Origin of the sequence: Phocaeicola sp. RTP21359st1_B8_RTP21360_211022 (assembly GCF_040911965.1) — a bacterium.
Classification (GTDB): domain Bacteria; phylum Bacteroidota; class Bacteroidia; order Bacteroidales; family Bacteroidaceae; genus Phocaeicola; species Phocaeicola vulgatus.
The window spans coordinates 1-94,503 of sequence record NZ_JBDFXP010000020.1; the positions used below are offsets into that span (position 1 = coordinate 1).

The window sequence follows — 94,503 nt, forward strand, 5'->3', positions numbered from 1 at the left end:
ATAGTAATTTTGTAACAAGTTATGGATGGAGCTCTTTTCAATTAGAATACAGCGCACTTTTCAATTAGTATCTACAGAAAGGGGTGGAAGGGACGTCTTTTCGGTGGTTTTTTTATTTGAAGGATATGAAAACCACCGAATTTTTCCGGGAAAACCATCGGAATAGGAAAAACGGAATTTCCTTTGGAAATTTATATTTCCGGGATACGGCGTTTTTTTCTTTTCGTCCGATCTCTTTTTCACCACATTCAAGCAGGTCTGCAAAAGTACTCTTTAGCGCCTGAAAGATGATTGTGTAAATAGTTGAAAATAAGTGAAGTATAAAGCTGGTGGTGGTTTTTTAAAAGGGGGTGTGAAAAACCACCGAATGGGACATTTTTAAATTCTTAAATCTGCATTTTTTTGTAGGTGACAGAAATAAAAAAAATCCCCGAAATTGCTGAATTTCAGAGGATTTCAAGAGTGAAAAGTTCTTTCGAGTGGTGCCACCAGGAATCGAACCGGGGACACAAGGATTTTCAGTCCTTTGCTCTACCAACTGAGCTATGGCACCAAAATGGTTATCGGTAGAGCTTTTCACTTTGTAATAGAAGACCTCTCAGAAACTATTGTTTCTTGTTTTCGGTTGCAAAGGTAGGCATATTTTTTGATTCTACAAATTTTTTGCAAATTTTCTATGAAATTCTTTTTGATTTCAAAAAAATGCTTTACCTTTGCACTCGCAAAACAGAAACGGAATGTAGCGCAGTTGGTAGCGCACTACGTTCGGGACGTAGGGGTCGGGCGTTCGAGTCGCCTCATTCCGACACTGTAAAGGATAAGTCGCTAATAATTAGCGGCTTTCTGTTTTTTTAGAGATAAAGCCAGAACAAATACGGGCACCCTATTTTATGGGTCAAATTCTATTCTCGGATTATGATGCTAACATCCTACCAGCCGAATATTTTTTGTGAAAGTATATAGGGAGGTAAGAGTTTTTCGTTATCTTTGCTCCCTACATGATAAAACTGATTTTATTTTCCTGTTAACCATTAGGATCATAAGATATACCTTCTTGATGATTTCTTTAAGTAAAAAATGAGAATTAATGAATATGAGAAATTTGTTTTTGACTTTAGCTTTCGGTCTATGTTCCGGCGTATTCGCCCAAAATACGACTGTTTTTGAATCTCCTATTATGGGGTGGAGCTCATGGAATACCTATCGGGTTCATATCAATGACACCTTAATAATAAGGCAAGCGGATGCTATGGTGCAAAAAGGACTGAAAGAAGTGGGCTATTCCTATGTGAATATAGATGACGGTTTTTTTGGATGGCGGGATGAAAAAGGAGTGATGCAAACACATCCCGAGCGTTTCCCGAACGGATTGAAGGGAGTGGCGGATCATATTCATTCTTTAGGATTGAAAGCCGGTATTTATTCGGATGCGGGAAGCAATACTTGCGGTTCCATCTGGGATAAAGATATGAACGGCATAGGTTCCGGTTTGTATGGACATGAATTTCAGGATGCCACGTTGTATTTTAAAGAGTGGGGATTTGATTTTATCAAGATTGATTATTGCGGAGCCGGTCAGGAATTGAATCTGGAAGAAGAAAAACGATATACCGAAATACGCCAGGCTATAGATAATCTGGGTTGCGGACATGTTTCTATTAATATCTGTCGATGGGCTTTCCCAGGTACTTGGGCTAGAAACCTTGCTCGTTCATGGCGAATCAGTGCGGATATCCGCCCGGAGTGGGGATCAGTAAAATATATCATCGATAAAAATCTTTATCTGTCTGCCTATGCGGGAGAAGGTCATTATAATGATATGGATATGTTGGAGATAGGTCGAGGGCTAAAACCTGAAGAGGAAGAGGTACATTTTGGAATGTGGTGTATCATGAGTTCACCTTTGTTGATAGGATGTGATCTGACAACCATTCCGGAGACGTCATTAAAACTGTTGAAAAATAAAGAACTGATAGCTTTGAACCAAGACCCTTTAGGATTGCAGGCATACGTAGTTCAGCATGAAAATGAAGGGTATGTGTTGGTGAAGGATATAGAACGAAAGCGTGGTAATGTACGTGCGGTTGCTTTATACAATCCTTCGGATACGATTTGTAGCTTTACAGTTCCGATGAATATTTTGGAATTAGGAGGAAAGGTTAAGGCACGCGATCTGGTGAAACTGCAGGATTTACCGGAGATAAAAGGGGGTGTTCTGAATCGAGAATTACCTCCCCATAGTGTGCTGATTTTACGTATGGAGTCCGAGAAGAGATTGGAAGCGACTGTTTATGAAGCGGAATGGGCTTATCTGCCTTGTTTCAATGATTTGGGAAAGACTCCGAAAAGCATCGTATATGCTCCGTTACATGAAGCATCCGGAGGCATGAAGGTAAGTTATCTGGGAGGGCGGAAAGAGAATTTTGCAGAATGGAAAGAGGTGTACAGCGAGCAGGGCGGTGAATATGAAATGACTATCCGCTATGTGCCTAAAGCAGACCGTAAGCTGGAAGTCTGTGTGAATAATGAAAAAAGGATTCTTCTTGATTCGCTGTCGGCGGATGAGACTCAAAAGATAGCTTCGATTACTGTTCCGGTGCATTTGAAAGCAGGGAATAATAAGATACGTATGGGAAGCTCATTTTGCTGGGCTCCAGATATAGACTGTTTTACTTTGAAAAAAGTAAGTGAGTAGGCTGATAAGATCTATCTTCTTGAAGTACCACTTTGATAAAGAGTAAGAATATGAGTGTAACAAATGTCACCCGTGAGGAATTGTGGGCAAAGCAACATTTGTCTTGCAAAAACATGGATTATGCGGTATGGGAACGGGATAAATCCACGCTCCAGAAGTTGTCCAGAATCAATGGCGGCTGTTCTTTCGTGGTGGATGTATATAAAGGATGTTATGCGTATGCTTCTACGGGTTTTGTCGATTGGTTGGGGTATGACAGGCACAAGATAGAAACATTGGAAAAACAGGGTGATTATCTGGAGTCACGTATTCATCCGCATGATCGTTCCCAATTGGAAGACTTGCAAGTCAGGCTGGGGAAGTTCATTTATAACCAGCCTTTTGAACATCGGAATGACTATTGTAATGTGTATAGTTTCCGTATACTCAATGCTCGTGGAAACTATGTGCGTGTAACAAGCAGGCATCAAGTTTTGGAACAGAGCCATGACGGAAAAGCATGGCTCATTATAGGGAATATGAGTATGGCTCCCGGCCAAAAAGAATCAGAACAGGTGGAATGTACTGTGCTGAATCTGAGAAATGGAGAAATGTTTTCACCCGGTGTGGTGATAATGAATCCGGCTTTCGGTCTTACCGGACGTGAAATGGAGATATTACGCCTTATCCAACGAGGATTCTTAAGCAAAGAAATTGCCGATAAATTATGTATCAGTATTCATACCGTCCATATTCACCGGCAAAATCTGTTGCGTAAGCTGGGAGTACAAAACTCTTTGGAGGCAATACGCCTAGGACAGGAGTCGGGGCTGTTAAGCTGATGCCCGATTTCATCGGGTCAAGGCATCCATTCTACTACTCCTGTAACAGGATGTTGCTTTCTCCATTCCTTAAATCCGCTATAATCCCGCACCCCATCCCGGATGACTGCCTGATAATACTCCACTCCGATGATTTTCTCGGTTTCCGGTGTTTCATATTTTAATCTTAGAATAGTTTCCCGTATTTCATCGGTCATAATTTCCGAAATGCGTTGGGCTACCTTTTCAAAATAACCGTCATAACGTGAACCTTCCCGGATGTGAATCATATCCATCTGCCAAAGTTCATTTTCTTCATTTTGATACCATGCATGCCATTCGATACAGGCTTCGGCAGTATGCAGCAGATTAGCGCATTCTATTCTTTTGATGGACGGATTCTCTGCTAGTCTGGCCATTGCCTGAAAGCTGTCCGTCAGGTTTAAGGCTGATGAATAAATATGGAAATCAATGTCCCTATGTTTCATCAGTAGCCCTGTTCTGAGTGAACCTACCAGATTAATTTTTGCACCGGCATCTTCCCATATCTGGATGATGTTCGTGTTTTTGATAACTTGCCAGGCTTTTTCCTGATTCTGTTTGGCAATGTCGAAAATATTCATACGCTGTCTTTTATAGTTGGTTTGCAAAAGTAGAGAAAAGCTTTCAAACTGAAGATAGTTATAAATAACTATTTATTGCCGGAATGAATCGGGAGAAAGGGGGTAGCAAGGAACTTAGTAATGCTTCCTTTTCAAGTAAATGACAGATTGTATTCCCAACATGATGACAAACAGATATTCGGTTGTCATATATACCGCTAAAGGTGCATGTACACAGTGGCTCAGCCAGTAAAGATAAAGAAGATATACCATAATGGTAACCACTTGGAAAATAAAGGCAATTTTTGTCTTTCCGGTTCCGGTGACGGCACTGATGTAGACATATCCGGGTACTGCGAATATATAATTGAACAGCATGACGATGAAAGGGGGGACAGTGTGTTGCACCAGTGTTTCGTTGTTGGTGTAAAATCCGATAATCCAATAATCACAAAACAATGCGACTCCTACCAGCGGAAAACCGATGGCATATCCCATTTTGATGATTTTGTGGCAGATAGGAAAAACACCTTTTTGTTGTCCGGCTCCTAAAAGATTGCTTACCAAGGAACCGTTGGTGGCTCCTAAAGAACTGACAATCACAAAAAAAGAGGGTGGAAACGCTGCGGGTTATGTTGGAAACGGCCAGTTCCATCTTTCCTAAATGTTCGATGGCGATGAAGAACAGGAACCACGGCGCCATACTGATAAAAGAATGCAGCATGCTCCATACGGACAGGTAAAACAGTCTTTTCAATAGCTTTCCATCAAATATCGGTTGCAGTCCATACTTGTTTTTATCAATCTTTCTCCACATATGGATAAGGAGAATGATTAACGATCCCATTTCTGCTAGCGTTGAGGCTATTGCCGATCCTGCTATCCCAAATTTTAAGGTAAATATTAACAGGTAATTGAAAGGGATGTTGATAAGTACGGCTGCTATTGCGGCCCAAGATAAGGACCTGGTCTTTATTATTCCCACAAAGAAAGCCCGGAGTGCCAGAAAGGGAAATGAAAATAAAAGTCCGAAACTGCGCCAGTCCAGATAGTCCGTTACAGCCTGATAGATTTCCGGTGAGGTAATTAATTGTTTCAAGAGGAAGGGGGAAAGGCCCTGTATCAACAAACATAAAGAGAGTGCTAGTCCGGAAAGGAAAAATAGTCCTTGAAAGAAGGTACGTCCTGTTTCTGCATAGTTCTGTTCTCCATTCCTGCGGGCAATCATGACTTGTAGTCCTATGCTGAAACCGAAGCCTAGCATATAAGTTGCCAGATAATATATTCCTGCCAAGGCAGATGCGCCAAGTTCCACTTCACCGACATGGCCCAGAAAGACGGCATCGGTAATGTTGATTAATTGCTCCATTAAAACGCTCATCATTACAGGAAGGTTGATGAGCCATATTTGTTTATATGTATAATTCATTGTTTAACTTAATGTATAACCATGCTTATGCACTTATCGGTTTAGGGATGGTGCACAATCTGTGTGGATTAATAATAAGGGTATAAAACTCTGTAACAAATCTTATTTAAGATCCGTCAAAATAGCCAAATAGTTTGGATTGGTAGTGCTATTCGTTGAATGTAGCTATATACAGAGTTGATGTTTCATTAGTTAAACAATTGTGTTTTGCAGGTTAAATCAAATCTCCTGGTTCGGCATAAATTTTGTATTCGCTCTCTAGTCCCTTGAAATCTTTTCTGAGGAGTACAATTTTAGCTTTGGGGGTAAGCCAAATGTTTAGTGGAATGGCATTCTTCTCTTGAAATGAAAATATAGTGCTGAATTCTTTTCTCAAAGACTCGTCTGAGGTTGCGGTATAATTAGGGAGTGAGAAAAATGAATTTATGTAGTTATACAGTATTTGTTTGCTTTTCATAGATCCCCCTTTTTCATATTTCTCATTTTTGGCATACAGCATAACAGATGGGACACCTTGATGGATATGGGTTTGCGTACTCAGATAATATCCGTCCAGATTATTTGCATAGCCTGTGGTAAAATCGGAGTCGGTTACGTCTTTCCAATTGAAAGCAAGGAAATCTTTTTTATTTGTGATATCAATGGATATTGTATCACTACTATAGATTATTTCATTGTTTTTGTAACCTAGCAGATAAGTCTTGTATGTGCCGGGTGAATAATAAACATGTGCCCATTTGAAAAATGTTGTTTCCACATATCTGGCATAATTTGAATGACTGAATACTTTAAAGCTATTTGGGGAATGAGATGATTTCCACACTATGGAATCATACACTTCGCTTAGACAAGGTGCATCTTTACCAAAATCAAAAGATTGGTAGAATACAATAGGAGCAAATATGTTTTGAGAACTTGTTTCTGCTTCTAATATAATTTTGATCTCTTTATTTTCTGTTTCTTTATTTTGGCTACCATCCATATCGGCCTCTTCTTTGGAGCAAGACAAGACAAAGAAGGTAAGTAGTAAAAAACAGTAGAATATCTTTTTCATGTTTGTTTTTGAGTTGGGTAAATAGCTCTGTTTGTAATGTCGAAAACAAAGCTAGCAAATATATTTGATAATCTCAGCTTTGTATCCTATATTTTATTTTTGACTGATGATTTGATAATCAAAATCGGTAAACAAAGACTTTACAGAGATTCAAGAGGTTCCTGCACATACCTCATATACTCCTCATAGTCTATATACCTTCCACCCATTGACTTTAAGTGTGGGGTTTCAAACTGACAATCAATCAAGGTTCCTCCCAACTCCTGAAATGTTTGTGCCAGATAGATAAGCGCCAGTTTCGATGCATTGGGGACTAGAGAAAACATGCTTTCGCCGAAAAAACACTTTCCCAAAGTGACTCCATAGAGTCCGCCGACCAGACAAGATTCTTCCCATACTTCCACGCTGGTCGCGAAACCTTGCTCATGCAGGCGGATGTAGGCTTTCATGATATCTTTGCCCAACCATGCTCCCGTTTCTTCCATCCGCAGATTGCCGCAGGTTTGAATCACTTCATGGAATGCCTGGTTAAAACTGACTCCATATTGTTCTTTGTTCATAAAAGTACGCATGGAGTGAGAAATGTGAATCTCGTTAGGGAAAATCACAAACCGTTTCAGGGGACACCACCATTGTATCTGTTTTTCACGGAAAGCATACCAAGGGAATATGCCATTGGAATAGGCAAGGAGGAGACGGTCTACGGAGAGGTCGCCGCCCACTGCCAATAGTCCGTCCGGTTCGCCATAGTGAGGGTCGGGAAAAACAAGTTTTTGAGTTAGTTGAAAGACCATATTGTTTTTTATTTATTGGATTCATATAATATCTTCTGTAGTAACTTCTCCGTATCTCTGCCTCTGCGGAGAAGTTGCCGATTCATTTAAAGGTATTACTCTTTGAGTACTTGCAAGCTCAATTCTCCGTTTCCTGCTGTCACTCTTACTTTACCTCCTGTTTTTAATGTTCCGAATAGGATTTCACGCATAAGCAGTGGCTTCAGCTGCGAAGTAATTACCCTGTCCATTTCCCTGGCACCATATTCTTTGGTGAAACCTAGTTTCAGCAGATGCTTATAGGCTTCCGGGCTGAGTTCCATTCCTACATGACGTGCAGACAGTTTGTTTTTCAGTTCGTTGAGTTTTTTGTTCAGGATGAGAGAAGCCATTCCGTAATCCATATCATGGAAGACGACTGTTGCAGACAACCGGTTGATGAATTCAGGTTTGAAAGTTTTCTTAACCTGTTTCAACATTGCCTCTCCGGCAGTAATTTGTCCGCTGAAACCTATAGAAGCTTGGTGCGCGAATTGTGCTCCGGCATTGGAGGTCATGATAAGTATAACATGGCGGCAGTCCGCTTTCCGTCCTTTGTTATCCGTCAGTACGGCATAGTCCATGACTTGCAGCAGGATATTGAATATATCAGGATGCGCTTTTTCTATTTCGTCAAGCAGTAACACACAGTTGGGAGTTTTGCGGATAGCATCTGTCAGCAGTCCGCCGTCTTCATAACCTATATATCCGGCAGGTGAGCCGATGAGTTTGGCCACTGTATGCTTTTCCGTATATTCGCTCATGTCAAAGCGTTGCAGGGCAATACCTAGTTCGGAGGCCAATACTTTGGCTACTTCCGTCTTTCCCACTCCGGTGGGGCCAACGAAGAGAAGGCTGGCCAGTGGTTTGTTTTCGTCCAGTAGCCCGGCTTTGGCCATTTGTACGGCTTCCACCACTTGGCAGACAGCTTCTTCCTGACCGTATATCTTTGCACTGATGCGTTCATGCAAGGTTTCTAATGTGGCATTGTCCTCTTCCTTCATGGCGAGTACATCCACTTTACAGATACGTGCCAGTATATCGGTTATCAATGCTTTGTCCACCGTTTGTGTTTCTGTATCTGTGGGGTGGATTTCACGATAAGCCCCGGCTTCGTCCACCAGGTCGATGGCCTTGTCGGGCAAAAAACGGTCGCTGATATACCGTGCGGCAGCTGTGACGGCATATGCTATCACTCCTTCTTCATAAACTACTCCATGGAACGTTTCGTACCTTTCTTTTAATCCTTCCACTATGTGGATAGTTTCTTCGATTCCGGGTTCCTGTATGTCAATCTGTTGGAAACGCCGTACCAATCCTCTGCTACGTGAAAAATAGCGGTTGAATTCTTCGTAAGTAGTGGAACCGATAAACCGGATCTCTCCTCCTTCCAAATAAGGCTTGAGCATATTAGAGGCATCCATCGAACCGTCTCCCGTCCGTCCGGCGCCTATCAGGTTATGTATTTCATCTATATATACAATGGCGTGTCCTTCTTTCCGTATTCCTTCCATAATGGCTTTCAGCCTTTTCTCGAATTCACCCCGATATTGTGTACCGGCCAATAAGTTGCCTAAATCCAGTTCGTAGATACGACAGCCTGTGAGGCGTTCGGGAACATTGCCTGCTTCTATACGTGCAGCTAGTCCGTAGACCAGTGCGGTTTTTCCCACTCCCGGTTCACCCACGTGCAGAGGGTTGTTCTTTTCTTTGCGGCAGAGAACTTGAATGGTGCGTTCCAATTCCACATTCCGGCCTATAAGCGGATTCCGGTCTTGCAGACCTTCATTGAGGCAGGTGACGTAGTTGCGCCAAGGTTCGCTTTTCTCTTGCTCAGAGGAAGTTTCCTCTTGAAACTGATTCATGTGCTCGTAATTTGAAATGAGGGAGCTGAGAAACTCCGGCATATCTTCTCCCACTGTTTCTTTTAGCAGATAGCCGGCCCATGAATCTTCCAGTTGAAGCATTCCTTGTACCAGATGAGGAACATCCATTTCTTCTGCGCTTGAATGGCTGATTGTCATATAGGCATATTGCAGCAGCTCGGAGAGTTGACCTGAAATTTCCAACTCATATTCTATTTCTTGAGGAACTCGTTCCACTTTTTTCGACAGATATTCGGAAATGGACTGGGACAGTTCTTCCGGGGTACAAAAACACTCTGCCAATGCTTTTTGAAAAGGAACTTGTTCCAGCAATGCGCTCAATAAGTGTTCGGGCGTGATAAATTCATGCCGATATTGCATCGCTTGGCTCTGCGCAGAAGCGAAAGCGTAGTTCACCGAATCGGTATTTGGTATATCCATATCTTATTCTTGATTTTTTATTCTTCTTCCGGTGTAACCGTGAGTCGGAGAGGGAAACCCTCTTCACGAGCCATACGGGTGGCTTTTTGTACTTTTGACCGGGCGATATCATACGTATAGATGCCTATTACGGCCGATTCACTTTTGTGTACTTGCATCATCAAAGCTTCTGCTTCCATCGTTGATTTGAAAAAAACGGTAGTTAATATCTTTACAACAAATTCCATTGTAGTAAAGTCGTCATTGAAAATAGTAACTTTGAAGCGTCGCGGCTCGCGAAGGTCTATACGTTCTTTTTCTTTATAAGATGATTGTTGTTGTTCCATATTGGTATTTGTCATACGTACTTATGGCACAAAGGTAGGGAAAGTATTGGAAAGGTAGGGTAGGGAAGAGATGAATTTTGTAGACGGATGGTCTGGAGCTGATGTCTTGAATTCCTTTCATGCCTGTCTGTCATTCTTAAAACATCCATATATAATAAGATGTTTCAAGGATGACAGACGTGTATGAAAAATAAAATGTGAAAAAATTCAAGGATAAGAGGTGGAAACTTAGACTTTTCTGTGAACAAACTGGCCGTCAATCCAAATGGTGGCATGGTTTCCCCGGAACTTCAGCAGGATATATTCGGGGTCTTCCGGTCCTTTAGGAAAATGATGGATAAACCAGTCTTGCCATAACTCTTTCTTGGTGCCAGTGTCTGATACAACTTCCACTTCTCCGGTCATGGCCACGCTGTTTCCCTCTTTGTAGAAACATATGCCGGCTTTCGGATTAGAGCGGAAATCCTTTGTCTTTGCCGAACTGTTTCCTGTTGCAAACCAGATGGTTGTTAATCCTTCCGTTTTGATTTTACTCAAGGGAACCGGCCGGGGATACCCTTCTTTATTGATGGAAGTTAGTGTGACTACTTCACATTGTTGAAGCAAAGCTTTTGCTTTTTCTTTAAGTGATCCCATTGTTTCTTTTTAGTTTTTGATACGGTACAAAAGTAAGAAACGCCAGGATGGCTTCGTTGTAAAAAAACGACTTTTATAGTTTCAGATATGTTAATGTGGTTTCTTCCGTAACCGGTAAGGATAAAAAGGAACCGGGTGTATTGCCTGATAAGGCTTTTATTTCCTTACTCAAATGGGCTGTGTCATAGTATCCGGCCTCAATGGCAACAGAGAAGAGTTGATTGGAAGAGGTGGAACGCAGTAAATCCACTGCATTCTTGAATTTGATAATCCGGCTGTATTCCTTAGGGGAATATCCGGTCTGATGTTTGAACTTGCGCTCGAAGTGTCTTTGGCACAAGCATACATTTTCTACTAAAGAACGGATAGGCAGTTGGCCTTTGGAAAGGTTAATGCAATCTACTGCATATGATATCTGTTTTTCTATCTTGTTGTTAGTACATAAGGCTTGGGTGAGAAAAGATTCTATCAGTCTGATTTTGTCCTGTATGTACGGTTGTTCACATAATCTTTCTGCTAGCGAGTCGTTGAAGATACCTCCTGACTCAAAAGTGCTGATTCTTTGATTCCCAAGTTCTTCCAATGGTAATTGCATGAAGCGGAATAAACCGCAAGGCAGAAAACGGATACCAAACATATGGATGCTTTTCGCATAGGTTATTAGGGTGGAGTATCGGCTCATGGGACCTACAAAATAAGAGCGGTAGGGTTGCATTATAAGACTTTCTTGTTCCGCTATGTCAGCTACTTCGCCAAGGGTGAAGATAAAATCGGTGCAACCGTCCGGCAATATGTTGATTTTCATCCCATAGTCCGGATTGCCTTTAAATTCCCAGTATTTGTCAATATAGGGGGCTAAAAGCAGGGAAGGCTGGTATTCATTATACATGAAGATTGTTATTTCTTTTTAGCAGCGATAGCTAGTAATACTCCCAGTACCCCCCAGATTACCATGCGTGGGATAATACCGAAGGTCTTGTTGTGATACACTCCTGTGCTGATGCGAAGCCCAAGCATTTCTCCCAAAGTAGCTAGAATGGCGAACTTCACAAAACTCATGACCATACCATGGATTGCATTGAAAGATTTGTACCATTCATAAATGGTATCGCTAATAAAAAAGGGTAGAAACAATGCTATTACAAACAAAAAGAACAGAATATCACTCTTTTTCATAGATAGAAATGTGTTTTTCATTAATATTTGCGACAAACATACGAAAAAAATCTAAGTTCCTAACCAAACAATAATTTAAATTCGACGGCTCTTTATTTGTTATCTAGCTATAATCTTTTATCTTTGTTTCCCGTCATGGAATAAAATAAAAAGGTTATTATGAAAACAAAAGGATGGATTTTAACTGTAATTTGTAGTATGTTGTTATTGGTGGCGGGTATCACTTTTGCATCAATGGTGCTTGTCGGGCAACCGGCTTTGGCAAACGAATCATTGTGGTGGTGGATCTTGATAAATTTTGGTGTGATGGTTTTATTATTCGGGTATGGCGTGAAACGGGGAATCCAGATATTGCGTATCTTCAGCATACCGAAAAGCAAACTGACACGGGAACCAGGTGTCGTGGTTTGTGATTATAATATCAGCCTGAAAAAGTATGCTTTGTATAAATTGTGGGACATCCGTCATTTCAGTTTTTCTTTGTTGTTCATCATTTATATTTGTATTGCACTGTGTACAGGGCACTATATTGTTCCCGAAGAGCAAAGCCTGTTCAGTCCGCTGCTGATTTGGTTCTTGTGTCTTATTTATATCTTGATTATGCTGCCTGTCAGACTAAATAAGATTTATAAGCGGAGTATTGCGGGGCAGACTTGGGTAGAAATAACTCCGGAAGGGCTGACATATGATAAGGCGGAACTGAAACAGACATTCCCTTGGGAGGAGATAGCAGGTATAGCTCTTTATAAGACTTATTGCTTTCTGTATGATAAAAGAGGCGGTGAATTTTTGATTGTAACTTCGGATGAAAAGGTGAAAGAATCCCTTCTTTACTATTTAAATACGAAAAAATAATGAATTAAAGCTAAGTGTTTTTTATAATAAGGTTGTTCATATTATTATAATGTGTATTTTTGTAACAAAGTAATAATGAAAAACCTCTTAAGTATGAAAACACCTGTTCTCGCGCTATTCATTTCTTTAGTGGCATTTGGAGCCTGTGTGTCCAATAAACAAACCCAGCCGTCAACCGATTATACCCAATTGGTGAATCCGTTTATCGGAACCGATTTTACCGGCAATACTTATCCGGGAGCGCAAGCGCCTTTCGGAATGGTACAACTTAGTCCGGATAACGGTTTGCCCGGATGGGACCGTATTTCCGGTTATTTTTATCCGGACAGTACGATTGCCGGATTCAGTCATACCCATTTGTCGGGAACGGGAGCCGGAGACTTGTATGATATCTCTTTCATGCCTGTAACTTTGCCTTATCAGGAAGCGGAAGCTCCTTTAGGCATCTATTCCAAATTCTCTCATGCGGATGAAGAGGCTTCAGCTGGTTATTATCGCGTGTTGCTGAAAGATTATGATATCAATGTGGAGTTAACTGCTACAGAGCGTTGCGGTATACAGCGTTATACGTTTCCTGAAGGAGAGTCGGCTGTCTTTCTGAATCTGAAGAAAGCGATGAATTGGGACTTTACCAATGATTCTTATATTGAGATAATTGACTCATGCACCATTCAGGGATATCGTTTTTCCGAAGGATGGGCAAGAGACCAGCATGTGTATTTCCGCACTCGTTTCTCCAAACCGTTTGCCTCGGTAGAGATGGATACTACTGCCATTGCTTTGAAAGGTAAACGTGTAGGTACGGCTTATATCGCCCGCTTTAATTTTGATACGGAAAAAGGAGAGCAGATTGTTCTGAGTACTGCTCTTTCGGGAGTAAGCATGGAAGGTGCTGCTAAAAACATGGCGGCTGAAGCACCTCACAATGATTTCGATAAATATTTGGCTGAAACTAAAGATAATTGGAACCGTCAGTTGGGAAAAATAGAGGTAACAGGTGATAACAAGGACGATAAGGTTAATTTTTATACAGCATTGTATCATACAATGATTGCCCCGACTATTTATAGTGATGTGGACGGGGCTTATTATGGTCCCGATAAGAAAATTCATCAGACGGATGGTTGGGTGAATTATGGAACTTTTTCATTGTGGGATACTTATCGTGCCGCACATCCGTTATTTACTTATACGGAACCTCAGCGTGTCAATGATATGGTGAAATCATTCATTGCTTTTTATGAACAGAACGGACGTTTGCCGGTATGGAATTTTTGGGGAAGTGAAACGGATATGATGATTGGCTACCACGCTGTACCTGTTATTGTCGATGCTTATTTGAAAGGTATTGGTGATTTTGATGCAGAGAAGGCATTGGAGGCTTGTGTGGCTACTGCTAACTTGGATGATTATCGCGGCATTGGTCTGTATAAAAAATTAGGATATATACCTTATAATATAAAGGATGAATATAATGCGGAAAATTGGTCGCTTTCCAAAACATTAGAATATGCTTTTGATGATTATTGCATAGCCGAAATGGCTCGGAAGATGGGGAGGACTCAATTAGCGGACGAATTCTACAAGCGTTCTCAGAATTATCGCAATGTGTTCAATCCGGCGTCAAGCTTCATGCAGCCGATAGATGATAAAGGAGTATTCCAACCTAATTTCAGCCCGGATGACTACACTGCCCACATTTGTGAAAGTAACGGTTGGCAGTACTTTTGGTCTGTACAGCAGGATATTAAGGGGCTAATTGCCTTGACTGGTGGTAAGGATCGTTTTACGGAAAAGTTGGATAGTATGTTTACTTATATCCCGGCTGGTAATGCAGATTTGCCTCTTTTCAGTACAGGTATGATTGGCCAGTATGCTCATGGTAATGAGCCTAGCCATCATGTGATTTATTTGTATAATAAGGTACGTCAGCCTTGGAAAACTCAGAAGTATGCGGCGCAGGTCATGCATGACCTTTATTTCAATGCACCTGCCGGACTGTGTGGAAATGAGGATTGTGGACAGATGTCTGCCTGGTATGTATTCAGTGCTATGGGATTTTATCCTGTCAATCCGGTAAGTGGTGAATATGAGATTGGTACGCCGTTGTTCCCCGAGATACAGATGCATCTGGATAATGGAAAAACGTTCACAGTACTGGCCCCTGGAGTAAGTCGTGAAAATATCTATATCCAGTCGGTGAAAGTAAATGGGCAACCATACGATAAGAGCTATATCACACACCGGCAAATAATGGATGGTGCTACTGTAGAATTTGAAATGGGTCCGGAACCGGGAAATATTTGGTATAGATAGATAATAATTGGTTCAACTTATTAAGAATTGTAATTGTACAGGAGGTGAGTTAAAAGTAATATTTGTTATCGTTTTGCTGTAGAGGCGGTTTGAATCTGCCTGAAAATTGTATGATGAGCGGAAGCTTTCTGCCCCTACAGTGGATGATTGGATCGTTATTTGGAACATTGGCTCTCTCCTTCATACAAAGGTGAATTATATAATATGAACGAGGAACTTGATGACACCTATAAGGTCGTCTTTCGTCAATGCTATCCTAAGCTGTTGTTCTATGCGACACGGCTGGTCGGTACCGAAGAAGCCGAAGATGTAGTGCAGGATGTTTTTGTGGAGTTGTGGAGGCGGAGAGATTCAGTCGTCATAGGAGAGCAGATTTTAGCTTTCCTTTATCGTTCTGTATATACCAAGGCTATAAATTTATTGAAGCATCAGATTATAGAGAATAACTACAGTGCGGCAATGATAGAGATCTATGAACGAAGATTGCAATATTACCAGCCGGATCATGCTGAAGTTATTAAAAAGATAGAGAATCAGGAATTGCGTCAGGAAATTTTTGGAGCGATTAATGAATTGCCGGATAAATGTAAGGAGGTGTTTAAACTGAGCTATCTTCATGATATGAAAAACAAGGAAATCGCTGATACTCTTGGCATTTCTTTACGTACCGTAGAGGCACATATGTATAAGGCCTTGAAATTTTTGCGCGAACGTCTCAGCCATTTATTATTGTCATTGATTATATTTTCAGCAAAACTGCTAAGTGTTTTTACAAGTTGAATTGTTTACTATATGAATAGGGAAAAAGATGAGTAAACTTAACGAAGATATTATTATCAGGTATTTGGAAAACCGATGCTCGGAGGAGGATTTTGTTCTTATCAATGAATGGATGAAAGAATCTGATGAGAATGCCGGAGAGCTGTTCCGTATGGAGGAGATTTATCAGTTAGGTAAATTCCCCTTTGAGGAGGAAAATCTGGTAGTGAGGGCAGAGCGCAGGTTGGGTAGAAGATTGGAACAGGAAAATCAAAAGAAACAAGAGGTGTTCAAGCTTAGAAGTGTGTTGCGTTATGCAGCTGCTATAGTGGGCGTGATGGTGCTGGCTGCGGGATTAGCCTATTGGTTCCGGAATAAAGCGGAGGAATTGGTGGTAGCATCGGCTGCTCATGGACAAGTGCGTGAGATGTTGTTGCCTGACGGGACAAAAGTATGGTTGAACCAGTCGTCTGTTTTAAAATATCCGCGTGCTTTTGAAGGAAAGGAACGTCATGTATATCTGGATGGAGAAGCTTATTTTGAAGTAGCACGTAATCATGAGAAACCTTTCATGGTAAAAAGCCCGGCAATGGATGTCAGGGTCTTGGGAACCTCTTTTAATATAAAATGTCGTCCGGATAACAGTTTTGCGGAAACAACCTTGATAGAGGGTGAAGTTGAGGTAAAAGATAAATCGGACAAAGGAAGAATTACTTTGTTGCCGGGACAAAAAGCCGTTTTAAACAGGGTAACAGGGCGGATGCAAGTAAAACAGGTCGATCCCAAGATGGAGATAGTCTGGCATAATGACTTGATTCCATTTGAAAAGTCATCTATTTTCCAGATTGCGGCAGCATTGGAACGGTTCTATGGAGTGAAGATAATCCTTTCACCGGATGTAGACAGTACTAATACTTATTCAGGTGTACTGAAAAAGAAAGATAATATAGAGTCTGTGCTGAATTCTTTGCGTAACTCTATTCCTTTCAATTATAAGAAAGTAGATGATAACAATATATTTATCTCATCGGAAACAAAATAATTTTTAAATAAAGATCTATGAAAATCAACATGCTCTTAAGCGGCTGTCTTCTAGGGTTATTGTGTTTCACTGCATGTGATTCTGAGGGCAATGAAATGAATGATTACACCCATTATGTCAATCCTTTTATTGGTACAGGAGGCCATGGGCATACTCATCCGGGTGCTATGGTTCCTCATGGCATGATACAGCCGGGGCCGGATACTCGTATTGACGGTTGGGATTCCTGTTCCGGATATTATTATGAAGATACTACGATCAATGGTTTTGCCCATACACGTCTTAGTGGTACAGGGTGTGCGGATTTCGGAGATTTCCTGTTGATGCCGACTGTAGGTGTGCAGCGTACTGATTTCTTGGGAACAGAAAGCCAGAAGCGTCCTTTCGCATCGGCTTTTTCTCATGAAAAGGAATATGCCGAACCGGGATATTATTCTGTTTTTCTGGATACATACGGGGTAAAAGCCGAACTGACTTCGACAGAGCGTGCGGCAATGCATCGGTATACTTTTCCGGAAAGTAAGGAGTCTGGATTTATCTTGGATATGGACTATAATATTCAGCAACAAATCAATCAGGTAATGGAAGTGGAGGCAGTGAATGATACTGTGTTGCGGGGGCGCAAACGCAGTGCCTATTGGGCATACCGACAGGATCTTTATTTTTATGCCGTATTTTCCAAACCCTTTACGTATACCTTGTACACGGATACTGTTCAGGAAAATGACAAACAGATTCCTGTATGTAAAATGCTTTTGCATTTTGAAACGGCGAAAGATGAACAAGTGCTGGCTAAGTTCTCTATCTCTTCTGTTGATGCGGAAGGTGCTTATAAGAACCTCCAGGCTGAGATGTCCGGTTGGAATTTTGATGGAGTGCGTGCCGATGCTAAGAAGAAATGGAATGAATGCTTGTCAAAGATTGCAGTCAAAACCAATGATGAAGACCAGCGTGCCATTTTCTATACGGCTATGTATCATGCTTTCCTAAGTCCCAATCTGTTTACAGATGTAGACGGGCGTTACTTGGGAATGGATTTGAAAGTGCATACCACCGACATGAAACATCCGGTTTATACCATTTTCTCTTTGTGGGATACTTTCCGTGCGTTACATCCGTTACTGACTATTGTTGATCCTCAGTTGAATACGGAGTTTATCCGTTCATTAATAAAGAAGCATCAGGAAGGTGGTATCTTTCCGAAATGGGACTGTGTGTCCAATTATACCGGAACTATGGTGGGATATCATGCGGCTTCGTTGGTAACCGATTCTTATGTGAAGGGATACCGCGATTTTGATGTGCAGGAAGCTTACAAGGCATGTCTGCGTGCAGCGGAATATGACACTACCGGTATTGTAGCTCCCGATTGGCTGATTCCATATGTTATGCCCAAAGCACGTTATTATAAGAATACTCTTGGCTATATTCCATGTGACCGTGAGAATGAATCGGTGGCGAAAGCATTGGAGTATGCGTATGATGACTGGTGTATCTCCGTGCTGGCAGACAGCTTGGGAGATACTGAAACCAAGGAGAAGTATGCCCGTTTTGCAGATGCTTACGAATTTTATTTTGATCCTGCCACCCGTTTCATGCGTGGATTGGATAGTAAAGGTGAATGGCGTACTCCGTTCAATCCCCGTTCTTCCAATCACCGTAATGATGATTATTGCGAGGGTACTGCATGGCAATGGACTTGGTTTGTTCCGCATGATATCCCGGGACTGGTGAATTTGATGGGTGGGGAGGATGCTTTCGTAGGAAAGCTGGACTCCTTGTTTACGGTTTCTTCCCAGTTGGAAGGGGAGGCTACCTCTGCTGATATCACAGGACTGATAGGCCAGTATGCGCATGGCAATGAGCCTAGTCATCACATTACTCATATGTATAACTATGTAAACCGTCCATGGCGTACTCAGGAATTGGTTGACAGTGTGCTGTATAACCAGTATTTCAATGCTCCTGACGGCTTGTCGGGTAATGAAGATTGCGGTCAGATGTCTGCCTGGTATATTTTGAATTCCATGGGCTTCTATCAGGTATGTCCCGGTAAGCCGGTTTATTCTATCGGACGTCCGTTGTTTGAGGAGGTGACGATTAATTTGCCCGACCGCAAGACTTTCGTTATCCGTACCCACAATAATTCGAAGACCAATAAGTATATTGAGTCGGTTTTGTTGAACGGAAAACCGCTGGATGTTCCTTTCTTTACCCATGATGATCTGGTACGTGGAGGAACGATGGAGATTACCATGAGTCCCGTACCGACGGAATGGGGAAAACAGGTGAAGAATTAAAAGTATAACTTAACCCAAATAGCAATATCATGAAAAAACTATTTCTATCAGTTGTAGCGCTGTGTGTCACGCTGTTTGTACAGGCAAAGGATTATGCAGACTATGTGAGTCCGTTGGTAGGTACACAGTCTTCCTTTGAACTCTCTACAGGAAATACTTATCCTGCCATATCCCGCCCGTGGGGTATGAATTTCTGGACTCCCCAGACAGGAAAGATGGGGGACGGATGGCAGTATGTTTATACGGCTAATAAAATCCGTGGTTTCAAACAAACCCATCAGCCCAGTCCGTGGATTAATGACTATGGTCAATTTTCCATCATGCCCGTAACAGGAAAACCGGAATTTGAAGAGGACAAGCGTGCAAGCTGGTTCTCTCATAAAGCTGAAATTGCAAAACCTTATTATTATAAGGTTTATTTGGCAGAACATGATGTCGTAACCGAAATGGTTCCTACGGAGCGTGCCGTAATGTTCCGTTTCACTTTTCCTGAGAATGATTCATATGTAGTGGTGGATGCTTTTGATCGTGGTTCGTCTGTCAAGGTGATTCCCGGAGAAAACAAAATCGTGGGCTATACTACCCGTAACAGTGGTGGTGTTCCTGCCAACTTCAAGAATTATTTCGTTATTGAGTTTGATAAGCCGTTTACTTATGAGGCTACGTTCTCTAATGATGTACAGCCTGAAAAACCGGATGGCAGTGTTCCTGTAACCTTGAAAGAAGGTAAACTGGAGCAGACTGATTTCCATACCGGAGCCGTTATCGGTTTCAAGACAAAGAAAGGCGAAGTAGTTCATGCCCGTGTGGCCTCTTCATTCATCAGTCCTGAACAAGCAATTCGGAACCTGAAGGAATTGGGTGGTGACAGTTTTGAAGTATTGGTACAGAAAGGTAAAGAGGCTTGGAATGAGGCCTTAGGTAAAGTAGAGGTGGAAGGTGGAACATTGGATCAATACCGCACTTTCTATTCCTGCTTGTACCGTTCCTTGTTGTTTCCGCGTAAATTCTATGAACTGGATGCCAACGGACAACCTGTTCATTACAGTCCTTACAATGGCGAAACGCTGCCGGGATATATGTATACGGATACAGGTTTCTGGGATACATTCCGTTGCTTGTTCCCTTTCTTGAACCTGATGTATCCTTCGGTAAATAAGGAGATACAGGAAGGTTTGGTTAATACTTATAAGGAAAGCGGTTTCTTCCCCGAATGGGCCAGCCCCGGTCATCGTGGTTGCATGGTCGGCAATAATTCAGCTTCTATCTTGGTCGATGCTTATCTGAAAGGAGTACGTGTGGAAGATGTGGAAACATTATACAAAGGACTGATTCATGGAACGGAAGCCGTACATCCTGAAGTTTCTTCTACCGGACGTCTGGGATATGAATATTATAACAAGCTGGGCTATGTGCCTTGTGATGTGAAGATTCATGAGAATGCAGCCCGTACATTGGAATATGCATACGATGACTGGTGTATTTATCAGCTGGCGAAAGAGTTGAAGCGTCCGAAGAAGGAAATCGCACTTTTTGCCAAACGTGCCATGAACTATAAGAACCTGTTTGATTCGGAAAGTAAATTGATGCGTGGCAAGCAGAAGGACGGCAAGTTCGCTCCTGAATTCTCGCCGTTGAAATGGGGAGGTGACTTTACGGAAGGAAACAGCTGGCATTATTCCTGGTCTGTATTCCATGACCCTCAGGGATTGATTGATTTGATGGGAGGTAAGGAAATGTTCGTTACCATGCTTGATTCTGTCTTTTCGGTTCCCCCCATCTTTGATGATAGCTATTACGGACAGGTAATTCATGAGATTCGTGAAATGACAGTCATGAACATGGGTAACTATGCACATGGAAACCAGCCCATCCAGCACATGATTTATCTGTATGACTATGCAGGCCAGCCTTGGAAAGCGCAATATTGGTTGCGTGAGGTGATGAACCGTATGTATACAGCCGGTCCGGACGGATATTGCGGTGATGAAGACAATGGTCAGACTTCGGCATGGTATGTATTCTCCGCATTAGGGTTCTATCCGGTATGTCCCGGTACGGATGAGTATATTCTGGGTGCTCCGTTGTTCAAGAAGGCGACACTTCATTTTGAAAACGGAAAGAACTTGGTAATAACCGCATCGGATAACAGCGATACCAACCGATATGTAGATGAAATGCGTGTAAACGGTACTGTTTATACCAAGAATTATTTGAAGCATAACGAATTGTTACAAGGCGGTACTATTGACTTCAAGATGACCGACCGTCCGAATATGCAGCGTGGAACACAAGAAAGTGATTTGCCTTATTCATTTTCAAAAGACGAAAAAGTAAAATAAAAGTTTCACCATGCACTTCTCTCTTGTAAAGAGAGGTTGGAGGGGGATGTTCTCTTTTGGCAGCATTGCAAGAGTACATCCCCTTTTTCTTTTTAAGTATTTCTTCTATACGTCAAAGTCCGATGATATTACTACTTTTGCCTTTCCTCTGCTTTTTTCTGGAAAATTTAGAAAAAAGAACAAGATTGAGTAAGTGTTTTCTTTTAGCTGCCTGTTTTTATTCTCGAAAGGGGAATGAGAACCCCTTCACTGGAGAAAAACAAGTCAGTGTTAACGAATTTATAAATTATGAAAGGCAATCAATTAATGAGAAAGCCCAAATTACTCAGGGCGCTTTTGATTCTTTTGTTTGTGGCTGCACCCATACAATGGACCCGCGCGCAAATCGTTCTTTCAACTCCCAAGACAACGCTTGGAGCAGTGATCAAGAACATTAAATCACAGTCTAACTATCAGTTTTTCTATGATGACAAGCTGGCTGAAATGCCGGTGAATGCCATTGATGTGAAGAACGGTTCATTACAGTCTGTACTTGATGCGGCTTTGCAAGGCAAAGGAATTACGTATAAGATAGAGGATAATATTGTCTATCTTTCAGCATCCGGAGAGCCTCAGACACCTCAACAGACAGGACAGGAACATACAGTAACCGGAACAGTGGTTGATGCGACAGGCGAAGCCTTGATTGGTGTAAACGTACAAGTGAAAGGAAATCCCACAGCCGGTACGATTACAGACTTTGAAGGTAACTATTCTTTGTCCGTTCCCGGAAATGGTGAGATTGTGTTCTCATACATTGGTTACCGTTCGGAAACATTGAAGCCCGATGGCAAGAATGTACTGAATGTAACCATGCAGGAAGATACACAGCAGATTGGCGAAGTGGTGGTAACCGCTTTGGGGATCAAACGTGAGAAGAAAATGTTGGGTTATGCGGTTCAGGAACTGAAGAGCGATGAACTGAACAAGACAGGTGACCCCTCGGTAACCAGTGCCTTGCAGGGCAAGGTGGCAGGTCTTCAGATGAATACTTCAGCTACAGGTCTGGGGGGCTCTACGAAGATTACCATCCGTGGAAACTCTTCTCTGACAGACAATAACCAGCCGTTGTGGATTGTGGATGGCGTTCCTTTCAGCGACACTAGCACTTCAAGCGCATCCCGCTATGATGGTGTGGACCGTGGTAGCGCTTCCATGGACATTAATCCGGATGATATCGAGAGTATTTCTGTTTTGAAGGGTCCGAATGCGGCTGCTCTTTACGGTTCACGTGCAGGTAATGGCGTTATCTTGATTACGACAAAGAAAGGTAGTAAGAAGGATGGTTTCGGAATCCGTTATAGTGGTAATTTCACTTGGACAGCTATCGGCGAGACATTGGATATGCAACGCCGTTACGGACAAGGACATATTGATACAAAAGATGCCAAGACTGCGGTGTATGACAAAACGGATAGCGGAAGCTGGGGCCCGGTATTGGATGGAAGCATGAAAGAGGCTTGGAACGGAGAAACGTACGCTTACTCTAACTATGGGGATAAGTTGAAAGATTATTTTGATACCGGTTTTTCACATACGCATAACGTATCTATCAGCAACGGTACAGAGAAATCACATTTCCGTACTTCTTTCGGATACTCCGACAATGACGGTGTATTCCCCACTGAAAGTTTGAGCCGTGTGAATGCCGATCTGAATGCAGGAACGGAATTGAACAAATGGGTGTCTATGGACGGAAAAATTTCTCTTTCACGTACAAAAGCCGATAACCGTCCACTGTATGGAGATTACGGTGCTATTTCCCAGTTGATGAGAATCCCTAACAACGTCCGTCTGGATGACTTGAAACAATATTCTGATGAAACTCATGCGCATGTGAATTGGACAGGGCCTACTGCCAGTATCCGTAATCCTTATTATGTATTGCATCAGCGTCAGAATTCGGATGAACGTTGGCGTGCTTTCGGATATTATAGCATGAAAATCAATTTCACTGATTGGCTGCATCTATCTGCCAAATACGCTTTTGACTACTACCGTACCAGAGTGCAAAGCACCAATGCGGGGGATGGTATCAATGGAGAAGCCAATACTTCCATGATTACGAATGATTCAATGGACCGTAGTGAAGAAAACTTCTTCGAGTCAAATGCTGAAGTCATTTTGATGGGTGACCGTCAGTTGACTGATAACTTCCGTCTGGGCTTCAATGTCGGTGGTAACTTTATGTACCAGCGTTCGGAAACTTTGGGCGTGGGCGTAGGTAATATGGTGGACAAAGGTAACTGGATGCTGAATGCGGCCAATTTGTTGAGAACCGGTAGTGAGGATGGCTACAAGCGTGCCATGAACTCGGTGTTCGGCTCTGTACAGATGGCGTGGAAGGAATATCTGTCTTTGGATTTGACAGCCCGTAATGACTGGTCATCCACTCTTCCGTCAGGTAACAATTCTTTCTTCTATCCGTCTGCCAACCTCAGTTTCGTAGTGTCGGACTTCTTGCGCTCTATCGACAAACCGTTGCCAAGCTGGGTGACATTTGCCAAGGCACGTCTGTCTGCCGCACAGGTAGGTAAGGATACAAGCCCTTATCAGTTATACAATACCTACTCTTTCAAATTCGATAATGGTGTATTGACCCCGACCAAAGACAATGTGAAGATGAACGACCAGTTGAAGCCTGAAATCGCGACTTCTTACGAAGCGGGTCTGGATATGAAGTTCTTGAACAATCGCCTGGGATTTGATTTTACTTATTATTACAGCAAGACAAAGAACCAGATTATGAAAGTACCCGCAGCAGCTCCCTGGAGTGGAGGACAATGGGTAAATGCAGGTATGGTAACCAATCAAGGCGTGGAACTGATGTTGTATTCCACTCTGGTAGAAACAAAGGATTTCGCTTTTGACTTGAATGTGAATATGGCTCACAACGTATCGAAGGTGAAAGAACTGGCTCCGGAAGAAAATGTGAACTATATGTTCTTTAACGGTGACGGAAACTTCCCTGTAAAAGTAGGTACACGCGCCGGACACAAATTAGGCGAGATTTATGCTACGTCGCTTTATAAGCGCAATGAAAACGGTGATATTATCGTAAATGAAAATGGGTTGCCCATGACTGTGACCAATGAGTCCGAATATGTGAACAAACCTATCGGTAATATCCAGCCAAAGCTGACCATGTCTGTATCTCCTACCTTTACTTATAAGGGGATTACACTGTCCGCACTGTTTGATATGAAATTCGGTGGTGATATCTTCTCTTATTCCGAGATGCTGGCTACCGGAAACGGTTTGGCTAAACGTACCTTGAACCGTGGTGAGGAAAACAACTATATGATGGTATTCCCCGGTGTGACAGAGTCAGGCGAGGTGAATACAAAACAGGTGTCCGCTTCAGAATACTATGGTGCATTGCAGGCTGAGGATTTCATCTACGATGCTTCTTTCATTAAGCTGAAAGAATTGTCAATCGGCTATTCATTCCCCTCGTCCATGCTGAAGAAGACTCCTGTCAACTCGCTGAATGTTTCATTTGTTGCACGTAACTTGTGCTATCTGATGAAGCACACACCGGGTACAAGCCCCGAAGGTGGCTATGACACTACGATGTTCTCACAAGCCATTGACTATGCATCGTTGCCGTTTACACGTACTTTCGGTATTTCTATCAACTTAGGTTTCTAATTAATTAAAAGGAAAAACTGATTATGAAAATCAAATTATATAAATCCGTAGCCTTATGTTCGTTACTGGCTTTGGCCGGATGCCATGATTTTGAGGAATTGAATACAAATCCTTACGCACCGATTTACGACCCGACTGTGGAGAATGTATCGGCCGACGGTATAGATATTGATTATACTTTGACGGAACATGCCATGGCAAGTTTGAAAGGGATGGAAGGTGCTATCGGAAGTATTTTTGCCAACTTCACCTACGAAGGTCCTTACAATGATTATCAGACAACAACCAATCTGACTCATGATATCTATGCCGGTTATTGGGGAAACAATGTCAGCGGCTTTGTGAATCAGGCGCCTACCTATTCTTATACGGATGGATGGTCGGCCAGCCGCTGGAAGCATTTCTATGATGACCGCAGCACTTCGGAATACAGCCAGTTGGTCAAGACATTCTATTTCTGCAATAAGGATTATTACCATACGGCATTCTATATCACCCGTATTTATTATGCTTTCTTGTTGTCCATGCAGACGGACACTTACGGAGATATTCCTGTAGCCTACTATGTGAAGGGAGCCATGCCACCGGAAGAAAATGTGACCTATACACCTCAAAAGGAAGTTTATAATATCCTTTTCCAGCTGTTGGATCAGGCAATAACAGAGTTGCATCAGGAAAATCTTCCTGCTGTCAGTCAGTATGATTTAGGTGACAATGACAAATGTTATGGGGGTGATGTGGACAAATGGCGTCGTTTTGCCAATACACTGCGTTTGCGCCTTGCTTTGCGTGTATCCAATGTAGACCCGGCTTTGGCCCAGACTCAGGCAAAGGCGGCTTTGACAGACCCTGCCGGTTTGATGCAAAGTCAGGATGACAATATGAAGCAGACTCCGAAACGTCAGTATATCGCCGGCGGTAATGAAAATATCTACGCGTTGTTGTTCAGTTGGACCGGCAATGCTGTATTGTCGAAAGAAATGGAACGGGCTTATAAGAATCAGGCTTTGAAAGAAGGTGCGGCAGCCGATGCCGTTACTTTCAATGAGAATTCTGAGAACTGTTATCTCGACCCTCGTTGTGAAGTTTTATGGTTCCGTCCTACTCCGTTTGATTCGTTGACTACCAGTCCGCTTCCTACAGAGAATCTGAAGAGAGATTTCAACGGAGTGATGAATGGAGAAACCAATGTAGGCGGTTCTTATCTGAACAGATATTCTGCCAACCGCTGTATTCTGTCATCTGATGCCATGAACAAGGATTATTGGTGGAATCTGGCTCGTGAAATTGTCTGGATGGGTTATGCTGAAAGCTTGTTCCTGAAAGCGGAAGCGGCATTGCGCTGGCCGTCATTGGTGGATGAAACAGCCGAAGCCCTTTATTTGAAAGGTATCAAGGCATCTATGGATTATTATGAAATTGATGCGGACAAGGCCAATGAATACATCAGTCATCTGGATGGCGTAAAAGCATTTGCCGGTGGTAGCAAGGAAGAACAGTTGGAACAGATTATTACTCAGAAGTGGATTGCCGTTTTCCCGAATGGAAATGAAGGATGGGCGGAAGTGCGCCGTACCGACTATCCGCGTTATCTGCTGGCTCCGGTCAATGGAAACAATTCCAATGGAGAAGTGGCGTCCGGCAAGCTTATCAAACGCATCAACTATCCTAACAGCGAGTCCCGTAACCCCAATAAACCGGGCAATGTGAACCAGGGTAGCCGTGTATGGTGGGATGTGACCGATACGATGAATGATAGAGGTCAGTGGCATACTCCGAATAATTTCCGCTAGAAATTGCTATCTTTGTATCCTAGGGAACATAAAAAGAAACAAAATGAAGCAAATTCTATTTTTATTGGCAGCCGTCCTGTTATTGGGCGGCTGTGCGGAAGAGAAGAAGACCGACGTTCGTTGGGCTACTTTCAATATCCGTTACGACAATCCGCAGGACAGTTTGAACAATTGGCAATATCGGAAAGACCGTGTGTGCCAGTTTATTAAGGACCATGAGCTGGATATTGTCGGTATGCAGGAAGTCTTGCATAACCAGTTTCAGGATCTTCGCGCAGGCTTGCCCGAATACGATGGTATCGGTGTGGGACGTGATGACGGGAAGACAGCAGGTGAATATGCGCCACTTTTCTATCGTAAGGACAAATATGAGGTGTTGGACTCCAATACTTTCTGGTTGGCCGAAAATCCCGATAGCGTAGGAATGATGGGATGGGATGCGGTTTGTGTCCGTATCGCCACTTGGGCAAAATTTAAGGACAAGGCTACCGGAAAGATATTCATGGCTGTCAATACTCATTTTGACCATGTGGGTGAAGAGGCCCGCCGTCAAAGCGCATTGCTCATTATCCGTAAGATAAAAGAGATCGTAGGCGAACGTCCCGCAGTGGTTACGGGCGACTTTAATGTGACCGATGCGAGCGATGCATACGAAACAATCACCACCAACGAGTTTGTGATGAAGGATGCTTATAAGACGGCTGCCCGTGTGACCGGCGTTGATTATACTTTTCATGATTTTGCCCGTATCCTGGCCGAGGATTGTGAAAAGATTGATTTCATCTTTGTCACTCCGCAAGTTCTGGTGAAGAGTTGTGAAATACCGGCTGAAGTACCGGAAGCTTTACTTTCCGACCATAATCCTCAGTTGGCTGACTTGGAATTCTGATTTTTTAAATAGGTGAACTTACGCCGGTAGAGTCTTTAAAAGGGCTTTATCGGCGTTTGTTATTTTATTCTGTTGATACTTCTCATTATATGTAATCTTCTCCCATTTAAAATAATTTTCCTCCTTCGATAAGTGTGATACCTTACTTAATTGTTCTATATTTGTATCATTAATCCAATTTAATAGTATGAAGACATACAGTTACTATGTATTATTTTTGTTAGTTGTGTTTTGCGGATGTTCCCGTCCCACGGAATTAACATCGCCGGATGGCAATATAAAATTAGTATTCAACCTGAATGAGGCAGGAGCGATGACCTATGGAGTTTCTGTAGGAGGAAAACCGTTCATCACTCCTTCTGTTATGGGCTTTGAAGGCCGTGACGGGCTCAATCTCTCCAAAGATTTTCAGATAGAAAATACTGAGTTTACCACAAAGGATGAAACCTGGACCCAGCCTTGGGGGGAGAATAAATCTATCCGGAACCATTATAACGAGATGGCTGTGCGCCTGAAAGATCCGGCGAATACACGGCTGACCCTCCGTTTCCGCGTGTTCGACGACGGTCTGGGCTTTCGTTATGAATATCAAGTACCCCAAGTGGACAGTGTGTTCGTGATGGACGAGCTCACTTCATTCAATCTGGCGCAGGATGGTAAGTCATGGTCTATTCCCGCCAGTTTTGAAACCTACGAGTTGCTGTATCGTACCCTGCCCGTTAGCAAGGTGGATAATGCCAACACCCCGATGACTTTCAAAACAGATAACGGGGTATATGCCAGTATTCACGAAGCGGCTTTGACCGATTTCCCCGAAATGACTTTGAAGCATACCGAAGGTTGTCACTTCAAATCGGAACTGGCCTCCTGGCCCGATGGGGTAAAAGCCCGTTTTGCCGGAGGAACTTTCGTTACTCCGTGGCGCAGTATCCAGATAGCTCCCAAAGCGGTAGGTCTGATAAACTCCGGCCTGATACTGAATCTGAATGAACCTTGTGCGCTGGAGGGTGATTTGAGCTGGATACGTCCTATGAAATACGTAGGTATCTGGTGGGGAATGCATCTGGGGGTTGAAACGTGGACGATGGATGAACGCCACGGCGCTACCACCGCTAATGCCAAACGATATATAGATTTTGCTGCTGCCAATAACATAGAAGCGGTGATGTTCGAGGGCTGGAATGAAGGCTGGGAAAGTTGGGGCGGTATGCAGACTTTTGATTATACCAAGCCTTATGCCGATTTCGATATGGCAGAGGTGGCACGTTATGCCAAGGAGAAAGGGATTGAAATAATCGGTCACCACGAAACGGGTGGCAATATCTTTAATTACGAACGCCAGCTGGACAATGCTTACAAATGGTATGCAGACCTGGGAGTGCACAGCGTGAAGACCGGTTATGCCGGAGGACTGCCGGGCGGTCACAGCCATCATGGACAGTTCAATGTACGCCATTACCGCAAGGTGGTGCAGACTGCCGCCGGTTATCATACAACCGTTAATGTCCACGAACCTATCAAAGATACAGGAATTCGTCGTACTTACCCCAATATGATGACGCGCGAAGGCGCCCGCGGCATGGAGTGGAACGGATGGAGTGAAGGTAATCCCCCCGAACATCACGAGTTATTGCCGTTTACCCGCTTGCTGGGCGGTCCGATGGATTATACACCGGGTACTTTTGATATTCTTTATGAAAAGACACGCAATTCCCCACGCCGCAAGAAGTGGAATGACTTGGATAAAGGAAACAGCCGTGTGAATACCACCTTGGCAAAGCAGATAGCCAATTGGGTTGTCATTTATTCTCCGTTGCAGATGGCTTCGGATATGATTGAGAACTATGAAGGGCATCCTGCCTTCCAGTTCTTCCGGGATTTTGATGCGGACTGTGACTGGTCCGAAGCCTTGCAGGGCGAACCGGGAGAGTTTGTAGCTGTGGTGCGGAAAGCGAAAGATAAATATTTCCTGGGAGCCACCACGAATGAAGAGTCGCGTACACTCACCATTCCATTGGATTTCCTGGAGAAAGATAAAAAATACCATGCCGTGATTTATGCTGATGGAGAAGATGCCGACTGGAAAACGAATCCTACTTCGTATCAGATTAAGGACAAAGAGGTGACAGCAGCCGATACCTTGTCTGTAGTCATGGCAAAAGGTGGTGGACAAGCGGTGAGCTTTATTCCTATAACTGACTGATTTACCAAATGCTTCGTCCTATTGCGTTTATAGATTCCGAAAGGTAACTTCATCTCCTTCTGAAAGGGGATGAAGTTATCTTCGGTTATAGCCGAATTCAACAACCTTAATACTTAGATATAAATGAAAACAACCGAAACCCCAACTCCGGCCAGACGCCGTAGTCCTATTTTTTGGGTTCCCACCGCTTATTTTGGTATGGGGCTCCCTTTTGTTGTCCTCAATATGGTAGCTGTACTGATGTACAAAGGTCTGGGAGTCAGTGATGCGAAAATAGCCTTCTGGACCTCCCTTATCATGCTTCCCTGGACATTGAAACCCCTTTGGAGCCCGCTACTCGAAATGTACCGTACCAAGAAATTCTTTGTCGTCCTCACCCAGATGGTGTCGGGAGTCACTTTCGGGTTGATTGCCTTGTCGCTTCATCTTCCGTCCTTTTTTGCAATCACTATCGCCTTGTTCGCCATTGTCGCCTTTAGCGGGGCAACGCACGATGTGGCCTGTGACGGGGTATATATGGACGAGTTGAATGCACAGGAACAGGCTAAGTATATAGGTTGGCAAGGTGCTTTTTATAACGTAGCCAAGATTATCGGTACAGGTCTGCTGGTTTATCTGGCCGGTTTCTTGAAAGATGAATACGAAGGTCCTGCCGAAGATGCGGTACTCTATTCCTGGACGGTCATTATGATTGTCCTCGGAGGAGTGATGTTCGCTTTGGGACTTTATCATACCCGTATGCTGCCTTCGGGCAAGCATGCCCATTCGGTCACCTCTTTTTCGCAGAGTATGGCCGAGTTATGGAATGTCATCCGGAACTTCTTTACTAAAAAGCATATCGTTTATTACATCTGCTTTATTATTTTATATCGTTTTGCCGAAGGGTTTGTGATGAAAATTGTACCTTTGTTCCTGAAAGCCGGTCGTGATGTGGGCGGTTTGGGATTGACAGAACAGGAGATTGGCATTTATTACGGAACCTTCGGAGCGGCAGCTTTCGTACTCGGTTCATTGCTGGGCGGATATTATATTTCCGCACGTGGATTGAAAAAGACTTTGTTCTCCTTGTGTTGTGTATTCAATCTGCCTTTTATGGCTTACACGCTGCTTGCCATTTTCCAACCGCAGAGTGCGCCTCTTATCGGCGGAGCCATTGTGCTGGAGTATTTCGGATATGGCTTCGGCTTTGTGGGGCTTACCTTGTTCATGATGCAACAGGTGGCTGCCGGCCCTCATCAGATGGCGCATTATGCTTTTGCATCGGGTATCATGAACCTGGGTGTCATGCTGCCCGGTATGATGTCCGGATATGTCAGCGACTGGCTGGGCTATAAACTGTTTTTCATCTTTGTGCTGGTGGCTGCCATTCCGGCATTCCTGATGACTTGGTTTGTACCCTTCACGCACGAAGACAAGAAATAGAGAAAAACTATTAACCTAACAAAAAAGAGAATATGAGTGAATTGAAGATTGCGGGCAATCCGTTGCCCGGTATGCCGTGGGAGGAACGTCCCGAAGGTTGTAAAAATGTAATGTGGAGATGTAGCGCGAATCCCATCATTCCCCGTGATTTGCTGCCTACATCCAATAGTATATTCAATAGTGCGGTAGTACCTTTCGGCGAAGGGTATGCCGGAGTGTTCCGTTGTGATGATACAAACCGCCGGATGGCGCTCCATGTGGGATTCAGCAAGGACGCCGTTCATTGGGACATCAATCCGGAGAAGTTGCAGTTCCAGTGTGATATTCCTGAGATTGGTGAATGGGTGTACGGTTATGACCCGCGTGTCTGCTTTATCGACGACCGTTACTATGTGACCTGGTGTAACGGATATAAGGGCCAGCCCACCATCGGCGTGGCATGGACTACGGATTTCAAGACATTCCATCAGGTGGAGAATGCTTTCCTGCCTTTCAACCGTAATGGCGTGCTGTTTCCCCGCAAGATCAATGGTAAGTTTGCCATGTTGAGCCGTCCCAGTGACAACGGGCATACTCCTTTCGGAGATATTTATTATAGCGAGTCGCCCGACTTGGAGTTTTGGGGACACCATCGTCACGTCATGTCACCCGCGCCTTTTGAAGTAAGTGCATGGCAGTGCCTGAAGATTGGCGCCGGCCCCATTCCCATCGAAACCAGTGAGGGCTGGTTGCTGTTCTATCACGGTGTGCTTCGCTCCTGCAACGGTTATGTCTATGCCTTTGGATCGGCATTGCTTGACTTGGACGAGCCCTGGAAGGTGAAATTCCGTTCGGGACCTTATCTTATCTCTCCGCGTGAACCTTACGAATGCATGGGTGATGTGCCCAATGTATGCTTCCCTTGTGCGGCTTTGCATGATCCGGCAACGGGACGGGTGGCCGTTTATTATGGTTGTGCCGACACGGTGACCGGTCTTGCATTCGGTTATATTCCCGAAATTATAGAATTTACCAAACGTACTTCTATTATTTAAGCACCGTTTGTGCTGTTCTCATTCGAAAACAGAGGATGTGTCCTGTGGCTGTCACTTCGGCCCGGACACATCCTCTTTGTCTTTTTCCGGGAAAGGGAACTGTCTGGTTATAAAGCGGCTTTTAAGTGCTGTCTTCTCTTTGGCTAAGCGTTTTCTTCCGGATGATTAAGGGCTTTTATACTGAAACCTTCTACAGTCCATTGCAATGGACTGTAGAGTCTGCCGTAATGGACTGTACGGTCTGCTACAGTGGACTGTACAGTCTGCACCGGCAGACTATAGAAGATAATAGGAATAAAGACCTTAGTTGTATGGAGAAAAAGGCTTATGTTTGCTGTTGAAAGAGGTTAGGTTCCGATACGGAAAGACATCAGACCGGTATACCGGCAAATTATTCACAGGCAGTCCTCCGCCTCTCGATTTTTCTCTTTATCTTTGCCGGAAAAATAAAGCAGTCCATGAAACGACCCAACGTACTTAATTTAACCTGCCCTGCCATCCCCGTAGTTCGGATCGGTTTTGTCGGATTAGGAAACAGGGGCATTCTTGCACTTGAGAGATATATGCACCTGGAAGGCATTGAGGTGAAAGCACTTTGTGATTTGCGGAAAGAGAATATAGAGCGTGCAGAGCATATCTTACGGGAGTTCGGCCGTCCCGAAGCCGAGAACTATTCGGAAGAAGGGATGTGGCGCAAGATGTGCGAATGCAAGGAGATAGACCTCATTTATATTTGTACGGACTGGCTGACTCATACTGATATTGCCGTTTATGCCTTGCAGCAGGGCCGTCACGTGGCGTTGGAGGTTCCTGCCGCCATGAGTGTGGCCGATTGCTGGCGTTTGGTGGATACAGCCGAAGAAACCCGCCGTCACTGCATGATGCTGGAGAACTGTTGTTACGATGCATTTGCCCTGACTACATTGAACATGGTGCAGCAGGGGGTGTTGGGCGAAATCACTCATGCCGAGGGATCATACATCCATGACTTGCGCAAGCATTATTTTGCAGACGAAAAAGCGGGTGGGTATCACAATCACTGGATAAAGCTTTACAGCCAGCAGCATACGGGGAATCCTTATCCTACTCACGGCTTGGGTCCTGTCTGCCAATGGATGAATATTCATCGGGGAGACCGTATGGAATATCTGGTTTCCATGTCCTCGCGTCAGGCCGGTCTGTCTGCTTATGCCGGACAGGTGTTTGGCGCATCCTCCGAAGAAGCGGCGCAGAGTTATGAGATGGGGGATGTGAATACCACGCTGATTCATACTGCAAAAGGAAGAACTATCTTGTTGCAATATGATGTGACCACTCCTCGCCCGTACAGCCGCCATCAGACGGTGTGCGGCACGAAGGGATTCATGCAGAAATATCCTGTTCCCTGTCTTCTGCTCGATGAATATGGCAAGGAACCTTTGTCCGGTGAGCAGTTTGAGCGGATGATGGAGCAGTATAAACATCCTTTTACGGCAGTTATCGGCGAGGAGGCGCGGCGGAAGAATATGCCGAATGAAATGAATTATATCATGGACTATCGGCTTATTCATTGTTTGAGGAACGGTTTGCCGTTGGATCAGGATGTGTATGATGCCGCCGAATGGTCCTGCATTACGGAACTGAGCGAGCGTTCCGTGCGGCAGGGCAGTGTACCGGTGGAGATTCCCGATTTCACACGAGGGAACTGGAAAGAGAGATAGTGCTGTCAGTTCTTTAGCACAGGGGGGATAAACCGAATGGTTCTCACCTGAAGATGAAAAGAACGCTGATATGTTAATCTCCAGGTGAAAATACAGGCTTGTTTATTGAACTCCCATTGATGTTATCGTTTCTTGTCTTGTGGTGTTTCCACTATTATTTTTCCTTCTTTCATGGTGAACTGTGCGATTTTCAAATCATTTAGGGCGTCCAGTACGGTATTCACCGGGAGTTGGCGGTTGATATGGAAATAGATGCGTTCGTCCAGTAACGGACGTGAACGGAATACGATGCTGATGTTATACCATGAACCTATATCTTGCATGACTTGCCTCAAGTCGGTATTGTCAAAAGAAAATTCATTCTCCGCCCATCCTTTTCTCTTCTCCGTATCAACTCTTTTCAATTGGAGTTTTCCTTGTTTATCCAAGGATATTTGTTCCCCCGGGTGCATTTCCTTACTTTGATTGCGCTTGGTATGACTTACATTCACTCGTCCTTGATAGAGGATGACATCCGGCGAGTAACGGGGATAGGCTTTCACATCGAACACCGTTCCCAGTACTCGTGTTTGTAGTTGCTCGGTGCATACTATAAAGGGGCGGGAAGCGTCTTTGGCTACTTCAAAACGGGCCTCTCCGCTTAGTTTGACACTGCGAATGGTATCTGTAAACTCCTTTAGATACTCCAGACGGCTGTTTGCGCTGAGCAATACCTTGCTTCCGTCGCTTAATTGAACGGAGGTAATGGTAGCGGGCGGGGTGCTTACAATTATCCTTTTCCCTTCTTCCCGAAAAGTAATTTCCTCAGGAACTTCCAGTGAAGTGAAGACTTCCACTTCCTGCGGCTCAGGTTGCAGTAAAGGCTGGAATACAAGTACCAAGGCGATGACAGCGGCGGCTATACCTGGTATCGTTATTCGTCGGATAGATTGGTGTCTGATACGGTGACGACGGATGAATGTCTGCCAGGCTTTCCGGGTTTCGTCTGCGGTGGGAATATCCCCCAATGCTTCACCAAAGAGTTGTTCCAATTGATGGTCATTCCAAGTTCCGTTTTTGGGGGAGTCTTGGTTATGGGGATTCTTTCCGTTGTCCGGATGGATGTGGTCATTTGTTGAAAACTCCTTTTTCATTGTTTATCCTCCTTTTTCAGTATCGCTTCGCGCAGAGTCCGCAATGCTTTTGATATATGTTTTTTCACGGTGTCGGGGCTGATTCCCAATTCGTCGGCTACCTGTTGATATGTTTTTTTCTCCCAATAGCAGCTTCGCAAGATGGTGCAAGTCGGTTCGGGCAAACTGCGGGCTATGTTTTCCGCTTGCTGCAACAGTGCCTCGTGTGCGCGGTAACCCTGATTCATTTCCGCACGGGTGGCTTCGATGAGGCGGTCTATGTGTTGCTGTTCCACATTCAAATGCTTCAAGCGGTTGAGGCATCCGTTACGCACGGTGGCATAGAGCCAGGCGCTACGGGTGTTTTCCTTTAGTTGGTCGAACTCCTTCCAGGCTTGTTCCATGGTTTCGCTTACTATGTCCTTGGCTTCTTCCGTATTGCTCATCAGGGTGGTAGCAAAGCGGACGAGGCGTGGGTACATTTCTGCGAACAGTCGTTCGAAGTGCTCTTCTTTATGGTTTCTTCTCCTGAATAAAATCTGCATGTTTCCTTGTCTTCCGTGAACAAAGGTACGGAAATTTCCTTTTCTCCGCTGGGGTTACAGACGATTCTTTTCGCTTTGTCCGGCTCCGGTTCCTTTATATTTGCTCTTGGTGGCATTGAATTTATAGGATACTTGGAGGCCGAAGCGTTGGAAATCCCGGTAAATCCGATTTTCCATATAGGCATCTATGCCGTATAAATCAAAATGGAAATACCCTGTTCTAAGAATATCATTGGCGGTGAATGTTATGGTGAGTGTCTCTTTTAAAAAGGATTTGGAAAGGCGTGCATTGATTTGTCCTTCCGTGCGCGTTACAAAAAATCCTTGCCGGGAAGCGGTGGAGAGATATCCTTCCATATTGAAGAACCAGCCTTTGGGAAGGTTGAAGTTGTTGTCCAGACTGATATAGAAACGGGGTTGGTTCCGGTGTTCGGTGATTCCTATTTTATTCGCATTCATGTCCAAAAAAGCCATATTCACATTGAGTTGTGGTTCCCAACACCCCAGTTTGGGAGAGGCGTTGAAACTAATGCCGTAATTATGGGTTGTAGGAATGGTCTGTGTGGCAAATAAGAGGACGCCCGGATGTGTATCTTCCTTGTAGGGCATAATTATATTGGTATACATATTGAGAATACGGCTGAAATAGGCTGAGAAATAGAGCCAATTCCAAGAGGCGCCGGCCGAAAAGCGATGCGTCTTTTGGGTTTTCAGCAAAGGGTTTCCTTGAGAATACTCATATTTGCTGCGATAGCGGATGGAATTGGTCAATAGGCTATAATCGGGGTTATTTTTACGTAACCGGTAAGAGAGGCTGAAACTTTTGCCATTGTGTGACCAACTGGCGGCCAATACAGGAATAATATCATTATAGGTAGGGCTTTGTGCATCTATCCTTATCCCTTTTTCATAATAATCTGTTTGTTGATGTTCATAACGTATTCCCATATTCAGTTTCCAATGGCGGATGGATCTTGAATAGTCAGCAAATGCGGCATATACGGATTGTTTGATGTGGTCGTCGGCATCAGCAGAGAAACCGTTTTGGGTAAAGATATCATGGCGGTTGGTAAAAGTTTCTTCCGTACCGAATGAAAAACGTCCGTTCCATAAAGGGGCACTGACTACCAGCTTGGCGGCATAGAGGGAGCTGCGCATACGACTGTCTGCTTGCACGGTTGCATCGTCATTATTCATGGCGTTCTGGTCGGAATGCGAGCGTTTGAACAGGTAATCGGCGTTGAAGTCAATATTCCATTTGCCCAGTTCTCCTGCGTAGTAGGCGTTTGCCGCGTGATCCCAACCTGTATGTATTTGTTCTGCTGTAGTAAAGTTTATCCGGTCGGTTTCTTCATCGTTACGTCTGGTGACGGTTTTACCGGATGAATTTCTGTCTGCATTCCCTATTCCGGTTTCGGGCATATAGCGCAGACCGAAAGAATGGTGTTCATCCGGTTCATAATTGAATCCCAGCTCACCGGAAAAACGTTGGCTCTTATGGGTCTGCACATCATTTTTGTTGGTTTGCCAAATGGCGGAACCCTTGATGCGGTTCATATTTGTGGTTTTTCCATACGAGTTTTGCTGTGCCATATATCCCTTTACAAAGAGATCCAGACCGCCGGTGCGATAATTTAATGCCATATATTCGTTGGCGTTGGCGGAATGTCCTTGTGAATAAGTCGTATTGAAGTGGCCGCTCAACCCTTGTCCGCGCCGGCGGATGGTGCGGAGGCGGATGACGGCTGCTACGTCCGAGGCATATTCGGCTCCGGGAGTGGTGATGACTTCTGCGGATAAGATTTCGTTGGCCCGGATACGGTCCAGTTCTGTCATGTCACGTACTTTCTTATTATTTATATAGATTACAGGAGAACCGCATCCCATTACATTGTATTCGCCGTTATGGCCGGTGACGAAAGGAAGATGGGGCAACATTTCTGCGGCAGACCCCATTCGGGCTAGGGAAGTTCCTGCCACGTTGGCTTTTAGTCCGTTGGGACCCACTTCTATCATGGGGCGTCGGGCGCTGATGGTTACTTCCTGCATCAGTTGGGTGTCGGGAAGCAGGTGAAACGTAAGAGTAGGGTGGCAAGGTTGCACTTCCGTCTTATAGCCTATATAAGAAACCCGTATCAAGTAAGGTATCCCTTCTTCCGCTATCATCAGGAAACTTCCGTCTTCACGGGTGACACATCCGTTTACAAAGGTGGAGTCGCCGGGAGTCAATAAGAGTACATTGGAGTAGGGCAGCGGTTCATTCTTTTCATTGGTTACTTGTCCTCGTATTTCGGTAATGCGTATGTCTCTTCCCTTTTTCTGTATGGCGAAGTATTCTTCCCGTTCTTTACAAATGAAAGGAATGCCGTTCAGGACAGTGCCGATGGCTTCAAGTTCGGTCTTTTGCCGGATGGAGGCTGTAACCCGGTAGCTTTCTGTTTCGTTATAGGAGAAGATAATATTCTTTCCGCCTTCCTTTTCGATTAGTTTAAGGGCGGCGGGAAGTGGTTTGTCCTTTAATTCTATAGAGAATTGCCGGGGTGTTTGTGAATGAAGCGGAAGGATGATGCTGAATAATACGGTCATGATCCACGCTGTTTTCAAATAGCCGTCTGGTCTCATTTTACTAGTGTTTAATTGTTCTTTATGAGTAATACAACCGAGGTTTGTAATCGGGTACGGTAAAATAAGGAAAAAGATTCGATGGGTTGTCGGAATGGATTCCCGTGGTTGGTTCATGCGAAGGGAACGGATATAACTTTATGAAGAATTTATGAAGGATTGGAATAAGAATGGTTCATTGTAATGGCTTGAGGTTCAAAGTCTTGCCCGCGTATGAAGAATTTGAAGGAAAAAAGGTGGAAAATGTGTTTTGAAGAGATGGTTGGGGCAGATACTTGTGTGATACTTGTTTTATGAAAATTGTAGATGGCAGTAGCTATGAAGAACAGAGGGAATAAAAACAAGGTGGCTGAAAACAAATTCAGCCACCTTGTTTTTATTGTTTAACCTGTGTTTTATTCTATCTCGACGCTATGTTTTACCGGAGTCAGGATGAAAGTAAATTCATAATCACCGTAGGGCAACATATATTGAGGCAACGGCAGAGCTCCCCAGCTGTTTACACAACCCAACCCCATCTGAGCCTTGTCGATGATCAGGTTGGTCAGGTCTGCTTTCTGTACTTCGGGCGAGTGACGCTGGTCTTTTTGTTCGTCATCATCCAGTGAACAGATGGTATAATGCAAAGCGGATGCAGAGAATGGAGCATCACCTACTACCTTCAGTCCGTTACCGCCGGCATTCAGTTGCTTCCACCAGCGGATATCGGTCTTGGTTCCTGTTTCCTGCGGACGGATATAGGAGTAGAATTGTTCATCCACACTCTGGCGATAAATACCCAAGTCTGTGCTGTGGTTGCGGTCACTGTAGTTTTCTACCGGACCACGACCATAATATTCTACGGTTTCAAAACATTTAGGCATCTGCATTTGCATACCGAAGCGGAACATCGGAGATACTTTGGCATTCTTGTCGGCTGTCATCTTTTGGGTCACTTTGATGGCTCCTTCGTTGTTGATGACATAAGTCAGATATAATTTGGCGGAAACATTCTTCATGTCATATTCCGCATTCACTACTATCTGGTCATTTTCTGTTTTGGAATTCAAGGAAACCAGTTTCAATCCCGGGTTTTTCCATGCGGCATATCTGTTTTGCAGGCCGGCTCCCATATCATTGTCTGTCGGGGCACGCCAGAAGTTAGGGGTCAGGGCTGCGCCTTCTTTCAGCATTTCCGTTCCGTCCACTGCATATTTGCTTAAGTAACCGTTCTGTTTGTTGAACTCGGCTACGAAGTTATTGCCTTTTACGATCAGATAATGATATTGGTTGTCGATGATTTGCGGAACAACGGTGGCTACATTGGTCGTTTCCACGTTCTTCAAATCCATAGACGGTGCTTTGTAATCATTCAGTGTCAACTGATTCTTGGCGACGGTGAAACCTGCGGGCAGCAAACCTTCGCGGTTTTTCAGTTTGTAGGAAACGTTCAGCAACCATTCCTTGCAGGTGCAGGTCTTGCCGATATTCAACGTAATCTTGGCTGTTTCCTGAGGAGCGACTTTTAAATCATCCACGCGTCCGGTGCGGATTACTTTTCCATCTTTCAGTACTTGCCATTCCATATAGTAGGCGGACAGATCACGGAAGAAGTTCTCATTGAATACATTTACTTCCCCTTTGCTTAAATCGGCGGGAGTAGTCCAGATATTTTGGTAAAAGTGACCTACTTCATACATGTGCGGATTAGGAACACGGTCGGGGCTGATCAAACCATTGTCACAGAAGTTATTGTCAGAAGCGTCAAAACGGTTGAAATCTCCTCCGTAAGCATAGATCATCACGCCGTCTTTTCCTTTCCAGCGGCAGGACTGGTCAACGAAATCCCAGATAAATCCACCTTGCAGATTCGGATATTTACGGATCAAATCCCAATATTCTTTGAAACCACCCTGCGAGTTACCCATTGCATGGGCATATTCACACTGAATCAATGGTTTGGTAGCATCGGTACGTTGACCATATTTTTCCATGCCGTTATAATCATAGTACATCGGACAGAAGATATCGGTATGTTCTTTCTGGCGTGCTTGTTCATATTGGCAGGCACGGCTGGGGTCTTCTGCTTTAATCCATTTATAGCATTGTTCGAAGTTGGGGCCGTCACCGGCTTCATTACCCAATGACCAGAAGATGATGCTCGGATGGTTGAATCCGCGTTGTACATTGCGCTGGTTACGTTCCAGATGGGCTTTCTTATAAGAGGGGTTCTTGGCCAGCGTCTTGTCGCCGTAGCCCATACCGTGAGATTCTATATTGGCTTCGGCCACGACGTAAATACCATATTGGTCACATAAATCGTACCATAAGTTGTCATCCGGGTAGTGGCAGGTACGTACAGCGTTCAGGTTGAATTGCTTCATTATCTGGATATCCTGTAGCATACGTTCGGGAGATACTACATAGCCTCCGTCCGGATCCATTTCGTGGCGGTCGGCTCCCTTGAACAGGACTGCCTTACCGTTAACCAAGATCTGGTCACCTTTCAATTCAATCTTGCGGAAACCTACTTTGACAGGAATCACTTCATTGCTGCCCTGCATGCTGGCACGCAAGGTATATAAATAAGGTGTTTCGGCACTCCACTTTTTGGGGTTCTCTACGTTCATGGTCACCAGACCGGATTTGTTGGCGGTAGCGGTTGCCACTTGCTTGCCTTGTGCATCTACCAGTTCCAAATCGACTTTACCACTGCTTTTCAAATCCAGATTGACAGCCAGGCTGCCGTTTTGGTAAGCTGCGTCCAAGTCGGGAGTTACACGGATATCTTGAATGCGTTTTTTGTTGCGGGCATATAGATAGCAGTCACGTCCCACGCCGCTATACCGGAAGAAATCCTGATCTTCCAGATAGGTACCGTCGCACCAGCGGAATACTTGGAAGGCGATCAGGTTTTTCTGACCCGGTTTTAAATATGGAGTCAGGTCAAATTCGGCTTCCAGTTTGCTGTCCTCGCTGTAGCCTACATAACGTCCGTTTACCCACAAATACATATTGGAGGTAACCGAACCGAAATGGGCGATAATATCTTTTCCCTTCCATGAGGCGGGAACTACAATTTCACGGCGGTAAGAACCTACATGGTTATTCTCTGTCGGCACTTCGGGAGGGTTGTTCTGGAACTGGTTACGCCAGGCATAGCCTACGTTCACATAAATAGGATCACCGTATCCGTTCAGCTCCCATACGGCGGGAACTTGCAGGTCATCCCAGCCTTTGTCGTTGAAGCCGGTTTTCCAGAAATCAGTCGGACGGGAGTCTGCATCCTTTACCCAGTTGAACTTCCAGGTTCCGTTCAAAGTCATGTAGTTAGTTGATTGTTTTTTGTCTGCTTTCTTAGCTGCATCTGCATTCTCAAAAGCAAAGTAGTTCGTGTGCATCGGCGCACGGTTTACCGCATTTATTTCCGGGTTGCGCCATTCTTGGAAGGTCTGTGCGCCTGCTGTAAGGGCGAGGACTGTGAACAGACCTGTCATAAGTTGTTTCTTCATGCTATTATTTTATTGGTTTTGTGCAAATATAGTGAAAATAATAGTTACCGATGGGACATAAATCGGGCAATATTTGTTATAATTGTGAATGATTTGTGTTCTATCCTAAAAAATTATGGCATTTCTGAGGCGTATTTGGAATAAATGGCAGAATTTACTGCATGATGAGAAATTAAAGCATAAAATATATGTGATTATTTTTGAAAGCGACACACCGATGGGAAAGTTATTCGATGTGGCGTTGATAGGGTTCATTGTCTTGAGTATTCTGGTGGTTATTGCCGAGAGTATCAAGAGTTGGGATACCGTTATCGGGCCTTATCTGCGGGTGTCGGAGTATGTTTTTACTTTCTTTTTTACGTTAGAGTATATGTTGAGGCTTTATTGTTCTCCCCAACCGCGGAAGTATGCTCTGAGTTTTTTCGGTATAGTGGATTTGCTGGCTACCTTACCTCTATATATAGGCTGGCTTTTCGGCACGGCACGTTATCTGCTGGTGATCCGCACTTTCCGGTTGATTCGTGTGTTCCGTATCTTTAAACTTTTCAATTATCTGAATGAAGGTAATTTCTTGTTGCGTTCCTTGGTGTTCAGCAGTCGGAAGATTATTGTTTTTTTCTTGTTTGTACTGATATTGGTGACTTCGATCGGTACATTGATGTATATGATTGAGGGACAGCGGCCGGGCACTTCTTTCAATAATATTCCGAATAGTATTTATTGGGCGATAGTGACGATGACGACGGTAGGTTATGGGGATATCACTCCGGAAACTCCGCTAGGGCGCTTCCTTTCGGCCATTGTAATGTTACTGGGCTATACCATCATTGCAGTCCCCACAGGAATTGTTTCTGCGTCTATGATCCAGGAACATAGACGCAGGGTGGCCCTGAAATGTCCGCATTGTGGTAAGGACGGACATGAGGACGGGGCTGCTTATTGTAAATACTGTGGAGGAAAACTGGTAAATTGATTATGGAATGCTGTATGATAGAAAGTTATTCTATCACCCATCGCTTATCATGCGCCACCGTCTTTTTCGGATCATAAGTCATTCCTTCTTTGGTAGGGATTTTTATCACGTAAGTCCGCCCGCTGTGGTTGGACAAGGATGTTTCCCGTAACCAGGGATTCATATTCTTTAATATGGCCAGATTGATTCCTTTGCTGCGTGCGAAACGTGCCAAGTCTGCAATTCCTTTCGTCACAGTGATTTCCGTATAAGGAATAGGCGGATACAAATCCGATGCACGCAGGCGGAAACCGAAAGTAGTGGGGGCATTGAATAATTGTTTGGCGGCAAGAATGCGGTACACATACCGGGCAGTCTCTTCTACCAGTTGCAAATCCAACGAGTCGTCCACATCCTGTTTGGCCAGTTGGCTGGCAATGCGTGCCTGACCGGCATTGTAAGAGGCGGCGACAGCCACCCAGTCCTTATATTTTGCATACGCGTCTTTCAGATAGCGGCAGGCGGCACGGGTCGCTTTCTCAATATGGTAACGCTCGTCCACATTGTTGTTTACCTCCAATCCGTAATCCCGTCCCGTACCTTGCATGAATTGCCATAGTCCGGCAGCTCCGGCAGAAGAACGGGCGGTGGGATTCATATTACTTTCTATTACCATCAGGTACTTAAAATCATCAGGTATTCCGTTTTCTTTCAGTATGGGTTCTACAATGGGGAAATAGCGGTTGGCTTTTTTCAGCATTTGCAAGGAAGTACTGTGCATATAGGTGAATGCCAATAGTTCACGGTCCATACGCTCGTGGCGGTCAAAGCGGCTCAAATCAATGGTTTTGCCACAGAACTCAATACTGGCGGGAACTTCGGGACTACTGTATTTCAATGCCGTAATACCTGAATCTTCCCGTATGATAGTGGTATCTTCCTGCTCCGTTTTTGGAGTAGCGCAACTGCTGCTTACTAAGGCCGGTGATGCAACTACAATGCAAAAGGCTGCCACAGCAGCCAGATTGATGGTTATTTTTCTCATTTTTTCTTTATTCGTTTTCATTCTCTTTTTCTTTTCCGCCCCGTCCGAAGTTACGATATTCGGTAGGGGTGAAATTGGTACGCTTTTTAAATACCGAGAAAAAGTGTTCAGTAGAGGTATAATTCAATTCATAACATATCTCTTTCACTGACATGGAACTTTCAATCAACAGCTGCTTCGCTTTGCGCAGTTTCAGCTCTTGGAAATACTTGGCGGGCGCATAACCGGTGTATTCTTTGAATACTTTGCGGAACCAGGAATAACTGATTCCCAATTTCATGGCCAGTTCTTCCGGGTCTATATCCTTGTACACATTTTCGTGCATGATGATTTTGGCACTTTCTATTTTTTGTGCCGCATTGTCCACCTCATAGCGTTTGTTCTGCGAGATAGCAAGTACGGCTCCCATAATGTGTAAAACGATGCCGGACAAATATTGTTGCGCTGCGGTCTTGTCTGCTTCCGCTACTTCCAGTGCACGGGCAAAAAGACTGGCCAGTTCTTCATTGATACCGATATCCAGAATCTGGCTTTCTTTTGAGATAAAGCTGTTTTTTACCAGATTGTCTATAATCGGGCCTTCAAAACCGATGTAATATTCGTTCCATCCTGTCTTTTGCAGCGGCGCATAGGTATGCCACTGTCCGGGAAACAGGAAAAGTATCTGCCCTTTGGATATGTCAACAGACGGGGTTGTGTCGCTGGCGAAAGTTCCTCGTCCTTTAGTGATATATACCAACTGATATTCATGCAGCACACGTCCTTTCTGGGCTGTGAAATAATAGGCGTCCGGGTGGTTGCGTGGTGGATAAACGCTTCCGGCCCTGATAGCCTGGAATCCGACGGTAGTCACCGACAAGCCGAAACGCTTGTCACGCTCATTGACAATTAGGTATTTAAAATCAGCGCCTTGGTCGTTGTAATGCATGTTTCTCTGTTTTAAAATTAGGTCACACTTATCGGCAAATATACAATTTTTTATCTTAACAGCCTCTAACCTTTTTGTTCTAAGTGTTTCTGGAGGTATAATTTTAGTTTCTTATGTATGCAAATGGGGGAAATTTAGAACAAATCTTATGGAATATTTGCTTAAAATGCTTTTTTTTGCGAATATTGCATCAAATCTTAAAGTTGAATCTATGCACTTGGCACACCGTAACTGCGAATATATTCTTGGAGTAATATATCTTTTTGTTTTTCCTGTTTTGCTTTGGGCTGATAATAAGGTGAATACTTATCATTTTAAATCCATTTCCACTTCGGTGAACTTCCCTACCAATGAAGTCAGGAAGTTATTTCAGGATAGCCAGGGGTATATATGGATTTCGACCTACAATGGTCTCTTGCGTTACGATGGTTATTCTATTGTTGTATATAAACCCGATGGAGTGAATCATGGACGTTCCATTGATAGTTTTGTGAATATGGTGGCCGAAGACAAGGAGAATAATTTGTGGATAGGTACGCACAATGGATTATACGTGTTGCATAAAGAAACGGATGAGATAGAGAAAATAATCAGTCCTTTGTTACAGGTAAGCAATGTAGAAAGTATCCTTTATGCAAGTAACGGAGATTTATGGGTGGGAAGCAACAAGGGATTGTTTCGCAGAAAAGCCGGCAGCCGTACTTTCGATTGTGAAAAAAACATGGATATAAAGTCTGTTGTCGAAGACCGGAAAGGTCAAATATGGATTGGTACTTGGGAACAGGGGCTGCTGCGTTATAGTCCTCAAGAGGAATTGTATTATACTTACGACGGGATTAACCCTGGTAATTCGGCGCATGTCATATTTCAGGATGAAGCCGGGAATATTTGGATCGGTACCTGGCGGTATGGACTGGTGAAACTCATTAATCCGTATGATTCGGAACATTTCTCATTTAAAACATTCCGGAACATCAAGGGAAATTCTCATTCTCTGTTGGATAATATTATCTACGCCATTGCTCAGGATAAAAATTCCGGGAAGCTCTGGATCGGTTCACGCAGTGGGGTCAGTATTTTGGAAGATGAATCGGGAGACGGGAATTTTACCAATATTGTTCCGGGTAACCTTCAAGGAGATTTACCTTTTAATGAGGTGAACTCTCTGTTGTGCAGTAAAGACGGGCTGATGTGGCTGGGTATGTTGGGAGGAGGTGTTTGTACTGTAAATACAAATAAGTTCCGGTTTAATTATGATTCTTTGGAGGCTTTGCGTGAGCATTGCCCTACCAGCTCTGTCCGCAGTGTCTATCAGGAGGATAATGGGAATCTGTGGATGGGAATCATGGGATTCGGTCTGGTATTTTATGATATGAAACAGCATACCATTGTTCCTTACCGCTCTCATCCTGTATTGAAGAATATGGGATATACATCGACGGTCAATGATATTATTTATCGTAAAAGGACAAATGAATTGTGTTTTGCCACTTGGGATGACGGAGTGTGGTTCTATAATGTCAAAGCCGGGAAAGCACACGTGATAAATACCGTTACCAATCCGGAGCTGAGTGATATTTGTATTTATTCTTTGTTGGAAGATTCGAAAGGGAATCTGTGGTTGGGGACACGTTCGGGAGTGTTTATCTTGGATACGGAATCAAGACTTCATTCTTTGAATGAACTGGTGACTTTGACAAATCAGGCATTGCCCCAAATTTCTATTTTCAAAATGGCGGAAGATCAAGATGGCTTTATCTGGATAGCGACTAGTAATGAAGGGGTATGGCGGATAGATACATCCGGAGAAACATATAAGGTTAAGTTTTATACGCCTTCGGATGGTACATTATCCACTGTCGGGGCGATGAGTGTTTGTGTGGATGGATACAACAGAGTATGGGTGGGGTCGAATGGTAACGGACTCGATTTGTATGACCGGAAGAATGATCGTTTTGTTTCAGTCTTGAATGATTATTTCCGGAATGGAGATGTTGTTTTCAGCATGCTGGAGGATGATGAGCATACTTTATGGCTTACTACCAATGCGGAAATGTATCACATTGATATACCTTTGGACGGTGCTGCACCGAAAATACATACCTATACGGTAGATGATGGTTTGCAAGACCATATGTTTAACCGGAATTCTTGCTTCAAGGGTGCGGATGGGAAACTTTTCTTCGGAGGATTCCGTGGATTGAACAGTTTTTATCCTGATAAAATAGTTCAGGATACTGCCTATTCTCCGGTAGTAATTACAGATATAAAGGTACATAATGTATCGGTACGTACCTATCCTCTTTCCGTCAGAGAGGGGATTGCTGCAAACAGAGCTATTGATTTTATTGATAAAATTGTATTAGGATACCGGGAGAATAATTTCAGTCTTGATTTTTCAATATTGAACTATATCAATCCTGAGTTGAACCGTTATTTATATCGGTTGGAGGGATATGACAAGGAATGGTTGTCCGTTGAGGCTGGACGTCGGTTTGCCTATTATAACAATCTTCCGGCAGGTACTTATACTTTTTGTGTAAAGGGAGCCAATCAGAATGGAATCTGGTCTCCGGATATGAAATGTCTGCGTATAACTATTCTTCCGCCGCCTTGGTTATCGTGGTGGGCTTATTGCCTTTATGTCTTGTTGTTCGTTTCATTGGCATGGTATACTTATCGGATTGTCAGAAACCGTATCCGGATGAAACAGGCCATAGAGATGGGGAAGATAGAACGGCAGAAAATGGAGGAAATCAATCATGCTAAATTACAGTTCTTTACCAATATCACTCATGAGTTGCTGACTCCGCTTTCTATTATATCGGCTTCGGTGGATGAACTGAAACAAGAAGTACCGGCAAGTTCGTCGGTTTGTTCTGTAATAGCTGATAATACTGTGCGGTTAATCCGGTTGATTCAGCAAATCTTAGAGTTCAGGAAAGTGGAGAATGGCAAGTTGCGGCTAAAAGTTTCGCATGGAAATGTCAGTATGTTCTTGAAAAAATCAGTGTCGGCTTTCGCTCCTTTGGTTAAAAAGCAGAAATTGTCCATACAATTTGATTTGTCTGAAGAATATTCGGGATATTTTGATGTGGATAAATTGGATAAAGTGGTGTACAATCTGCTTTCCAATGCCGCTAAATATACTCCTGAAGGAGGAACTATTGTGGTGTCGCAGGCTCATGATGAGGAAAAGAGGACTTTTAAATTGAGTGTGAACAATCCCGGCGAGTTGATTCCAAAAGAGAAATTGGATCATATGTTCGAGAGATTCTATGAAGGGGAGTATCGTAAATTCCATACCATAGGGACGGGTATCGGTTTGTCGCTGACTAAAGATTTGGTATTGTTGCATCATGGAACGATACAGGTATTTAGCGATAAGGAGGAAGGGAATACTTTTGTGGTTGAAATTCCTATAGGACGTGAGGCTTTTGCTGAAGATGAGGTAGACGAGAATACTGAAAATGTGGACTATGCTGTTTTATCGGCAGATGAAATGGAGAATGTCTCGGAGATTGATATGTTGGAAGAGAAACCGGCAGCATCGACTATTTTGTTAGTGGAGGATAATGAGGAATTATTGGCTTTGATGGTTCGTCTGTTGCATGGCAAATACCATATTCTGAAGTCCGCTAATGGAACGGAAGCTTTGGAGATCCTTGCCAAACAGGAAGTGGATTTAATTGTTTCCGATGTTATGATGCCCGAAATGGACGGTATGGAATTGTGCCGCCGGGTGAAGACTCAATTTGAGACCTGCCATATTCCATTGATTTTGTTAACGGCCAAGACTAGTGATGAAGACCATGTGGAAGGGTATGAGTCTGGGGCCGATGGTTATATCTGTAAACCGCTCCGCCTCTCTGTCTTGTTTGCCAAGATAGATAACTTGTTGAAACGGCGCAAACGTATGGGGGTGGATTTTCGTAAGCAGTTGGTCTTTGAAGCCAAAGAATTAAATTACACCTCGATGGACGAAGCTTTCATTCGGAAAGCGGTGGATTGTGTGAATGCCCATTTGAGTGATTGTGATTTTGAACATGCACAGTTTATGGCGGAGATGGGTATGGCCCGGACTACACTAGCAGATAAATTGAAACTGTTGACCGGACTTACTCCCTCTGCATTTATCAGCAATGTCCGTTTGCAAGCGGCTTGTCGGCTGATAGACGAGAAAAAGAAAATCCGTATAGCCGATTTGGCGTATGCCGTAGGTTTCAACGACCCTAAATATTTCAGTTCCTGCTTTAAGAAGAAATTCGGACTTTCTCCTACAGAGTATATGATGAAGTATGATGGCTGATTATTACCGGAAATAGGCTCTATAGGGAATAAACAGCCTTTTTCCGGTAATAATTCTCCCTGTTTCTTTTCTGTTCCTCTTACTTTTGCTGGCAAATAAAACGAATTATCTTTATTTGTTAGACCTTTAAAAAAAGTATTATGAATATGAAAACTCTGACAGAAACCAGTACATTCCGGGTACTGAGTCTATTGCTGTGTCTCTGCTTCTTCATCCCTGCGATGAATGTGAGCGCTTCCAGTCTGCAAGCAGACAAGTTTAAAGTTTCCGGTATTGTAAAAGATGCCACAGGCGAACCGGTCATCGGTGCCAGTGTGGTTGAAAAAGGAACAACCAATGGAACGGTGACTGATTTGGATGGTAATTTCAATCTCACGGTGGCTTCTAATTCTACTATTGTCATTTCTTTTATAGGATATTCCGATCAGGAATATCGTATTTCGAAAGACAATACGGTGCTGAATGTAAATCTGAAGGAAGATACGGAAATGATTGACGAAGTGGTAGTAGTCGGTTATGGCGTGCAGAAGAAGGAAAATCTGACGGGTTCTGTTGCTGCTGTAAATTTCAAGGATGTAGCTTCTATGCCGGTAGCGAATACTGCCAATATGCTTCAGGGTCGTTTGCCGGGTGTTATGTTGACCAACAATGGTGCCCAGGCCGGTCATGACAGTCCCGAAATCCGTATCCGTGGTGTAGGAACTTTTGAACACAATGATCCGATGGTCTTGATCGATGGAGTGGAAAGCTCGGTAAGCCAGATTGCGGAAATCCCTGCAGATGATATTGAAAGTGTTTCCGTATTGAAGGATGCGGCTTCGGCTTCTATTTATGGTGTACGTGCTGCCAACGGGGTTATTCTGGTGACTACCAAACGGGGCGGTGAGCAGAAACCTACCATTACATATTCCGGTAGTATCGCTTTGCAAGAAGCTACCGTGCTGCCCGATTATGTGAATTCTTATGAATGGGCGAAGATGTATAACGAATGCTGGCCTTCCAAAGCATACACGGATGAAATGTTACAAAAGTTGCAAAACGGATCAGACCCCGATCATTTTGCCAATACCGATTGGGCTAAGGAAATGTTTCGTACAGCAGCCATGCACCAACACCATTTGTCTGTGAACGGTGGTAGTAAAGCGGTACATTACATGATTTCCACTCAGTATTTCCAGCAGGATGGTATCTTGCGTGAAACGGCCAATCAACGTTTTAATTTCCGTTCCAATCTGGATGCACAATTGGGTATTGTAAAATTAGGTCTGAATCTTTCGGGAAGCCGTCAGAACATTGATGAGCCTACTACCAGTGTTACCGGTGAAGGTTTGATGCGCTACCTTACTTGGTTTACCCGTCCTACTGTTCCTGTGCGTTATTCTAACGGACATTATGGATTTTTGGATGGAAATCCCAATATTTCCCAATCCGTATTCAAAAATCCGATTGAAGCTTTGAATATGGGCTATAAAGATAACAAGCATTATCGTTTTGATGGTAAATTCTTTGGTGAAATTGATATCATAAAAGGATTGAAGTTCCGTTCAAGTCTGGCTTATAAATATTATATGAACGATGTGACTACTTTCAATCCGAAGAATAATATAAGATACGATGCTGAAGGAAATGCGCTGACCACAGTCGGTACCAATAAACTGACAGATTATCATTATCTGGAAACGACTTATATTAATGAAAATATTCTGACCTATGATTTTTCTGTAGGAAAACATTCGTTCAATCTGTTGGCAGGCCATTCTATCCAGGCTACCCGTTGGGACAAGAATGAGGCGTCCAAGCAGGGATTCGCTACCGATAATATTTATGAAATGGATGGAGGTACTATGAATGACCATGTGACCGGATCAGCGGAAGAGAGTTCCTTGCAGTCATTCTTCGGACGCTTGAATTATAATTACGGAGGCCGTTATCTGTTAGAGATGAATGTCCGTCACGATGGTTCGTCACGTATGCCCAAGGCACATCGTTATGCTACCTTCCCTTCATTTTCGGGTGCATGGATCATGACAAATGAGAAATTTATGGAGAATGTGAAGTTCCTCCACTCATTGAAATTGCGTGGTAGCTGGGGTAAATTGGGTAATCAGGAAATTGGTAACTATGCTTATGCGGCTACATTGGCGGCTAGTGGCAGTTACTATTTCGGTGATAGCAAACAGATTGGTATGAAGACTGCCAAGATACCTAATGAGAACATTAAATGGGAAACAACTACTATTACAGACTTTGGTTTTGATGCTGCTTTTTGGGGTGGAAAGATCAATGTCACTTTTGACTGGTATGAGAAAAATACCTCGGATATTTTGATGAAGCTCGCTATGCCGGGTATTTTCCTGGGATCTTTGGATGCTCCTTATCAGAATGCGGGAAAGGTTCGTAACCGGGGTTGGGAACTGGCTGCTAATTATTTCGATCAGAAAGGTGACTGGGCATGGCAGGCAGGTTTCTCGCTTTCAGGTGTGAAAAATGAGATTACTGATATGAAAGGGGTAGAAGACATTAAGGATAATACGATCAATCGTGAAGGTGAAGCCATCGGCTCTTATTATGGGCTGAAAGCCATCGGTATCTATCGTACCCAGGCAGATTTGGACCGTGTAAATGCGAACGGACAGAAGATTATGCAAAACAACCAGGAACCGCAATTAGGTGATATCATGTATGAAGATATAGACAATAATGGTAATATAAATGATGCTGACCGTACTATTATCGGAAATCCGTTCCCTAAAATGCAGTATTCTTTCAATCTGGGATTCTCTTATAAAGATTTTGATGTCAATACATTCTGGCAAGGCATTGCAGGTGTATATCGTTATAATTGGGATGAAACTACTATTTCCAACGGTGGAAACAAGACTAGCCGTTGGTTGGACAGATGGTCTGAAAGTAATCCGAATGGAAGCATGCCTCGTTTGGGAGGAACTATTAATAATAACTATTCTTCATTTTGGTTGACAAAAGGTGATTATTTGCGTCTGAAGAATTTGGAAATCGGATATACTTTCAGGCAAAGAGAGTTTTTGACCAAGTTGGGCGTTCAGAGTATCAGACTCTATTTGGCAGGAACTAATTTGCTTACTTTCACTTCCTTGGACGATTATGATCCTGAAAAACTGAGTACAGATTCCCGTAATGATGTACATCCCAATACAAGAACTTATTCATTTGGTGTTAACGTTAAATTTTAAAAGCAACAACTATGAAATCAATTAATAACTTTATAGGGCTGGCTCTGTTGTCAGGAGCTTTGCTGACTTCTTGCTCTGACAGCTTTTTGCAGAGGGACTCATTGACAGAATCTTCATCCAATACATTTTGGCAGACGCCGGATGATGCTTTGATGGCGTTGGCATCTTGTTATGATGCTTTGCAGAGCAATCAGCTTTATAATTCCGACCAATATTCATTGGGCCCTTTATATATGGATTGTATATCAGATAATGGCGGGCATTTTAATTGGAGTGGCTGGATGGAAGGTTATGATATGGCTATGGGAATTCATACCCCAAGTTCTTCTATCATTGGCAGTTATTGGAAAGATTGCTATGAAGTGATCAGCCGTTGTAATGTGCTGATTGCTAATATTGATAGAGTGGATATGGATGCTTCCCAAAAGGCGATTTATCAGGCTGAGGCAAAGACCATACGTGCATTGATGTATATAAACTTGACTATGACGTATCAGGATGTTCCTTTCCTGACCGCCCCTTTGACCATTGACGAGGCTGAATGTGAAAAGACGGACCGTGCGGCTATTGTGGCTCATGTTATGACTGATTTGCAGGATGCGGCTGAAGTACTTCCGCAAAACGCGTCTTCACGGGGACATATCACCAAAGGAGCTGCTCTTTCCTTACTGGGGCGTGTGGCTTTGTATAATGAAAAATGGGATGACGCGATTGCTGCTTATAAGCAGGTGCAAGGTTTGGGATACTCGCTTGATCCGAGTTATGCCAAACTGTTTACTCAAAGTGGAGAAACTTCTCCTGAAATCATTTTTGCAGTCCGTTATGAAGGACCGGGTATGAGTGAAGGTGCTGCTTTTAATGCGCATTGGAATACTCCGCTGGAAGCAATGAATGGTACTATAGATTTGGCGGATGCTTATTATTGCAAAGACGGTAAACCGACTACCGATACGAAGATAGCCGAACTGAACGGTGGGGGTGGCTTGGATGTCAGCAAGCCTAATCCTGCTCATTTTGAGAATCGTGATCCGCGTTTATATAGCACTTTGTTTGTTCCCGGTATGCTTTGGAACGGTAAAGGAGGTATAGATACTTCGGCTTCAAATCCGTATGCCAATGTATATGGCGGAGCTGCCGCTTCTCTGTCTACCGTATATGTTTATAAGTATTTTGATCCTACGGATACTTCTAACTCTTGGGATAATGGACAAGACTTTTATGTGGTGCGTTATGCCGAAGTTTTATTATCTTTAGCGGAGGCGATGGTACAGAAAGGAAGCTATGTTTATAGTGATGTAACTGCTTTGGTTAATGAAGTGCGGCAACGTGCGGATGTGAACATGCCCACCGTAGAGGAAGTGGAAGGTACTTCTCTTTCTAAAGATGAATTGTTGGAAGTCATTAAGCATGAGCGTCGTGTGGAACTGGCTTTTGAAGGTTTGCGTTTGTTTGACCTTTATCGTTGGAAGGAATTGGATAAGGCGGTAGCCAATATAGAGAATGAACGCACTATGTATGGCTTGGCTTATGAAGCACGTAAGTTCAACGGTGAGAGGGATTATGTATGGCCTTTGCCGACTGCCGAACTGGATACTAACAAGAAACTGGTTCAGCACGACTTGTGGAAGTAATGTGGAGTGCAGGTTTTCATCACAGGGTACACGGACTGTCACAAAGAAGTAGGAGGCAAATAACCTTTAAATCAAAAAACTGTGTGAATTTGCGTAATCTGTGGTGAAGCCTGGTTGTTCTGACAACTTCTGGAATAAAATTGATAACTTTTTAAAAGCGGAAGAGAAATGAGAAAAACAATGATCCTTCTTTTATTTTCCTTCCTGTTGGCAGCATGTTCTGATAGTCCAGTGTGCTATTATCTGGATGCTACCGGCGGTGATGATAATAATAGTGGGTTAGCCCCGGATGAAGCATGGAAAAGTCTGGAAAAACTACGTGGTGTGAAATTACTGCCGGGCAATAAAGTTTTGTTGAAGCGCGGTGAGGTTTTTAATGGCGAACTTGAAATCACCGGACAGGGTATACCCGAAGATCGTATTTATATAGATGCTTATGGTGATGATGAACGGAAACCTTGCATTGTGGGATATGATACTTCCTTGTATGCAGCCCGTATCTGTAATTCGGACTATATAACGATGCAGAATTTGGAAATCGTGAATACAGGCAGGCAGCCTCTGCCTTATCGTTCGGGCTTGAAGATAGAGTGTATGGATTATGGCGTATCGCAGAACATTGTTGTCAATAATGTGACTGTACGGGATGTCAATGGTTCGTTGGTAAAAGAAAAAGGCGGAGGGTGCGGTATTTATATAGTGAATGGCGGTGAAAAGAAAATTTCAACATTCAATAGGTTAACCATAGAGAACTGCCATATTTTGAGATGTACCCGTAATGCTATGATTTGGGCTGCTTATAGCGACCGGCAGAACTGGCATCCCAGCAAGCATACCGTGATACGGGGAAATTTGATAGAGGAAGTACCAGGGGATGGTATTGTACCTATCGGTTGTGACAGTACCTTGATAGAATACAATGTAATGCGTGACTGTCCTGATATGCTTCCTGACACAGAGGCGGCAGCAGGTATTTGGCCGTGGAGTTGTGATAATACTTTGGTGCAGTTTAATGAAGTAAGTGGTCATAAAGCTCCGTGGGATGCACAGGGATTTGATTCGGATTGGAATTGCCGGGGAACGGTCATTCAGTACAATTATAGTCATGATAACTATGGTGGCTTGGTATTGGTTTGCAATGACGGCACGGCCGACGCATCTTTTAATGTAGGTAACTTGGGCACTATAGTCCGTTACAATGTGAGTATAGGTGACGGAGTGCGGCCTGAACCGACTCGTGCCGGGATGTTCTCACCGGCTGTTCATCTGGCAGGTCCTGTAAAGGATAGTCGCATTACCCGTAACATTATTCATGTGAACCGTAAACCTGCGGCTGATATCGACCGTACTATGATTACTTTGGATTCATGGGGCGGATATCCGGATAGTACATTTATTAGTGGGAATATTTTTTATGCTCCCGAATCCAGCAGATTCCAGTTGACAGAATCTACACATAATTTCTTTGAAGGCAATTATTACCTTGGCCGGTTCGAGAAATTACCTGAAGATGGTAAAGCCTGCCAATCAGCTGAAATTTATCAGAAGGAAGTACTGGCAAAGGATGAAAACGGTTATCAGGGCTTGGCTTTGTTGATGGATACGGTGGAAGTGACCGGAGTAAAAGGAGTTTTTGTCAATAAGGAAGCCATTGAGAATTTCTTTAGCCGGTTAGAGAAATAAGTAAATAATAGCTGTAATTTAATGAGGGGAGCAAAACTAAAATGACCTGATCATATAGTTCGATAGGTTGTTTTAGTTTTGACACCTCCCCTTTTTTATTTATGGTTCATTCTTTCTTCTTTAGATCCATTTCTCCGGAGAAAGAAATAGATTGTCTGTTTGTGGGGGTGACCTGTATGTTACTGCTGCCATTGGGATAAATGGTGATATTGTAAAGGTAATTGTCTTCCTCGTTCCGTACTTCTAGTGTGATTTTAGCATTTCCCTTTTTGCTATATGTTGAAGTATATTCTGATAAAGGAGCACTAAAATTTAATCCTTTTCCACCTCCGTAAGGAACGTTATACGCCACTCCGAAATAAGGCAGATAGGAATATACCGAATCGTTTCTTATTTCTAAAGAATAATCGGAAGTCAGGTGTTTGCTGCCTCCTTTCATAGGCATTACCCGGTCCACATTGATTTTGTATGCCTTTGCGTCAACAGCCTCGCGTACTGCTTGTTCTCTTTGTTGTTTCTTCTCTTTCTTGTTCTGAGCCGTTATAGGTATCATACTGCCTGATAGAAGGAGACTTGCCAAAAGGAATAATTTATTTGCTTTCATATCTCTCTGTAGGTTTAGTGAATCTGTCTTTGCCAAAGATAGCCAAAAAGAATACTCATTGTTCTGAAAAAAACATAAGATAATCAAACTGTCAATGAGTTAAGTACGCGATTTATCTTTTGAGTCCCGATAATAAAAAAGATGATTTGTCCCCATGCGGAGTCAAATCATCTTTAAAATCTCCCCATTAGGGGAAGACTATAAAATATTATTTGGGTAGATTAAAAGCCACACTCATTTCTTTCATCTGTTCCTGACTCATACCGTCCGGCTCAAATCCCATATTCTTGGCAGCGATGTAAATCAATGCGGATTTATTTAAAACATCGATTTGGTCGAATGCGGCCATTACGTCACGGTCAACGGCAAAAATGCCGTGTTTTTCCCACATAACGACATCATAATCGGCTAGTTCCTTGATGGTTGCATCGGCTAATTCTACAGAACTAGGCAATTGATAAGGAATCATGCCCAGGCCACGCGGACAGAATGCTTTTGTTTCAGGAATCATACTCCATAACAGGTTGGTTGCCACATCTTTTTCCATGAACTTTTTGTTGTGAGACAGGGCAATCAGTTCGATGGGGTGTGTATGCACGGATGCTTTGTAAGGAGAACCTATGCTGATGAGGTAATTGTGTACGCTCAGGTGGGAGGGAACTTCCGAAGTAGGTTGAACCGGTTTGTCGGCAATGATGACATAGCTGGCACAGTCATCCAAAATACGGATGACAGAACCGTTGTCCATAGGCCAACGCGCCAAATCCCGCATACGCATATTGGTTCCTTTGCAATAAAAATAACAGCCTTTCAAGTGAGGCAGTGTTACACCGATTTGTTTTACTTCGCTGATAGCGGGCATCTGACGGATTTCATCGTCTACATATTCGGTGATATTGACGGTGATATTACCTCCGTTACGTTCGGCCCATCCTTTTTGCCACAAATATCCGGCTACTTCGGCTACTTTATTCACCTCTTTGGCCAATTCAGGGCGATTGTCTAAGATTGATTTCATATCTTTTTTATTTGATTGTTCATAGGATATTGTTATTCATCTTTTTCATTCTGAATAACAGTATGCTACAAATATAGTAATTCTTTTAAAATAAATTAGGAAATACGAGAGAAAAGATAAGAACTACCAGTCCGGTTATCAGAACAGTGATAGTCCGGGTAGATACGCCTTTCCATTCTTTTAATAAAATACCCCATACGTTACTGAAAGTAACATTCAAAGCCATCAATATACACCATGAGAAAGCTAGCAGTACAGGACTTCCGGTCAGGAAACTTTTACCCATTTCCAAACCGAAGAATTGCATATACCACAGTACTCCTGCCAAAGCACAGAATATCAAGTTATTTCCCCATACATTGCTTTTGGCATAATCACTCATGGTTTTGTTGGCTATATTTTGTTGCAGACAGTAAACCGCATTAGTCAGGAAACCGCCTAATGTTACCAGGAAGATTACGGGAAGTCCTGCATAAAGCCCTTCTACGCCTCCTGCCAATGCAGCTTCCTTGATGGGCGTTCCGGCATCGAGTCCTAAAGCGAAACAGGCACTCATCACACCTGCCAGTAGGGCTACCAACAGTCCTTTGGTCAGAGCGAAATCTTTTACTGCCGCGCGTTTTTCTTCTTCGCTCATGTTTTTGGCGCGAAGACTGCCGGCATATCCTATAATGGCAATACCCGACAAAGTGATACATACTCCCAGTAAAAGAATAAGTCCGTTTCCTTCAAACAGGTTGGTTCCGGCAAAAATGGCGGGAAAAAGTGTGCCGAATCCGGCACAGGTGCCCAGTGCGATACTTTGTCCTAAGGCCACTCCCAGATAACGCATGGAAAGACCGAAGGTGAGACCGCCTACTCCCCATAATATACCATAAAAGATGCTCATCGGAGCACCTCCTGTTCCCCAAAGGTCAAATAAACTGCTTCCTTGAGGGATACCTAGCAACGCACCCAATAACGGGAATACCAGCCAGGCAAATACACCTTGTAGCAGCCAGAAACTTTCCCAACTCCATTCTTTCACTTTTTTTATAGGTACGTATGAACTGGATTGGCAGAAACTTCCTATGGCGATGATGATTAATCCGATAATGATTTCCATTGTTTATATTCTTTAAGGCTACAACTATGTTCCCGGTAGGGGCAGCACTTGAGGCCGCCCCTACGGAAGACAATCTTGTAGTTGGATATTGATTAGCGTTTCGAAGTGACTTCTGCTTCGTATTTCTCTACTTCTGCAATGAACTCTTCGCCTACGGGTACATTGTTCTTCAAGCAGAACATATCCCATACAGCATTCCAAGGCAAAGCTTTTTCTTCTTCGAGCAGAGCCAGACGTTGGAAGCCTTGTCCGTTTGCTTCATATTCGCGCAGTTTGGCAATCGGTTCCAATAAAGCGCGTACCATACATTTTTGAGCCGCGCGGCTGCCTATAACGTATGCACCAATGCGGTTGATGGAAGCATCGAAGTAGTCAAGTCCATAGTGTACACGATCCAAGGCGTTGCAACGAACGATTTCGCTGAATAAATCCATAGTCGGGTCGTCCATGATGGTTACATGGTCTGAGTCCCAACGTACGGGGCGGCTTACGTGCAGCATCAGTTCGGGGACATACAACAACAAGGAAGAAACTTTGTCGGCAACACTTTCTGTCGGGTGGAAATGGCCGGTATCCAAGGTAATCATTTTGTTGTTCTTGGCACCGTAGCCAATATAGAAATCATTAGAACCTACTGTATAGCTTTCCAGTCCGATACCGAATACTTTTGATTCGATACAGTCTTTCATGTTCTTATATTCTGTTGCGAAAATCTGATCCAGAGAGTCTTTCAACAAAGCACGGTATTTCATGCGGTTTACAGTGATGTCTTTGCTGCCATCGTGTACCCACAGGTTCATGATACAAGGATCGCCCTGGGCTTTACCCATCTCTTCGGCTACGGCACGACAACGTTTGGTGTGCTCAATCCAGAAGTTGCGGATACCTTCATCGGGATTTGATAAAGACAAGTCACCGCTTTTAGGATGAGAGAATGAAGTAGAGTTGAAATCCAGTTTCATGTTGTTTTCCTTACCCCATTCAATCCAGCTTTTGAAGTGTTCGGGTTCTACTTCGTCACGATCTACGACTTTTCCTTGGAAGTCGCCATAAATTTCGTGCAGATTCAAACGGTGAGTACCTGGTATATATGAAGCTGCTTTCAGAATGTCTGCACGTAGTTCGTCGATGTTGCGGGCTTTGCCGGGATAGTTACCTGTAGCCTGGATACCACCGGTCAATGAACCTGCCTGAACTTCGAAGCCGGTTACATCATCTGCTTGCCAGCAATGCAGTGACAGATGGAAATTCTGCATGGTTTCCATTACTTTTTCTGTGTCGACACCTACAGCGGCATAACGTTCTTTTGCGATCTCATACGCTTTATTAATCAATTCTTCTTTCATGATATTATTTGTTTGTTTAATGAATAAATTTCAAGGTGAATATTAAATATCTTCTCTATAATGAGCTAAATACTTCTTATATGCTTCTTCCCATTCTTCTGCTTGCTGGGGTTCAAAAGAAACGGTTTCTATGGAAGTGCTGATTAGTTGGCGCATAGCTGCGATATCGCTTACCAGCCCGTTGGCTTTTGCCTGTAACATAATGTTACCGATAGCTGTCCCTTCACTGGGACCTGCTATAACAGGTACGCCCACTGCATTGCAAGTGAACTGGTTTAACAGATTGTTTCGTGAGCCTCCACCGATAATGTGCAGCTTTTCGATGGGGAACGGGGCCATTTGTTGCAAATAGCCGAATACTTGTTTGTAGCGCAGGGCAAGACTGTCGAATATGCAACGGGTGATTTCGCCATAACTCTGTGGTACAGGTTGGTTGGTTTCTTTGCAATAATGTCCGATGGCTTGAATCATAGATGTCGGATTGGAGAAGCAGGGGGCATCGGGATTGATGAGACTGCGGAAAGCGGGAACTGTCAGAGCGGCATCTATCAGTTCTGTGTAAGAATAGTTGTTGGTTGCTTCCCATTCTTTGCGGCAACGCTCCAACAGCCACATGCCACAGATGTTTTTCAGGAACCGGGTAGTTCCTTCCACACCTCCTTCATTGGTGAAGTTCTGTTCAAAGCTTTCCTTATTTATAATGGCATCTTTCACTTCAATTCCCATCAGGCTCCACGTACCGGAACTCAGATAAGCGAATCTTTCGTTTTGTGCTGGTACGGCAGCCACGGCTGAACCTGTGTCATGACCGGCAACGGCAATGACTGGAATAGCTCCCAGACCTGTGATTTTCTGCACTTCTTCTGTCAGTACTCCGATAGGCTCTCCCGGGAAAACGAAACGGCCGAACTGTTCTTCCTTGATATCTGCTACATCCAGCAGTTCCTTTTCGAAGCGTTTGGTGCGCGGATTCAACATCTGGGAAGTAGAAGCGATGGTATATTCTGTTACCATTTTACCGGTCAGCATATAGCTTAAGGCATCCGGCATAAACAGTATTTTATCGGCTGCTTCCAAGGCCGAGCAATGATTGCGGTGGAGTGTTGACAATTGGAACAAGGAATTGAAATTCATAATTTGAATTCCAGTGATGTCATATACTCGTTCACGGGGAATATGGGTAAAATATTCTTCAGGTGCACCTGTTGTGTGAGGGTCGCGGTAGCAATAAGGATTGCGGAGTAACTCTCCGTCTTTGCCCACGAATACGAAATCCACCCCCCAAGTATCGATACCGATGGACCGGATAGGCAGATTGTCTTTGGCTACCACTTTCAGTCCCCTGATAATTTCATTGTATAAGGCGTAAATATCCCAATAACAATGTCCTCCGGTTTCTATAATATGATTAGGGAAACGAGTCAGTTCTTTCAACTCCATTTTGCCTTCTCCCAGGCAACCTAAGATGGTACGTCCACTGGTGGCACCCAGGTCTACCGCAAAGAAATAAGTGTGTTCCATGCCTTTATTTTTGATTTTAAGGAATTAATAGTGATGCAAAAATAGTTTATTCCCCGAAAGTCGTCCTTGTTTTTTTGATATTATAACTGTTGGATTTGGTTGTACCTGCCGTAAAACATAATATTACCGTCTTTTTAAGAAGATCGCATTGAAAAGAAGAATTTGGTGTGATTTTGGTTTACTCTTGGGATGATGGATAAGAGCTTTATTGAAAATATGCATAAAGTCGCAAAAATATTCTCTTTTTTGTATCTATATTCCCGAATATTCTGTAATTTTGCAGTCGAATCAGAATAATTATGCAGTATGAAGAGCAAGAATAGCAGACTTGATGCCATTAAGATTATTATTTCGAGCAAGGAAGTAGGTAGCCAGGAAGAGTTGTTGCAGGAATTGGCGAAAGAAGGATTCCGATTGACCCAAGCTACTTTGTCTCGTGACTTGAAGCAGTTGAAAGTGGCGAAAGCAGCCAGTATGAACGGAAATTATGTATATGTATTGCCAAACAATACCATGTACAAACGTATGACTGAGCAACATTCGGCCAGTGAGATGTTGATGCATAATGGATTTATTTCCATTGAATTTTCGGCTAATCTGGCAGTAATCAAGACTCGTCCCGGATATGCTAGTAGTTTGGCTTATGATATTGATAACCGGAACTTTGATGAAATATTGGGAACTATTGCTGGTGATGATACTATTATGCTTGTCATTCGTGAAGGCTGCACAAGAGCGGGAGTGAAGAATGCGCTTTCATTGATTATACCGAATATACAATAAAATAATATAGATAAAAAAGGAAATGGATGCTAAACAAGTGGATGTGATGGTGGCAGATGCCTCACATGAAGTTTACGTTGATAAAATTTTAGATACTATTAGAGAGGCGGCTAAGGTACGCGGAACAGGCATTGCAGAACGCACACATGAATATGTGACTACAAAGATGAAAGAAGGAAAGGCGATTATTGCTTTATGTGGAGAGGATTTTGCAGGATTTACCTATATTGAGTCATGGGGAAACAAGCAATATGTAGCAACTTCGGGATTGATTGTGCATCCCAATTATCGTGGGATGGGCTTGGCCAAGCGTATAAAGGCGGCTTCGTTCCGATTGGCACGTCTGCGATGGCCTAAAGCGAAGATATTCAGTCTGACCAGTGGTGCGGCGGTAATGAAAATGAATACAGAACTGGGATATGTTCCTGTAACTTTCAATGAACTGACTGATGATGAAGCCTTTTGGAAAGGTTGTGAAGGCTGTATCAATCACGATATATTAGTGGCAAAGAACCGTAAGTTCTGTATTTGTACAGCCATGCTTTACGATCCGGCTTTGCACGAAGAAGACACTATTTAATAAATTAAAAATTAAGAATTAAAAATTAAAAGATGGCTGCGCGTTCATGTACTTATTTCTCAGTTTTCAATTTTTAATTCTCAATTAAAATAATATCATTATGGAAGAAAAGAAGAAAAAAGTAGTAGTAGCATTCAGCGGGGGGCTTGATACCTCTTTCACTGTAATGTATCTGGCTAAGGAAAAAGGGTATGAAGTGTATGCTGCTTGTGCAAACACGGGTGGTTTCAGTGAGGAGCAGCTGAAGCAGAACGAAGAGAACGCTTACAAACTGGGTGCTGTGAAGTATGTGACATTGGATGTGACCCGGGAATACTATGAGAAGAGCTTGAAATATATGGTATTCGGTAATGTGCTCCGTAATGGTACTTATCCTATTTCTGTAAGTTCTGAACGTATCTTCCAAGGGTTGGCCATAGCGCGTTATGCTAATGAAATAGGTGCGGATGCTATCGCACACGGCTCGACTGGTGCGGGTAATGACCAGATTCGTTTCGATATGACTTTTCTGGTATTGGCTCCGGGGGTTGAGATCATCACATTGACCCGTGACATGGCATTAAGCCGTCAGCAGGAAATTGATTATTTGAATGAACATGGTTTTGCCGCTGACTTTACAAAATTGAAATATTCTTATAATGTAGGTCTTTGGGGAACTTCTATCTGCGGTGGGGAAATATTGGATTCTGCGCAGGGTTTGCCCGAAAGTGCTTATTTGAAACAGGTGACCAAGGAAGGAAGCGAACAGCTTCGTCTTACATTTGAAAAAGGTGAGCTGAAGGCTGTTAATGACGAGAAGTTTGATGATCCTATCAAGGCTATTCAGAAAGTGGAAGAGATCGGTGCACCCTACGGTATCGGCCGTGACATGCACGTTGGGGATACCATTATCGGTATCAAAGGGCGTGTAGGATTCGAGGCTGCTGCTCCTATGCTGATTATCGGAGCCCATCGTTTCCTTGAAAAATATACGTTGAGCAAGTGGCAGCAATACTGGAAAGACCAGGTTGCCAACTGGTATGGAATGTTCTTGCATGAAAGTCAGTATCTGGAACCGGTAATGCGCGATATTGAGGCAATGTTGCAGGAATCTCAGCGTAATGTAAACGGTACAGCTATCTTGGAACTCCGTCCGCTTTCATTCTCTACTGTGGGTGTTGAATCGAAAGACGACCTGGTGAAGACCAAATTCGGTGAATATGGTGAAATGCAGAAGGGATGGACAGCAGAAGATGCCAAAGGCTTTATCAAAGTGACTTCTACACCTTTGCGTGTTTATTATAATAACCACAAGGACGAAGAAATTTAATAAGTATGATTAAAGCAGGAATTATCGGTGGGGCAGGTTATACGGCGGGCGAATTGATTCGTCTGCTGATTAATCACCCTGATGTAGACATAAAGTTTATAAACAGCAGCAGTAACGCCGGCAATAAGATTACCGACGTACATGAGGGACTCTATGGTGAAACGGATTTGGTTTTTACCGACGAACTTCCTTTGGATGAGATTGATGTATTGTTCTTCTGTACGGCTCATGGAGATACAAAGAAGTTTATGGATAGTCACAATGTACCCGAGGATTTGAAAATCATAGACCTCAGTATGGACTACCGTATCAAGAGTGATGACCATGGCTTCATCTATGGTTTGCCGGAACTGAACCGTCGTGCTATCTGCCATAGCAAGCACGTGGCCAATCCGGGATGTTTTGCCACTTGTATTCAATTGGGTTTATTGCCGTTAGCCAAACATCTGTTACTGAACGAGGATATAATGGTAAATGCCATTACCGGAAGTACAGGGGCAGGGGTGAAACCGGGTGCTACCAGCCATTTCAGCTGGCGTAATAATAATATGAGCATCTATAAACCGTTTTCTCATCAGCATGTTCCCGAAATCAAGCAATCATTGAAACAGTTGCAAAACAGCTTTAATGCTGAAATAGATTTTATTCCTTACCGGGGTGATTTCCCGCGTGGTATCTTTGCTACTCTGGTAGTCAAATGCAAGGTGGAACTGGAAGAACTGGTGAAGATGTATCAAGACTATTATGCCGAGGATTCTTTCGTTCATATTGTAGACAAAAATATAGATTTGAAGCAGGTGGTGAACACCAACAAGTGTTTGATTCATTTGGAGAAGCATGGCGATAAACTGCTGGTTATCTCTTGCATTGACAACTTGTTGAAGGGGGCAAGCGGACAAGCGGTCCATAATATGAATCTCATGTTCAATCTGGAAGAAACCGTAGGGCTGAGGTTGAAACCGTCTGCTTTTTAATAAAGAAGAGTTTATGAAATTATTTGATGTATATCCTCTTTTTGACATAAACATTGTCAAGGGAAAAGGTTGTCATGTATGGGATGATCAAGGTACGGAATACCTTGATTTGTATGGTGGTCATGCGGTTATTTCTATCGGTCACGCACATCCGTATTATGTGGAAATGATAAGCAACCAGGTTGCACAGTTGGGATTTTATTCCAATTCGGTGGTTAACAAGCTACAGCAGGAAGTGGCAGACCGTTTAGGGAAACTTTCGGGTTATGATGATTATCAATTGTTTTTGATAAACAGTGGGGCCGAAGCTAATGAAAATGCGTTGAAACTGGCTTCTTTTTACAATGGTCGCAAACGTGTGCTTTCTTTTTGCAAAGCATTTCATGGACGTACTTCACTGGCAGTGGAGGTAACCCACAATCCGAAAATTATAGCCCCAATCAATGACAATGGGCATGTGACTTATCTGCTTTTGAACGATATAGAAGCAGCTAAAGCGGAATTGGCAAAAGGAGATGTCTGTGCGGTGATTATTGAAGGTATTCAAGGAGTAGGCGGTATTCAGGTTCCGGAAGTGAAATTCTTGAAAGAACTGAGTAAGGCTTGCGAAGAAGTGGATGCAGTACTTGTTTTGGATGAAATACAATCCGGCTACGGGCGTAGCGGTAAATTTTTTGCTCACCAACATGCAGGTATCCGTCCCGATATGATTACGGTTGCAAAGGGGATTGGCAATGGCTTTCCGATGGCTGGTGTCCTGATCAGTCCGAAATTCAAACCCGTATATGGACAATTGGGAACCACTTTTGGTGGTAACCACCTGGCTTGTGCTGCTGCTATCGCGGTGCTGGATGTTATGAAAGGTGAGAACCTGGTAGAGAATGCTGCCAAGGTAGGTGCTCATCTGCTGAAAGAATTGAAACAATTCCCACAGATTAAAGAGGTGCGTGGCGAAGGTTTGATGATCGGTATGGAATTTGACGAACCGATTAAGGAACTGCGTCAGCGTCTGCTGTTCGAACAGAAAGTATTTACCGGAGTCAGTGGTACGAATGTAATCCGTCTGCTCCCGCCTTTGTGTCTGACTATGGCTGAGGCTGATGAATTTATTGGACGCTTTCGTAAAGTGTTGGTATAAGCTGGAGATTCAAGAGGGATAATAATCAGCGAAAGAAAATAAGGTCTCGTCAGGAAACATTTCGGTTCCGGCGAGACTTTTTGATTTAATCTTCTTCAAAGTAATTTTATTTTTAGCTTTTCATAATACGTTCTTCTCCTTTTTTCCCTTATCTTTGTAGCTATAGACTTAATCTTTAATAATATGAAAGTAGCAATTATTGGTGCGGGAAATATGGGAGGGGCCATTGCTCGCGGCCTTGCCCAAGGCACTATCATTCCAGCGAGTGATGTAACAGTAGCCGATCCGTTCAGCGGAAGTCTGGAAACTCTACAGGCGGATTATCCGGAGATTAATGTGACAACGGAAAATCCGAAAGCGATAAAGGATGCCGATATCGTTATTCTGGCTGTAAAGCCGTGGTTGATAGACCAAGTGTTGAGTGTGGTTCATTTGACTCCCCGGCAAGTATTGGTTTCTATTGCAGGTGGTGTAACTTTCGAACAGCTGGTAAAGAGTGTAGGTCCGGAACAGACCATATTCCGTTTGATTCCCAATACTGCTATTTCTCAGTTGGAAAGTATGACTTTGATATCCAGTCGTAACGCCAGTAAGGAACAAGAACAACTGATGCTGGATATCTTTAATGAATTAGGATTGGCTGTGCTTATTCCTGAAAGTCAGATGGCTGCTACTACGGCTTTGACTTCATGTGGTATCGCATATGTCTTGAAATATATTCAGGCAGCTATGCAGGCAGGTATTGAATTGGGGATTTATCCGAAAGATGCACAGAAAATGGTTGCCCAGTCTGTGAAAGGAGCCGCTTCCTTGATATTGAATAATGATACTCATCCCAGTGTGGAAATAGATAAGGTGTGTACGCCCGGTGGTATGACTATCAAGGGTATTAATGAATTGGATCACGAAGGGTTTGACTCAGCGATCATTAAAGCAATGAAGGCTTGTCTGAAATAGAAACAACCTCATGGAAATGACGTGGATAACACGGTTCTCGTTTTTGTGTATTGTGTTATCTACGTTTTTATAGAAGGTACTTTTGCAGGTTTAGTATAAAAATATGTTCACTTTTTTGTTTCCGATTTCATATTTCATGTTATCTTTGCTATACAAGATCAGATCTAATGTGAAAGAGAAATATGATAAACACAGAATTGTTCAAAGAAGTGTCACCTTTGTCTGCCAAGGATTGCTTTATTTTGATAGAGCGTCAGAAATCGAATTTTAATTTTCCTATACATATACATCCCGAATATGAACTGAACTATATTGAGAATGCAAAAGGCGCACAACGCATTGTGGGAGACTCCATAGAAGAAATAGAAGAAGAGGAACTGGTGCTGGTCACCAATCCTCAATTGGAACATGCTTGGAGGGATTATAACAACAAGCCGCAGAATATCCATGAAATAACCATTCAGTTTCATTCCGATCTGCTTTCCGACCAGATTCTGAACAGGAACCAGATGATCAGCATTCGGGAACTTTTCCACCGTGCCCGTAAAGGAATCGTGTTCAGCAGGGAGACTATCGCGAAAGTCCGTCCGTTGTTGAAAACGCTGTCTTGCGAGAACGATAGTTTCTATTCCTTGATAAAACTGCTTGTTATTCTTCATGAATTATCATTGGACAAAGGGATGCGTGAGCTATCAACCGGGCAGTTTGCCATTAACTCTGTTTCCAAAGAGCATACTAACGAGAAGTTGAACAAGGTGCTGGATTATGTTCATTTTCATTTTTCGGAAGTGATCCGTCTTGCAGATGTAGCTAAAATGGTAAATATGAGCGAGGCCTCATTCTGTCGTTTTATCAAACAGCATACTTCCAAAAGTTTTATCGATTTCCTTACTGATATCCGCTTGGGGGCCGCTTCACGTGCTTTGGTTGATTCTTCCTTGTCAATAGCTGAAATAGGATATGATTGTGGCTTTAATAATCTATCCAATTTCAACCGTATCTTTAAAAAGAAAAAAGGAGTGACTCCTAAAGAGTTCCGTGATAATTATCGTAAGAACAAGACTATCATTTAAAAGGTTCGGCCGGAACTTTCTCATGGACTTGCCTGATTTTGACAGCACTAAAAGAAAGCGGATTTTCTGAAAGTTCGGGGATGTTGTAGGATTTGAATGCCTGGAAATAATGTTCCGTGTCTTTTTGCGGTACTACGAACGGCTTGTAAGTTTTTTCTTCTTTATTCGGATAGCCAGAACAAGGCTTCTCATATTGACGGTCTCTATTTTGATAAAATATCATAAGTATATGTTCGGATAGTATTGGTTTGTCTGTCGGTAAATTTCCATCTTTGCCTTTGGGTTACAACCTGGTAAAACTTTGAATACTAACCTTAAAAAAGACAAGTGTCATGAAAAAGCTATCTTACCTTTTTGCCGTGGCAGCTTCCGCCGCTTGCCTCTGTGCCTGTACCGATGTTACCGATGCTCTTCCGGCAGAACAAATCCCGGCCGATGCACGTAGTACCTTGGGGGCCGATGTAGTTCTTCAGTGGAACAACGAAGAACAAACCATCGATGGTTTTGGTGTGGCGCAGGCCGGCTGGTCCGACTATCTTTATGCCCACCGCAAGCGTCAGGAGATTATGGATGTGATGTTCGGACAGGACGGGCTTCGCCTCAGTATCCTCAGGGGCGAGGTATTCCCCCATTACGATGAAACCACGTTTAATATGGACGAGGATATCAATCTGTCTTTGGACGATCCTTTTTTCGATATTGATTTCAACCGTGATGAGAATCGTGTTGCCGAAGGCATCGCACAGCGCAACGGACAGTTGTGGATCATGAAAAAAGCGAAGCAGGAATACGGTGTGGACAAACTCATCTTTTCCGTTTGGTCTGCTCTGGCTTATATGAAAAGCAACGGCAGTACCTCGCAAGGTTTTTTGAAACGCGGCAGCTACCAGGCCTTTGCCGACTATCTTTCCAATTTCTGTGATGCCTACACAGCGGCAGGCCTGCCTGTCTATGCCATCTCTCCTGCCAACGAGCCCGAGTATGCGGCAAGCTGGAACTCATGCCTCTGGCTTCCCGGTACCACTACGCTGGGACCGTTCATTGTGAATAACTTAGGTCCCAAGTTGCGACAGACCCATCCCGAAACCCGGATTATCTTTGGCGAGAATGCCCAGTGGTCTGCCATTCTGGGCTTTATCATGGGCAGTAAAAATTATGTGCGCGACATTCTGAACCTGAATCCTAAAATCACCAACTTTCCCGTCATTGCCGCCGGACACGGCTATGTGGATCCTGTGACCGGGAAAGATCCTGCCATTGAACCGTTCAGCAAAGCCGAATCGAAGGGAATTCCCGTGTGGCTGACCGAAATCAGCGATCCTACGGAAAGTTATGATGCTACCATGACCAGCGGCTTGAAATGGGCGAAGAAGTTCCATCGTTTCTTGTGTGAGGCCAATACCGGCGCTATTGTGTGGTGGGCAGGTGCTATACCGGATGGCGGAACCACCGAGGGGCTGATTAACATTGAAAAGAACCGCGTGGACTATGAAGTGACCAAGCGTTGCGAGGTGTTCGGCAACTTCTCCCGTTACATCCCTGTAGGCAGCAAGCGCATCTCGGCGCAATATGATTTCGAACAAGGCTATATGGTGTCTGGCTATAAATATGGTGACAACGGTTACACGGTTGTAGCCATCAACCCTGCGGATCATGAAGTAGTTATTTCGTTGGCTCTTGAAAGCGCTCAGGTTTCCGGTGCTTTGCAAGGCTATGTCACCGATGACACCCGTAAATGGGAGCCGGTGGAAGCTGTTCAACCTGCCGATGGTGTCTATACCCTGACCTTGCCGGCCCGTAGCGTGGTTTCCTATACCGGAACTGTGTTGAGTAGTTCGTCTTTGTAACATTGGTTCTGTTTTTATTTCTACGCTGCAATAGTTTTTTGTTCCGTCATTGTATTGCGCTGATAAACAGTAATATGCGGTGACGGGATTTCCTGTATCCCCACGAAGTGCTTTTTCGTTTTTTTCTTGCAGAAGCCGGTTCGTCGGATATCGGTTTCCATGTCGGGTACGTAATCTTGATATATGTACGGCAGTATCCGTGCAAGGGGATGGGAGTTTCCATGCAAGAAGACTGCATCATTTGTTGCACCACTCGGCTGAACGTGCCTTTTCACTCAAGTGAAGTGCCGTTGCCACCTGTGCGAAACGGTTGCTTCACCAAGGTGAAGCAATAAAGTCATAAGACTGTTTTCACGGTTGCATCCTGTTGATAAAATACATCTATTGAAGTTTTGTCATTTTGTGTGTGGCGGTTGTTGTGTTGTACATTGATGAACGATACCGCCGCTTACCTACCGGTTGAGAGCCTTTATGGATGTTTTTTCACAGTAATTGGTTGATAATTAGAAGAATACTGTGTGGGAAAAATTTTATATTTCACGGTCAATTCAGATGTGTTTTCCATTGTCTTGAAGAATTTTTTTTTGATATTGATAAGATTTCATTGTTTAATGCTTGAATTGTATTTGTTCCTGCTTGCTTGAATTGCCATCTTTGCAATGTTAATTTTTAATTCAAATAACTATGAAAACAAAGACATTCTTAATTTCAGCTGCTATTCTTCCATCCATGGGGCATTACCGTTGTTTGCGAAAGCAATAACGTGTTGGAAATCTATTTTTAGTTAATTTTACAGCAATATTTTTTAATTAAACTCTAATACATTATTTATGAAACAAATTGCATTTACATGGTTGCTGTGCATACTTAGTATATGTGCCTATGCTCAGCAAATTACTGTTACCGGAACAGTGACGGATGCGGAGAATAATCCGTTGATTGGTGCGGCTGTTGTTGTAGTAGGAACTACGGATGGCGTGATTACCGATTTTGATGGCAAATATACCATTAAGGCCGCTTCCGGTCAGTCTTTGAATTTCTCTTATGTAGGTTATCGGGAGCAAACTGTTAAGGTTGATGGCCGCAGTGTGATTAATGTGAAATTGTCGGAAGGTGAATTGTTGGACGAGGTGGTGGTTATCGGTTACGGTACAGTGAAGAAAAGCCATTTGACAGGTGCGGTCGCTTCTGTTTCCGGTAAAGAGTTACAGGCAAATGTTGCACGTAGTGCTTCAGCTGCTTTGCAAGGAAGAGTTGCCGGTGTTACTGTGTCGGCTGCCAACGGTCAGCCGGGGGAAGGCTTGAATATTAATGTCCGTGGTATCAGTTCATTGAGTGCCACCAGTCCGCTTTATGTGATTGATGGTGTGTATGGTGATATCAATATGGTTGATCCCGCTGACATTCAGTCTATTGAAGTGTTGAAAGATGCTTCGGCTGCTGCTATTTATGGTTCTCGTGCTGCTAATGGTGTTGTATTGGTCACTACTAAAGGCGGTCGTTTGGAAACTTCTGCCCGTGTAACAGTGGATGCCTATACAGGCGTTCAGATGGTTGCCAAATACATTGATGTAATGGATGGTAATCAGCTTCGCGATTTGGCAAAGGCTACCGGTTATAGTTCGGCAGAAGGGTTGCTGAATTGGAATGGAGGTGCTGGAACAGACTGGCAGAAAGAACTTTATAACTCGGCTATGGTGAGCAAGGTTAGCTTGAATGTATCTGGAGGAAACAAGACTTCGACCTATAATCTGTCGGGAAGCTATCTTAACCAGGATGGTATTGTGAATACTACCGGTTATGAGGCATGGAACATTCGTGCTAAGAATACTTTTTCTTTTTTCAATAATCATTTGCGTATGGGGACTACGTTGATGATGAAATTCTATAAAAAGAAGTACGAAGATGTTTCATATACCTCCGCTCTGACAGCTGTGCCTATGTGGAATGTATATGGTGAAGATGGCACTTGGGGTGTCGCTCCGGAATGGACCAGAGGAGATAATCCTGTGGGTTGGACAGAAGCCTATGATTACCAAAGACATGGGATAGACATTTTATTGAATGGCTATGCCGAAGTGGATTTGTTCTTGAAAGGATTGAAATATAAATTCAATGTAGGTATAAACAAATATACAAGACGTAATTATGCCTATAGTTCTCCTTATTATTTCAGTTCTACTTCACAAAAGAATGAAGCGGAATTGTCGGAAAGTACAGACTGGGAGAATGATTGGTTGATTGAAAATACAATCAATTATGATAATACGTTTGGCAATCATACGGTTTCTGCTTTGGTGGGTTATTCTGCCCAGCGTAACAATGCGCGTGGTTTTGGTGCAGGACGTAAGGGTTTCCCGGAAGGTTTCTCTGTGATTGACGCCGGTTCGGTTTCTTCACAAAATACATCGGGTAGCGCATGGGCCAATACAATGATTTCTATGTTTGGGCGTGTGATGTATTCGTATGCCGATCGTTATATGCTGTCTGCTTCTGTTCGTCGGGACGGTTCTTCCAAATTTGCAGATGGAAACCGCTGGGGCACATTCCCGTCTGTATCTTTGGGTTGGAATGTGATGAATGAAGATTTCTTTGAAAATATCAAGGAAACCATGAATGAATTGAAAATTCGTGCCAGTTATGGTGTACTGGGTAATTTGAGCGGCATTGGCAATTATGCTACCCAGTCTGTTGTTTATAAAGGTATGAATAACATGATGGGCACAGAACTTTGGGAAGGTGCCATTACCGGTAAGGAATGGACTTCACCCATGAATGTGACTTGGGAAAAGACGAAGACTTTGAACTTGGGTTTGGATTTTGCTTTCTTGAACAATAAGTTCAGTGTCAGTGCTGATTATTTTATTCAGAAAACAGAAGATATGTTGTTGTCTATGCCGCAGTCTTTGAGTTTTGGCTTGAGTGGGAATCCTACAGTAAATGCAGGTACAGTAGAAAACAAAGGATTTGAAATTTCATTGAATCACCGTAATAATGTAGGCGATTTGTATTATCATGTAGGTGTCAATGCCACCTTTATCAAGAATGAACTGACGGAAGTAAACGGAAGTCGTGATGAATGGCAGGGATTCAATCCTCATGCCAAAGGAACGATCACTTATGCCAAGACCGGTCATTCCATAGGTTATTTCAATTTGATAAAGACGGATGGTGTATTCCAAAGCCAACAAGAAATTGATGCGTATGTGGATAAGAACGGTAATAAGATCCAGCCTAATGCACAACCGGGTGACTTGCGTTTCGTGGATTATAACGGAGATGGTAAGATTGACAATAATGACCGTCAGGATGTAGGCTCTGCTTTCCCGAAAGTTAACTTGGGTGTAAGTCTGGGTGCTGAATGGAAAGGTTTGGATTTGAATATGTTCTTTGACGGAAACTTTGGCAACAAGATTTACAATGCCCAGTATTATACTACGGTTTATAATGAATCAACAGGAAACCAATATGCAGAACGCATGAACAGCTGGACTGAAAACAATCATTCTGACATTCCTCGCTGTTTGTTTGGTACTAGCGATCCTAATGGTACAAACTGGGGCTATACGGACCGTTGGTTGGAAAATGGTTCATTCTTGCGCTTGAAGACTTTGGAATTAGGTTATACGTTGCCCAAAGTATGGGTATCTAAAGCCGGTTTGCAGAATGTGCGTGTTTATACGGCTATGGAAAACCTTTTCACTATAACCGATTATAAAGGATATACTCCTGACTTGGGTATGGTAGATGCCGATGGTGCCGGTACATCAGGTGGTTCGGGTGTAATGACCCGTGGTTGTGATGACGGTCGTTATCCGATGGCACGTACTATCACCTTTGGTTTACAAGTAAATTTCTAATTAGGAATAAGTAATATTTGCAGAATATGAAAAAGAATTTTATAAAATACATAGCTGCATTGGCTGTAGCTCCAATGTTGTTGTCTTCTTGTAGTGATGACTTTCTGAATGAGATTGATCCTAACCGTCAGACTCCGACCACTTTTTGGACATCCGAGGATAATGTGATGAAAGGCTTGTCCGCAGTTTATAATCCTTTCCGCCGTATGACCAGTGGATATTATGGTGGGTTGGAAGGCATCATGCATCTTCAGATGCGCGGTGACGACCTTTACCCCACTCGTGGAGAAGAACCTTATATTTGGGAATATTTGTCGTTTGTCAACACAACGAATACAAAGGATTTGAGCTGGGGAAACATCTATGAAGGCATTCAGATGGCAAACGAATTCATATATCGTGCGGCTACGGTTGATATGGACGAAACCAAACGTGAGCAAATGATAGGTGAGGCTTATTTCTTACGTGGATTCTGGTACTTCCGTTTGCGTACTGATTATCGTGATGCGGTTATCCGTACTCTCCCGCAGGATGCAGATCCGGAAACTCATGGACTGTCTAGCGGTGATGAAGTGCTGGAACAGGCTATTTCAGACTTTAAGGAAGCCAAGTCTCGTTTGCCTAAACTTCGTTCAAGCGATGAGAACGGTCGTGTAACTCAAGGTGCGGCTATTGCCATGTTGGGTAAAGCTTATATCTGGAAAGGGGATTATCAGGCCGCTAAGGATGAGTTTGAAATTATAATGAATGGTTATGGTTACGATTTGACTCAAAAGTATGAGGACAACTTCCGTGACGATACGGAATTTAATGCTGAATCTATTTGGGAAATCAATTATGATGCCAAAGGTAATTCGGGTGACTCTTGGGGCAATGGCACTAGTGACGACTCGTTTATGGGAAACAACCTTGCTCATTATTTTGGTCCGACACTGAAAGGTGAGAATATTGGCGGTGGTTGGTATAAGATGCAACCTTCTCCCTATTTGATAAAAGAATTCATTTCCGAACAGCGTCCGGAAGGCTCTGATTCCAAATGGGATAAGCGTTTATACACTACGTGCTTCTTTAAATACTCTGATTTCGGTGATGTGAAACCGGATGAAAAATTCTATGGTGGTAAAGTGGAATTTGATGATATGTTTAAATGGACGGTACTGCCCGAAGGCGATGGCAAATATGGTATTGCCAAGCAAGGATATGCTCCTGCTTATCCGGTTATCGAGGGTGTTCAAGGGCGTTTCATGATGAAGAAGTTTGCAGCTTGGTGGGTTCCCACAGGATGTACGATGTATTCTAACGATGCCGGACGTATCAACAATTTACGTATTATGCGCTTTGCAGAAGTTTTGTTGCTCCACGCTGAGGCTTGTCTGGAAACCAATGATGAAAGCGGAGCAATGAAAGATATTAACCGGATTCGTGTACGTGCCGGGTTGCCGGAGAAAAACTTGAGTGGAAAAGATGCTATAATGACAGAACTCCAGAAACAGAAATTGCTGGAATTTGCCGGAGAGAATATACGTTGGGATGATATGGTTCGTTGGTACGGAAATGATCCTGCTAAGTTGAAAGCTATCATGCACGAACGCAAGACCGATTCTCAACATTATGAATTGCTTTACGAAGAAAATGAAAGTGGTGAAAAGGAATTGGTAGGATATAAACCGACAGACCGCATTTCGGATACACAAGGATTTGACCATTTTGAAGCTAAATTCTTGTACTTCCCGATACCTCAGGCAGAGGTGGACGCTAATTTGAATTTGGAGCAAAAGCCGGAATGGAGATGATTGTATTGAACTGATAATTAAAAAGTATGAGAGGGAGGGGGATCTCTCCCTCTATAAAAACAATGAAGCCAAATGAAAAGGAAAGGATATTATTTATGCTCTTTGTTGGTTATGATATTTGTATTTTTGTCATGTCGTGATGAAGAACAGGATTGTACCCAAGCTATGCAGGATATACAAAACCAGTTGAAGGAAAATGATTTATTGAAATCTGTTTCTCAGGAACGTGAACAATGTGTTTTGTTATTCGAGTCCAATAAGATAATTTTTCCGCAAGAGTTAATCCAAAGTGTAGATGTGGATGCGGAAAACTGGAAAACGACTTTGACATTTGCCAATGGAAGCACTTATGTTATACCTACCTTAGGTACTTCGATTGACAACTTGATATTGAGTTCTACAGTCAATCCTTCCGGTTGCAATCCATTATCGGCCAGTGTAGTTGTAAAATTACCTGTATTGGGACGCATTAAACTGATTGTACACAGCAAACCGGGAAAGCATACGCCTGACGTGGAATATACATTTAAAGATGTGGGATTAAAACAGAATATTCCGGTATTGGGACTTTATCCCAATTATAATAACCAGATCACTTTAATTTATACAGATTTGCAAGGAAATGAACGTGCTCGGTCCAATCTAAAGCTTCAGACGAAAACATTGGAAAGCAGAAGGCTGCCTAAGGAAATCAGAGTGGTAAAGGCTCAATATGACCGAATGGAGCCAGGCATGAATTTGGTAAACTCCCCCGGACAGGATGAAACAGACACTTCTATCCCTTATATGATAGATGCAGACGGAGAAATCCGTTGGATTCTTGATTGGGAGAAGTCGGATGAACATCGATATATCGGAATCGGGTGCGGATTGATCCGGATGCAGAACGGACATTATATGACCGGTGACGGAAACCATCATCGGATGGTGGAGGTGGATATGATGGGAAATACAATTCATAATTGGGATATGCTGGAAAGGGGATACACTATGCATCATGCCATATCTCAAGATAAGCAAGGCAATATATTAGCGACTGTGAGCAAGACTTCCGCTAAAATCGCCAATGGGAAAGATGTACGGATAAATGATTTTATTATTATGATGGATCCCGAAAAAGGGGAGATATTGCAAGAATGGGATTTGGTGCACATGTTGGATTCGGCTCGCTATGGAATGACCGATTATGATCTAACCTCAGACCCTTTTGCACAAAGTGCCAGTAATTGGGCGCATAATAATGGTATAGTAGAGTGGGGAGATGATTATCTGGCTACAGCTCGTTATCAAGGAATCTTTAAGTTTAATAAAGCTGGAGGTATTGAGTGGATTATATCGCCTCATGGGTATTGGAGAGATAAATACTTGAAATTATTATTGAATCCTCTTCATGCCGACGGGACTCCTATTACTGATCCTGAGGTGATAGCCGGAACGAAGAATTGTGATGATTTTGAATGGCCTTGGGGATGTCATACAGCTGTCCCATTACCTAATGGACACATTCTTTATTTCAATAATGGTTATGGGCGTAACTTCAAACTGGATTTTACAGACAGGAAAAATATTTATACTTGCGGCATAGAATATGAAGTGGATGAAGTGAACCGTACGGTTCGCCAAGTTTGGCAGTATGGAAAAGAGCGTGGTGCCGCGTATTTTACTCCGGCCCGTTCCGGGGTGCAATATTTGGAACAAACGGGTAACAGATTAATTTGTCCGGGAATGAGCAATGTGCTTAGCAATGGCAATCGTGGTGCACGTGTGACAGAAGTAGATCCTGAAACACAGGATGTTGTGTTTGAGTTGGAATTGGAAGATGCGATTTACCAGCGGGTTTACCGTATGTCTCTTTATCCTGAGAACCAATAACAACACTGTATAGAATATGATTGATTTTTGATAAAATAGTATAATTCTAGATGCTTGGATAGCATTCTTTTACTGTAAAAGATGGATTGATAACAATGAAAAGAAAATAAGATATGAACGGATATTTCAAAAAACAAATAGAAGCATTGCGCCAACGCCATGAAGCGTTGTTGCAACGTCCTAATGAAATGCAGGAAGAAACGAACGGTGTCATCCGCCGTTATGTTTATCCGGTACTGACACGCCAGCATATTCCCCTGGAATGGCGTTATGACTTCAACCCTGCCACCAACCCTTGTTGTATGGAGCGTATCGGCTTTAATGCTACCATGAACAGTGGTGCCCTGAAATGGAACGGAAAGTATCTGATGGTGGTCCGTGTGGAGGGAGCAGACCGGAAGTCGTTCTTTGCCATAGCCGAAAGCCCTAACGGGGTGGACAATTTCCACTTTTGGAAACGTCCGCTGGTATTGCCCGATGTGGATCCGGCGGAAACCAATGTGTACGATATGCGTCTTACCGCTCACCAGGATGGATGGATTTATGGTATCTTTTGCAGCGAACGCCATGATGACAAGGCACCGGTGGGAGATCTGTCGGCGGCGGTGGCAAAGGCGGGAATCGTACGCACGCGCAATCTGGTGGACTGGGAACGGTTGCCCGACTTGAAAGCGGCGAGCCAACAGCGCAATGTGGTGTTGCATCCCGAATTTGTGAATGGGAAATATGCCCTTTACACCCGTCCGCAGGATGATTTTATTAATGCCGGAAATGGGGGAGGAATAGGATGGGCGTTGATAGACGACATCACCCGGGCGGAGGTGAAGGAGGAAATGATAATAAACCACCGTTATTATCACACGATCAAAGAGGTGAAGAACGGAGAGGGACCGCACCCCATCCGCACCTCCCAAGGATGGCTGCACCTGGCGCACGGAGTACGCGGATGTGCCGCCGGACTGCGCTATGTGCTCTATCTCTATATGACCGCAGCCGATGAACCGTGGCGCGTCATAGCTGAACCAGCCGGCTATCTGCTGGCTCCGCTGGCGGGGGAAAGGGTGGGCGATGTGTCCAATGTGCTTTTCTCGAACGGATGGATAGCCGATGACGACGGTACGGTATACATCTATTATGCCTCCAGCGACACGCGGATGCACGTGGCGGTCTCTACGGTGGATCGCTTGGTGGACTACTGTCTGCACACGCCTGCCGACGGATTGCGTTCCGCAGCTTCAGTGGCAGCGGTGAACGCGCTGATAGATCGCAACGAGGCATTTCTGAACGGGTAAAATAGAAGGAATATAAAGGCATTGATAAGATAAAGTCGTTTTTAATGCGGAATGGCTGTTTTTTAGGTGGAAAGAGAAGTGGATAATGCCATTTATTTTCTTGTCGAAAGGGAATAAATGGCTAATTTTGTAATTATAAACCCAAAATAGATATTGTATGAAAAAGATTGCTTTATGGGCTATGTGCATAGCCGTAATGGTGTTGTCGGGTTGCCGGAAGGCTCCGGAATGGAAAGCGGAACATGTGTTTGTCATCGGTTTGGACGGATGGGGCGCCTACAGTGTGGAAAAGCGGATATGCCGAACGTGAAGGCGTTGATGGATGCCGGATGCTACACGTTGAAAAAACGCAGTGTACTTCCTTCATCCAGTGCTGTAAATTGGGCTTCCATGTTTATGGGGGCAGGTCCTGAACTGCACGGGTACACGGAGTGGGGATCAAGAACACCCGAACTACCCTCGCGTGTGCTGAACGAGCATGGCATTTTCCCCACCGTGTTCAGCGAGTTGCGCAAGGCGGCTCCCGATGCCGAGATGGGCGTACTGTATGAATGGGATGGTATCAAGTATCTGGTAGATACGCTGGCTTTGAACCATCATGCGCAGGCACCCGACTATAACACGCATCCTACGGCTTTGTGTGACATGGCCTGTGAGTATATTACGCAGAAGAAACCGGTGTTGAGTGCTTTCTGTTTCGACAACCCTGACCACGTGGGGCACGGTGACGGACACGATACTCCGGCTTATTATGCCAAACTGAGAGAACTGGACGGCTATGTGGGCCGTATTGTGGATGCCATCAAGGAAGCGGGTATTTATGAAAACAGCATCATTATTGTCACCGCTGATCATGGGGGAATCAATAAGGGACATGGCGGAAAGACCATGGAGGAGATGGAAACGCCGTTCATTATCGCCGGAAAGAACATCAAGAAGGGGGGAGCTTTCGAAGAGAGCATGATGCAGTTTGACTGCGCGTCTACTATAGCATCTGTTTTCAATCTGGAGCAACCGCAGGTGTGGATAGGACGCCCCATGACACAGGTGTTTGAATAAAAGATGAAGCGGATACTATGAAATTGCATATCGTTGATATTCTGATTATTTGTGCTTATCTGATGGTTATTGTCGCCATCGGGTTGTTTTTGAAAAAGAAGGCGGCAAAGAATATGGATTCTTATTTTTTGGGCGGAAAGTCGTTGCCGTTTTATATGTTGGGACTGTCGAATGCATCGGGCATGTTTGATATTACCGGCACCATGCTGATGGTGTATTGGGCTTTTGCTTATGGGTTCAAAAGTCTGTGGATTCCATGGTTGTGGCCCGTGTTCAATCAAATTTTCCTGATGGTCTATCTGTCGGTGTGGCTCCGCCGGAGCAATGTGCTGACGGGCGCCGAATGGATAAAGACCCGTTTCGGGCAGGGGCGGGGGGCTACGCTCTCGCATACTATTGTCATTGTCTTTGCTCTGCTCAGCGTGCTGGGCTTCTTGAGCTACGGGTTTATCGGAATCGGCAAGTTCATGGAGATCTTTTTTCCGTGGGAGGTAGTGTCGCAGTATGTGCCCTGGGATATTCCGGTACAATATGTGCCTCATTTTTACGGCATTTTCTTTACGGCCATTGCTACCTTCTATGTGATGCTGGGCGGTATGCTCAGCATTGTGTGGACGGATGTGGTGCAGTTCCTCATCATGACGGTGGCGGGTGTGGTCATTGCCATTATCGGGATGAACATGGTGACTCCTGAAATGATCCGGGAATTTGTGCCTGCAGGGTGGGAGTCGCCTTTCTTCGGCTGGACGCTGGACATTGACTGGAGTGAACGGATGAGTTTGCTGACGGAACGCATGGCGGACGAGCCTTACAGCCTGATGGGTGTCTTTGTGATGATGGCGTTGCTGAAAGGGATTTTTATGAGCATGGCGGGACCTGCTCCGAACTATGACATGCAGAAGATCCTGTCGTGCAAGTCACCCAAGGAGGCGGCGCTGATGAGCGGTTCGGTATCGGTCATTCTGCTGATTCCGCGTTATCTGATGATTATGGGATTTGCGTTGCTGGCTATCTATTTCTTTAAAGTGGATGGAGGACTGGAACAGATGACGGCTGTCCACACGGATTTCGAAACAATTCTTCCTCACCTGATTACGAAGTATGTGCCGGTGGGGCTGGCGGGTTTGTTACTGGCAGGATTGCTGTCGGCATTCATGTCTACATTCGCTTCTACGGTGAATGCGGCACCGGCCTATGTGGTGAATGATATTTATCTGAAGTATATCAACCCAAGGGCTTCCGTCAGGACACAGATACGGGCGAGTTACCTCGTTTCGGTACTGGTGGTGGTTATCAGTACGGTGATGGGCTTTTTTCTGAAGGACATCAACGAGATTTTCCAGTGGATTGTGGGCGCGTTGTTCGGCGGATATATTGCCGCCAATGTGTTGAAGTGGCACTGGTGGCGGTTTAATGGTGAAGGGTATTTCTGGGGAATGACTTCGGGTGTGGTGGCTGCCATTGTGATGAAGTTCACGGTACCCGATTCGTTGGTACTTTATTTTTTCCCCGTGTTGTTCGGCATTTCGCTGGTGGGTTGTATCGTGGGTACGTACTCGGCACCTCCTACTGACGAGGAGACGCTGGTGAACTTCTATATCCGGGTACGTCCGTGGGGGTGGTGGAAACCGGTGGCGGCCAAGGCGGTAGCACGCTATCCGCAGGTGACGCGCAACCGCCATTTCAAGCGGGATATGTTCAATGTGGCGATTGGTATCGTGTGGCAGTGCTGTCTCACTATTGTGCCCATGTATCTGGTGGTGCGCGGTACGGGGGGACTCATTGCGTCGGTGTTGCTGCTGGTGGTGACCACCGTGGTGTTGAAATATACCTGGTACAGGCCGTTGTGCAGGGAAGAGAAGGAATATGATGAGTTGATGAAACGTATCGGAATGGACTGATAGACAAAAAAGGGTAAATGTGTCAAAACTAAAATGGCTACCCCGCAAAGTTACAGATCGTATTTATAACACTTAAAAAAGGGTCGTATCAAGCTCTGTATTGAGTAATGATACGGCCCTTTCTTTAGCCTTTTAGGATGTTCAAATGCCAGATTATAAGTTCATATTTTCAAAAACAGAGTTTTGACATCCTCTTTTTGTCTGTCAATATCAACCGGAAGGTTTAGCTCACTTCGGGCGGCTCCAGTATGCGGCTGGCGTACTCATGTTGTAGCGGTAGCTCGACACCTTGTTTCATCAGTATTCTTCCGGAGAACATTTTGTTGTCCAGTGGCAGCGGACGGGCATCTTTTCCGGTTTAGTTCCGTGATGCGGTATTGCTTGTCGGCTTTCAGCCTGTCCATGCGGAAACGGGGAACAATCTGATTGCAATAATGCTGAATCTTGTAGGCAAGAACACGGCATGTTTTTTCTGTGGGGTGTAGAGCATCAGTGAGAAAGCACCTCTATCATTGTAAGGCGAGATGAGACGGTATGATAAATTGCCCAGCTGTATCATCGGACGGATTTTCTTGTAGGTAATAATGGCTTCACGTTTTCGGGAACGGACAACGGCAGGGAGGTGTTCGGAGTAGCTATCAGAATATCTTGTTCCTATACCCGGAGCGGAAAGGAAGAGAAGAGGCATAAGTTTGCCGGAAGTAGTTTTTTCATGGGATGGTATTTTTTTGAAGAATAATGATCTGTATGTTTGGAGTTATGCAAAAATGAAAGAAGTTTTTGGCATTTTATGATAGAATATTATTCATGTGGCACTATGTGCGCATTTTATGTAATTATGAGGTGCTTTGCCGCAATAAATATCAAGGAATCTTTTTATCTTTGCGAATATTGGTAATCAGTGCTTAAGTATAAAAAAAGGTTATGGAAAAGAGAGATAAAGAGGAAATGAGCCGCAGGAAGTTTCTGAAGATAGTAGGCGTCAGTGCGGCTGCATCGGCGGCAGCCCTGTATGGTTGTGCATCCGAAGGGAAACCGGCTTCATCCGAGGCTTCTGTATTGGGCGAAGTGCCTGTGGATAAAATGACGTATCGCGTTTCCCCCAAAGGGGAGCGTGTCTCACTTTTAGGATATGGATGTATGCGCTGGCCGTTGAAACCTGCACCGGACAGCGATGGAAATGTGATAGATCAGGATGCGGTGAATGAACTGGTGGATTATGCTATCGCTCATGGAGTGAATTATTTCGATACATCTCCTGTTTATTGCCAAGGGTTTTCTGAAAGAGCCACCGGTGCGGCCTTGAAACGTTATCCCCGCGAAAAGCTCTTGATTGCGACAAAGATGTCCAATTTCCAAAACTATACTCGTGAGAATTCCATCAAGATGTACCATCAGTCGATGAAAGAATTGCAGACGGATTATCTGGATTATTATTTGCTTCATTCCGTAGGTGGAGGGGAAGGGATCAAGACTTTCCATGACCGTTATATTGACAATGGAGTTCTTGACTTTTTACTAAAAGAGCGTGAAGAAGGCCGTATTCGTAATTTGGGATGGTCATTTCACGGATCGGTGGAAGTGTTTGATTATTTGCTGTCGCTGGATGTGAAATGGGATTTTGTGCAAATTCAGATGAACTATGTAGATTGGCGCCATGCTTCGGGTAGAAATGTTAACGCGGAATATTTGTATGGAGAGTTGGCCAAGCGTGGAATTCCGGCTGTGATTATGGAGCCGCTGTTGGGAGGACGTTTGTCTAAACTGAACGACCACCTGGTGGCGCGCTTGAAGCAGCGTCGCCCGGAGAACAGTGTGGCATCGTGGGCGTTCCGTTTTGCCGGTACGTATCCCAACGTGTTGTGTGTGCTGAGTGGAATGACTTATATGGAACATTTGCAGGATAACCTTCGGACTTATTCGCCCTTGGAACCTTTGAATGAGGAAGAAAAAGAGTTCTTGGAAGAAACAGCCCAATTGATGCTGAAGTTCCCTACGATTCCTTGCAATGACTGCAAATATTGTATGCCCTGTCCTTACGGGTTGGATATTCCGGCGATTCTGGTGCATTATAATAAATGTGTCAACGAAGGAAATGTGCCTAAAAGCAGTCAGGATGAGAATTACCGCCGTGCACGGCGTGCTTTCCTGATAGGTTATGATCGTAGTGTGCCCAAACTGCGGCAGGCAAGCCATTGTACCGGATGTAACCAGTGTAATCCGCATTGCCCTCAAAGCATTGATATTCCCAAAGAACTGCATCGCATAGACGCATATGTGGAACAGTTGAAACAAGAGACTTTATAATGGAATGGATAAACATGATAAAATAACGAATGCTTATGTTACGTAAAATAAGACTTGCCGCCGCCCTTTTGTTCTTTACAATGATCACGTTGCTGTTTTTGGATTTTACTGGAACTGTGCATGGTTGGTTTGGCTGGATGGCGAAAATACAGTTCCTTCCTGCCGTGCTGGCATTGAATGTGGGGGTGGTGATAGCCCTTGTTTTGTTGACTCTGCTTTTGGGGCGTGTCTATTGTTCGGTTATCTGTCCGTTAGGGGTGTTTCAAGATATCATTTCCTGGGTTTCGGGAAAGGTAAAGAAGAATCGTTTCCGCTACTCGCCTGCTTTGTCGTGGTTACGCTATGGGGTATTGGCAGTGTTTGTCGTCGCTTTGGTAGCAGGGGCGGTTTCATTGGCGGCGTTGATTGCTCCTTACAGTGCATACGGCCGTATCGTTTCTAACCTGCTGACACCTTTGTATCAGTGGGGGAACAATGTACTTGTCCTATGGGCGGAGCGTGTGGACAGTTATGCTTTTTATTCGGTAGATGTTTGGATGAAAGGTCTTTCTACTTTTGCAGTTGCAGTGGGTACTGTGATTGTGCTTTTTATTTTGGCATGGCGTGGAGGAAGAACTTATTGCAATACCATTTGCCCGGTGGGTACAGTATTGGGATTCTTATCTAGATATTCTTATTTTAAACCGGTTATTGATACGTCTAAATGTAATGGTTGCGGACTTTGTGCTCGTAATTGCAAGTCTTCCTGCATTAATCCCAAAGCACATGAGATTGATTATTCCCGTTGTGTTGCTTGTATGGATTGTCTAGGCAAGTGCCGCCAAGGGGCAATAAAATATGTATCGGGGCAGATGCTTCTGAAGAAACAGGCTCCGGCAAGTGAAGGAGTTGGCAAACGGGTTTCTCAGGCGTCTTTAAACAAAGAAAAGGTAGATACTGCACGGCGTGGGTTCTTTACGGTTTCGGCTTTGATTGCTGCAAGTGTTGCCGTAAAAGCTCAGGAAAAGAAAGTGGATGGCGGTCTGGCTCCTCTTATAGATAAGAAAGTTCCCAAGCGTGCCACTCCTATTGTTCCTGCGGGAGCATTGAGTTTCCGTCATTTTGCGCAGCACTGTACGGCTTGTCAGCTTTGTGTGTCGGTGTGCCCTAATCAGGTATTGCGTCCGTCCGGTGATTTGAAACATCTGATGCAGCCCGAGATGTCTTACGAACGTGGATATTGTCGTCCTGAGTGTGCGAAATGTGCAGAAGTATGTCCTACTGATGCTATTCACTTGGCTGATTTGACAGAGAAGTCATCTGTACAGATTGGTCATGCTGTGTGGGTTGCTCAGAATTGTATAGTGAACACAGATGGGGTAAGTTGTGGAAATTGTGCCCGTCATTGTCCTACGGGGGCTATCTTGATGGTTCCTAAAGATGCCGATGATGGAAAATCACTTAAGATACCGGTTGTGAATACAGAACGTTGCATCGGTTGTGGCGCTTGTGAAAATCTTTGTCCGAGCCGCCCGTTTAGTGCTATTTATGTAGAAGGTCATGAGATGCATCGTATTATCTGAATGAAATAGAAAGGAAGATGGATGAATTAATCAGATTGTTGCATGAAGGCGGCTATTCCTGTGTTATCAGAAAGGAAGAGATCCGTACTTTTACCCAACGCGGGGTAGCCGATTTATATGATTTGCTGAATCAGCATCCGGTCTTTTTGCATGGAGCGCAGGTTGCTGACAAGGTGGTAGGAAAAGCAGCTGCCGCATTGATGGTGCTGGGGGGTGTCCGGGAGGTTTATACGGATATCATCAGTGAGCCTGCATTGGCTGTATTGCACAAGGCGAATATTAGGGTGGAGTGTGTTCAAATAGTTTCTCGTATTTGGAACAGAAACCGGACAGGTTGGTGTCCTTTGGAAACTCTTTGCTATGAGTTGGAATCGCCTGAGGCTATGTATCCGGTGATTCAGAATTTTGTGGAAAGGATGAGGGGCTTCGGAAGCTAACTTCGTGGTTCTTGTCTTGTTTCAAATGTGCTGATGATGCTGTACGTTCGGAGAGTAAACGTTTTGCATATAATCTTAACTAATGTTGTCTGTCAGATGGTTTTCTTCGAAACTTAATGAAATTTTGCTAGGAATTCTTAAATCTTCATTATCTTTGAAGCATAAAACAATAAGATTATGAGTGACCAGATAAAACAAATAGCTGAGCGTCTCCAGGGATTAAGGGACGTTCTGGAACTGACTCCTGATGAAGTGGCTAAAAGTTGCCAGCTTTCAGTGGAAGAGTATTTGGGTATGGAAAGCGGGGAGAAAGATATTTCTGTCAGTGCTTTACAGAAAATAGCCCGTAAATACGGTATTGCATTGGATGTATTAATGTTTGGTGAAGAACCTAAGATGAGTTCTTATTTTCTGACCCGTTGTGGTTCAGGAGTGTCGGTAGAACGGACCAAGGCGTATAAATATCAGTCATTGGCTTCCGGTTTTCGCGGGCGTAAGGCTGATCCTTTTATTGTGACTGTAGAACCGAAACCGGAAAATACTCCGATTCATTTTAACTCACATGAGGGACAAGAATTCAATTTGGTTATTGAAGGAAGAATGTTACTTAATATAAATGGAAAAGAATTGATCTTGAATCCAGGTGACAGTCTTTATTTTGATTCTTCTATTCCACATGGTATGATGGCATTGGATGATAAGACTGTGAAATTCTTGGCAGTAATATTATAATAAATTGAGATTAAAAAGACAGCGTTGTCATTGACTGCAACTATTTCTAATTTTTGGTTCTCAATTTTTAATTGAATAAGATTATGGTAGAAAAATTCTTAGAACAGACCACATTTACCTCACAAGAGGACTTTATAAAGAATTTAAAGATTAAAATCCCTGAAAATTTTAATTTTGGTTATGATATAGTAGATGCCTGGGCTGCCGAAGAACCCGATAAGAAAGCATTGTTATGGACTAATGATAAAGGGGAGCATATACAATATACTTATGCAGACTTGAAAAAGTATACGGATATGACTGCTTCTTATTTTCAGAGCCTTGGTATTGGTCATGGTGATATGGTGATGCTTATTTTAAAGCGTCGTTATGAGTTCTGGTACTCTATTATTGCCTTGCATAAGTTAGGAGCTGTGGTTATTCCTGCAACTCATCTGTTGACAAAAAAGGATATCGTGTATCGTTGTAATGCTGCTGATATCAAGATGATTGTAGCTGCAGGAGAAGATGTGATAACAAAGCATATTATAGATGCCATGCCCGATTGTCCTTCAGTAAGAAAACTGGTCAGTGTAGGACCGGATATTCCGGAGGGTTTTGAAGATTTTCATAAAGGTATTGAAAAAGCTGCTCCTTTTGTCAAACCGGAACATCCCAATACGAATGAAGATACTTCATTAATGTATTTCACTTCGGGCACTACAGGCGAACCTAAGATGGTGGCACATGATTTTACATATCCTTTGGGACATATTGTAACTGCCAGTTTCTGGCATAATTTGCATCGTGACAGTCTTCATCTTACCATTGCCGATACAGGTTGGGGGAAAGCTGTCTGGGGAAAACTTTATGGACAGATGATAGCAGGAGCCAATATTTTTGTGTATGATCATGAGAAATTTACACCGGCAGATATTCTTGGAAAGATTCAGGATTATCATATCACTTCTTTATGTGCTCCTCCCACTATTTATCGTTTTTTAATTAAGGAGGACATTAGTAAATATGATCTTTCTTCTTTGGAATACTGTACTACGGCGGGAGAGGCTTTGAACTATTCTGTATATGAAACGTTCAAGAAAATCACAGGTATTCGTCTGATGGAAGGTTTTGGACAAACGGAAACCACGTTGACTTTAGGTACTTTTCCCTGGATGGAGCCTAAACCTGGAAGTATGGGGGTACCTAATCCTCAATATGATATAGATTTGTTGACTCACGACGGGCGTTCTGCTGAAGATGGAGAACAAGGTCAGATTGTTATTCGTACAGATAGGGGTAAACCATTGGGATTGTTCAAAGAATATTATCGTGCTTCGGAATTAACGGAAGATGCTTGGCATGATGGTATTTATTATACAGGTGATGTGGCTTGGCGTGATGAGGATGGTTATTTTTGGTTTGTAGGTCGTGCTGATGATGTGATCAAGAGTTCGGGTTATCGTATAGGCCCGTTCGAGGTGGAAAGTGCTTTGATGACTCATCCGGCTGTTGTGGAATGTGCGATTACCGGTGTGCCTGATGAAATCCGTGGTCAGGTGGTAAAGGCGACGATTGTCCTTTCTAAAACTTTTAAGGGTAAGGAAGGACCTGAGTTGGTAAAGGAGTTACAAGATCATGTGAAGCGTGTGACTGCTCCGTACAAGTACCCACGTGTCATAGAGTTTGTAGAAGAACTTCCAAAGACCATCAGTGGAAAGATTCGTCGCGTGGAAATCCGTGAAAAGGATAAATAATCAGTTGTGGACTGATCGGAGTTTTATTGGTAAAATAATTAAAAATGAAAAAGGTTTTACTTCTTGTGTTTTTAAGTCTGGCTTGGCTATCAGTAAGTGCGCAAGCTTTGGTTCCTATTACATGGACAGCCTATGGTCTGACTTTTGAGGCTCCAAAAGGGATTTTGGTGGAGGAGGATACAGAGGAGACTTTTCTTCTGAACAATTCCAAGTTTTATATCACCATTCAGTCTTTGGATTCGGATGGTATGACAAAAAGTGACTTGAAAAGTGTATTAAAAGACTATGCCAATGATGACGGGGTGAAAGACCAGTCGGCAGTGCAGGAGTTTGAGTTACCACAGTTTTTCGGTACTTATTTAAGAGGGAGCTGCGAAACAGATCATTGCCTTTATGCTTGTTTGATGACTAAGACGGCAGGTAGTGGATTTTATATATCTATTATCTATAGCAAGGAAAATGAAAATATTGCCGAAAAAATACTGAAAAGTTTTATAATGGAGGAATAAACAAAAGAGCGTTAATGCTTGTTTCTTAGATAAGAGAGCGTTCAAAATTTACCAGAAAATTACTAGATTATTAATAGCAAATGAAAGGGCTGTCTTCGTGAGAAGGTAGTCCTTCTTTTTTGTGTAGTTATGAATGTTAAAGGACTCTATGATCCATGTGTAATATGCTTTGCCGGCATCAGAAAATCAAATGATTTTGGGCATAATAAGGGACACTCATAGAATATAAGTTAGCCAACTAATTCGCAATACTTTAAGTATGAATTAGCTGGCTAACTTATATTCTATGAATGTCCTAGGTTAAGACATTAACGTCCGGTCCACCATAAAGGAGTGATGATATTATCTGAGCCTCCTAACAACTCTACAGCTTGTTTATAGCCTTCGGGATCTGCATTCTCCAGACTGGAAGGATATCGCATACGTTGTGGATAAAATTCCCACTTCTGTCCGTCTTTCCAAGAATTAGGATTCCAAGCATTAACCATGTCTGAACCAGTCATTGAACTTTCGTTTGCAGGAATCTCAAAGAATGGTAATCCCAAACGGCGGAAATCCGACCACATTTCCAATACCAAATACGGAGTTTGTGCAATGAATTTTTGAGTGATAATTTTAGTCAAGTGGTCATTCAATGCTTTTCCATATAAAGTTTTAGAAGCTGTAGGATATTCATAAGTAACAGTTTTCTGTTCTTTGCTGTATCCATCCACATAAGTCATTTGTTCAGCAGTCGGTTCAGTGGTATGATCAAATTTGACTGAAGTACCTACACGATTATAGTTGGTGGAATTCAGATAATCATTCACATATTCGCTAACACCAAAGTATTCAAAACTAGCTTTAATACCGTTCTCATAGGCTTCTTTTGCTGTTGTTCCAGTGTTCCAACCATACAATGAAGCTTCTGCTAACAAGAAATAAGTTTCCCATGCTGCAAAGAATATGCGAGATTTGCCCTGACAATAGTCTTTACCCAACATTGGAAGAGTACAGCCGGGGCCATATCCATTTGTCACCAGTTGGTTATAAGCCAAGGTTGGCGACCATCCACCGCGCGAACCAGCGGGATAACCATTCCAACAACGAGTTGCATCAATCTTTATTTCCCCAGGATTATCCTTATTAGGAATCGGATTCCCGTTTTCGTCTACTGTGTAAAGAACGAAATCTTTAGCTGTTCTATCATTATATTTATCTATGTAGTTCTCAGCATTTTCATCATCAGGTAAACAGAATATCTTTAATGCACGCGGATCAAGATTTTCCGGCATACCATCCAGCCAATATTGTTTAGTAGGATTATCTGTATTAGCAACATAATGTCTGTCATATTTAATACCTAAATAATTAGCTGGTTTAACATAACTAGCCAAATCGGAACGTTGTTCTGTTACTTTAATACCACCTAAATTGGTCAGAAGATTAGCAACTGTTGAGGAAAGAACCTGATCGTCAAATGAACGGGTATATACTCCGGAAAAGACATCCCATCCATCATTTTCTTTTACTGCAAACATCTCATCAGCCGTTAAAATCTTGTTACCTTTAGCCGCATCCTCAAATTCGGTCTGCGCAGTTGCCTTGTCGATGTTTGATAAACGCATAGCCAGACGCATACGGAGTGAATTTGCATATTTCTGCCACTTCACAGGATCATATTTTACATTGTCAAACGGGTCGCATTTACCTTCTGCCTCAACAGGTAGGACAGAGGTGTTGATAGCTGCTGCGGCTTCTTTCAACTCCTTTAAAATGAATTCATAATCATCTTTCTCTGAGTTGAAAACAGGATTTTCCCCTAGGAAACTTTCAATAGGATAAGGTCCGAAATTATCGACAAACTCACTGATAAGATAGGCACGCCAAATACGGGCAAACTGCTTTACGTTCGGGAAAAATTCTTTTTCATGTGCAGTGGTAGTGGCCGCTTCGAGTTGGTTCTCTACTGCTGTAATAGCCAACGTCGCATTTTTAATACTGGCGCTGAGATCAGGATAATAATAAGCAGATGTATAATCATCACTATAGCGGCCTACGTTCAGAAAACTCATTTCTCCACAAATTCTGGCAGCACTAGCCCAATTATAGACTACTATACGTTCTGCAGTACCGGGATTCATCTGTGCCTGTCCTATAGAATTATTCAATGCATATTGAGGTTTTACATATTCCTCACCGGCAGCTGTGGGATTGGTATTGACTTCATCAAAGTCAGAGCAGGAAACTAATCCGGCGCAAAAGCCAAGCCCCAAAAATAATTTATTCATTGTTTTCATTGTTCTTTTTCTTTTTTATGATTAGAAACCAAGAGTCACATTAAACAGGTAAGAACGTGATGTCGGAGCTGACGAGTTCTCCAAACCTGTTGCATTAGTGCTTGTAGCATATACTGATTCCGGATCAATACCATCCAAATGGCTTGAAATCATCCATACATTATTCACAGTGAAACCAAGCTTAACCTGTTGGAACGGGGTCTTTTTCAACATAGATGACGGGAAACGGTAACTCAAGGCGATGTTACGCAAACGGATGTTGGTAGCATCATAAATATAAGCTTCCGAAATGCCGGCGCGACCTGTAGCCAAAGCTTTGTAATAACGTTCTAAAGAAACACTTTGATCATTTACCTTATAACCGTTACCATCTTTGATAACTCCCGCTACAACGATATCCTCACGTTTACCGCCTGGAGCAGTACATTCGGCAATACCACTACGTTGCAAGTTCATATTAGTGAATGAGAAAATATCGCCACCAAAACGTCCGTCAATCAGGAAACTAAGTGTGAAGTTTTTATAATTAAATGTATTTGTCCATCCTAATAGGAAGTCAGGCTGTTGTTCACCAATCTTATGCTTGTCACTAGTGGCCTGTGGCAGTCCTGATTCATTGAGTAATAATTGTCCTTTAAATTCTCCTTCTTCTACTCGTTGATATTTGGTACCCCAGATTTCACCATAAGCACCTCCCGCAACTGCATAAACCTGTAATGCGTCAGAACCTCCTAAAGCATACTGCATACCTGGTTTTCCCGGTAATAATTCAATAATCTTACTCTTGTTCTGAGAGAAGTTCAACTGAGTATCCCAACTAAATTGAGCTGTTTCGATAGGGCGTGCATTCAACATGATTTCAATACCGGTATTTTGAATGTTACCTGCATTTACTTTCATGTTATCATAACCGGAAAGGTTATTTAAAGGAATATTCATTAACTGGCGTTTTGCGTTTGTCTTGTACCATGCAAAGTCAACTCCTAAACGGTTATTGAAGAATTTCAATTCAGCACCGGCTTCCCAAGAAGTAATCAACTCGCTGCGTACATCTGCATCGTATTTGGTTTTTCCTTGTCCGGCAGTTGTATTGCCATTAGGGTCTGAACCAATACTATATGTATTATATAACTGATATGCATCCATATCGTTACCTACTTGTGCAAAAGATGCACGTGCTTTAGCATAAGTAAACCATTCGGGCATGCCTTTGCCTACTTTACCCACCATATCACTGATCACCCATGACAATGAAACAGACGGATAGAAGAATGAACGGTTTTCTTTATTCAAAGCTGATGACCAGTCATTACGGAAAGTTGCATCCAAGAATGCCCAACCATTATAGTTGATCCCAAGAGTTCCATACAAAGAATTGATTTTTTTATGAATATAGGTTTCGGTTATTGACAAATCTTTTTTGTCACCATTGGCTAAAGAGAATAAATCGGGAGCAGTCAATTTTCCCATAGCATTATCCAAACCTGTAGATTTTCTTTCCATTAAGTTACCACCAAAAGAGAAATTACCACCAAATTTTCCAAACAATTCATCTTTATGGCCACTGATCAAAAAGCTGAAATTATTTTCGAAGAACTTTTTCTCACTAGTGCTGTAACGGCTGTTCTTATTATTAGTAGGACTTCCTGCATACAATTTCTCTTCACCCTCAGTGAAATACATATCACTACCGGCTTTGATTTCAGCATCCAGCCAATCTGTAAATTTGTACTTCAATGATCCGTTCATCAGGAAACGATTGCGACTGTCTTTATTGGGATTATAATCTTTAGACCAATAAGGGTTGATACCCCCTTTACTCCACCAGATCATTTCGCCGAATTCGTCTTTGACAGGGCTGGAAAAGTCACGGATGTCAATAGTCGTAGGCATATTGAAAATAGTATAAAATGCATTATTCCCACGTGCACCACTGATAGGGCGGTTTTCTGCGAGGGTATTGATGTATTGTACTTTTGCATCAATACTCCAACGATCATCTTTACCAAAAGTAGAAGATGCACGCAAAGTTAAGTTTGTACGGCTTAAGTTAGCACCCGGTATCATGCTGGAGTCATCCATACGATTCAATGAGGTGTAAATGGATGTTTTATCATACTGCTGCTGGAATGATATGCTTTCTGATAAGTTCACACCTGTATCAAAGAAATTTTTTACGTTATCAAAGATTTGCATATTTGCAGTTGTACCATCCCATTTTGTGTAGCTTTGCCCTGTTACTTCAGGTCCCCAGCTATAGCCGTTAGTTGAGTCGAACACGCCATTCTCACCTTGTCCAAAGGCTTTTTGGCGTTTAGGGAGCATAAATGTTGTCTCAGCGGAAACTGAACCAGAGATGGTGATACCCAAACCTTCACGCTTTGTTCCTTTTTTAGTTGTAATCAAAATAACACCATTACCGGCACGAGAACCATAAAGAGCAGCAGCTGACGCACCTTTCAACACAGACATGGACTCAATATCTTCAGCATTAATATCTGAAAGTCCATTACCCATATCCAATGTCGGGTTATCAATATCATTATTACTTGCTCCTGTAAAGTTATCCATTGGCACACCATCGACAACAATTAACGGCTGGTTCAAACCTGTTACAGAATTCGCACCACGAAGCTGGATTTTGGAAGAACCGCCAGGACCATTGCTTGAACGGATAATCTGGACACCTGAAACTTTACCTGTCAAAGCATTTGCGAGGTTCGTTTCACGAGCTTCAAGTAACGCGTCACCTTTTACCTCCTGCATGGCATAACCCAGTGCTTTTTTCTCACGTTTGATACCAAGAGCAGTCACTACAACTTCACCCAATGTTTGTGTGTCATCCTGTAAAGTTACATTCATGGGTTGTCCATCCCAAGGAATCTCTACTGTTTGATAACCTACAAATGAAATTTGAATGATATCCCCTTTTTTCACATTGGATAAAGAGAAGTCGCCATCAAGTCCGGTTATCGTACCATTAGTCGTACCTTTCACTACTACAGACGCACCGATAACGGTTTCACCTGTAGCGTCTACTACAACTCCTGTACAAGCTCCATTTTGTTGTGTGATTTTCACATCGGCAACGCCGGGATTGGCGACCGCGTATGCTGCTCCGGTAGAGGCACCCATTAGGAACAGCAACATACTGACTGATTTTAGTCGTTTTAACATAGCTGTGATTTTTTTTAAAGT

60 protein-coding genes, 2 tRNA genes and 3 pseudogenes are annotated in these 94,503 nt (G+C 43.4%); 41 read left to right on the forward strand and 24 right to left on the reverse strand.

Annotated features, from left to right (window positions below; translation table 11 throughout):
* Positions 1–480: 480 nt before the first annotated feature.
* Positions 481–553, reverse strand: a tRNA-Phe gene (locus AB5062_RS11785).
* A 180-nt stretch (positions 554–733) separates the two neighbouring features.
* Between AB5062_RS11785 and AB5062_RS11790 the strand changes: the two genes are divergently transcribed.
* The 3 genes from AB5062_RS11790 (at position 734) to AB5062_RS11800 (ending at position 3,516) form a co-directional block, all read left to right on the forward strand.
* Positions 734–806: transfer RNA gene (locus AB5062_RS11790), tRNA-Pro, on the forward strand.
* A gap of 281 nt (positions 807–1,087) precedes the next feature.
* The gene (locus tag AB5062_RS11795; RefSeq protein ID WP_032952910.1) at positions 1,088–2,695 is read left to right on the forward strand and encodes an alpha-galactosidase; all 1,608 of its coding nucleotides are present in this window, start codon (positions 1,088–1,090) and stop codon (positions 2,693–2,695) included.
* 50 nt (positions 2,696–2,745) lie between these two features.
* On the forward strand, positions 2,746–3,516 hold the full coding sequence (locus tag AB5062_RS11800) for a LuxR C-terminal-related transcriptional regulator (protein ID WP_032952909.1): 771 nt from the start codon (positions 2,746–2,748) through the stop codon (positions 3,514–3,516).
* Positions 3,517–3,533: 17 nt separating this feature from the next.
* Here the strand turns inward: AB5062_RS11800 and AB5062_RS11805 are convergent, their stop codons facing one another.
* The 9 genes and pseudogenes from AB5062_RS11805 to AB5062_RS11845 all read right to left on the reverse strand — a co-directional run.
* Positions 3,534–4,118 (reverse strand): nucleotidyltransferase domain-containing protein, encoded by a 585-nt coding sequence (locus AB5062_RS11805; protein WP_032946123.1) that lies wholly within the window; start codon positions 4,116–4,118, stop codon positions 3,534–3,536.
* Between the two features lie 114 nt (positions 4,119–4,232).
* Positions 4,233–5,526: pseudogene (locus AB5062_RS11810) on the reverse strand (MATE family efflux transporter).
* A 214-nt stretch (positions 5,527–5,740) separates the two neighbouring features.
* Complete coding sequence (locus tag AB5062_RS11815) at positions 5,741–6,580, reverse strand: hypothetical protein (RefSeq protein WP_032946122.1); 840 nt, start codon at positions 6,578–6,580, stop codon at positions 5,741–5,743.
* Between the two features lie 140 nt (positions 6,581–6,720).
* Positions 6,721–7,374: a leucyl/phenylalanyl-tRNA--protein transferase gene (gene aat / locus AB5062_RS11820; protein WP_005840948.1), complete on the reverse strand. Its 654-nt coding sequence runs from the start codon at positions 7,372–7,374 to the stop codon at positions 6,721–6,723.
* Between the two features lie 95 nt (positions 7,375–7,469).
* Positions 7,470–9,698, reverse strand: a complete 2,229-nt coding sequence (locus AB5062_RS11825) for an AAA family ATPase (protein WP_011964841.1) — start codon at positions 9,696–9,698, stop codon at positions 7,470–7,472.
* 17 nt (positions 9,699–9,715) lie between these two features.
* Positions 9,716–10,024 carry an ATP-dependent Clp protease adaptor ClpS gene (locus tag AB5062_RS11830; RefSeq protein ID WP_008781423.1) on the reverse strand — a complete coding sequence of 103 codons (309 nt, stop codon included), beginning with the start codon at positions 10,022–10,024 and terminating at the stop codon, positions 9,716–9,718.
* A gap of 228 nt (positions 10,025–10,252) precedes the next feature.
* Positions 10,253–10,660: a pyridoxamine 5'-phosphate oxidase family protein gene (locus tag AB5062_RS11835; protein WP_005840956.1), complete on the reverse strand. Its 408-nt coding sequence runs from the start codon at positions 10,658–10,660 to the stop codon at positions 10,253–10,255.
* Positions 10,661–10,733: 73 nt separating this feature from the next.
* Positions 10,734–11,549, reverse strand: a complete 816-nt coding sequence (locus AB5062_RS11840) for a DUF6597 domain-containing transcriptional factor (protein ID WP_005840958.1) — start codon at positions 11,547–11,549, stop codon at positions 10,734–10,736.
* A gap of 38 nt (positions 11,550–11,587) precedes the next feature.
* Positions 11,588–11,836: pseudogene (locus AB5062_RS11845) on the reverse strand (hypothetical protein); the annotation flags it as partial.
* Between the two features lie 159 nt (positions 11,837–11,995).
* Here AB5062_RS11845 and AB5062_RS11850 point away from each other — a divergent pair.
* From AB5062_RS11850 to AB5062_RS11910, 13 genes are all read left to right on the forward strand, one after another.
* Positions 11,996–12,691 carry a hypothetical protein gene (locus tag AB5062_RS11850; protein WP_032946121.1) on the forward strand — a complete coding sequence of 232 codons (696 nt, stop codon included), beginning with the start codon at positions 11,996–11,998 and terminating at the stop codon, positions 12,689–12,691.
* Between the two features lie 93 nt (positions 12,692–12,784).
* Complete coding sequence (locus AB5062_RS11855; RefSeq protein WP_005840963.1) at positions 12,785–15,007, forward strand: GH92 family glycosyl hydrolase; 2,223 nt, start codon at positions 12,785–12,787, stop codon at positions 15,005–15,007.
* Between the two features lie 204 nt (positions 15,008–15,211).
* Positions 15,212–15,787, forward strand: coding sequence for an RNA polymerase sigma-70 factor (locus AB5062_RS11860; protein ID WP_032938185.1), 576 nt, complete (start codon positions 15,212–15,214; stop codon positions 15,785–15,787).
* Positions 15,788–15,815: 28 nt separating this feature from the next.
* Positions 15,816–16,808 (forward strand): FecR family protein, encoded by a 993-nt coding sequence (locus AB5062_RS11865; protein WP_005850706.1) that lies wholly within the window; start codon positions 15,816–15,818, stop codon positions 16,806–16,808.
* 17 nt (positions 16,809–16,825) lie between these two features.
* Positions 16,826–19,108 carry a GH92 family glycosyl hydrolase gene (locus AB5062_RS11870; RefSeq protein WP_005840970.1) on the forward strand — a complete coding sequence of 761 codons (2,283 nt, stop codon included), beginning with the start codon at positions 16,826–16,828 and terminating at the stop codon, positions 19,106–19,108.
* A 29-nt stretch (positions 19,109–19,137) separates the two neighbouring features.
* A complete protein-coding gene (locus AB5062_RS11875) occupies positions 19,138–21,450 on the forward strand; it encodes a GH92 family glycosyl hydrolase (protein WP_005840972.1) in 2,313 nt (770 codons plus the stop codon).
* A gap of 288 nt (positions 21,451–21,738) precedes the next feature.
* A complete protein-coding gene (locus tag AB5062_RS11880) occupies positions 21,739–25,140 on the forward strand; it encodes a SusC/RagA family TonB-linked outer membrane protein (protein ID WP_008667595.1) in 3,402 nt (1,133 codons plus the stop codon).
* Positions 25,141–25,163: 23 nt separating this feature from the next.
* Complete coding sequence (locus AB5062_RS11885; protein ID WP_016271664.1) at positions 25,164–26,933, forward strand: SusD/RagB family nutrient-binding outer membrane lipoprotein; 1,770 nt, start codon at positions 25,164–25,166, stop codon at positions 26,931–26,933.
* A 43-nt stretch (positions 26,934–26,976) separates the two neighbouring features.
* On the forward strand, positions 26,977–27,822 hold the full coding sequence (locus AB5062_RS11890; RefSeq protein WP_032946117.1) for an endonuclease/exonuclease/phosphatase family protein: 846 nt from the start codon (positions 26,977–26,979) through the stop codon (positions 27,820–27,822).
* A 187-nt stretch (positions 27,823–28,009) separates the two neighbouring features.
* Positions 28,010–30,025 (forward strand): glycoside hydrolase family 97 protein, encoded by a 2,016-nt coding sequence (locus AB5062_RS11895; protein WP_032946116.1) that lies wholly within the window; start codon positions 28,010–28,012, stop codon positions 30,023–30,025.
* A gap of 123 nt (positions 30,026–30,148) precedes the next feature.
* Complete coding sequence (locus AB5062_RS11900; RefSeq protein WP_005840985.1) at positions 30,149–31,447, forward strand: MFS transporter; 1,299 nt, start codon at positions 30,149–30,151, stop codon at positions 31,445–31,447.
* Positions 31,448–31,479: 32 nt separating this feature from the next.
* Positions 31,480–32,481, forward strand: a complete 1,002-nt coding sequence (locus tag AB5062_RS11905) for a glycoside hydrolase family 130 protein (RefSeq protein ID WP_005840987.1) — start codon at positions 31,480–31,482, stop codon at positions 32,479–32,481.
* A 458-nt stretch (positions 32,482–32,939) separates the two neighbouring features.
* A complete protein-coding gene (locus tag AB5062_RS11910; protein ID WP_032938127.1) occupies positions 32,940–34,181 on the forward strand; it encodes a Gfo/Idh/MocA family protein in 1,242 nt (413 codons plus the stop codon).
* 122 nt (positions 34,182–34,303) lie between these two features.
* Here AB5062_RS11910 and AB5062_RS11915 read toward each other — a convergent pair whose 3' ends face one another.
* From AB5062_RS11915 to AB5062_RS11930, 4 genes are all read right to left on the reverse strand, one after another.
* Entirely contained in the window at positions 34,304–35,314 is a 1,011-nt protein-coding gene (locus AB5062_RS11915) for a FecR family protein (protein ID WP_005840997.1), read from the reverse strand.
* A complete protein-coding gene (locus tag AB5062_RS11920) occupies positions 35,311–35,838 on the reverse strand; it encodes an RNA polymerase sigma-70 factor (RefSeq protein ID WP_005840998.1) in 528 nt (175 codons plus the stop codon). The genes AB5062_RS11915 and AB5062_RS11920 overlap by 4 nt, the downstream gene beginning before the upstream one ends.
* Before the next feature lie 54 nt (positions 35,839–35,892).
* On the reverse strand, positions 35,893–38,460 hold the full coding sequence (locus AB5062_RS11925; protein WP_011964825.1) for an outer membrane beta-barrel family protein: 2,568 nt from the start codon (positions 38,458–38,460) through the stop codon (positions 35,893–35,895).
* 395 nt (positions 38,461–38,855) lie between these two features.
* A complete protein-coding gene (locus AB5062_RS11930) occupies positions 38,856–41,951 on the reverse strand; it encodes a glycoside hydrolase family 2 TIM barrel-domain containing protein (RefSeq protein ID WP_032938143.1) in 3,096 nt (1,031 codons plus the stop codon).
* A gap of 115 nt (positions 41,952–42,066) precedes the next feature.
* Between AB5062_RS11930 and AB5062_RS11935 the strand changes: the two genes are divergently transcribed.
* Positions 42,067–42,924, forward strand: coding sequence for an ion transporter (locus AB5062_RS11935; RefSeq protein ID WP_005841007.1), 858 nt, complete (start codon positions 42,067–42,069; stop codon positions 42,922–42,924).
* A 25-nt stretch (positions 42,925–42,949) separates the two neighbouring features.
* Here AB5062_RS11935 and AB5062_RS11940 read toward each other — a convergent pair whose 3' ends face one another.
* Together AB5062_RS11940 and AB5062_RS11945 are read right to left on the reverse strand one after the other, a co-directional pair.
* Positions 42,950–43,948, reverse strand: a complete 999-nt coding sequence (locus AB5062_RS11940; RefSeq protein ID WP_016271656.1) for a lytic transglycosylase domain-containing protein — start codon at positions 43,946–43,948, stop codon at positions 42,950–42,952.
* A gap of 7 nt (positions 43,949–43,955) precedes the next feature.
* Complete coding sequence (locus tag AB5062_RS11945; RefSeq protein WP_005841013.1) at positions 43,956–44,876, reverse strand: AraC family transcriptional regulator; 921 nt, start codon at positions 44,874–44,876, stop codon at positions 43,956–43,958.
* Between the two features lie 148 nt (positions 44,877–45,024).
* Between AB5062_RS11945 and AB5062_RS11950 the strand changes: the two genes are divergently transcribed.
* The 4 genes from AB5062_RS11950 (at position 45,025) to AB5062_RS11965 (ending at position 55,711) form a co-directional block, all read left to right on the forward strand.
* Positions 45,025–49,185, forward strand: a complete 4,161-nt coding sequence (locus AB5062_RS11950) for a two-component regulator propeller domain-containing protein (protein ID WP_032938151.1) — start codon at positions 45,025–45,027, stop codon at positions 49,183–49,185.
* A 140-nt stretch (positions 49,186–49,325) separates the two neighbouring features.
* Positions 49,326–52,397, forward strand: a complete 3,072-nt coding sequence (locus tag AB5062_RS11955; protein WP_032946110.1) for a TonB-dependent receptor — start codon at positions 49,326–49,328, stop codon at positions 52,395–52,397.
* 11 nt (positions 52,398–52,408) lie between these two features.
* Positions 52,409–54,028, forward strand: coding sequence for a RagB/SusD family nutrient uptake outer membrane protein (locus AB5062_RS11960; protein ID WP_368326891.1), 1,620 nt, complete (start codon positions 52,409–52,411; stop codon positions 54,026–54,028).
* 168 nt (positions 54,029–54,196) lie between these two features.
* On the forward strand, positions 54,197–55,711 hold the full coding sequence (locus AB5062_RS11965; RefSeq protein WP_005841021.1) for a right-handed parallel beta-helix repeat-containing protein: 1,515 nt from the start codon (positions 54,197–54,199) through the stop codon (positions 55,709–55,711).
* Between the two features lie 106 nt (positions 55,712–55,817).
* On the opposite strand, the gene AB5062_RS11970 is transcribed toward AB5062_RS11965, so the two are convergent.
* The 5 genes from AB5062_RS11970 to rhaB all read right to left on the reverse strand — a co-directional run bounded on the left by AB5062_RS11970 (position 55,818) and on the right by rhaB (position 61,305).
* The gene (locus AB5062_RS11970) at positions 55,818–56,315 is read right to left on the reverse strand and encodes a DUF4251 domain-containing protein (protein WP_008667569.1); all 498 of its coding nucleotides are present in this window, start codon (positions 56,313–56,315) and stop codon (positions 55,818–55,820) included.
* A gap of 208 nt (positions 56,316–56,523) precedes the next feature.
* Positions 56,524–57,333 carry a rhamnulose-1-phosphate aldolase gene (rhaD, locus tag AB5062_RS11975; RefSeq protein ID WP_005841025.1) on the reverse strand — a complete coding sequence of 270 codons (810 nt, stop codon included), beginning with the start codon at positions 57,331–57,333 and terminating at the stop codon, positions 56,524–56,526.
* Between the two features lie 85 nt (positions 57,334–57,418).
* A complete protein-coding gene (gene rhaT, locus AB5062_RS11980) occupies positions 57,419–58,438 on the reverse strand; it encodes an L-rhamnose/proton symporter RhaT (RefSeq protein ID WP_005850740.1) in 1,020 nt (339 codons plus the stop codon).
* Between the two features lie 92 nt (positions 58,439–58,530).
* Entirely contained in the window at positions 58,531–59,787 is a 1,257-nt protein-coding gene (locus AB5062_RS11985) for an L-rhamnose isomerase (RefSeq protein WP_085930143.1), read from the reverse strand.
* 39 nt (positions 59,788–59,826) lie between these two features.
* Positions 59,827–61,305, reverse strand: a complete 1,479-nt coding sequence (gene rhaB / locus AB5062_RS11990) for a rhamnulokinase (protein WP_008667566.1) — start codon at positions 61,303–61,305, stop codon at positions 59,827–59,829.
* A 306-nt stretch (positions 61,306–61,611) separates the two neighbouring features.
* Between rhaB and argR the strand changes: the two genes are divergently transcribed.
* The 14 genes and pseudogenes from argR (at position 61,612) to AB5062_RS12060 (ending at position 81,743) form a co-directional block, all read left to right on the forward strand.
* A complete protein-coding gene (gene argR, locus AB5062_RS11995) occupies positions 61,612–62,088 on the forward strand; it encodes an arginine repressor (RefSeq protein WP_005841035.1) in 477 nt (158 codons plus the stop codon).
* 22 nt (positions 62,089–62,110) lie between these two features.
* Positions 62,111–62,668 (forward strand): GNAT family N-acetyltransferase, encoded by a 558-nt coding sequence (locus tag AB5062_RS12000; protein ID WP_005841037.1) that lies wholly within the window; start codon positions 62,111–62,113, stop codon positions 62,666–62,668.
* A gap of 100 nt (positions 62,669–62,768) precedes the next feature.
* Positions 62,769–63,977 carry an argininosuccinate synthase gene (locus tag AB5062_RS12005; protein WP_005850744.1) on the forward strand — a complete coding sequence of 403 codons (1,209 nt, stop codon included), beginning with the start codon at positions 62,769–62,771 and terminating at the stop codon, positions 63,975–63,977.
* Between the two features lie 5 nt (positions 63,978–63,982).
* The gene (gene argC / locus AB5062_RS12010; protein WP_117693785.1) at positions 63,983–64,951 is read left to right on the forward strand and encodes an N-acetyl-gamma-glutamyl-phosphate reductase; all 969 of its coding nucleotides are present in this window, start codon (positions 63,983–63,985) and stop codon (positions 64,949–64,951) included.
* A gap of 13 nt (positions 64,952–64,964) precedes the next feature.
* The gene (locus AB5062_RS12015; protein WP_368326890.1) at positions 64,965–66,089 is read left to right on the forward strand and encodes an aspartate aminotransferase family protein; all 1,125 of its coding nucleotides are present in this window, start codon (positions 64,965–64,967) and stop codon (positions 66,087–66,089) included.
* 183 nt (positions 66,090–66,272) lie between these two features.
* On the forward strand, positions 66,273–67,046 hold the full coding sequence (gene proC, locus AB5062_RS12020) for a pyrroline-5-carboxylate reductase (protein ID WP_057279856.1): 774 nt from the start codon (positions 66,273–66,275) through the stop codon (positions 67,044–67,046).
* Between the two features lie 182 nt (positions 67,047–67,228).
* Positions 67,229–68,119: an AraC family transcriptional regulator gene (locus tag AB5062_RS12025; protein WP_005841048.1), complete on the forward strand. Its 891-nt coding sequence runs from the start codon at positions 67,229–67,231 to the stop codon at positions 68,117–68,119.
* A 332-nt stretch (positions 68,120–68,451) separates the two neighbouring features.
* Positions 68,452–69,966, forward strand: a complete 1,515-nt coding sequence (locus AB5062_RS12030; protein ID WP_032952895.1) for a glycoside hydrolase — start codon at positions 68,452–68,454, stop codon at positions 69,964–69,966.
* A gap of 830 nt (positions 69,967–70,796) precedes the next feature.
* A complete protein-coding gene (locus AB5062_RS12035) occupies positions 70,797–73,826 on the forward strand; it encodes a TonB-dependent receptor (protein WP_234207143.1) in 3,030 nt (1,009 codons plus the stop codon).
* A gap of 26 nt (positions 73,827–73,852) precedes the next feature.
* Entirely contained in the window at positions 73,853–75,619 is a 1,767-nt protein-coding gene (locus AB5062_RS12040) for a RagB/SusD family nutrient uptake outer membrane protein (RefSeq protein WP_008667554.1), read from the forward strand.
* Between the two features lie 72 nt (positions 75,620–75,691).
* Entirely contained in the window at positions 75,692–77,491 is a 1,800-nt protein-coding gene (locus tag AB5062_RS12045) for an aryl-sulfate sulfotransferase (protein WP_011964815.1), read from the forward strand.
* A gap of 113 nt (positions 77,492–77,604) precedes the next feature.
* Positions 77,605–78,783, forward strand: coding sequence for a glycosidase (locus AB5062_RS12050; protein WP_117596915.1), 1,179 nt, complete (start codon positions 77,605–77,607; stop codon positions 78,781–78,783).
* 157 nt (positions 78,784–78,940) lie between these two features.
* Positions 78,941–79,842, forward strand: a pseudogene (locus AB5062_RS12055) (alkaline phosphatase).
* Positions 79,843–79,859: 17 nt separating this feature from the next.
* Positions 79,860–81,743: a sodium:solute symporter family protein gene (locus AB5062_RS12060; protein ID WP_117848993.1), complete on the forward strand. Its 1,884-nt coding sequence runs from the start codon at positions 79,860–79,862 to the stop codon at positions 81,741–81,743.
* A 391-nt stretch (positions 81,744–82,134) separates the two neighbouring features.
* Here AB5062_RS12060 and AB5062_RS12065 read toward each other — a convergent pair whose 3' ends face one another.
* Positions 82,135–82,431: a hypothetical protein gene (locus AB5062_RS12065; protein WP_041174395.1), complete on the reverse strand. Its 297-nt coding sequence runs from the start codon at positions 82,429–82,431 to the stop codon at positions 82,135–82,137.
* Positions 82,432–82,667: 236 nt separating this feature from the next.
* Here AB5062_RS12065 and AB5062_RS12070 point away from each other — a divergent pair, with 236 nt between their 5' ends.
* From AB5062_RS12070 to AB5062_RS12095, 6 genes are all read left to right on the forward strand, one after another.
* Positions 82,668–84,050 carry an aldo/keto reductase gene (locus AB5062_RS12070; RefSeq protein ID WP_005841075.1) on the forward strand — a complete coding sequence of 461 codons (1,383 nt, stop codon included), beginning with the start codon at positions 82,668–82,670 and terminating at the stop codon, positions 84,048–84,050.
* Positions 84,051–84,085: 35 nt separating this feature from the next.
* Positions 84,086–85,612 (forward strand): 4Fe-4S binding protein, encoded by a 1,527-nt coding sequence (locus tag AB5062_RS12075; RefSeq protein WP_032946243.1) that lies wholly within the window; start codon positions 84,086–84,088, stop codon positions 85,610–85,612.
* A gap of 17 nt (positions 85,613–85,629) precedes the next feature.
* Entirely contained in the window at positions 85,630–86,049 is a 420-nt protein-coding gene (locus tag AB5062_RS12080) for a DUF1893 domain-containing protein (RefSeq protein WP_016271644.1), read from the forward strand.
* 177 nt (positions 86,050–86,226) lie between these two features.
* Entirely contained in the window at positions 86,227–86,781 is a 555-nt protein-coding gene (locus AB5062_RS12085; RefSeq protein WP_005841081.1) for a helix-turn-helix domain-containing protein, read from the forward strand.
* A gap of 83 nt (positions 86,782–86,864) precedes the next feature.
* Complete coding sequence (locus AB5062_RS12090) at positions 86,865–88,517, forward strand: AMP-binding protein (RefSeq protein ID WP_005850772.1); 1,653 nt, start codon at positions 86,865–86,867, stop codon at positions 88,515–88,517.
* A gap of 44 nt (positions 88,518–88,561) precedes the next feature.
* A complete protein-coding gene (locus tag AB5062_RS12095; protein ID WP_005841085.1) occupies positions 88,562–89,026 on the forward strand; it encodes a hypothetical protein in 465 nt (154 codons plus the stop codon).
* 308 nt (positions 89,027–89,334) lie between these two features.
* Here AB5062_RS12095 and AB5062_RS12100 read toward each other — a convergent pair whose 3' ends face one another.
* Entirely contained in the window at positions 89,335–91,305 is a 1,971-nt protein-coding gene (locus AB5062_RS12100) for a SusD/RagB family nutrient-binding outer membrane lipoprotein (RefSeq protein WP_005841087.1), read from the reverse strand.
* A gap of 21 nt (positions 91,306–91,326) precedes the next feature.
* Positions 91,327–94,482, reverse strand: a complete 3,156-nt coding sequence (locus tag AB5062_RS12105; RefSeq protein ID WP_016271641.1) for a SusC/RagA family TonB-linked outer membrane protein — start codon at positions 94,480–94,482, stop codon at positions 91,327–91,329.
* Between the last annotated feature and the right edge of the window lie 21 nt (positions 94,483–94,503).

Excerpts from the sequence above, each read along its gene's own strand:
- AB5062_RS11795 (WP_032952910.1), top strand. The coding sequence starts at position 1,088 with ATGAATATGAGAAATTTGTTTTTGACTTTAGCTTTCGGTCTATGTTCC.
- AB5062_RS11800 (WP_032952909.1), top strand. The coding sequence starts at position 2,746 with ATGAGTGTAACAAATGTCACCCGTGAGGAATTGTGGGCAAAGCAACAT.
- AB5062_RS11805 (WP_032946123.1), bottom strand. The coding sequence starts at position 4,118 with ATGAATATTTTCGACATTGCCAAACAGAATCAGGAAAAAGCCTGGCAA.
- AB5062_RS11815 (WP_032946122.1), bottom strand. The coding sequence starts at position 6,580 with ATGAAAAAGATATTCTACTGTTTTTTACTACTTACCTTCTTTGTCTTG.
- aat (WP_005840948.1), bottom strand. The coding sequence starts at position 7,374 with ATGGTCTTTCAACTAACTCAAAAACTTGTTTTTCCCGACCCTCACTAT.
- AB5062_RS11825 (WP_011964841.1), bottom strand. The coding sequence starts at position 9,698 with ATGGATATACCAAATACCGATTCGGTGAACTACGCTTTCGCTTCTGCG.
- AB5062_RS11830 (WP_008781423.1), bottom strand. The coding sequence starts at position 10,024 with ATGGAACAACAACAATCATCTTATAAAGAAAAAGAACGTATAGACCTT.
- AB5062_RS11835 (WP_005840956.1), bottom strand. The coding sequence starts at position 10,660 with ATGGGATCACTTAAAGAAAAAGCAAAAGCTTTGCTTCAACAATGTGAA.
- AB5062_RS11840 (WP_005840958.1), bottom strand. The coding sequence starts at position 11,549 with ATGTATAATGAATACCAGCCTTCCCTGCTTTTAGCCCCCTATATTGAC.
- AB5062_RS11850 (WP_032946121.1), top strand. The coding sequence starts at position 11,996 with ATGAAAACAAAAGGATGGATTTTAACTGTAATTTGTAGTATGTTGTTA.
- AB5062_RS11855 (WP_005840963.1), top strand. The coding sequence starts at position 12,785 with ATGAAAACACCTGTTCTCGCGCTATTCATTTCTTTAGTGGCATTTGGA.
- AB5062_RS11860 (WP_032938185.1), top strand. The coding sequence starts at position 15,212 with ATGAACGAGGAACTTGATGACACCTATAAGGTCGTCTTTCGTCAATGC.
- AB5062_RS11865 (WP_005850706.1), top strand. The coding sequence starts at position 15,816 with ATGAGTAAACTTAACGAAGATATTATTATCAGGTATTTGGAAAACCGA.
- AB5062_RS11870 (WP_005840970.1), top strand. The coding sequence starts at position 16,826 with ATGAAAATCAACATGCTCTTAAGCGGCTGTCTTCTAGGGTTATTGTGT.
- AB5062_RS11875 (WP_005840972.1), top strand. The coding sequence starts at position 19,138 with ATGAAAAAACTATTTCTATCAGTTGTAGCGCTGTGTGTCACGCTGTTT.
- AB5062_RS11880 (WP_008667595.1), top strand. The coding sequence starts at position 21,739 with ATGAAAGGCAATCAATTAATGAGAAAGCCCAAATTACTCAGGGCGCTT.
- AB5062_RS11885 (WP_016271664.1), top strand. The coding sequence starts at position 25,164 with ATGAAAATCAAATTATATAAATCCGTAGCCTTATGTTCGTTACTGGCT.
- AB5062_RS11890 (WP_032946117.1), top strand. The coding sequence starts at position 26,977 with ATGAAGCAAATTCTATTTTTATTGGCAGCCGTCCTGTTATTGGGCGGC.
- AB5062_RS11895 (WP_032946116.1), top strand. The coding sequence starts at position 28,010 with ATGAAGACATACAGTTACTATGTATTATTTTTGTTAGTTGTGTTTTGC.
- AB5062_RS11900 (WP_005840985.1), top strand. The coding sequence starts at position 30,149 with ATGAAAACAACCGAAACCCCAACTCCGGCCAGACGCCGTAGTCCTATT.
- AB5062_RS11905 (WP_005840987.1), top strand. The coding sequence starts at position 31,480 with ATGAGTGAATTGAAGATTGCGGGCAATCCGTTGCCCGGTATGCCGTGG.
- AB5062_RS11910 (WP_032938127.1), top strand. The coding sequence starts at position 32,940 with ATGAAACGACCCAACGTACTTAATTTAACCTGCCCTGCCATCCCCGTA.
- AB5062_RS11915 (WP_005840997.1), bottom strand. The coding sequence starts at position 35,314 with ATGAAAAAGGAGTTTTCAACAAATGACCACATCCATCCGGACAACGGA.
- AB5062_RS11920 (WP_005840998.1), bottom strand. The coding sequence starts at position 35,838 with ATGCAGATTTTATTCAGGAGAAGAAACCATAAAGAAGAGCACTTCGAA.
- AB5062_RS11925 (WP_011964825.1), bottom strand. The coding sequence starts at position 38,460 with ATGAGACCAGACGGCTATTTGAAAACAGCGTGGATCATGACCGTATTA.
- AB5062_RS11930 (WP_032938143.1), bottom strand. The coding sequence starts at position 41,951 with ATGAAGAAACAACTTATGACAGGTCTGTTCACAGTCCTCGCCCTTACA.
- AB5062_RS11935 (WP_005841007.1), top strand. The coding sequence starts at position 42,067 with ATGGCATTTCTGAGGCGTATTTGGAATAAATGGCAGAATTTACTGCAT.
- AB5062_RS11940 (WP_016271656.1), bottom strand. The coding sequence starts at position 43,948 with ATGAGAAAAATAACCATCAATCTGGCTGCTGTGGCAGCCTTTTGCATT.
- AB5062_RS11945 (WP_005841013.1), bottom strand. The coding sequence starts at position 44,876 with ATGCATTACAACGACCAAGGCGCTGATTTTAAATACCTAATTGTCAAT.
- AB5062_RS11950 (WP_032938151.1), top strand. The coding sequence starts at position 45,025 with ATGGAATATTTGCTTAAAATGCTTTTTTTTGCGAATATTGCATCAAAT.
- AB5062_RS11955 (WP_032946110.1), top strand. The coding sequence starts at position 49,326 with ATGAATATGAAAACTCTGACAGAAACCAGTACATTCCGGGTACTGAGT.
- AB5062_RS11960 (WP_368326891.1), top strand. The coding sequence starts at position 52,409 with ATGAAATCAATTAATAACTTTATAGGGCTGGCTCTGTTGTCAGGAGCT.
- AB5062_RS11965 (WP_005841021.1), top strand. The coding sequence starts at position 54,197 with ATGAGAAAAACAATGATCCTTCTTTTATTTTCCTTCCTGTTGGCAGCA.
- AB5062_RS11970 (WP_008667569.1), bottom strand. The coding sequence starts at position 56,315 with ATGAAAGCAAATAAATTATTCCTTTTGGCAAGTCTCCTTCTATCAGGC.
- rhaD (WP_005841025.1), bottom strand. The coding sequence starts at position 57,333 with ATGAAATCAATCTTAGACAATCGCCCTGAATTGGCCAAAGAGGTGAAT.
- rhaT (WP_005850740.1), bottom strand. The coding sequence starts at position 58,438 with ATGGAAATCATTATCGGATTAATCATCATCGCCATAGGAAGTTTCTGC.
- rhaB (WP_008667566.1), bottom strand. The coding sequence starts at position 61,305 with ATGGAACACACTTATTTCTTTGCGGTAGACCTGGGTGCCACCAGTGGA.
- argR (WP_005841035.1), top strand. The coding sequence starts at position 61,612 with ATGAAGAGCAAGAATAGCAGACTTGATGCCATTAAGATTATTATTTCG.
- AB5062_RS12000 (WP_005841037.1), top strand. The coding sequence starts at position 62,111 with ATGGATGCTAAACAAGTGGATGTGATGGTGGCAGATGCCTCACATGAA.
- AB5062_RS12005 (WP_005850744.1), top strand. The coding sequence starts at position 62,769 with ATGGAAGAAAAGAAGAAAAAAGTAGTAGTAGCATTCAGCGGGGGGCTT.
- argC (WP_117693785.1), top strand. The coding sequence starts at position 63,983 with ATGATTAAAGCAGGAATTATCGGTGGGGCAGGTTATACGGCGGGCGAA.
- AB5062_RS12015 (WP_368326890.1), top strand. The coding sequence starts at position 64,965 with ATGAAATTATTTGATGTATATCCTCTTTTTGACATAAACATTGTCAAG.
- proC (WP_057279856.1), top strand. The coding sequence starts at position 66,273 with ATGAAAGTAGCAATTATTGGTGCGGGAAATATGGGAGGGGCCATTGCT.
- AB5062_RS12025 (WP_005841048.1), top strand. The coding sequence starts at position 67,229 with ATGATAAACACAGAATTGTTCAAAGAAGTGTCACCTTTGTCTGCCAAG.
- AB5062_RS12030 (WP_032952895.1), top strand. The coding sequence starts at position 68,452 with ATGAAAAAGCTATCTTACCTTTTTGCCGTGGCAGCTTCCGCCGCTTGC.
- AB5062_RS12035 (WP_234207143.1), top strand. The coding sequence starts at position 70,797 with ATGAAACAAATTGCATTTACATGGTTGCTGTGCATACTTAGTATATGT.
- AB5062_RS12040 (WP_008667554.1), top strand. The coding sequence starts at position 73,853 with ATGAAAAAGAATTTTATAAAATACATAGCTGCATTGGCTGTAGCTCCA.
- AB5062_RS12045 (WP_011964815.1), top strand. The coding sequence starts at position 75,692 with ATGAAAAGGAAAGGATATTATTTATGCTCTTTGTTGGTTATGATATTT.
- AB5062_RS12050 (WP_117596915.1), top strand. The coding sequence starts at position 77,605 with ATGAACGGATATTTCAAAAAACAAATAGAAGCATTGCGCCAACGCCAT.
- AB5062_RS12060 (WP_117848993.1), top strand. The coding sequence starts at position 79,860 with ATGAAATTGCATATCGTTGATATTCTGATTATTTGTGCTTATCTGATG.
- AB5062_RS12065 (WP_041174395.1), bottom strand. The coding sequence starts at position 82,431 with ATGCCTCTTCTCTTCCTTTCCGCTCCGGGTATAGGAACAAGATATTCT.
- AB5062_RS12070 (WP_005841075.1), top strand. The coding sequence starts at position 82,668 with ATGGAAAAGAGAGATAAAGAGGAAATGAGCCGCAGGAAGTTTCTGAAG.
- AB5062_RS12075 (WP_032946243.1), top strand. The coding sequence starts at position 84,086 with ATGTTACGTAAAATAAGACTTGCCGCCGCCCTTTTGTTCTTTACAATG.
- AB5062_RS12080 (WP_016271644.1), top strand. The coding sequence starts at position 85,630 with ATGGATGAATTAATCAGATTGTTGCATGAAGGCGGCTATTCCTGTGTT.
- AB5062_RS12085 (WP_005841081.1), top strand. The coding sequence starts at position 86,227 with ATGAGTGACCAGATAAAACAAATAGCTGAGCGTCTCCAGGGATTAAGG.
- AB5062_RS12090 (WP_005850772.1), top strand. The coding sequence starts at position 86,865 with ATGGTAGAAAAATTCTTAGAACAGACCACATTTACCTCACAAGAGGAC.
- AB5062_RS12095 (WP_005841085.1), top strand. The coding sequence starts at position 88,562 with ATGAAAAAGGTTTTACTTCTTGTGTTTTTAAGTCTGGCTTGGCTATCA.
- AB5062_RS12100 (WP_005841087.1), bottom strand. The coding sequence starts at position 91,305 with ATGAAAACAATGAATAAATTATTTTTGGGGCTTGGCTTTTGCGCCGGA.
- AB5062_RS12105 (WP_016271641.1), bottom strand. The coding sequence starts at position 94,482 with ATGTTAAAACGACTAAAATCAGTCAGTATGTTGCTGTTCCTAATGGGT.